108 protein-coding genes, 1 tRNA gene, 3 pseudogenes and 1 CRISPR repeat array (1 of these 113 cut by a window edge) are annotated in these 115,343 nt (G+C 36.2%); of the genes and pseudogenes, 57 read left to right on the top strand and 55 right to left on the bottom strand.

Going from position 1 to position 115,343, the window contains the following annotated elements:
* Positions 1 to 162: 162 nt before the first annotated feature.
* Positions 163 to 2,868, bottom strand: a complete 2,706-nt coding sequence (locus FACI_RS06475; RefSeq protein ID WP_009887331.1) for a DEAD/DEAH box helicase — start codon at positions 2,866 to 2,868, stop codon at positions 163 to 165.
* A gap of 105 nt (positions 2,869 to 2,973) precedes the next feature.
* On the opposite strand from FACI_RS06475, the gene FACI_RS06470 reads away from it, so the two are divergent.
* Both FACI_RS06470 and leuS read left to right on the top strand, forming a co-directional pair.
* Positions 2,974 to 3,513: a pyruvoyl-dependent arginine decarboxylase gene (locus tag FACI_RS06470; protein ID WP_009887330.1), complete on the top strand. Its 540-nt coding sequence runs from the start codon at positions 2,974 to 2,976 to the stop codon at positions 3,511 to 3,513.
* On the top strand, positions 3,514 to 6,222 hold the full coding sequence (gene leuS / locus FACI_RS06465; RefSeq protein ID WP_009887329.1) for a leucine--tRNA ligase: 2,709 nt from the start codon (positions 3,514 to 3,516) through the stop codon (positions 6,220 to 6,222).
* Here the strand turns inward: leuS and FACI_RS06460 are convergent, their stop codons facing one another.
* From FACI_RS06460 to FACI_RS06445, 4 genes are all read right to left on the bottom strand, one after another.
* Positions 6,223 to 6,624, bottom strand: coding sequence for an archease (locus FACI_RS06460; protein WP_009887328.1), 402 nt, complete (start codon positions 6,622 to 6,624; stop codon positions 6,223 to 6,225). It abuts the gene before it with no gap.
* A 162-nt stretch (positions 6,625 to 6,786) separates the two neighbouring features.
* On the bottom strand, positions 6,787 to 8,613 hold the full coding sequence (gene tes / locus FACI_RS06455; RefSeq protein WP_009887327.1) for a tetraether lipid synthase Tes: 1,827 nt from the start codon (positions 8,611 to 8,613) through the stop codon (positions 6,787 to 6,789).
* 375 nt (positions 8,614 to 8,988) lie between these two features.
* Positions 8,989 to 9,807 (bottom strand): hypothetical protein, encoded by an 819-nt coding sequence (locus FACI_RS06450; protein ID WP_009887326.1) that lies wholly within the window; start codon positions 9,805 to 9,807, stop codon positions 8,989 to 8,991.
* Positions 9,808 to 9,867: 60 nt separating this feature from the next.
* A complete protein-coding gene (locus tag FACI_RS06445) occupies positions 9,868 to 10,605 on the bottom strand; it encodes a type 2 periplasmic-binding domain-containing protein (RefSeq protein ID WP_009887325.1) in 738 nt (245 codons plus the stop codon).
* 499 nt (positions 10,606 to 11,104) lie between these two features.
* Here FACI_RS06445 and FACI_RS06440 point away from each other — a divergent pair, with 499 nt between their 5' ends.
* From FACI_RS06440 to hsp14, 7 genes are all read left to right on the top strand, one after another.
* Positions 11,105 to 11,425 (top strand): winged helix-turn-helix domain-containing protein, encoded by a 321-nt coding sequence (locus tag FACI_RS06440; RefSeq protein WP_009887324.1) that lies wholly within the window; start codon positions 11,105 to 11,107, stop codon positions 11,423 to 11,425.
* Between the two features lie 59 nt (positions 11,426 to 11,484).
* Positions 11,485 to 12,225, top strand: a complete 741-nt coding sequence (locus FACI_RS06435) for a glycerophosphodiester phosphodiesterase (RefSeq protein WP_009887323.1) — start codon at positions 11,485 to 11,487, stop codon at positions 12,223 to 12,225.
* 77 nt (positions 12,226 to 12,302) lie between these two features.
* Positions 12,303 to 14,006 carry an acyl-CoA mutase large subunit family protein gene (locus tag FACI_RS06430; RefSeq protein WP_009887322.1) on the top strand — a complete coding sequence of 568 codons (1,704 nt, stop codon included), beginning with the start codon at positions 12,303 to 12,305 and terminating at the stop codon, positions 14,004 to 14,006.
* Positions 13,942 to 14,424, top strand: a complete 483-nt coding sequence (locus tag FACI_RS10005; RefSeq protein WP_394325011.1) for a cobalamin B12-binding domain-containing protein — start codon at positions 13,942 to 13,944, stop codon at positions 14,422 to 14,424. The genes FACI_RS06430 and FACI_RS10005 overlap by 65 nt, the downstream gene beginning before the upstream one ends.
* 51 nt (positions 14,425 to 14,475) lie before the next feature.
* Positions 14,476 to 14,625 (top strand): hypothetical protein, encoded by a 150-nt coding sequence (locus FACI_RS10280; protein WP_187288943.1) that lies wholly within the window; start codon positions 14,476 to 14,478, stop codon positions 14,623 to 14,625.
* A 573-nt stretch (positions 14,626 to 15,198) separates the two neighbouring features.
* Positions 15,199 to 15,546 carry a hypothetical protein gene (locus tag FACI_RS10000; protein ID WP_084593853.1) on the top strand — a complete coding sequence of 116 codons (348 nt, stop codon included), beginning with the start codon at positions 15,199 to 15,201 and terminating at the stop codon, positions 15,544 to 15,546.
* Between the two features lie 140 nt (positions 15,547 to 15,686).
* On the top strand, positions 15,687 to 16,067 hold the full coding sequence (hsp14, locus tag FACI_RS06420) for an archaeal heat shock protein Hsp14 (protein WP_009887319.1): 381 nt from the start codon (positions 15,687 to 15,689) through the stop codon (positions 16,065 to 16,067).
* On the opposite strand, the gene FACI_RS06415 is transcribed toward hsp14, so the two are convergent.
* Positions 16,068 to 17,594, bottom strand: coding sequence for an ABC1 kinase family protein (locus tag FACI_RS06415; RefSeq protein ID WP_009887318.1), 1,527 nt, complete (start codon positions 17,592 to 17,594; stop codon positions 16,068 to 16,070).
* Positions 17,595 to 17,996: 402 nt separating this feature from the next.
* On the opposite strand from FACI_RS06415, the gene rpe reads away from it, so the two are divergent.
* Positions 17,997 to 18,638 carry a ribulose-phosphate 3-epimerase gene (rpe, locus tag FACI_RS06410; protein WP_009887317.1) on the top strand — a complete coding sequence of 214 codons (642 nt, stop codon included), beginning with the start codon at positions 17,997 to 17,999 and terminating at the stop codon, positions 18,636 to 18,638.
* Here rpe and FACI_RS06405 read toward each other — a convergent pair.
* Both FACI_RS06405 and FACI_RS06400 read right to left on the bottom strand, forming a co-directional pair.
* Positions 18,633 to 19,601 (bottom strand): alcohol dehydrogenase catalytic domain-containing protein, encoded by a 969-nt coding sequence (locus FACI_RS06405; protein ID WP_009887316.1) that lies wholly within the window; start codon positions 19,599 to 19,601, stop codon positions 18,633 to 18,635. The two genes, rpe and FACI_RS06405, sit on opposite strands and share 6 nt — an antisense overlap.
* Before the next feature lie 82 nt (positions 19,602 to 19,683).
* Positions 19,684 to 20,370 carry a tetratricopeptide repeat protein gene (locus FACI_RS06400; protein ID WP_009887315.1) on the bottom strand — a complete coding sequence of 229 codons (687 nt, stop codon included), beginning with the start codon at positions 20,368 to 20,370 and terminating at the stop codon, positions 19,684 to 19,686.
* An 89-nt stretch (positions 20,371 to 20,459) separates the two neighbouring features.
* On the opposite strand from FACI_RS06400, the gene FACI_RS06395 reads away from it, so the two are divergent.
* Entirely contained in the window at positions 20,460 to 21,518 is a 1,059-nt protein-coding gene (locus FACI_RS06395) for a polyprenyl synthetase family protein (protein WP_009887314.1), read from the top strand.
* Here the strand turns inward: FACI_RS06395 and xerA are convergent.
* Together xerA and FACI_RS06385 are read right to left on the bottom strand one after the other, a co-directional pair.
* Positions 21,515 to 22,357 carry a site-specific tyrosine recombinase/integron integrase gene (gene xerA / locus FACI_RS06390; RefSeq protein WP_009887313.1) on the bottom strand — a complete coding sequence of 281 codons (843 nt, stop codon included), beginning with the start codon at positions 22,355 to 22,357 and terminating at the stop codon, positions 21,515 to 21,517. The two genes, FACI_RS06395 and xerA, sit on opposite strands and share 4 nt — an antisense overlap.
* 51 nt (positions 22,358 to 22,408) lie before the next feature.
* On the bottom strand, positions 22,409 to 22,837 hold the full coding sequence (locus FACI_RS06385) for a hypothetical protein (RefSeq protein ID WP_009887312.1): 429 nt from the start codon (positions 22,835 to 22,837) through the stop codon (positions 22,409 to 22,411).
* A gap of 224 nt (positions 22,838 to 23,061) precedes the next feature.
* Between FACI_RS06385 and FACI_RS06380 the strand changes: the two genes are divergently transcribed.
* The 6 genes from FACI_RS06380 to FACI_RS06355 all read left to right on the top strand — a co-directional run bounded on the left by FACI_RS06380 (position 23,062) and on the right by FACI_RS06355 (position 28,139).
* Complete coding sequence (locus FACI_RS06380) at positions 23,062 to 24,114, top strand: NAD(P)-dependent glycerol-1-phosphate dehydrogenase (RefSeq protein WP_009887311.1); 1,053 nt, start codon at positions 23,062 to 23,064, stop codon at positions 24,112 to 24,114.
* A 423-nt stretch (positions 24,115 to 24,537) separates the two neighbouring features.
* Positions 24,538 to 25,401 (top strand): IS481-like element ISFac5 family transposase, encoded by an 864-nt coding sequence (locus FACI_RS06375; protein ID WP_009886695.1) that lies wholly within the window; start codon positions 24,538 to 24,540, stop codon positions 25,399 to 25,401.
* A gap of 121 nt (positions 25,402 to 25,522) precedes the next feature.
* Positions 25,523 to 25,963, top strand: coding sequence for a UPF0179 family protein (locus FACI_RS06370; RefSeq protein WP_009887310.1), 441 nt, complete (start codon positions 25,523 to 25,525; stop codon positions 25,961 to 25,963).
* Complete coding sequence (ychF, locus tag FACI_RS06365; RefSeq protein WP_009887309.1) at positions 25,963 to 27,138, top strand: YchF-related putative GTPase; 1,176 nt, start codon at positions 25,963 to 25,965, stop codon at positions 27,136 to 27,138. The genes FACI_RS06370 and ychF overlap by 1 nt, the downstream gene beginning before the upstream one ends.
* A 4-nt stretch (positions 27,139 to 27,142) precedes the next feature.
* Positions 27,143 to 27,571, top strand: a complete 429-nt coding sequence (locus FACI_RS06360; protein WP_048074061.1) for a 30S ribosomal protein S12 — start codon at positions 27,143 to 27,145, stop codon at positions 27,569 to 27,571.
* A 4-nt stretch (positions 27,572 to 27,575) separates the two neighbouring features.
* On the top strand, positions 27,576 to 28,139 hold the full coding sequence (locus FACI_RS06355) for a 30S ribosomal protein S7 (RefSeq protein ID WP_019841636.1): 564 nt from the start codon (positions 27,576 to 27,578) through the stop codon (positions 28,137 to 28,139).
* 89 nt (positions 28,140 to 28,228) lie between these two features.
* Here FACI_RS06355 and FACI_RS06350 read toward each other — a convergent pair whose 3' ends face one another.
* On the bottom strand, positions 28,229 to 28,747 hold the full coding sequence (locus FACI_RS06350) for a hypothetical protein (RefSeq protein WP_009887306.1): 519 nt from the start codon (positions 28,745 to 28,747) through the stop codon (positions 28,229 to 28,231).
* A 131-nt stretch (positions 28,748 to 28,878) separates the two neighbouring features.
* Complete coding sequence (locus FACI_RS06345; RefSeq protein ID WP_009887305.1) at positions 28,879 to 29,331, bottom strand: multiprotein bridging factor aMBF1; 453 nt, start codon at positions 29,329 to 29,331, stop codon at positions 28,879 to 28,881.
* Positions 29,332 to 29,583: 252 nt separating this feature from the next.
* Between FACI_RS06345 and FACI_RS06340 the strand changes: the two genes are divergently transcribed.
* A complete protein-coding gene (locus FACI_RS06340; protein ID WP_009887304.1) occupies positions 29,584 to 30,246 on the top strand; it encodes a fibrillarin-like rRNA/tRNA 2'-O-methyltransferase in 663 nt (220 codons plus the stop codon).
* A gap of 234 nt (positions 30,247 to 30,480) precedes the next feature.
* Positions 30,481 to 30,762 (top strand): hypothetical protein, encoded by a 282-nt coding sequence (locus tag FACI_RS06335; RefSeq protein WP_009887303.1) that lies wholly within the window; start codon positions 30,481 to 30,483, stop codon positions 30,760 to 30,762.
* Between the two features lie 367 nt (positions 30,763 to 31,129).
* Here FACI_RS06335 and aspS read toward each other — a convergent pair whose 3' ends face one another.
* Positions 31,130 to 32,413, bottom strand: coding sequence for an aspartate--tRNA(Asn) ligase (aspS, locus tag FACI_RS06330; RefSeq protein ID WP_009887302.1), 1,284 nt, complete (start codon positions 32,411 to 32,413; stop codon positions 31,130 to 31,132).
* Between the two features lie 116 nt (positions 32,414 to 32,529).
* On the opposite strand from aspS, the gene FACI_RS06325 reads away from it, so the two are divergent.
* The 7 genes from FACI_RS06325 (at position 32,530) to FACI_RS06295 (ending at position 40,518) form a co-directional block, all read left to right on the top strand.
* On the top strand, positions 32,530 to 33,675 hold the full coding sequence (locus tag FACI_RS06325) for a PLP-dependent transferase (protein WP_009887301.1): 1,146 nt from the start codon (positions 32,530 to 32,532) through the stop codon (positions 33,673 to 33,675).
* Between the two features lie 70 nt (positions 33,676 to 33,745).
* Positions 33,746 to 35,056 carry an NfeD family protein gene (locus FACI_RS06320; protein ID WP_009887300.1) on the top strand — a complete coding sequence of 437 codons (1,311 nt, stop codon included), beginning with the start codon at positions 33,746 to 33,748 and terminating at the stop codon, positions 35,054 to 35,056.
* Positions 35,057 to 35,280: 224 nt separating this feature from the next.
* Entirely contained in the window at positions 35,281 to 36,216 is a 936-nt protein-coding gene (locus tag FACI_RS06315; protein ID WP_009887299.1) for an ROK family protein, read from the top strand.
* 221 nt (positions 36,217 to 36,437) lie between these two features.
* Positions 36,438 to 37,601, top strand: a complete 1,164-nt coding sequence (locus tag FACI_RS06310; RefSeq protein WP_009887298.1) for an amidohydrolase — start codon at positions 36,438 to 36,440, stop codon at positions 37,599 to 37,601.
* On the top strand, positions 37,591 to 38,523 hold the full coding sequence (locus FACI_RS06305) for a S66 peptidase family protein (protein ID WP_009887297.1): 933 nt from the start codon (positions 37,591 to 37,593) through the stop codon (positions 38,521 to 38,523). Before FACI_RS06310 ends, FACI_RS06305 begins: the two co-directional genes overlap by 11 nt.
* Positions 38,524 to 38,606: 83 nt before the next feature.
* On the top strand, positions 38,607 to 39,488 hold the full coding sequence (locus tag FACI_RS06300) for a uroporphyrinogen decarboxylase/cobalamine-independent methonine synthase family protein (RefSeq protein ID WP_009887296.1): 882 nt from the start codon (positions 38,607 to 38,609) through the stop codon (positions 39,486 to 39,488).
* Between the two features lies 1 nt (position 39,489).
* On the top strand, positions 39,490 to 40,518 hold the full coding sequence (locus FACI_RS06295; RefSeq protein WP_019841633.1) for a methionine synthase: 1,029 nt from the start codon (positions 39,490 to 39,492) through the stop codon (positions 40,516 to 40,518).
* 4 nt (positions 40,519 to 40,522) lie between these two features.
* On the opposite strand, the gene FACI_RS09825 is transcribed toward FACI_RS06295, so the two are convergent.
* On the bottom strand, positions 40,523 to 43,831 hold the full coding sequence (locus tag FACI_RS09825; RefSeq protein WP_009887294.1) for a membrane associated serine protease: 3,309 nt from the start codon (positions 43,829 to 43,831) through the stop codon (positions 40,523 to 40,525).
* A 117-nt stretch (positions 43,832 to 43,948) separates the two neighbouring features.
* On the opposite strand from FACI_RS09825, the gene FACI_RS06285 reads away from it, so the two are divergent.
* From FACI_RS06285 to FACI_RS06270, 4 genes are read left to right on the top strand one after another with little or no spacing between them, the layout of a single operon-like run.
* Positions 43,949 to 44,497 carry a hypothetical protein gene (locus FACI_RS06285; RefSeq protein ID WP_009887293.1) on the top strand — a complete coding sequence of 183 codons (549 nt, stop codon included), beginning with the start codon at positions 43,949 to 43,951 and terminating at the stop codon, positions 44,495 to 44,497.
* 27 nt (positions 44,498 to 44,524) lie between these two features.
* Positions 44,525 to 45,079 (top strand): UbiX family flavin prenyltransferase, encoded by a 555-nt coding sequence (locus tag FACI_RS06280; protein ID WP_009887292.1) that lies wholly within the window; start codon positions 44,525 to 44,527, stop codon positions 45,077 to 45,079.
* Positions 45,072 to 45,518 (top strand): Mut7-C RNAse domain-containing protein, encoded by a 447-nt coding sequence (locus FACI_RS06275; protein WP_009887291.1) that lies wholly within the window; start codon positions 45,072 to 45,074, stop codon positions 45,516 to 45,518. The genes FACI_RS06280 and FACI_RS06275 overlap by 8 nt, the downstream gene beginning before the upstream one ends.
* Positions 45,519 to 45,549: 31 nt before the next feature.
* A complete protein-coding gene (locus FACI_RS06270) occupies positions 45,550 to 46,572 on the top strand; it encodes a pelota family protein (protein WP_009887290.1) in 1,023 nt (340 codons plus the stop codon).
* Here FACI_RS06270 and FACI_RS06265 read toward each other — a convergent pair.
* Both FACI_RS06265 and FACI_RS06260 read right to left on the bottom strand, forming a co-directional pair.
* Complete coding sequence (locus tag FACI_RS06265; RefSeq protein WP_019841630.1) at positions 46,569 to 46,931, bottom strand: Mov34/MPN/PAD-1 family protein; 363 nt, start codon at positions 46,929 to 46,931, stop codon at positions 46,569 to 46,571. The two genes, FACI_RS06270 and FACI_RS06265, sit on opposite strands and share 4 nt — an antisense overlap.
* Entirely contained in the window at positions 46,918 to 47,733 is an 816-nt protein-coding gene (locus FACI_RS06260) for an NAD(+) kinase (protein ID WP_009887288.1), read from the bottom strand. Before FACI_RS06260 ends, FACI_RS06265 begins: the two co-directional genes overlap by 14 nt.
* 352 nt (positions 47,734 to 48,085) lie before the next feature.
* Between FACI_RS06260 and FACI_RS06255 the strand changes: the two genes are divergently transcribed.
* Both FACI_RS06255 and FACI_RS06250 read left to right on the top strand, forming a co-directional pair.
* Positions 48,086 to 48,652, top strand: coding sequence for a hypothetical protein (locus FACI_RS06255; protein WP_009887286.1), 567 nt, complete (start codon positions 48,086 to 48,088; stop codon positions 48,650 to 48,652).
* Positions 48,653 to 48,756: 104 nt separating this feature from the next.
* Positions 48,757 to 49,608, top strand: coding sequence for a sulfite exporter TauE/SafE family protein (locus FACI_RS06250; RefSeq protein ID WP_009887285.1), 852 nt, complete (start codon positions 48,757 to 48,759; stop codon positions 49,606 to 49,608).
* 21 nt (positions 49,609 to 49,629) lie between these two features.
* Here the strand turns inward: FACI_RS06250 and FACI_RS06245 are convergent, their stop codons facing one another.
* From FACI_RS06245 to FACI_RS06220, 6 genes are all read right to left on the bottom strand, one after another.
* Positions 49,630 to 50,442 carry a DNA-directed RNA polymerase subunit D gene (locus FACI_RS06245; RefSeq protein ID WP_019841629.1) on the bottom strand — a complete coding sequence of 271 codons (813 nt, stop codon included), beginning with the start codon at positions 50,440 to 50,442 and terminating at the stop codon, positions 49,630 to 49,632.
* Positions 50,443 to 50,444: 2 nt separating this feature from the next.
* Entirely contained in the window at positions 50,445 to 50,828 is a 384-nt protein-coding gene (locus FACI_RS06240) for a 30S ribosomal protein S11 (protein ID WP_009887283.1), read from the bottom strand.
* Positions 50,825 to 51,412, bottom strand: coding sequence for a 30S ribosomal protein S4 (locus FACI_RS06235; RefSeq protein ID WP_009887282.1), 588 nt, complete (start codon positions 51,410 to 51,412; stop codon positions 50,825 to 50,827). Before FACI_RS06235 ends, FACI_RS06240 begins: the two co-directional genes overlap by 4 nt.
* 9 nt (positions 51,413 to 51,421) lie before the next feature.
* The gene (locus tag FACI_RS06230) at positions 51,422 to 51,901 is read right to left on the bottom strand and encodes a 30S ribosomal protein S13 (protein WP_009887281.1); all 480 of its coding nucleotides are present in this window, start codon (positions 51,899 to 51,901) and stop codon (positions 51,422 to 51,424) included.
* Between the two features lie 90 nt (positions 51,902 to 51,991).
* Positions 51,992 to 52,294, bottom strand: a complete 303-nt coding sequence (locus tag FACI_RS06225; protein ID WP_009887280.1) for a DUF424 domain-containing protein — start codon at positions 52,292 to 52,294, stop codon at positions 51,992 to 51,994.
* The gene (locus tag FACI_RS06220) at positions 52,295 to 54,388 is read right to left on the bottom strand and encodes a minichromosome maintenance protein MCM (RefSeq protein ID WP_009887279.1); all 2,094 of its coding nucleotides are present in this window, start codon (positions 54,386 to 54,388) and stop codon (positions 52,295 to 52,297) included.
* A 204-nt stretch (positions 54,389 to 54,592) separates the two neighbouring features.
* On the opposite strand from FACI_RS06220, the gene FACI_RS06215 reads away from it, so the two are divergent.
* From FACI_RS06215 to FACI_RS06205, 3 genes are all read left to right on the top strand, one after another.
* A complete protein-coding gene (locus tag FACI_RS06215) occupies positions 54,593 to 54,886 on the top strand; it encodes a 4Fe-4S dicluster domain-containing protein (protein WP_019841627.1) in 294 nt (97 codons plus the stop codon).
* A 192-nt stretch (positions 54,887 to 55,078) separates the two neighbouring features.
* Positions 55,079 to 55,152 (top strand) — tRNA-Thr (locus tag FACI_RS06210).
* A gap of 42 nt (positions 55,153 to 55,194) precedes the next feature.
* Positions 55,195 to 56,430, top strand: coding sequence for a tyrosine-type recombinase/integrase (locus FACI_RS06205; protein ID WP_009887277.1), 1,236 nt, complete (start codon positions 55,195 to 55,197; stop codon positions 56,428 to 56,430).
* A 44-nt stretch (positions 56,431 to 56,474) separates the two neighbouring features.
* Here the strand turns inward: FACI_RS06205 and FACI_RS06200 are convergent, their stop codons facing one another.
* The gene (locus FACI_RS06200) at positions 56,475 to 57,422 is read right to left on the bottom strand and encodes an MFS transporter (RefSeq protein WP_081141428.1); all 948 of its coding nucleotides are present in this window, start codon (positions 57,420 to 57,422) and stop codon (positions 56,475 to 56,477) included.
* 269 nt (positions 57,423 to 57,691) lie between these two features.
* On the opposite strand from FACI_RS06200, the pseudogene FACI_RS06195 reads away from it, so the two are divergent.
* From FACI_RS06195 to FACI_RS06185, 3 genes and pseudogenes are all read left to right on the top strand, one after another.
* Positions 57,692 to 58,441, top strand: a pseudogene (locus FACI_RS06195) (transposase); the annotation flags it as partial.
* Between the two features lie 249 nt (positions 58,442 to 58,690).
* On the top strand, positions 58,691 to 58,933 hold the full coding sequence (locus FACI_RS06190) for a hypothetical protein (protein WP_009887274.1): 243 nt from the start codon (positions 58,691 to 58,693) through the stop codon (positions 58,931 to 58,933).
* A 181-nt stretch (positions 58,934 to 59,114) separates the two neighbouring features.
* Positions 59,115 to 59,429: a hypothetical protein gene (locus FACI_RS06185; protein WP_009887273.1), complete on the top strand. Its 315-nt coding sequence runs from the start codon at positions 59,115 to 59,117 to the stop codon at positions 59,427 to 59,429.
* A 92-nt stretch (positions 59,430 to 59,521) separates the two neighbouring features.
* Here FACI_RS06185 and FACI_RS10275 read toward each other — a convergent pair whose 3' ends face one another.
* Positions 59,522 to 59,680: a hypothetical protein gene (locus FACI_RS10275; protein WP_187288942.1), complete on the bottom strand. Its 159-nt coding sequence runs from the start codon at positions 59,678 to 59,680 to the stop codon at positions 59,522 to 59,524.
* 282 nt (positions 59,681 to 59,962) lie between these two features.
* Here FACI_RS10275 and FACI_RS06180 point away from each other — a divergent pair, with 282 nt between their 5' ends.
* From FACI_RS06180 to FACI_RS06165, 5 genes are all read left to right on the top strand, one after another.
* Positions 59,963 to 61,108, top strand: a complete 1,146-nt coding sequence (locus FACI_RS06180; protein WP_148285734.1) for a hypothetical protein — start codon at positions 59,963 to 59,965, stop codon at positions 61,106 to 61,108.
* A 130-nt stretch (positions 61,109 to 61,238) separates the two neighbouring features.
* Positions 61,239 to 61,721 carry a hypothetical protein gene (locus FACI_RS06175; RefSeq protein ID WP_009887271.1) on the top strand — a complete coding sequence of 161 codons (483 nt, stop codon included), beginning with the start codon at positions 61,239 to 61,241 and terminating at the stop codon, positions 61,719 to 61,721.
* A 123-nt stretch (positions 61,722 to 61,844) separates the two neighbouring features.
* Entirely contained in the window at positions 61,845 to 61,988 is a 144-nt protein-coding gene (locus FACI_RS10270; protein WP_009887270.1) for a hypothetical protein, read from the top strand.
* A gap of 493 nt (positions 61,989 to 62,481) precedes the next feature.
* Positions 62,482 to 63,357 (top strand): cation diffusion facilitator family transporter, encoded by an 876-nt coding sequence (locus tag FACI_RS09820; protein WP_019841624.1) that lies wholly within the window; start codon positions 62,482 to 62,484, stop codon positions 63,355 to 63,357.
* A 77-nt stretch (positions 63,358 to 63,434) separates the two neighbouring features.
* Positions 63,435 to 63,854, top strand: a complete 420-nt coding sequence (locus FACI_RS06165) for a type I restriction-modification system subunit M N-terminal domain-containing protein (protein WP_009887267.1) — start codon at positions 63,435 to 63,437, stop codon at positions 63,852 to 63,854.
* 940 nt (positions 63,855 to 64,794) lie between these two features.
* On the opposite strand, the gene FACI_RS06160 is transcribed toward FACI_RS06165, so the two are convergent.
* Positions 64,795 to 65,820: a PTO1314 family radical SAM protein gene (locus tag FACI_RS06160; protein WP_019841622.1), complete on the bottom strand. Its 1,026-nt coding sequence runs from the start codon at positions 65,818 to 65,820 to the stop codon at positions 64,795 to 64,797.
* A gap of 70 nt (positions 65,821 to 65,890) precedes the next feature.
* Positions 65,891 to 66,052: a DUF2080 family transposase-associated protein gene (locus FACI_RS06155; protein WP_009886141.1), complete on the bottom strand. Its 162-nt coding sequence runs from the start codon at positions 66,050 to 66,052 to the stop codon at positions 65,891 to 65,893.
* A gap of 35 nt (positions 66,053 to 66,087) precedes the next feature.
* On the opposite strand from FACI_RS06155, the gene FACI_RS09815 reads away from it, so the two are divergent.
* The gene (locus FACI_RS09815) at positions 66,088 to 67,128 is read left to right on the top strand and encodes an ISNCY-like element ISFac3 family transposase (RefSeq protein ID WP_009886142.1); all 1,041 of its coding nucleotides are present in this window, start codon (positions 66,088 to 66,090) and stop codon (positions 67,126 to 67,128) included.
* 154 nt (positions 67,129 to 67,282) lie between these two features.
* Here FACI_RS09815 and FACI_RS06145 read toward each other — a convergent pair whose 3' ends face one another.
* The 5 genes from FACI_RS06145 to FACI_RS06125 form a co-directional block, all read right to left on the bottom strand.
* Complete coding sequence (locus FACI_RS06145) at positions 67,283 to 68,614, bottom strand: DHHA1 domain-containing protein (RefSeq protein WP_009887264.1); 1,332 nt, start codon at positions 68,612 to 68,614, stop codon at positions 67,283 to 67,285.
* A complete protein-coding gene (locus FACI_RS06140; protein ID WP_009887263.1) occupies positions 68,611 to 69,045 on the bottom strand; it encodes a 30S ribosomal protein S15 in 435 nt (144 codons plus the stop codon). Before FACI_RS06140 ends, FACI_RS06145 begins: the two co-directional genes overlap by 4 nt.
* Before the next feature lie 288 nt (positions 69,046 to 69,333).
* Positions 69,334 to 70,134 (bottom strand): aldo/keto reductase, encoded by an 801-nt coding sequence (locus FACI_RS06135; RefSeq protein WP_019841621.1) that lies wholly within the window; start codon positions 70,132 to 70,134, stop codon positions 69,334 to 69,336.
* A 143-nt stretch (positions 70,135 to 70,277) separates the two neighbouring features.
* Positions 70,278 to 70,946 carry a 16S rRNA methyltransferase gene (locus tag FACI_RS06130; protein ID WP_009887260.1) on the bottom strand — a complete coding sequence of 223 codons (669 nt, stop codon included), beginning with the start codon at positions 70,944 to 70,946 and terminating at the stop codon, positions 70,278 to 70,280.
* 17 nt (positions 70,947 to 70,963) lie between these two features.
* On the bottom strand, positions 70,964 to 71,950 hold the full coding sequence (locus FACI_RS06125) for a M48 family metallopeptidase (protein WP_009887259.1): 987 nt from the start codon (positions 71,948 to 71,950) through the stop codon (positions 70,964 to 70,966).
* A 105-nt stretch (positions 71,951 to 72,055) separates the two neighbouring features.
* Here FACI_RS06125 and FACI_RS06120 point away from each other — a divergent pair, with 105 nt between their 5' ends.
* Together FACI_RS06120 and FACI_RS10395 are read left to right on the top strand one after the other, a co-directional pair.
* Complete coding sequence (locus tag FACI_RS06120; protein WP_009887258.1) at positions 72,056 to 72,415, top strand: DUF488 domain-containing protein; 360 nt, start codon at positions 72,056 to 72,058, stop codon at positions 72,413 to 72,415.
* Between the two features lie 656 nt (positions 72,416 to 73,071).
* On the top strand, positions 73,072 to 73,377 hold the full coding sequence (locus tag FACI_RS10395; protein WP_009887256.1) for a hypothetical protein: 306 nt from the start codon (positions 73,072 to 73,074) through the stop codon (positions 73,375 to 73,377).
* 332 nt (positions 73,378 to 73,709) lie between these two features.
* Positions 73,710 to 74,208: a CRISPR direct-repeat array (repeat unit 30 nt; unit sequence ATTTCAAACCCTTATAGATAGACTAAACAC).
* 252 nt (positions 74,209 to 74,460) lie between these two features.
* On the opposite strand, the gene cas2 is transcribed toward FACI_RS10395, so the two are convergent.
* From cas2 to FACI_RS09810, 4 genes are read right to left on the bottom strand one after another with little or no spacing between them, the layout of a single operon-like run.
* Positions 74,461 to 74,724 (bottom strand): CRISPR-associated endonuclease Cas2, encoded by a 264-nt coding sequence (gene cas2 / locus FACI_RS06105; protein ID WP_019841618.1) that lies wholly within the window; start codon positions 74,722 to 74,724, stop codon positions 74,461 to 74,463.
* Between the two features lie 5 nt (positions 74,725 to 74,729).
* Positions 74,730 to 75,722: a type I-B CRISPR-associated endonuclease Cas1b gene (gene cas1b / locus FACI_RS06100; RefSeq protein ID WP_009887254.1), complete on the bottom strand. Its 993-nt coding sequence runs from the start codon at positions 75,720 to 75,722 to the stop codon at positions 74,730 to 74,732.
* Between the two features lie 5 nt (positions 75,723 to 75,727).
* The gene (locus FACI_RS10485) at positions 75,728 to 75,901 is read right to left on the bottom strand and encodes a Dna2/Cas4 domain-containing protein (RefSeq protein ID WP_187288941.1); all 174 of its coding nucleotides are present in this window, start codon (positions 75,899 to 75,901) and stop codon (positions 75,728 to 75,730) included.
* Positions 75,902 to 75,954: 53 nt separating this feature from the next.
* Positions 75,955 to 76,995 carry an ISNCY-like element ISFac3 family transposase gene (locus tag FACI_RS09810; protein WP_009886142.1) on the bottom strand — a complete coding sequence of 347 codons (1,041 nt, stop codon included), beginning with the start codon at positions 76,993 to 76,995 and terminating at the stop codon, positions 75,955 to 75,957.
* Positions 76,996 to 77,030: 35 nt separating this feature from the next.
* Between FACI_RS09810 and FACI_RS06085 the strand changes: the two genes are divergently transcribed.
* Complete coding sequence (locus FACI_RS06085; RefSeq protein ID WP_009886141.1) at positions 77,031 to 77,192, top strand: DUF2080 family transposase-associated protein; 162 nt, start codon at positions 77,031 to 77,033, stop codon at positions 77,190 to 77,192.
* A gap of 30 nt (positions 77,193 to 77,222) precedes the next feature.
* Here FACI_RS06085 and FACI_RS10480 read toward each other — a convergent pair.
* The 6 genes and pseudogenes from FACI_RS10480 to cas6 all read right to left on the bottom strand — a co-directional run.
* A pseudogene (locus tag FACI_RS10480) lies at positions 77,223 to 77,477 on the bottom strand (Dna2/Cas4 domain-containing protein); the annotation flags it as partial.
* Positions 77,478 to 77,500: 23 nt separating this feature from the next.
* Positions 77,501 to 79,912 carry a CRISPR-associated helicase/endonuclease Cas3 gene (locus FACI_RS06080; RefSeq protein ID WP_009887252.1) on the bottom strand — a complete coding sequence of 804 codons (2,412 nt, stop codon included), beginning with the start codon at positions 79,910 to 79,912 and terminating at the stop codon, positions 77,501 to 77,503.
* Positions 79,893 to 80,663 (bottom strand): CRISPR-associated protein Cas5, encoded by a 771-nt coding sequence (cas5, locus tag FACI_RS06075; protein WP_009887251.1) that lies wholly within the window; start codon positions 80,661 to 80,663, stop codon positions 79,893 to 79,895. Before cas5 ends, FACI_RS06080 begins: the two co-directional genes overlap by 20 nt.
* A 2-nt stretch (positions 80,664 to 80,665) precedes the next feature.
* On the bottom strand, positions 80,666 to 81,583 hold the full coding sequence (gene cas7b / locus FACI_RS06070) for a type I-B CRISPR-associated protein Cas7/Csh2 (protein WP_009887250.1): 918 nt from the start codon (positions 81,581 to 81,583) through the stop codon (positions 80,666 to 80,668).
* Positions 81,584 to 81,585: 2 nt separating this feature from the next.
* A complete protein-coding gene (gene cas8b, locus FACI_RS06065; protein WP_009887249.1) occupies positions 81,586 to 83,430 on the bottom strand; it encodes a type I-B CRISPR-associated protein Cas8b/Csh1 in 1,845 nt (614 codons plus the stop codon).
* The gene (cas6, locus tag FACI_RS06060; RefSeq protein ID WP_009887248.1) at positions 83,427 to 84,170 is read right to left on the bottom strand and encodes a CRISPR-associated endoribonuclease Cas6; all 744 of its coding nucleotides are present in this window, start codon (positions 84,168 to 84,170) and stop codon (positions 83,427 to 83,429) included. Before cas6 ends, cas8b begins: the two co-directional genes overlap by 4 nt.
* Before the next feature lie 249 nt (positions 84,171 to 84,419).
* Here cas6 and FACI_RS06055 point away from each other — a divergent pair, with 249 nt between their 5' ends.
* The 3 genes from FACI_RS06055 (at position 84,420) to FACI_RS06045 (ending at position 87,403) form a co-directional block, all read left to right on the top strand.
* Positions 84,420 to 84,644, top strand: a complete 225-nt coding sequence (locus FACI_RS06055) for a hypothetical protein (protein WP_009887247.1) — start codon at positions 84,420 to 84,422, stop codon at positions 84,642 to 84,644.
* A gap of 1,057 nt (positions 84,645 to 85,701) precedes the next feature.
* Positions 85,702 to 86,682, top strand: coding sequence for a ParM/StbA family protein (locus FACI_RS06050; RefSeq protein ID WP_009887246.1), 981 nt, complete (start codon positions 85,702 to 85,704; stop codon positions 86,680 to 86,682).
* 79 nt (positions 86,683 to 86,761) lie between these two features.
* Positions 86,762 to 87,403, top strand: a complete 642-nt coding sequence (locus tag FACI_RS06045; protein ID WP_009887245.1) for a hypothetical protein — start codon at positions 86,762 to 86,764, stop codon at positions 87,401 to 87,403.
* Between the two features lies 1 nt (position 87,404).
* Here the strand turns inward: FACI_RS06045 and FACI_RS06040 are convergent, their stop codons facing one another.
* The 5 genes from FACI_RS06040 to FACI_RS06020 all read right to left on the bottom strand — a co-directional run bounded on the left by FACI_RS06040 (position 87,405) and on the right by FACI_RS06020 (position 98,115).
* Complete coding sequence (locus tag FACI_RS06040; RefSeq protein WP_009887244.1) at positions 87,405 to 88,250, bottom strand: hypothetical protein; 846 nt, start codon at positions 88,248 to 88,250, stop codon at positions 87,405 to 87,407.
* Positions 88,251 to 88,256: 6 nt separating this feature from the next.
* Positions 88,257 to 94,442 carry a glycosyltransferase family 39 protein gene (locus FACI_RS06035; protein WP_009887243.1) on the bottom strand — a complete coding sequence of 2,062 codons (6,186 nt, stop codon included), beginning with the start codon at positions 94,440 to 94,442 and terminating at the stop codon, positions 88,257 to 88,259.
* A 319-nt stretch (positions 94,443 to 94,761) separates the two neighbouring features.
* On the bottom strand, positions 94,762 to 96,069 hold the full coding sequence (locus tag FACI_RS06030) for an APC family permease (RefSeq protein WP_187288940.1): 1,308 nt from the start codon (positions 96,067 to 96,069) through the stop codon (positions 94,762 to 94,764).
* A gap of 123 nt (positions 96,070 to 96,192) precedes the next feature.
* Entirely contained in the window at positions 96,193 to 97,794 is a 1,602-nt protein-coding gene (gene pheT / locus FACI_RS06025) for a phenylalanine--tRNA ligase subunit beta (protein ID WP_009887241.1), read from the bottom strand.
* 30 nt (positions 97,795 to 97,824) lie between these two features.
* Complete coding sequence (locus FACI_RS06020; protein ID WP_009887240.1) at positions 97,825 to 98,115, bottom strand: ribbon-helix-helix domain-containing protein; 291 nt, start codon at positions 98,113 to 98,115, stop codon at positions 97,825 to 97,827.
* A 369-nt stretch (positions 98,116 to 98,484) separates the two neighbouring features.
* On the opposite strand from FACI_RS06020, the gene FACI_RS09805 reads away from it, so the two are divergent.
* The 5 genes from FACI_RS09805 (at position 98,485) to FACI_RS05995 (ending at position 103,387) form a co-directional block, all read left to right on the top strand.
* Positions 98,485 to 99,237 (top strand): pseudouridine synthase family protein, encoded by a 753-nt coding sequence (locus FACI_RS09805; protein WP_009887239.1) that lies wholly within the window; start codon positions 98,485 to 98,487, stop codon positions 99,235 to 99,237.
* A gap of 63 nt (positions 99,238 to 99,300) precedes the next feature.
* The gene (locus FACI_RS06010; protein ID WP_009887238.1) at positions 99,301 to 100,014 is read left to right on the top strand and encodes an alanyl-tRNA editing protein; all 714 of its coding nucleotides are present in this window, start codon (positions 99,301 to 99,303) and stop codon (positions 100,012 to 100,014) included.
* A gap of 102 nt (positions 100,015 to 100,116) precedes the next feature.
* The gene (locus tag FACI_RS06005; protein ID WP_009887237.1) at positions 100,117 to 101,211 is read left to right on the top strand and encodes a hypothetical protein; all 1,095 of its coding nucleotides are present in this window, start codon (positions 100,117 to 100,119) and stop codon (positions 101,209 to 101,211) included.
* A gap of 86 nt (positions 101,212 to 101,297) precedes the next feature.
* Positions 101,298 to 102,716 carry an APC family permease gene (locus FACI_RS06000; RefSeq protein WP_009887236.1) on the top strand — a complete coding sequence of 473 codons (1,419 nt, stop codon included), beginning with the start codon at positions 101,298 to 101,300 and terminating at the stop codon, positions 102,714 to 102,716.
* A gap of 140 nt (positions 102,717 to 102,856) precedes the next feature.
* Positions 102,857 to 103,387 (top strand): 50S ribosomal protein L16, encoded by a 531-nt coding sequence (locus FACI_RS05995; protein ID WP_019841616.1) that lies wholly within the window; start codon positions 102,857 to 102,859, stop codon positions 103,385 to 103,387.
* Positions 103,388 to 103,389: 2 nt separating this feature from the next.
* Here the strand turns inward: FACI_RS05995 and speB are convergent, their stop codons facing one another.
* From speB to FACI_RS05950, 8 genes are all read right to left on the bottom strand, one after another.
* Positions 103,390 to 104,295, bottom strand: a complete 906-nt coding sequence (speB, locus tag FACI_RS05990) for an agmatinase (protein ID WP_009887234.1) — start codon at positions 104,293 to 104,295, stop codon at positions 103,390 to 103,392.
* Positions 104,253 to 104,642, bottom strand: coding sequence for a translation initiation factor IF-5A (locus FACI_RS05985; protein ID WP_009887233.1), 390 nt, complete (start codon positions 104,640 to 104,642; stop codon positions 104,253 to 104,255). Before FACI_RS05985 ends, speB begins: the two co-directional genes overlap by 43 nt.
* 84 nt (positions 104,643 to 104,726) lie before the next feature.
* Entirely contained in the window at positions 104,727 to 105,593 is an 867-nt protein-coding gene (locus FACI_RS05980) for a DUF6159 family protein (protein WP_009887232.1), read from the bottom strand.
* A 19-nt stretch (positions 105,594 to 105,612) separates the two neighbouring features.
* Complete coding sequence (locus FACI_RS05975; RefSeq protein WP_009887231.1) at positions 105,613 to 106,863, bottom strand: amidohydrolase family protein; 1,251 nt, start codon at positions 106,861 to 106,863, stop codon at positions 105,613 to 105,615.
* Between the two features lie 212 nt (positions 106,864 to 107,075).
* The gene (locus FACI_RS05970; protein WP_009887230.1) at positions 107,076 to 107,708 is read right to left on the bottom strand and encodes an indolepyruvate oxidoreductase subunit beta; all 633 of its coding nucleotides are present in this window, start codon (positions 107,706 to 107,708) and stop codon (positions 107,076 to 107,078) included.
* A complete protein-coding gene (iorA, locus tag FACI_RS05965) occupies positions 107,705 to 109,594 on the bottom strand; it encodes an indolepyruvate ferredoxin oxidoreductase subunit alpha (protein ID WP_009887229.1) in 1,890 nt (629 codons plus the stop codon). Before iorA ends, FACI_RS05970 begins: the two co-directional genes overlap by 4 nt.
* 1,073 nt (positions 109,595 to 110,667) lie before the next feature.
* Positions 110,668 to 111,531, bottom strand: coding sequence for a hypothetical protein (locus tag FACI_RS05955; protein ID WP_019841613.1), 864 nt, complete (start codon positions 111,529 to 111,531; stop codon positions 110,668 to 110,670).
* 4 nt (positions 111,532 to 111,535) lie between these two features.
* A complete protein-coding gene (locus tag FACI_RS05950; protein ID WP_009887227.1) occupies positions 111,536 to 113,119 on the bottom strand; it encodes a hypothetical protein in 1,584 nt (527 codons plus the stop codon).
* 612 nt (positions 113,120 to 113,731) lie between these two features.
* Here FACI_RS05950 and tnpA point away from each other — a divergent pair.
* A pseudogene (gene tnpA / locus FACI_RS10475) lies at positions 113,732 to 114,149 on the top strand (IS200/IS605 family transposase).
* Between the two features lie 54 nt (positions 114,150 to 114,203).
* Here the strand turns inward: tnpA and FACI_RS05940 are convergent.
* Positions 114,204 to 115,193: a phosphosulfolactate synthase gene (locus tag FACI_RS05940; RefSeq protein ID WP_009887225.1), complete on the bottom strand. Its 990-nt coding sequence runs from the start codon at positions 115,191 to 115,193 to the stop codon at positions 114,204 to 114,206.
* Positions 115,194 to 115,306: 113 nt separating this feature from the next.
* Between FACI_RS05940 and FACI_RS05935 the strand changes: the two genes are divergently transcribed.
* On the top strand, positions 115,307 to 115,343 hold the 5' portion of the coding sequence (locus FACI_RS05935) for a phosphoadenylyl-sulfate reductase (protein WP_009887224.1). The gene runs 701 nt beyond the window's last position; 37 of the gene's 738 nt are visible here — the first part of the coding sequence; it begins with the start codon at positions 115,307 to 115,309; its stop codon lies off the right edge, out of view.

The raw sequence follows: 115,343 nt of genomic DNA, 5'->3' as shown, positions 1-115,343 counted from the left end.
TAAACATGTTTATTTTTTGATTTGAACTGTGATGCATGATAGATAAAACATTTTATTAACACCCTATAACAAACATCACCATAGCTTAGAATTGATTGAAATGCACCTGATATGGTTGTTTTATTCTTGCTATAATAAATATATGCAGGCAACAATCATCCATTACCAGTACTGGCGATTTTTTGCAAAATCTGTTTCGGCATTGAGAAGCCGCCTTATAAGGTCATCTTCGTTAAGATATGAAACTTCAAGTATCCTGGAAGCGATCTCCGGGCCAACACCACGGGCAGCCATCACCATAACAGCAGTAATCCCGTGTTCTCTCACCAGATGGGCATTTTTTATCATCCTTTTTCTGGTTTTTTCATCTATTTTTTTTGAAATTGACTCCTCATCAAATTTTGAGATTGAAGCTACAAGTCGTGAATGGCAGACAGGACATCTTATTTCCGTAATATCTTTTATTTTCCTGGTTCTTTTATTACCGCAGGATGTGCAGTAAAGTATAACTTCCTCATTCATAAGCCGCTTGCGAATTGATTCAAGTATTGTTTTTGTAGGCTTGAGTGGCATGACCCTTTCAGAATAATGAGACAGGAATATATTTGAAGAATCTGAGATTTTGTTTTTGAGTATAAAATTTGAATCATCAAGGTTTTCAAGGTAATCATGCAGAACGTTAATATCCATGTAATCAAATATGAGCTTTCTTATGGAATCTTCGTATACAACTGTATTATAGTATGAGTCCACTATTTTTTCAAAACGGATCCTGGTTATGTCCGCTTCATTCGTTATGATGCCAAATTTTCTGGCTTCATATAAAAATACATTGTTGAAGAACCTTGATCTCCGGGCAGATGATTTGACATAGCCATCAAGGTTGTTTATATCTATATTCATAATTAAATTCTTTACATCTTCTGCTGAAATGTTCCTTGAAACCCTCATATATATGTGATATGGTGAATAATCCATTTCCACGCTTTCTCCTGTGATTGATGTTAGCAGCCCGGATAGTATCTGTGCCAGGGTAAAGTTGCCCAGGCTTCCCAGAAGGATCTGTATAATAATTTCTGAGTTATGGGCTTCTATTATGATTTTATCCAGTGTAGCCATGTCATTTTTATACCATTCTTCAAGGGCTTTCCTGCCACGATCGTTCAGGAATTCCGGAATATATTTTTCTTTCCTGTCCTGTGATACCCTGGATGCGGCTTCATAGAGAACCGGTATCTCTTCACCTGTCCAGTGTGGTGCAATGGCTGCCGTGCTGAAGGGCTCAACATATATTTTATCATCGTCAATCCTTATTGTCCTCCATGTTGAACCTTTAATGACAAAATACGAACCTGGAGAGATTTCATTCACAACATATTTTTCATCCAGGGTTCCTATAAATTTTTTATTAATTACGTCAATTACCCTGTAATTTTTTTCACCGGCTATCATGGATATATTTTCTATAAAGTATTTAAGAACTGGATACCGCTTTATAATAAAATTGCCATCTATAATTATTTTCCTTGTTCTTGAAAGAAGTCCCAGTACTGCATAGTATTCCTCAAATTTCAGTGTCTTGAATGGATATGCCCCGGTAATTATCCTGTACATGTAATTATAATCTACTTTTTTTGAGTAATTAAGCTCGAGCATTATCTGGTTTGCGACAGTTGAAAGGGAATTCTTCTTTATCATTACATTTTCCAGTTCCCCTAATTTAATATTGCCAACTATAGCCTTTGCCTCTTCAAGTTCTATAACATCATTGCATATTACGATCCCACGGGAAACTTTCTGCAAAGAATGGCCTGCCCTGCCAATCCTCTGTACCATTTTATTTATCTGCCTGGGAGAATTGAACTGGACTACCATGTCCGCTGAACCCACATCTATTCCAAGCTCCAGGGATGATGTGCAGATCAATGCCTTTACCCGGTTTTCCTTAAAATCCATCTCGGCTGTTTCCCTGGTTTCACGTGACAGTGATCCATGGTGCACTTCAATATCCGGGTCTTTTAACCATAATCTTAGCCTGAATGATATATCTTCAGCAACGTATCTTCTATTGACAAATACAATAGTGCCCTTATTTTCCTCCACTATGGAATGTATTTTCTCTATAGACCCTGCATACTGGTTATCACATGCCATAATGTTAGCGATATCATCATTACTGGGGGGAGGCAAAATAACCTTTATATCCATTTTCTTGTCTATCACAGGTTTTAATATTCTACACTGAGACGAGGGGGAAATAAAAAGTGAAAGTTCATCTTCATTCTTTGCAGTGGCAGAGAGTCCGATAACCTGAAAATTTCCAGCAAGCACCTTTAACCGCTCCATGGCTATAGCAAACTGTGATCCCCTTTCATTCTGAGCCATTTCGTGGACTTCGTCAACTATTACATACTTTATGTTTTTTATGTGTTCACGGAGCCTCTTGCCCATCATGAGCAACTGCAATGATTCCGGTGTTGTGATAAGTATCTGTGCCGGGTTTCTGGATATTTCATTTCTCTCTGCCTGGGATATATCACTATGCCTTACCTGCACCCGTATATCAAGGGTTCTGCAGTAATCAAATACCCTTGAAAGCATATCACGGTTCAATGCCCTCAGTGGAGTTATGTAAAGAAGGGCTATGGATTGTGGTTTTTCGAGATATATTTTATTTAGCAGTGGAACCAGCGCTGCCTCTGTTTTGCCGGATCCGGTAGGTGATATAAGAAGGGTATTCTCTCCTGACAATATCTCAGGAATTGCCATTTTCTGTGCTTCTGTTGGATTTAAAATACCGTTTCTTGCCAGGCTTTCCTTTAGTGCCGGATCAAGCATATCAAATACATTTTCCTGTTGCATGGACATTGTTCTTTATAAATAGCGGTATATTATATAAAATATTATAAACCTGTACCGGAGAGTTCCTGGCAATATTCAATAAATATTTTAAATAATTAATAATACACCCCTATGTTGCTTCCAAAGAAAATTTTTTTCACAAGGGGAATAGGGCGCGGAGAGACACAGCTTCAATCGTTTGAAAATGCATTGAGGGATGCGGATATTGCAGCTTACAATCTCGTAAGTGTCAGTTCCATACTTCCTCCATACGCAGAAATTGTAGATAAATCAGAGGGTATTAAGTTATTATCCTACGGGCAGATCTTATTTACAGTACTGGCAAGAAATTCGTCCAATGAACTGAACAGGATGATATCCTCTGCGATTGGCGTTGCGGTGCCGTCCGACAGGAGCAAATGGGGCTACCTGAGTGAACACCATACATTCGGGCAAACTGAAAATGATTCTGGCCATTTTGCTGAAAAACTTGCGGCAGAAATGCTGGCCAGCACAATGGGCCTGGATGACCACCTGAAGTGGGAAGACAAAAAAAATGAATATGTGCTTGATGATAAAATCCTGACTACAAAAAATATTGCAGCTACCACCGTTGTCCTCAAACCGGATGAATGGGCAACGGTCATAGCCGCAGCTGTACTAGTGGTGTAAATGGACCGTGAAATAGAAGAAAAGTGGCGTGATGAATGGGCGAAGAGCCATATATTTGAACCATCAATTGATGATACAAAACCGAAGTTTTTTGTAACTGTCCCCTGGCCCTACAGCAATGGGTCATTGCATGTTGGCCATGGAAGGACATACACACTAGGGGATATAATCGCCCGGTACAAAAGGCTTACAGGGTTTAATGTGCTTTTTCCTATGGGATTCCATGAAAGTGGAACACCCATCCTGGCTTTCTCGGAGAGGATCAGAAACGGTGACCCCGGTACCATAAAACTTTACAGAAATTACCTTATGGAATATGAAAACCCTTCCGATATTGATGGGATTATAGAATCATTCAAAAATCCCCAGAATATTGCAGATTACTTTTCAAGGGTGATAGTCAAAGATTTCATGGACCTTGGGTACTCAATTGACTGGACCAGAAAGTTTACTTCAGCAGACCCGTTTTATCAGGAAATCGTTAAATGGCAATTTATGCAGCTGGAATCAAAAGGGCTTATAAAAAAGGGCAAATACCCTATACTTTATAGCATAAATGATGAAAATGCTGTAGGGGAAGATGATATAAAGGATGGAGATACTGACAAGGTAACAATAGAAGAGTTTACAGGCGTCCTTTTTAAGGGGGATAAATATTATCTCATAGCTGCTTCCTTAAGGCCTGAAACACTATTCGGTGTGACAAATCTCTGGATAAATTCTGATGCCCAGTATGCTATGGTCCGCTACAATAACATGGATGTAGTTATGTCTGCGGATGGGTATACTAAATTTTCCCTCCAGCATGATGGAATTGAATACATTGGTTCAGTAAATCCTGAAGAAATTATAGGTGAAAAATTCAATGTTCCTTTCCAGGATACTCCTGTCGATGTGATAGGAGCTGATTTTGTTGATCCGGACAATGGTACTGGAGTTGTTTACTCTGTACCGGGCCATTCCATATTTGATTACTTATATTATGGCAGGAACAACATAAAAAATAGCATAAAGAAAGTTGTTGAAGTAAAAAGCAAAATGTCTGTTGAATCACTTGTTAAAAAATACGGGCTTGAACACAATGAAAGCAAGCTAAAGGAAGCTACACAGGAGCTCTATAAGGATGAGTTTTATAATGGAGTACTCATAAATTCTGGCCCATACAGCGGAATGAATGTTGCAGCTGGCAGGGAAGCAATTAAAAATGACCTGATATCAAAAAATATGGCTGTAATTTTTTATGAAACAACAAGGAAAGCTGTTACAAGGTCTGGCTCCAGGGTTATAGTGGCAGTATTAAAAGACCAGTGGTTCATTGATTATTCACCGGAGTGGCTCAAGAATAAAGCCCATGAAGTCATAAATTCCATGCGTTTCTATCCTGAACTTTACCGGAAATTGATGATGGATGCTATTGATTGGCTTAAAGAGCGCCCATGTGCCAGAAAGAGGGGGATAGGTACCAGGCTTCCATTTGATGAAAACTGGGTTATAGAATCACTATCAGACTCTACAATATACATGCTTGCCTATACCAATAAAAAGGAACTTAAAGATATTTATGACAGGCTCCACAGCATACCCGGCGATATACTGGATTATGTCCTGCTTGGAAAGGAGACCCGTAACAGGTATGATGATTATATAATGGAAAATGCCAGATCAGCAAAGAAAGAATTTGATTACTGGTATGGCAACGACCTTAGAATTACTGCACCGCCACACATTTCAAATCACCTGGCATTTTTTATTATGAACCATGCAGCAATATTTTCCGGCAATAAACTTCCGGGAGGCCTCATGATATCCGGTCTTGTTATATCAAATGGTGCAAAAATTTCAAAGAGTAAGGGCAATGTTATTTCCCTTCTGGAAATTATCAACAGGTATTCAGCAGATATATACAGATTATTTATGGCTGCAGGAGCAGATATTTCATCGCTCCTTGACTGGAATGAAAAAGATATATCATCTGTAATCAAACGTTATTCCTATTTTATAGGGCTTTTAGAGGGATATTCAGGTGATACGCCTGGAGAGGGCTACATATATGACTGGTTCAGGTCTTCGTTCTATAAAAACCTGAAAAATTATCTCGGGTATATGGAATCTATGAATATTCGAGATGCGTGTATTTCTATTTTCTATAATGTGATGAATGATTTAAAAAACGTGGAAAACCATGGTGGTGATATAAACAGTGCACTGAAACCTATCCTGGCTGACTGGCTCAAAGCACTTTCCCCGGTAATACCATTTTCCTGCGAGGAATACTGGCACCGCCATATAGACAATAAAACATTTGTCAGCGTACAGCCTATAGATACCAATATTGAAAGTAGAATAGACTCTGGAATTATTAAATCAGAAACTTACCTTAACAGGGTTATATCTGATATCAGGGAAATAATAAAAATTATACGCATTAAGCCGGAGAAGGCAGTTATTACCGTTTATGGAACAAAGCAGGAGGATTTTATTAAAGGTTATATGGCAGACAGCCTGGAAAGGGAGTATAAGTCAATGATACCTGATTACATGAAAAACAAAAACAGGATAGACCCTGAACCCGTGGATGAATATAGCATAATATCAAAAAACAAAGAATACATAGAATCCCTATTAAAGATAGAAATTGCAGTGGTGAAGTCCGGTGAAATACTGAAGAAAAACCCCTGGCCAGGGAGGCCTTTAATAGAAATTCAATAATCAAACATCGAGGACGAGGATAGCAAACCCTTCCTCAGGACTTATTTTAAGATTATAATATGTTACCGCCTTTATTGCATTGCTGTAACAGGGGTTATCAGGCAGTTTTGTTCCGAATAGTATTCCATTAAGCCTGTTGCCTGAAATATTTATCTCTGCCCTCTGGAACAATACATTTTCAGTTTCAAGGTAAAATATTACGTCATTTAGAAGCTGGACAAGCATATCATCAACCGATTGTTTTGTAATTTCTACTTTTCTCTTAATGGCATTCTCCATACTTTTAGAACCTGTGATTAAATCAGATATGGCAGCAACAGAGTTTTCAAAGATTGAGTTTAAAGAATTGCCGTATACTTTTATTTTAAGGTCGGCTGTATGGTCAAGAATATCATATTTCATATAATATGGTAATGTGTTTGAATATAAATATGTTGATCGAATTTTTATATTATTGTGTTTAGCGTACACATATAAAATTAACTTTAAAATCTGAACATTTAGATTGAATACAAAATGAACTTAAATTTAATTAAAAAATCTGTTATTAAAATAACAAAAAAATTATTGGTCAGGGTTTACAGATGAAATCATTGGTATTTCATCCTTGTCCAGATCAAGTCCTATTTCCTTTGAAGTGAGGTTTCTTCCAAGGCTTCTTTCATAGAAGCTTATGATCCTCTTCTTCTCTTCAACTGTGTATTTTCTGAAGTATTTGTCCTTCTTCAGGTCAAATCCAGTCTTCTGTTCATACACATTTGCAGGTATAGAGTACTTTCTCTGTGTTGAATCCCTGTACAGCTCAGGTATAACATTGAATGCACAGAAAGGTATAACTCTTCCATCAGGCATTGCATAATGGATATCACATCTTTCCACACGGTCAACATCATATGTGTATGGGTCCTGGAAGTGCATAAACCCTACGAATAGTGATTTATAATGGAAAGCTTTCAGACCATGGTAATCACCTTCTGTAAAGGCGTTATATACCATATCTTTCAGCTTGAATCCTTCCGGGGCTTTGCTGTAATCAACGAATTTCTTCAGGTGAAGCAATAATTTGGTTACAGATTCCACTTTCTTTGGTGCCTGCCATTTTGCATATTTTATGTCATCTCCTAATTCTGATAGGTATTCAAACATTCCCTTAACATCAACAAACCTTGTTACAGGTATTATCTTGTCGTTGTCAATGAACAGGTATGTTCCCATTCCACATGCAAAGTGTATGGACAGTTTGTATGTTGGATGTCCTTTCAGAGCTGCAACAAAGTTAGATACATCAGTTGTTGCCGGAACTGTGAAGAAGTCTTCCCTTCCAACTGCTCCATCAAGCTGCTGCTCGATTTTCTTTATTGCACCGGGTATTGTTATCCTCTGTCTTGCTCTGGCACGATCTGACATTCTTCCAACAAGACTTACTGGCTGGAAGTTAACTCCTCTTACAACGTCCATGTTTGACTTTGCGAACTTGATCATATCTCCAAGATACTGGTCATTTATTCCACCAATAACTGTAGGTACAAGAACTACACCCATGGGTGCCTGTTTGTAGTGTTCCAGTGCCATAGGGATTTCCCAGAAATTCTTCGGGTTTGATCTCGGGGTTGGACCGTCAAAACTTGTGTAAACAACGTTTGAACCTGCGTCCCTGGCTCTTTTAACAAAGTCTGGATCGTATGCGGCCCTGACACTGTTTGTGTTCATCTGCACATGTTCATATCCTTCTTCCCTGGCTATTCTGATTACATCTATTATATCGTCCCTTAATGTTGGCTCTCCGCCAGTTATCTGAACTGCATTTGCCCCAACAGGTTTCTCGTTTCTCATTCTTCTGAGCATTAACCTGATCTGGTCAAGTGATGGCTCGTATATTGGCTCATTTTCTTTTGCGTAGAAGAAACAGTACCAGCATGATAAATCACAGCGGTTTGTTATAACTACGTTTCCCAATCCTGTATGGGATTTATGCTTTACACAGAGTCCACAGTGTGTGGGGCATATAATTTTATCGGCATATATTGCTACGTTGGGGTTAAGTATTTTTGTTCCCTCTTTGTCCTGGTATTTCTTTGCTTCCTCATACATATCGTAGTCTTCCCAGTATTTTTCTTTTGTTATTCCGTGTTCCGCGCATTCCTTTATAAGGTCTACTTCTCCGCCTTCTTCATATACTATTGCGGGGATTCTCATCTGATCGAATTTCTCTTCATCTGCACACAGGGGGCATAAGCTTTCTGTTACTCTTAAAACAAGCATATCGTCTGTAATTAAATGGCCCATGCCTTTCAAAAACTCATCTACAGTTTTGAATGGTGCATTTCTACTTATTTCAAAGTCATTAGCCAATCTGACTTCCGACTTATTTCTTTCTTCTGTCAATACCATTTTAATTCACCTAATTAACTAATTATGTTAAGCAAATAGAATAATATATATGTTTTGTCTTTATTCATGCTAATTGCTTAAAGGACTAATTAGTCATGATAATTACAAATTATACCTTTATATATAAAGAAAAATGGTAGATGTTTGCAATTTCTTGTTAAAGGCTAATTAAACCGCAAATTTGGGGAATTATAATATGCAGATTATAATGGTTAATATTATACCATATTATTTAATCCTCCGTCCAGTAATGTCAATACTTTTAGGTATAATTCTTTAAGAAATATTTCCAATTAGAAAATGAAATTATATGTAATTTAATACATACCCAAAAAATGTAGATTAAAACATTCTAATAGACAATACATATATAAATTAATATTTTTTATTTTGAATACGGAGTTGCTTTAAAAGCTGCTCATACATATAATCTATATTTTTAGAGTTCTGTACCTTTATGCCTTTATCAGATAAGTAATTTTTAAGCTGTTCACGTGTTATAATTCCATTTTCATTGCCATTTGTTTCTGTTATAACTGCAGGTATTAATTTTAATAATTTCCCTCTTTCCTCAGATTTTTTATTGTTTTCTATCTTCCTGCGGGCTTCGTGGTTTACCTTGTCAATTTTTAATTTTAAATCGTTTTCCACGGGGAAATCAAAATTTATTCCCTTGTATAGCCAGAAAGTCCTCATATTTTCTTCCATGTCATAATTTGAGCTGTCCGGAAATTCATTGTTGAAATATTGAATCATATCCTGCACGAGTGAATCAATGGATTTCTCATTAACTTCCCTGGTAAGCGGCAGTACCTTCTTTTCTTCATTCTCTTCCAGCAGGTCGTCAATGTTGAATGTGTTAAGTTCTGAGAACCAGTCAGCTTCATCATGATATTTATAGCCAACATCGTTAAATATGTACATAATATCAATTTCAGCTATTTTGTTCCTGTATTTATTGCAATCTATGGTGGAGCAATCCATATCCTCATCCTCAAAGCGTTTAATAGAGAGCACAAGAGATTTTATCCCACTATCCTTCGCATTTTTCAGGAATTTAGATGCGCCGCCCATATGTTTGTCCCATTCAAAGCTTATAACTATATCCACATCAGTGGAGTAATATAGAGAAAAGCCATTTTTCTTAGAATAATTAACAATGCTATTCCAGAGCAATTCCATTTTGTCTTTCATATTAGACCACGATACATTAGATTAAGCCTAAACTAATATAAAAATATTTTTACTGAAAAACTATACAGGTGATTTTGCACGGTCAGCTGTGGTATAATCATATCTGGCATAATATTCATTGAAAGTCCCTGATTCTATTGTGTGAAAAACCTCTATTGCAGCGGGACTGGCATTTTCCAGGAGAAGCCATGAAAATTTTTCCTTTACAACATCCGGAAAATAATGCCGGAATTTCCAGTGGATCGCTTCACTTTTTAACATTATTCCATAGTCAACATCTCCATTTATGAGTTTTTTTGGAATCTCCCTGTTAGGAACGTCACAGATTGCTGTATTTTCCTTCAGTTCCCCATAATAACCACACTTTTCCTCATAATAATTTTTAAATGCAATTCCGGTAGAACTGGTTCTGGGATTCGGAATAGCAAATCGTAGATTTTTAAGTTCAGATATGCTCACCTGCTTCTTCTTGCCCGTATAGGCGACACAGAGGGTATCCTCAAATGCCTCCTTTCTCTCCATTGCTTTCATGTCATGTATCAGCCTGTTGCTCTGGCATATAATTTCAGGCTTATCCTCAATTATGAGATTACCTATAGATATAGGAGCACCATTAGCCCGTTTTCTTATAAATACTTCAGGCAATGTTTCAAAATAAGTTTTAACTCCCCGTGAATTAAGATATGATATAATAGCAGGAATAATGAACCACTGGCTTCCAGGAACAGTTAATTTAACCCCGCTGATAGAACCATAAAAATCTGAAACAACATCAAATCCGGGTACTGCAAATTTCATTATGAGTAATTTAATAGAATTATATAAGATGTGTTATTTAAAATTTGCAACACTTTTAATTGTTTATTTTGATTTGTTTATATCTAAAAAATATAAATATCTAAAATTTATAGTTTATTCATTTGGAAATAGAATTTTTGCCCGATGCCGGTATCCTGTAGCTATGTATGCTGTATCACAAAATATTATGTTGGCCATTTAATATCTATTATGCTTTTCTACCGTTTATTGAATTATATTGATGAATATTATTCTCAAATATCCTGAGGAAATAGGACTAAATCGAAGTGTGAATTAAAAGTTCATCTTTTATATATTTAATGTTACTTTTCGATTTAAAAATATAGATACTAATAGTTTCATGTTATAATATTGAATATAAATGTTAAAATAATGAAATCAGACAAAATATATATGTTTTCGTTTTTTTTTGATTAATTTTCACATAATAATAACGTATTTATACGTTATACGTATGATGGAAATGTAGGGTGAAAGTATGGGACAGAATCAATTAGAAACTGTGATATCAGTTGAAAATGGAAAAGAAAAGAGAGTTTTGGTCAGGACATACATGGGTCGGCCTTCAAAATTACATGAAAACCAGATGATAGCCTTGAAGAATTGTGTAGAAAATAAAAAGGTATGCACAGTCCATGAAATTCAAGAATATATAGAAGAGGAGTTTAATGTAACGTATTCATCCAAGGAAGTACGTGAAATTCTTAGAAAATTTAATCTTACTTACTATCCATTGCTCAGAAAATATACATATCCAAGTTATTATAACGAAAAAATAATTAAAAAGTTCGATTTCTAAATTTTATTTTTATAACTTTACATTGGAAATTATTTTAAGCTGGGGTTATATTACACGCCATGAATATAAGAGATTACATTAAATCAAATTTTGTGGTTGTGGGCCATAGAGGTTTGCCTTCCGAATATGTTGAGAATACCATAGAATCATTTGAAAACGCTTTCAAATATACAAATATTGTGGAACTTGACGTCCACCTTAGCAGGGACAATGAGGTATATGTTATTCATGATTTTAACCTTAACAGGCTTGCCTCAATTGATAAGGATATAGAAAACATTGAATCCGCTGAAATTGATAAAATTATGGTAAGAGGGCACAATATACCAAAACTGCGTGATCTGTTTAAATTGTTCAGGGACAAATATTTTCTCGTTGAGCTTAAAACTGTGCATGATGATGGCTACCTTGTAAAAAATGAATTAACTAAGTATACGCTGCAGGTTGTTGAATCCATGGGCATGGAAGACCATGTGTGCATTATATCATTCGATCCTTATGCCTTGAGGAGGGCAGGTGAGCTCAGCAGGACTATCATGCTGGGTTTTGATTATGATCAGCATTCTGAAAAATACATTGGAAAAATAGATTGCAAGGATTTGAGATCAATGGGCGTTTCATTATTCTTGCCGGAATATAAAAAAGAATATATGAAAAAATTTAAAGAAATACAGGAGGATGGATATTTTGTAGTTCCATGGACCGTTGACAGAGAAGAGGATAGTATGTTTATCACTGATTCGGGCTTAAATGGGTATATAACAAATATGGTAGATAAAATGTCAGAACATTTCCTGTAATTATCCAGCAAAATATTTAAAATGGCAGGGATAAATCCCATAAGAAAAATATTAATGCTTTTAGCCATTAAGCTATTATGGAAAATTTCTGGGACCTCAAAATTAAAGAAATAAAAGGATCTTTTAAGGAAGATAAAAACTATGAAGAGTGGAAAAAGACTATACTGGAACCATGGAATAAAAAAACGGGGTATAAGGATAAAAGCAGGACAAATTCATCATCAATGCCGGTAAAGGAGCTATATACACGTGGCGACCTCCCGGACAATATTGACAGTATCCTTGGAAACCCCGGCGAATATCCCTTTACAAGAGGCGTATATCCCAATATGTACCGTGGAAGGAACTGGACAATGAGAATGTTTTCAGGCTTCGGAACACCGGACGATACAAACAAACGATTGAAATACCTTATAGAAAATGGAGAAACAGGGCTCAGCATTGCCTTTGATATGCCAACGCTTTATGGATTTGATTGTGATAATAAGAGAGCTGAAGGTGAGGTGGGAAAATGCGGTGTAAATGTATCTTCACTGCATGACATGGAACGAATTTTTGACGGCATAGACCTCAGCAAGGTCAGCACATCAATGACCATCAATGCCCCTGCAGCTATACTTACTGCCATGTACTTCGTCCTTGCAGAGGAAAAAGGCATTCCGCTGGAGAAGATAGCCGGAACTGTACAGGCAGATATATTGAAGGAGTACATAGCCCAGAAAGAGTGGATGTATCCACCGGAAGCCCATTTAAGGCTCATAAGGGATATGCTTACATATTCAACAGAGCATGTACCTAAATGGAATTACATCAGTGTCTCCGGATACCATATACGGGAAGCAGGGTCCAGTGCTGTCCAGGAACTTGCGTTCACCCTAGCCGATGGATTTTATTACATAGAGATGGGAATGAATGCTGGACTGAACGTCGATGATTTTGCACCGAGAATGTCATTTTTCTTTAATTCATCGATAAATTTCTTTGAGGAAATAGCAAAATTCAGGGCAGCAAGAAGAATCTGGGCAACAGTATTGAAAGAAAAATACCATGCAAAAAATCCCAGAAGCATGGAATTGAAATTCCATACACAGACATCCGGCTATACACTTACCTGGCAACAACCGCTTAACAATATAGTGAGGACAACAATAGAGGCAATGGCTGCAGTACTTGGTGGAACACAGAGTCTGCATACAAATTCCTATGACGAGGCATGGGCTTTGCCTACAGACAATGCTGTAAAAGTTGCCCTGAGAACACAGCAAATAATTGCAGAGGAAACGGGAATAGCAGATGTAATTGACCCGCTTGGTGGTTCATATTATCTTGAAAGGCTAACCTGTGAGATGGAGATAGAAGCATACAAATATTTCTCCGAGATAGAAAAAATGGGCGGCATACTCGATGCTGTCAAATCGGGATACATACAGAAGGAAATAGCAGACACGTCATATAAAAAACAGTTGAAAATTGAAAATGAAGATGACATAATAGTTGGCGTGAACAGGTACGTTGATAAGGATGAAAAGCCAATAAACACATTAAAAATTACAGATATAGCTGAAAACGGGCAGATCAATAGCCTTAAGAATATAAAATCAAAAAGGGATGAATCAAAGGTTGCAGAATCCCTTGAAAAACTGAAAAATGCCATGGAAGATGAAAGCGTAAATCTAATGCCATATATCATGGATTGCGTACGGAACTACTGCACACTTGAAGAAATATCAAATATCGGGAGGGATATATTTGGAGAATGGAAAGAACCGAAAATATACTGAAGCGCCAATAAAGATTCTGCTGGCTAAACCTGCTATAGATGGGCATGATAGGGGTATATTTGTCCTTGCCAAAGCATTCAGGGATGCAGGGATGGATGTCATATATGCTGGATTATTGCCAACGCCGGAAGAGGTAGTTGATACCGCAATTAATGAAGATGTAGATGTAATTGCATTGAGCCTGTTAAATGGTGCCCACATGACAGCCTTCAGGAATGTTATGGAGAGCTTGAAAAAGCGTGGTGTAAATGATATAGCGGTGGTTGGGGGCGGAATAATCCCTGATGAGGACAAGCCAGCCCTTGAAAAAATGGGCATAACCGGAAATTTCGGTCCTGGGACACCACTTAGCGAGATCATCAGCCACATAAAAAAACGTGCAAGGGAAATCAGGAAATTGAGGGAAAATGAATATTGAAAGGCTAACTGATGGCATACTCCATGGAGATTACAGGATATTCCGGCTATATTGTTATCGCTGGTTCCTGCAGGATTGTTTGCAGATGATATTGTACTTATTAAATTTGCTGTTGTACTTGCAGCACTTATTGCAGTAGCAGCATATCCTGCAACCGGTATAAGCGATATGCCATCAAGTATTAATGAACATACATCCTGATCTATTTCAGTTCCCTTATTATTTGTATTTGTTGCAATATTAAAACCATTATTGTATGAAGTTTGTATATTGTTTTGAATTCCAGATGCTATATCAGATGGTGCATTTGTATTTATATCAATATATTCATCCCGCAAACCGGAATACTCTCCATTAGGAGGCATATAATAATTTCCCTCGCTTAGTGATGTAAGATTAAGATTAATCTGTAAATAAGAACCGTCACATGAATCACCGTATGATGTTATTGCCTCTATAATGCTATCATTTGATGAGCATAAATCCGATGATTTTGTATACGTATCATTTGTTCTCCCAACGATTTTCATATTATAAATTTTATAGAAACTGCCAGAGCCCGTGCTTAAATATATTGTATTATTCCCATCATAGCCTGTTACATCTAAATATTTCTTTACGTGTATAGTGGAATCGCCGAATGTTGAATATGCATTCCTGAAGAATACCATTGGCCTTAAATGTGAATGTGCAGGGTAATATTCCTCGAATTCAGAACCTGAAAGGTACTTTGCATGGAAATTTATATTTCCATAGTTTAATCCAACATTCCAGTTGTATGTATATACTCCTGTGCCCGATACATCAACAGTATGGGCATTATTTCCATTAATAACAAAATACATTATTGTAGGGCCTGCACCTGATGATTCTGAAAAGGATGTAACATCAATTTTTAATGTAACTGTACTCCCTATACTTGCTTTGGGCGGTGCACATACTTTTCCAGACAAAGACCATTTATTTACAACCTCCCCGTACAATGGCAATATATCGGGTGTGCTAATATCATTATTCTGGGAATTTTGCTGTGATGTTATTCCTGAAAATGCCATTATTATAAACATAATAACCACTATGAAAGATATGAATACTATATATTCATGTTTCATTATAAATTAAACGTATGAATATATATAAATATTTGTGTGATGCTTTATAGAACTATTCAAAAACATTATTTCTTAAAATTATATAGATAACATTAATTGAATGAATTTGGCTAACATAAACTTTTAGTACTCTTAATTTATATTTGAAATATGTACAGACCGTTAAAATATTACTCAGATGAGTTTATGAAGAATATAAACAACAGGGCCAAGGAAATAATGACATTTATGTATCCGCCAGTAACCATGTATGAAGATAACGGATATATAGGAATAGAGGCGGACCTTCCTGGTTTCGCTAGAGACGATATAAAGGTAACACTGGAAAAGAATGCTATAGTCATCAGGGCAGACAGGGAAATAAAGCCTGAAGGCACAGTATTTGAGAACCAGAGGCCGGAAAAAGTATTCAAAAGGATGTCTCTTCCAATGGAAGTAGATACTGAACAGGACTTTTCAGCAAAATACAACGATGGCGTTTTATCATTAAAAATACCTGTAAAAAATGTCAAAACCGTTAAAATAGAATAATTATTTTTTTATAATATATGCAAAAAGAATAATATCTATTATTATAACAATATATGATATTACGGGATGAATCCTTGAAAATAATACCATGGCAATAAGAATTGCAGAAAGAAATACAGTTGATGGAAGTTTTTTGTTTTCATTTGTTTCGCCATTTCTCTCCTCAAGCGCCCGTTTGAGCAGTGGCAGTACATCAAGCCCCTTTTCTATTGATATTATTGACTTCTGGGCGAATTCGTTCATTTCTTTAAGATATAATTCCTGAAGCATTCCTTCATTGTAAAGTATATCACGCAATACAAGCACAAACTTGAAATTCGGGTCAAGTGTTTTGCATATTCCCTCCAGAAGTGATGACATCCGCATATAGAGTACAAGTTCCCTTGGAAGGTGGAACGGAAATTCGAATATAACATTGTTTGCAATTTCAAGCAATTCCCTGATATCCATTTCATTAACATTTGCACCTGACAGGTTAGCTATTGAGAGTTCTATCCCTTTCCTTATTATGCCCCTGTTTGCAGCGGGAGATAGTGCGTTTAATTGCAAAAGTGAGTCCATTATGGTATCCGGATCCTTATTTATGAGGCCATCGTATAGTTTTAAAAGCTTGAACCTTGTATCATCATCCAGCTTTCCAACCATGCCGAAATCATAGAGTATTATTTTTCCCTCATCAGAAATGGCTATATTTCCTGGATGGGGGTCGGCATGGAAAATATCATTTCTCAATAACATCCGGATAAATGTGAGGTCAAGATTATGGGCCAGTTTTGGCAGGTCTATTCCCTTCTCCTTCAGTTTTTTTGTGTCAGTAACTTTGATGCCACCAATATATGTAAGTATTATAACCTGCCGGGACGCAAATAGAACTTCAGGAATTATAATATCATATTTCTTTATATTATTCCCTATACGCTTTATATTCTCTGCCTCTACAAGGTAATTTGTTTCATCGTATATTCTGGCAGAAAAATCTGAGAGCACGTTAGATATGCTTATGTAAAGGTAATTATCAATGAAACGCTTGAACATATTAAGCAGTTTCTTTATTATAATAAGATCCCTTTTTAAGACATTGTCTATATTGTGCCTGTTAACTTTTACAGCTGCATCCCTTCCCTTATATTTTGCACGGTATACCTGCCCCAGTGATGCCCCGGATATGGCATTTTCATCGAAACTTTCAAAAACAGTTTCCATTTTCCCAACATTTTCCTCTATAATCTGTTTAGCATAAACAAAATTGTCCGGAGGAACCTTATCCTGGAGGTCTGAAAATGCTTTTAAGTATTCCTTAGGCAAAAGATCCGGCCTTGCAGAGAGTACCTGCCCCAGTTTTATAAATGTAGGGCCAAGTTCTATAAATGCATTTACTGCAGCACGGCCATGGTTTTCTATTTTATAATCATATTCTTCCTGCTTTTTAGATTTCTTACGATCTGAGCTGAATCTTAAAAATACGGGAAGCAGCTTTGCAAGGTAACGCATTTCAATCCTGTTCATGCCTTTAAGCCCGGTATTCACCAGAGCCTATTTTAACCATCCTTTTAATATTTACGACATTATAACGGAAAATCTACAATTTTGAGTGATAAAATGAATGGGCGATACTATATCCGCCGGAAGAGAAGCAATAAACATGATATTAACCTATAAATCCAATACAGAATAGATTTTCCGGAACAATTAAAAAGCACTGGATCAGTAGCAGAGTTTGGAAGAATAACCAGATCCATTACATCTAAAGATACCGGACAATTTGCATGGCTTACCAGTATGACAATTGAATATAACCACTTCAAAAATTAATAAGTTCTGAACACCCTGCCCACAACACAGGTTGGTAGATTTCCTGTTTAAAAATAGTAGCAGGTGGCAGAATAAAAAAGAATAAATCATACCATATAATTCTATGTTGTGAATAACATGGAAATTTCTCCATCAATAATATCCAGTAACCTTCTGGAACTTGGAACCCAGATTAAGGAATGCCAGGATGCTGGTGCAGGGTCTTTTCATCTTGACATTATGGATGGCCATTTTGTAGATAATATAACTATGGGGCCTGACCTTGTTGCTGCAATAAGAAAGGGCACGAATCTCAGGCTTGATTGCCATCTTATGATAGAACGCCCGGACCGCTATTATAAATCGTTCATAAATGCTGGAGCGGATGTTCTTTTAATACATTATGAAACGCCTATTGAGGTCATTAATTTAATAAAAAAGTTTCAGGACGAGAATATAAGGTACGGCATTGTCATAAACCCCGACACAGATGTAAAAAAAATTTATAAGTTAATCCCGGGTAGTGAAATTGTTCTGGTAATGTCTGTGTTTCCAGGATTTTCAGGCCAGAAATTTATAGAAAAATCACTTGAGAAGGTTAAAGCACTGAGAGAGTTTATTGATGAAAATAATTACAGTACCAGAATAGAAATAGATGGTGGAATAAATAATGAAACGGGAAAACTGGCCGTAGAGGCTGGAGCAGATATACTGGTATCCGCTTCATACATATTTAAAAATGGCATTAATGAAAGTATAAAAAAGTTAAAATCTTTATAAATTAAAAACTATTCTCCCATTTACCCTATCCTTAAATGCATGCAGTGCGTCTTTTATATCCCATAAACTGTATTCCTTATATACGGGCAGGCGAAAATTGCTTTTTTCCAGTATCTGCAGAAGTTCTGTTAAATCTTTTCTTGTCCCGCCGGTTGACCCTATTATTTCCAGTTCATTGGTGTAAACGTTTGCTATGTCAAGGTCTGCGTTTCTTCCGGTTAAAACCCCGTAAGTTACTATTTTCCCTCTTCTCTTCAAATGCTTTATTGAATCTCCGAAAAGTTTTCCTCCAAGCGGGTTAACAATAATATCAGCTTTGAAGTCGTCAGGGACAGAATCCAGCACCTTAATGCCAAGGCTTTCAAGTTCCCTGTTTCTGGAGTATACATAAACATCCATACCCATCTGGCGTGCTATCTGCACAGTAAATATGCCTGTATTTCCCGCACCATATACCAGTATCTTATCGTTTATCCCTGCCCTGGCACGTTTCAGCGATCTGTAGGATGTCAATGCCCCGATGCCGATGCTGACAGCCGTGTTGTCATCAATAGACTCTGGAACCCTGAAAAGATTTTGCTCACCTATTTTTATATAATCAGCATAGCCACCGTTGGTAATAACACCCCATATCCCACCATTGTAGCATAAATGTTCATTTCCAGAGTAGCACATATCACAGCCATTGTCAAAAATCCGGTTATATACTATTACACGATCCCCTTTGCGTATACGTTTTCCATCTTCCATGGCAATTCCCATTACCTCTGAACCCGGAATATGGGGCATAGGGTTTACATTATATACAATGTTTCCAGCTATAAGATTGTAATCCAGTGGATTTAACCCTGCCTTTACTATTTTTACCTTTATGCCTTCTCCTGAGAGATCTTTATCCACGATCTTTACGTTTTCTATGCCTGGTTTTGCGAACTCATTGCCTTCATATATTAATATGGGCATCGCATTATTAAATTTATTTAATGGAAAATACCTAAAATAATTTTATATAAAATTTTTATTTTCCTTCTTCATAAAGAAATTATTACATTTTCTCAATTCTGGATTTTAATTCCTTCAAAGAAAGGTTTTCTGGAGAGTTTTTTAACGCATTGTCCACTGCCTGTAGCGCCTTTGCTTTGTCTCCCATTTTAATGTATATATTTGCCTCATCCTTGTAATATTCAGGATTCCTTGCCAGTTTAATGCAATCCTCCAGGTCCCCAAGCGCGTCTTCGTATTTCTCCATTTCCGTGTATATCTGGGACCTTTTATACAGAAACACCGGGTCTGCGCTGTTTAAATAAACAGCCTTGTTATAATCCTCAAGTGCCAGGTCTTTATCCCCCTTTCTCCAGTAAACATTGCCCCTGTTATAATAGTAATCAGGCACATCATCTTCTATTTTTATTGCAGCATCAAATTCTCCCAGTGCATCATCGAACCTGTTCATATCATCATAAATAGACCCGAGGGTGTTGTGGTAATCTCCCCTGTCAGCACTAAGTGCTATTGCACTCTTGCAATCTTTTATAGCTTCATTATACATGTGCATGGAATAGTAAGCAAGTGCCCTGTTTATATAATAATCAGGATCGGTTTTAATCAGGTTAATTGCCTTTGTAAATTCCTTAACTGCATCGGGATACTGCGTAACATTAAAGTACGATATTCCCCGCTCATTATAGTCATCAGCTTCATCATCTTTATTATATACATAATTTCCAGCCATAGTATATGGTATTTATATTTTATATATTAACATTAAGTCCAGAGAATCATGAAAAAAGTTAATAATAATTTAACCTATTACCTTCTAAAGTGAGTAATATAGAAGATAATTATAAAAAAACCCTCGATGGGCTTAAGGATAAAATCAATGCGCAGCTTGAGGCATATTTTAATTTTAAATTAAATGAGTGTGATGATACCAGAATAAAAGATATAATAATCAAATTGCGCGATTTCACATTGAATGGCGGGAAGCGTTTGAGGCCAATATTAATGATCATGGGATATAATATGTTCTCCGGGCAGGATGAAAGAATAATCAAGGCTTCAATTTCCATAGAACTGGCCCAATCCTTCCTTCTTATACATGATGACATAATGGATCAGAGCGATATGCGCAGGGGAAAGCCAAGCTTCCATAAGGCAGTAGAAGGAAGCCTGGATGGAAATGATGCTACAAGAATTGCGGAAAACCTTGCTATCAGCGCCGGCGACCTTATTGACACATTTTCCCATGAAGCACTTTTACGTTCCGGTTTCGAACTTGAAAATTTGCTGGATGCCGATTTTGAATTTTCCAGGATAATAGAGGATACTGGAAAGGGGCAGATACTGGATATATATTCTTCAATAGAGAATTTATATAGCGAGGAGAGGCTTACAAAGTTGCATTTCCTTAAAACTGCACGGTATACGGTGCAGGGGCCACTGCTAATGGGTGCTTATCTTTCAGGGAATAAAAAATATATCCAGGAAATAAAGGATTTTGGAAAATATGCGGGAATAGCCTTCCAGCTTTACGATGATATGCTGGGCATATTTGGGGTAGAAGAGAAAACAGGAAAGCCGGTTAAAGGTGATGTTAACGAAGGCAAAAAAACCCTGTTAATTATAAAAGCTTATGAGAACTCAGGGAAAGAGGACAGAGAGTTCATAGAAAGCTGCCTTAAATGCGGGGATGTAAGCGATTCTGATTTTAACAGGCTCCGGGAACTCATAAAATCAACAGGTTCATATGATTACACAAAACAGAAAATAGATGAATACAATAATATAGCAAGATCTGCACTTGAAAAAATTGATGGGGATAAGGAAGTAATAAAAATGCTTGATTTCCTTCTGGAATACCTTATAAAAAGAGAAAATTAATATTTTGGCATATGCCTGGAATACATTTCTTTTAATGTATTATCATCTATATGGGTATAAATCTGCGTGGTTGCAAGGCTTGAATGCCCCAGTATTTGCTGGATAAATCTTATATCGCCGCCATTGCGCAATATGGAAGTTGCAAATGTGTGCCTTAATACATGGGGTGTAACATTCTTTGTTATCCCTGCGTTCTTTGCCACCCTTTTCACCATTCTTTCAACTGTACTTGTATCAAATTTTGTTTTTTTATTTGATATAAACAGGTAATTGTTGCTGGATTTTATCCTGATGCGTTCTTTCATATACGATTTTATATGCTCACGGCAAATGTCCGGCATAACTACAATTCTGTCTTTATCGCCCTTTCCTGCATGAATATAAATGATATTCTCATCAAAATCTACATCGCCTATCTGCAAATTTGTTAATTCGCTTACCCTGATACCCGTATACAGGAATACTGATATTACGGCTATATCCCGGATGGATTTGGCTCCGTTTATGAGCACCCCCGCATCTTTCTGATTCAGGTAAACAGGCATTTTTTGCGATCGCCTGGGAGGGATAAGATTTGGGGGTGTATTTTTATTTTTAAATTTATAATACAATCTCAACGCTTTCATTGCTAAATACTGTGAAGCTTTTGAATATTGCTTCTCGGTTACAATAAAATTCTTGTAATTTTCTACATCGTCAAAATCAATTGAAGAAAGGTCTTTATTGCAATATGAGAGGAAACCGGATATAAGGAATTTATATTCCTTTATTGTATAGTAGCTTTTTCTTTCGGTAATCATGAACCGTTCAAATGATTTCAATTCACGGTTAATATCCATTATTGTGTATATATTATCACCTATTATTTTTATCTTTTTTTCTACTCCACCCTATGCCAGTAGATTATCACTGCCAGGTGAATCTGCAGAAATATAATATGATATAATCAAAGTGAAAAATAGGAGTATAACACCTTCAACAATCAGGTATCCCGCTTTAAGCCCATTATCCTGGCTTCCGTCCAGGGGAGATACATGAAGCACCAGGGCAAATAAAACTCCTGCAACTATGAAAATTGCCGCTGCTGTCACAAGATAATCTTTATGTTTATTGAAATTTCTGAGAGGGAATAGAAGTCCGGCAACAACAAATACATCACCGAATATTAAAAATATAGGAAATATTCTTGGTATTATGCCGTAATAGTATCCGGATTGAAAATATTTTGAAAGGCTATTGCCAGGAAGAAGGAAAATAAACAGGTATGTCAGCACCACTATAGCAAGGCCAGCAGAAAAAAATGTATTGTACCTGTTCATATTAATATTAATTGTCTGACATATTTAAACATTACGAATTGCATGATAATATATAAACATATAATAAAAATAGTTTCATACAATTTATACTTCCAAAATTTCTTATTTCCGGTATATTGAATAAAAAAATTCAATGTTTTATAAAAACCGGTGAAAGTATATTGAAAAACTTCAAAAAAGCCGGTAATACGTAAATTTATATTCTAATTGAATATCATAAGTCAATGGAATTCAATAAAACAAAGGCTATGCATTTCCCGAATGATGTTTACATAGGCCACAACGCCATAGATAGCATGCGCATAGTGGCTGAGAAAAATTTGAAATCCGGAACAATTTTGGTAATTACAGGGCAAAAAACATACAGGATAGCCGGTGAGGCTGTGGTGAATAAACTGGAAGGACTTAAGCACTATGTTTTATTTTCTGGCAACGCAACTATGGATGCAATAAAAAGTGCCAGAGAAGAAATAGCTGATATTAAAGTAGGCCTCGTTATTGGTGTTGGGGGTGGATCTAAAATAGACATGGGGAAAAAGATTGCCTTTGATTTAAATGTTCCTTTTATAAGTTTTCCTACTGCTCCGAGCCATGATGGGATCGCTTCTCCCAGGGCTTCAATATATGATGGGAAATCGTTCCTATCAATCGAAGCTGCAATGCCAACTGCAATTGTGGCAGATACAGAAATCATGGCAAAGGCACCATATCGTTTTGCTGCTGCAGGTGCTTCCGACGTAATAGCCAATATTACCGCAGTAATGGACTGGAAAATGGCCAACCGTATAAAGGGCGAAATATTCAGTACTACTGCCGCAGTTATATCTGAATATTCATCCAGAGAGCTTATAGAAAATGCAAATATGATCCAGCCAGGGCTTGAAGCCAGTATATGGATGATAACAAAACAGATACTCGCATCGGGTACAGCAATGGCAATAGCCGGTTCTTCCAGACCCGCCAGTGGCAGCGAGCATTTATTTGCACATGCACTTGAAATTCTTGGAAGCGGAAATGCGATGCATGGTGAACAGGTTGCAATGGGGTCTCTTGTGTCAATGTATCTCCACGGGGGAGACTGGAAAATGCTTTACGATACATACAAAAAAATAGGTGTATCAACAAAGGCAAAGGATTATGGGATACCGGACGAAATCGCCATTAAGGCATTATCTATTGCCCACCGGCTGAGGCCCCAGAGATATACCATACTTGGGGAAACAGACCTGAATGAGGAAGTTTCCAGAAATGCATTAAAGCTGACTGGAGTAATATAAGTTTTATATTTTAGTAGTAGCTCCACATATTTGCTGGCAACTTTGAACCAGCTATTAAATGCATATAGGGATTTCATACAAATTATAACGGTGAGATTTACTGCTGCAAAAAAACTGTTCGTTCTGTGGCATCTCTCTAAACCGGGGTTTTCTGCTATGAGACAGTAGATTTCTTATTGTTCACCGGCACTTAAACTGGCATCAAGGGAAAACGTAAAGTAATACAGCACATAACTTCAATTTCTGTATAATTATGTGCCCTATACCATTTAACATCAACAATAAGGCATAAGAAAAACCGGGAATCCCGGAAGTTGCCTGTACAGTTATTGAAGTTTATCGTTCAAACAGAAAGATATATTGTCCCGTAAATATTTCCTATATATACCCTCTAAAAATATAATAAAAGAATATAAGCCCAGAATGAAGTTAAATGAGAAAAAAATAAAATATATAATAAGGGAGAAAAATAAGAGAAGATCATCTACAGAAATAGCTAAGGAAATGAAAATAACAACAAGGTATGTAAATTACATATACAAAAAATACAGGGATAATGGAGAATATACAATAGGTAAAAGGAAACATAGGGAATTAAACAGCAAGGATATAGAAATAGTTAAAAAAATAAGATATGAATACCCTATGTCAGGACCTGAAAGAATAAGGAAATACCTTAAAAGAAAGGGGATAATAATAGCTAAAAACAATATATACAGAATACTGTTATTATTAAATATGGTTGATAACAGCAATAATAAGAAGAAACAGAGAAAATATATAAAATATGAGAGGAAACATAGCAACTCACTATGGCATATGGACTGGACTAAATACAGTGACAGTGAGAAGTTAATAATAATAGAAGATGATGCTTCAAGGTTCATAGTAGGAATGGGAATATACGGTGAGGAAACAATAGATAATACAATAGAAGCACTGGAAATAGCAATAAACACTTACGGTAAGCCTGAAGAGATATTAACAGACCATGGAACACAGTTCTTTTCAAATGGTAAGAATGGAATACCTGGAGATCACAATAAGTTCCAGGAATACTTAGATAACAGTAATATAAAACACATACTTGGAAGGGTAAAACACCCTGAAACAAATGGAAAACTGGAGAGATTAAACTATACCATAAAACGTTTAAGGCCATATTTCAGTACCTGGGAAGAGGTAGTATACCATTACAACTATGAAAGGATGCATGACTCACTGTCAGATGGTGATAATATAGTTACACCAGCAATGGCATATAAAAATAAAATGGTGGTAAAATGAAAAAATATAAATTCATACAGTATATAAAGGAAATAATAATGGGACAGTACAGTTCAAACAGAAAGATTTAAACTCCGGGTATTATATCATAACTTTAATAAACCATATAATTTTATGGAATATGATCAAATTGAATAAAATAAGTTTAATTGGTGTAAACCTGGCTAAAAAAGATTTAGTGTTCACATTCAGAGGGCCTTTAGCTGGAAAATGCGATGAGTGCAAAATTAGAAACGTTTGCTTCAACCTGGAACCTGGAAAATCTTATAGAATTAAAGAAGTAAAGGAACAGATTAATCCCTGCTTTATTTATGACACAAATAAAGTTTCCACAATTGATGTAGAGGAAGTTGAGAACACATACAATGTACAGAACGGAAAACGTCTGATGGAAGGCTCTTCAATGGAATTGCGAAGTATGAAATGTGATTATTTAACATGCCCCAATATAGAAAAATGCAACCTTCTGAACCTGAAAGGCAATAAGAAAATTGTTGTTAAAAAGATAATAGGGAAAATAAGCTGCCCGAAGGGATATGATATGCGGGAAGTTGAATCTTAATGTTAAAGATTGGATTAATCGGGAAGCCAAATGCTGGCAAATCAACTTTATTTTCGGCTATTACATCAATAGATGTAGATATAGCAAATTATCCATTCACCACCATTAAGCCTAATGTTGGTATTTCCTTTGTCAAGGACAAATGCCCTGAAAATGAGATAAATGCAAAATGCAATCCAAGAGAAGGCAAATGCCTGGATGGAATAAGATACATCCCGGTAGAAATAATAGATGTCCCGGGGCTAATAGAGGGTGCCAGTGAAGGAAAGGGCATGGGCAATGAGTTTCTTGACAATATACGTGATGCAGATTTAATAATCAATCTTTTTGATGCGTCCGGCATGACTGATATGGAGGGAAACCCTTCAGAGAGCGGCCATGACCCCCTGGATGATATCAAGTTTGTAAACAATGAGATAATAAGCTGGATGAATGGAAAAATTTCTAAGGATTGGCAAAAATTTGCAAGGAAGGAAGATAATAGCCCGGAACGCCTGGATGTCAAAATTCTCCAGAAAGCAGCAACATTCGGTTTAAGTGAAAAGGATGTTAGTTTTATAATGACTAAGGAATCGTTCCCGGACAAGCTTATACACTGGACAGATAATGACATTAACAGGTTCTCTGAGGCCATCCTTAAATATGTTAAACCCGTGTTCAGCATAGGAAATAAATTAGACCTGTTAACGGATGACTCAATAAAGGCACTTAAAGAAAGAGAAAATAAAATGTATCTGATTTCAGCAGAATACGAGCTTTTAATAGAAAAGGCATATAATAACGGCTATATAAGTTCTGATGCAATTGATTTTACCTTTACGGATAAATCTGGAGAAGCCCAGAAAACCGTTCTTAACAGGATAAAGGAAAAGTACAGGAATGGAGAGATCATGCGATTTTATGATGTTCTCACTTCAATAATAAAATCACTGGGGTATATTGTAGTATATCCAGTTCTGGATGAAACAAAATGGGAGGATAAAAATGGCAATGTGCTTCCTGATGCTTACCTGATGAAGGATGGCGATACAGCACTGGATATGGCATATAAAATACACACGGATATAGGAAAGAACTTTATAAGGGCAGTGAACGGAAGAACCAAGAGAGTAATTGGAAAAGATTATAAATTATTAAATAATGACGTTATCAAGATAATTTCAAATTCAAGGTGATATAGTGCCCAATGGTATGAATGCAGGAAAAAAATTGATGAAAGCAAGGAAACATTATGCGTGGTCGGATCGTGATTATAAGAGGAGAATGCTTGATCTTAGAAGGAAAAGCGATCCCCTTGAAGGGTCCCCACAGGCCAAGGGCATAGTTATAGAGAAGGTAGGAATAGAGGCTAAGCAGCCCAACTCCGGAATTAGAAAATGTGTCAAAATACAGTTAATAAAAAATGGAAGGCAGTTATCCGCCTTTGCCCCCGGAGATGGAGCAATTAACTATATAGATGAACATGACGAAGTTATGGTGGAAGGCATAGGCGGAAGAATGGGCAGAAGTAAAGGAGATATACCCGGAGTAAGGTTCAAAGTCATTAAAGTTAATGGCATATCACTTAACGAGCTTGTGCGTGGAAGAAAGGAGAAAACAGTAAGGTGATTTCATGGAACAATTAATAATGAATAAATATGACGTTTCGGGCATACAGATAAAGGATCAGGGGCTTGCAACGTATATAAATTTAACATCATATCTTAATTTAGATACTGGCGGAAGGTTTTCCAATTATCTGTCAGGAAAAAGAAATGTCAATACAATTGAAAGGCTGCTTAATAACCTGATGAGAACCGAGAAGTGGACAGGAAAAAAGTATTCAGCATATAAAGTAATGAGCCAGGCATTTGATATCATAGCTACAAAAACCAAGCAGAACCCAGTTCAGATACTTGTATCTGCAATAGAGAATTCCGCACCCAGGGAAGAAGTAACAAGGTTAAAGTATGGTGGAATTGCCGTACCAAAATCAGTTGATGTTTCTCCATCCAGAAGGCTTGATGAGGCTCTCAGGAATATAGCCAGGGGAGCTACGAAGGCATCATTCAAACATAAAATCCATATCCAGGATTGTCTTGCCAATGAGATTCTACTTGCTGCCAGAAATGACGCAAACTCATTTGCAATAAGCAAAAAGGAAGAAATTGAAAGAGTTGCAGCTTCTGCAAGGTAATCTTTCAAATTTTTGTTTTTTTATTTATTCAGATATAAAAAAATTTTAGACATACTGCAAAGTAGATATTTAGAAGTTAAATTGTAATATCAGTGGTAAACAGTTATAGATACCATCAATAAAACTATGATGATTAATAATACCATGGTTATCATAGAATATATATGTGTCACTTTTCTTATTTTCTTAACCTCTTCCAGTTTACCCTGCTCGTTTAACCGGACGATGAGTTTCCCGTGGTAAATATTATTTCCGTACATAATAATAACCATGGCTATTATCAATATTTCTGCAGAGAAAAGCAATTCACCGCCAGTGCTTTGAAAGTATAGAGAAGGATTTAGCACATACCGGTAGGTCATCAATAACCCTGTCAGGATAAGCAGGCCCAGGGTTAAATTAGTCCAGAATGCAAATCTGTGCCCCACAAAACCCAGAAGCCGGGTCCTCAACTTATCATCGTTCATTTTGTATGATGCAGGCCACAGTATCAACCATATAAATATGGATCCTCCTACAAATGTTATAGCTGAAAGAACGTGTATGGAGAGAAGAATCAAAAATAGTATGTTATGTTCTGACTGTGAAATAACTAAATCTAAATACATCAGAGATAATTATTTCAATGTATATTAAGGTTATAAACGTAGCACTACTGGTCCAATGCAATATAATGCGAGTTAAAATTAAATAATTGTTAAATTTCTGTCTTAACGCCGGATATTTAACCATTCACATATTATTCATTTTTTTCAAGGAGTTTAATATTGAGAACTTTCTCAAGTTTCCTTGCGGTTGCTATATCTGGTAATAATTCCCCTCTTTCTATATTGGATAATACATTCTTCCGCTCGAATATCTTCTTTGCAAGTTCATCCTGGGTCATGTTCATTTCTTCCCTTTTGGCCTTTATCAGATCAGCATAATCTTCAACAACATCCAGTTCCTCCACATTTTCCCTGTGTACCGGTTTTTTTGTTGTTACAGGCTTTTTGAATGGTTTCTTGTATGTAACCACATTTATCTTCTTTTCAGGGAATTTTATTGTAACGTTTTCACTTATTTTGTTCAATTTCTTTTCTTCAACAGGTTCTCCAAACTTCGCACATTGCGGGCATACATTCAATATGGCACCTGATATCTTTACCTTAATTAATTTATCACTGGATACCCCACACATTTCACAGTTCATAGATATATATGCCCTACTAAAATATAGTTTTTCCCATTTCAGGGATAATAACGAATAGGATCTGATACATATTAATTGTTAAAATTTCATGGGGAACAATGGAAGTTCAACCTTATCTACTTCTGTTATTATTGTTGATTTGAATAGTTTGCAGGTGGAAGGTAGATACAGTAAGAAAAATTTCAATTATTGATAGAACTTCTGCATTCAAAAATTAGGGAAATTATTTATTTTCAATAGATATAAAGACATATGAAAAAGCATGCCCAGCCATTACAGATAAATAACAGGCGAATAGTTAATGACAGAGGTAAAATATTCACTGTAAGCGGTTTTAACCAGTCAATTTATGGAGAAAAAATTAAAAAATCTGGCGGTTTTTATTTAAGGGAATGGGATCCAAGAAGGAGCAAACTAGGTGCAGCATTGCTTAAAGGGTTTAAGTCCATGCCATTAAAGGACGACTCATCCGTACTCTATCTCGGTGCGTCAACCGGTACAACCGTAAGCCATGTATCGGATATTTGTTTCAGGGGAATGGTATTTGCTGTTGAGTTTTCTTACGATTCATTTGTTAAATTATACACTCTGGCAGAAAAAAGAAACAACATATACCCTATCCTGGAAGATGCGAACCTGCCGGAAAAGTATGAATTTTTAATTGACGGGCCCGACGTTATATACCAGGATATTGCACAGAGGAACCAGATTCAAATATTCAATGAAAATTCAAAGAAATTTAAAAACGCTGAAAAAGCCATGTTAATAATAAAGGCAAGGGCTATATCCTCTAACAGGCCGGAAAAGAGCATTGTTAATTCTGCAATAAGGGAAATAAAGGATTTTAAGGTTAAAGAAATAATAGACCTTAAACCATATGATATTGGCAATTACTTTGTATATTTAGAGAGATAATGTCATGCACACACTTTCAAATAATTATAATAACTGAAGTTAAATAATTAATTTATAATCCAAATTTCATACCTGAATGAGAATTATACAGGAGAATTATTACATAAATTCGTTTTTATTTTCATTTTTGAAATAAATAATTTTTTGTGTTTACATATATATTTAATTTGACATGAAAGTATATTAGAAAAGGTTATATAGTTCTCTTTTTTATGTAATATTAAGGTAAGAGACTTGAAAATAGAAATAGGAGAAAAATGTGATTTCGAAATAGAAAGGTCTGACATAGAGAACGTAAAGGAGGGTTCGGTAATAGCTACATATTATAGCCTGGGAAACCCAATATATGTCGAGTTAATTATCAACAGAAGCCTATCAAAGGAAATCAACAAATTCTTTGCAAACACAGACAAAAAATCCGCAATAATATCAATAGAAAGAATATCAAAATCAAAATACAGGATAACTCCAACTATAGTTATATTAAACAGGCAGCGAGGTGCATTACAAAAATAGGCAATTTTTTATGGTTCTCTGGATATGATATTTTTTGTTTTTTAAATTAATTTTTATATCGGTATTAAACTGATAAAAGCACCAGAACTTATTTTTGTTTCCTGTAAAGTAAATAATATTTCATATGAAACTGTTTCATAAAATTAGTAGATAAAAGCAAAAAATGTAAAACCAGTATCCATTAGCCCGGGTAATGGTAAACTGCATATGCCGTGGTTCTATTACCAAAAATTTATATACTATTATTACAATATATTAATTGGTCTTCCTAATGTCATTATATAGAAAGAAAGGAAAGGACGAATTAGATGAAGTAGCCAGCTATGAAGATTTAGAAAAAGATATATGGAGAGAGGAAAAAAATAATTCAGGGAGAAAGGCGGGTTCTGTCCCTAGGAAATAATGTAGATTCCCTAACGTTGTTTAAATGGAGGAGATTCATCACCAGCCGTTCAAGGCCGAGTCCCCATCCGGCATGTGGTGGCATCCCAAATTTGAATGCTTTTTCGTAAAATTCGAAATCATTTTTGTTTAATCCCTTTTTCATGAAGTTATCTTCAAGCATTTTGTAATTATGGATCCTCTGGGCTCCGGACGTTACCTCTATATCATTTAACTGCAGGTCAAATGATTTTGTCAAAGCCGGATTTGTATCCGGATGTGTATAGAAAGGCCTCATATCGGAGGGCCAGCCAGTAATAAAGTAAAACCCGTTGAACTTCTCCGCAAGTATTTTATTAGCTTCGGGCGAAAAGTCATCACCGAAATTCAGTTTTAACCCGTGATCATTCAGGTATTCAATGCCATCTTCATAGCTTATCCTCGGGAAAGGCGTTTCGATTTTCTCCAGATGGTAGCCATATTCCTCAAGCTTTGTATGCATCAGGTCAATGTTTCTATTCACTGCATAGGAAATTGCATTTTCAAGGTATTCCATTGCCTTTTTGTCATCGATAAATGCGGCTTCCATATCTATTGATGTAAATTCGTTCAGATGCCTTACTGTATTTTCCTTTTCTGCCCTGAATGCAGGCCCTACTTCGAATACCTTATCAAAGCCGGAAGCTATAAGTATTTCCTTATAAAGTTGCGGGGACTGGTTAAGAAAAGCATTTTTCTCAAAGTACTCGACCCTGAAGAGGTCCGCTCCGCCTTCAGTTGCAGCTGCAACTATCTTTGGTGTATGTACCTCGATAAAATTTTCTTTATTCATAAACTCCCTTATTCCAAACAGGAGCTGGCTTTCGAACTGGAATATCAGGAGATGTTCCGGCTTTCTTAAATCAAGAAATCTATTGTTAAGGCGCGTATCAAAATCAGCGGAAACACGGTCAATAACACCAAGTGGAAGCGGTGTGTCGGCTATAGAAAGTATCTCTATTTCAATTCCCTGGATTTCCATACCTGATTTGCTGATACTTTTTTTATTCAAAGTTCCATACACAGAAATTACGGATTCTCTTGTTATGTCATAGAGCTGGTCATAATTCTTCATACTATCCTTTTTTGCTGTTACCTGAATGCTCCCGGTATTGTCCCTCATAATTATAAACATGAGGTTTTTAATTTTTCTTGTTTCCTGTACCCAGCCTTTTATCGTTACATCCGATCCATCATCAAGTGTTTTTATATCGGCTATATAAGTTCTCATCTTTATGGTATATTCATCTATTATTAAATTTTTTAACTTTTTGGAATTTTAACATGTCCTGTTATTATATTCAGGATATTACAAAGATTAATATTTAATTAATTATACGTATATTTATGAACAACAATGGCTTTAATTCTAGATGTGTCCATTCCGGAGACATGGAAATAGAAGGTGTTGGAAACGTTGTAACGCCTATTTTTGAAAATTCAACCTTCGAGTTCCCTGAGAGTGGCGTAGCCGGCAAATATATCTATTCAAGATGGGGCAACCCTACAGTTGAATCCTTTGAAAAAAAGTATGCAGACCTTGAGAAAACAGAACATGCTTTTGCCTTTTCAACGGGCATGGCAGCTATAACCTCAAGCATCATGCCATACCTGAAGAGTGGCGACTCTGTACTTGCGCTCAATGAACTCTACGGGCAAACATTTGGTTTTTTCTCAAAAGTTCTGCCACAGTATAAAATCAATGTTGATTTTACATCTGTCAATGACCTGAATAGACTGGATTTTAAAAATAAAAATTATAAACTGCTTTATCTGGAATCAATTACTAACCCACTGCTGGAAGTACCTGATATTGTAAACCTCTCCAGAATCTGTAAGGAGGAGGGAATAAAACTCATGGTGGATGCAACCTTTGCCACCCCATACAACCAGAATCCTGTTTCACTGGGGGCGGATATGGCGTTGCATAGCGGGACAAAGTACATATCAGGGCATTCGGACCTTTTGATAGGGCTTGCGGGCTTCAATGATAACTATGATAACCTTGATTTTTACAGAAAAACTTTTGGGGGAACGCCTGATGCATTTCAGGCTTTTCTTGCATACAGGGGATTGAAAACCCTGGGATTAAGGATGGAAAGGCATAATAAAAATGCAATGGAACTTGCAAAAGTATTAAACGAGTCTAGTAGAATAGAGGAGGTTTATTACCCGGGTCTCAAAAATAGTGAATATTTCGATGTTGCTGAGAAAAACCTGAAGGGTTATGGTGGAATGGTGTCATTTAAGGTAAAGGGTGGAATAGAAAATTCACATAAATTGATAAAAAATCTTAATATTCCGAAATATGCAGTAAGCCTCGGGGGCGTAGAAAGCCTGATATCCATTCCTGTTGAAGGGACACATAAAGCACTATCACCTGAAGAAAGGAAAGCATCAGGAATCACGGACAACCTTGTAAGGCTTTCAGTTGGAATAGAGGATTCAGAAGATTTATTGCAGGATTTTGAAAATGCCCTTGAAAAAATTTAAACTGCCGCTTTATTTTTATAATTATTCTATTGAAAGTAAAATATAATAGTTTAAATCTATTATACATTTAATGACAAAGCCAAAGGGGCTTATAATAGTCCTTATAATTTTTATTTTCCTTCTAATGGTAGCTTCATCGGCCGGGCATTCTACAGGGCAAACAGAAAATTCGTATAAGGCTGGCAATGGCAAAGTAGTACTTTTTATAAACCTGACGGGAACAGTGAGTGCAGGTACAACAAATATGTTCAGGTCAGAACTTTCAAATATAGATAATTCCAGTGTGAAAGCTGTAATTATAAGCGTTGATGCCGGTGGAGGAATGCTTCAGCAGGCACTGGATATTGATAAATACATAAATTCAACCGAGAATAAAGGAATTAATGTATACGCATATGTCCTGCCCGGTGGATCTGCCACATATACAGCAACCTATGTAACAATGGATGCAACCGGGCTTTACATGGCACCAGGGACTATGATCGGGCTCTCGCAGCCTGACCTTGTCGGCGGTACATCCACCCAGGAACAGAATGATATTATCCAGATGGGGCATGTTATGGAATCAATGGCACTGGCACATAATAGAAATGGGACTGCTGCCAGCAGTATGGTGTTAAATGATTCCGAGTATTCTTCTGCCCAGGCATCAAACATAAAATTATCAGATGGAAATTTTGCTTCGATGAATGCGATGCTGGCAGGGTTGAACCTGAGCGCATATGGAAAAGAATATGTTCACCAGAGTGTCTATGATAATTTTCTGGGCTTTATAGCCAATCCGCTGATCGCCGGAATCTTCATACTTATAGGAATTGTGGCAGTATTTCTTGACCTTTATCATGGAACAATAGTTCTGTCTGTAATAGGGGTGGTTATGATAGGGCTTGGCTTGCTTGGAGCGGATATAATAAATGCTTCAATATTCGGCCTGATTTTACTTCTCCTTGCAGGAATTTTAATATTTCTGGAATTTAAAACTAACCATGGAATAGCCCTTTTATCAGGATTAATTACGGGCATTGCGGGAATCTATTTTCTTGCGTCTTCATATGGAACCTCAAGCCCGGGATATTCGCCTGCACCGTTTGGAGAAAGTTTTTACATGTTCTCCATTGCAATAATTCTTATAGGAATACTTCTGATCATTTATATTAGCAAGATATTAAAATCACAGAGGAGAGAAATATACACAGGTGCCGAATCCTTAAAAGGACACAGTGCTGATGTTGTAACACCCATGAAGCGAAATGAGAAAGGATTTGTAATGATTGATGGAGTCCAATGGGAAGCCATCAATATAGGAGTTGATGTCAACAGAAGCGAAAAAGTTGTTATAATAGAAAGAAAGGGGCTTACCTTAATTGTCAAGAAAATTTGATATTCACAGTATATAATGGTGTGGGATTTAGAAATATACGTTTATAGTTTTCTTTAACCATGTTAACATCCACATTAGAGACTATTATTTCTTTGATCTTTAAACCTGATAGTATAAACCTGTAATTTCTGTTACCCTGGCAAAAACTTCAGAGGATACTTTTTTTATGATACTATAAGTGGCTTATTGATTATATTTATATGTAATCTAAAAATATACACATAATGTACATACTTGGCTACGATGTTGGTGGCACAAAAATTTCTGCTGTTATAGGTGATGGGACCGGCCGGATAATGAAAAAAATAACAAGGAGGACTATGAAAGACTACGGAAAATCGGGCATAACTGACCAGTTAATATCCATGGGCGATGAATTAATTAAAAAAGCTGGCATTGAAAAGGTATCGAAGATAGGAATTATATTTGCAGGGCCGGTTGATTCGAAAACAGGCACCATTATTTCATCACCAAATATTATTGGATTAAAAAATTATAACATAACAGACAGTATACGTAAACACTTTAATGTAGATGTATACCTTCAAAACGACGCTTCTGCATCCACCATAGCCGAAAAGTTATATGGCGCTGCAAAGAATTTCTCTAATTTTGTATATATTACATTGAGTACCGGAATCGGAGGGGGAATATTCATAGACAACAAACTCTATAAGGGAAGCCATGGAATGGCCGGTGAGCTCGGTCATATGGTTATACTTCCCAACGGGCCTATTTGCGGATGTGGCAGAAGAGGATGCCTGGAAGCTATTGCAAGCGGGAAAGGCATGGCAAGGAGAGTGATAGAGAATATAAGTGAAGTTAAAAATTCCACAATATTTTCTGATATGAATCCTGCAGATATAGATGCAAAAAAGATTTTTGCCGCCAGGAGAGCGGGTGATATGTTTGCACAGTTAATAGTCGAGGAAACTATATATTATCTCGCCGTGGGCATAGTGAATATCATAAATATCTTCGACCCGCAGGCCATTATTATAGGCGGAGGCTTATCGCTTGAGGGAGAAGACCTGTTCCACCCCCTGAGGTTAGCTGTGAGGGAAGAGATGAAATCTATGAAAAGGCCGGTCAGGATTTTAAAGGCCTTAAAAAATGGGGCTGATCTGGGAACCATAGCAATTACCCAGTATAACGAATAATATTATTCTGGTTTATCCCCGTTAATCTCAAAATCCTGCGGCAACATAGCAAAGATATTTCATTGAATAATTGCAAATACAGGAGATAACCTTTGATGGCCAATGCCTGCAGGAGCCATTAAAATTGGATAAACTTTAATTGTTTGAAGGGTTGTCCGATTTAATTCCAGCACAAATATAATGTTCAGGTAAAAATATTAACCTATTAAGGATTAGGAATTATGGATATAGATTCTATTATTATACAGCATAAAAATTCTATTCTGTCCATATCTGATATGATTTATAATTTCGCTGAACTTGGAAGCAGGGAATATAAATCGTCCACACTTATGATGGATGAATTGAAGAAGGAAGGATTTACAATTGTAAATCCCTATATGGGCATGGATACAGCTTTCAGGGCAGAATATGGGGTAGGTTCTCCGGTTGTTGGGATTCTTATGGAGTACGATGCCCTTCCAAATGGGCACTCGTGCGGGCATAATTTAATATCTGCATGGGCCTATGGTACTGCTATAGTTCTTAAAAACTTTATTTCTAGTGGAAAAATTGTTGTCTTCGGAACACCATCTGAAGAGGGCATAGGGCCCTATGCTGGAAGCAAGGCCATAATGGCAAAATCAGGAGCATTCAACAATATAGATTTCGTTATCGGCATGCATCCTGACGACAGATGGGCAGTAGGCTCAAAAGCCCTTGCAGACTCTGAAATGGAATTTATTTTCCATGGGAGGTCTGCACATATGGCTGCCTCCCCGTGTTATGGAATCAATGCCCTTGATGCACTGGTCACAACATATTCAGCCATTAACAATATGAGGGACCGGGCAAAGGGTGACAAAAATATTGTTGTTGGCATGGTAATAAGGGATGGCGGAAAAGCTTCAAACGTGGTACCGGACAGAGCAGCAATGGAGGTTGACCTGAGGTCCAGCGATTCCTCATTTCTGGTTGAATTCATAGAGAAAATTAAAAAACTAGCAAAGGGGATTTCAGATGGCTATGGCACCACACTTGAGATAAAGGATTTGATGCCAATGTACACAGAGTATAAGGCAAACCGTGTTATAGATGGTGTACTTTATGATGAACTGGAGAAAATTGGCATTGATGCATTCAATATAGATGATAGTGATGAGGCTGCTAGTGGAAGCACCGATGAAGCAAATGTCAGCCTTGCGGTTCCTACAGGGCATATTGACCTGAAAATTGGAACAGGTCTCCCCGGGCATTCAGACCAGTTCAGGGAAGCTGCCAATCCAGCCAGGGCAGGAGAAAATCTTATGATTGCAATACGTGCTGCTTCCTCCGCTATACTGAAGATCATGCAGGATAAACAGCGCTTAAACAAAATAAAGGAGGAGTTTGATAATGGAAAATAGGGTAAAGCCACCAAAATTGCAGCCTGGGGATGAAATAAGGGTTATTGCACCGGCAAGTGCACCGGATATGATAAAATTATCAAGGGGGATATCAAAACTTAAAAAGCTTGGATATAAGGTAACAGTGGGCAAAAATATAAAGAAGCTCAACCAGAGAAACGATCTTGCAGCACCTGCCAAGGACCGGGCAGAGGAATTAATGTCAGCCTTCCGTGATGACAATGTAAAAGCCATATTCTGTGCAAGGGGCGGTTACGGGAGCATACATATACTATCATTGCTGGATTATGAAGCCATAAGGGAAAACCCGAAGATATTCATGGGATACAGCGATATTACAGCACTCCATCTGGCTATAAACAGGAATTCAAATTTAATCACATTCCATGGGCCAATGGTTGCATCCGATGTTGATGATATATCAAAACCTTCATTTAAGGAATTCCTTGGAATTCTTTCAGGAAAATCCGATGAGATAAATATATACCGGGATCGCTTAATAAAATACATCATTCCTGGAAAAACAGAAGGATATTCCATGGGCACAAATATTTCACTGGTAGCATCACTGCTGGGCACCAATTATATCCCGGAAACAACAAACAGGATATTTTTCATTGAAGACACGGACGTAACTTCAGGAGATATTGACCGCTATTTCTTCAGCATGAAACTTGCACATATTATCGAACAGTTTAACGGGTTTGTATTCGGGGATTTCAAAGCCATATTTGACAAGGAAGAGCCAATGCCATCCATAGAAGATGTGGTACAGAAATTTATGAATGAGATAAATAAACCGTCCCTGTATGGTGCACCATTTGGACATGGGGAAGAACAGATGGTACTTCCACTGAATGCCAGGATAGGCATAAGCGATGAGGAGCCTTACATGGAATTAAAAGAAAATGTTGTTGATTAAAACATTATAATAACATTTAATGGTATTACTGAAAATCATATATTTGACAAAAATGTTTTATTAACATCGGACTATAAACCACCATGCAGATAGATAAATTAGTTTATGGTATTTACCCGAAAACCAATGAATTAAGATTGCACATTGGCAGATGGGAGAAAGGAAAGATTCCTGATGCTACATTAAACGAGAATATAGAATCTGAGAAAGCAATGTTTTATGATTTATTGAAGGGGGGCAGCATTGAGCATACAGATCCACTGTTCAACTGGTATGATATACTCAGGCCAGTATCGCTAATAGTTGATGGCATAGACCTCGGGCCACTTACAAGATTTAAAGAGACAAATAGCTTCTATAGAATGCCGGTAATTAATAATATATCAGGTATTTCAATAGACCCGGAAGATTTTTCTCCTTTGAATGAGAACCCGCCACTCCCATTATATGTTAACAATGGAAATGGATTTAATGCTTTTCTTCCATCGCCCCTTTCATTCTATAAAATGTCAAGGAGCAGTATACCGTATGGCATATTCCAGGAAAAAATAGAAGGCGTTTATGCTAACATACTTAAGGAATTTGGCTTAAAAGACCTTGTACTTTACGATCCACTTCCATATGAAAAATCAGATATCCTTGATCTTTCTTTACTGGGCGATTTTAAAATAAAGTTAGTGACAACCGGAAAGCTGTACAAAAACAATATAAAGGGAAACCTGTACTCTATAATTGCTGATTACAGTCCGGAGAATTTCAAAATTTCAAAGGAAAATTCAAAGGTTCCTGGTGTCAAGCTCATTGATGGCTCCAATACCAGATTGGAAAATGTTAATGAAATAAACAGAACGGTAGAGTCACTTGATGCTGACAGGATAATAGTTAGCCACAGGGAATATTTTGATTTCCTGCCAAGACTCATTGCAGATAGAAAACTTGACCTTATGTCAAAAATAGGTGAATAAAATGGGGAAATATTTAATATCTCAGGAAATAGGAAGTTTCAGGAAGCCAAAATACCTCAGTACCGTATTTCACAAAATATATGGAACTGAGGAATATTATAAATTATCAGAAAAAGCTACAGAGGAAACAATAGACCTTTTCAGGCATGCAGGGTTAGATAATATAGGCGTGGGCGGAGAGATGTTCCGCTGGGAAATGTATGAACATCAGGCAAATAGAGTTGACGGAATAAAATTCTATGGGCCTGTGAGGTCATTTGACAACAGGTATTATAAAAAAGGCAGCATAGTGGAGGATATTTCAATTAAAGAATCTTTCCACTCTGATGAACTGGAATATCTTCTCTCAAAGGGGTATGATAATATAAAAATACCTGTGACAGGGCCATATACCATGATGGACTGGTCATTTAATGAACATTACAGTGACAGATACGAAACAGCAATGGCATTTGCATCACTTCTCAACAGTGAAATGAAAAACCTGAAAAAACTCTGGGATTCAAAATATCCTGGAAGAAAGCTGGAAATACAGCTTGACGAACCTGCTACAACCACCCATCCTGATGAGATGAATATAGTGGTAGATTCGCTTAATAAATCTGTAGAAGGGATAGATAACTGTGAGTTTACCATTCATGTGTGCTATAGTACCGATTACAGGCTCCTATATGATGTTATGAATGATATAAAAATAGATGGGCTTAACCTTGAGTTCGCGAACAGGGATAAACTGGAACCGGGGACATCCGATGCTGCAAGGCCAGGCTATGAAGAATTGAAGTATTTCCAGCAGTTGAACACAAAGAAAAAATTCATAGGGCTTGGAGTAACAGATGTACATATTGACTACATAGAACCTGTCAGGCTAATTAAAGATAGAATAAATTATACTTTAAACATAATGCCTCCTGAACTGGTAAGGGTAAATCCGGATTGCGGGCTAAGAACAAGGTCTATTGAAACAGGATATGAAAAATTAAAAAATATGGATACAGCAAGAAATGAAATACTGAAAGAAATAGAATAATTTTTTAATATTGGAAGTAATCGTATTCCTCTTCATTCATCTTTTTTCTCTTTTTTCTCCGTATAAAGAATAGTATTATAAAAACGATATATGCCAGTATGCCCGCAAAGATCAACAGGGTTATCAGATATGATATGATTGTATAGTGTACTGCAACTTCATTGGATGAAACGAATGATCCACTGGGAGTATATGCATCTACAATCACATAGTATGTTTTTCCGGGCGTTAAACCTGGAATGAAACCGAAGTCAGTGCCCCTTGAGGATATTACTTCTGTGTGGGGATTTAACATTAATGAGTTGTTGGAATAGGCAACAACGTATTCTGCAAAGTTGGTGGATGGATATTTATCCCAGGATACGAAGGCATAATAAAATCCAAGTGGAAGCGAATATGTGATTTTGAAATTAATAACCAGAACAGATACACTTGCCGGGCTCATGTAAACAACAGGAGAAGAACCGGGAGATATGGATGTAGTATTATTAACATACAGATATTCATGGAATGTTGCATTTGTTGTTCCGTTTAAAAATAATACAAACTGGCCGGAACTATTTGTATACCCTATTGTCTTTCCATCTGATGTAATATTAACATTGCTGAGCCCGTATCCATATTGAACGTTCTCAACAGTGCCTTGAACTGCTTTGAAGCTTGAGTTTTTGGGGGATAAAACAAGGGAAATGTGGATATTCTGTCCGGGTGTTAAGTTCATGCTCTGGTTTTGGGATGTATATCCTGTATCTGTTGCATTAATATATGTAGTGTCCGGAGTAACGTATAGAAAATGATAGCCCCCTATGCTGTTAGTTTTAACCCCGTTCAGTGTTACAGTAGCATTCCCGTTTGAGACAAAAACGTCCACCAGTACTTTCTCTGGCTTAAGTGTTAAAAAGCCTATGGTACTGGCACTGGCATTTGCTGTGAAGTAGCCGGTAGAATTAATGGTCGCGTTATTGTTGCCGGAAAGTTCGTAAACATCTATAGTTTTTGAACTGGATGTGTATCCAAAGTAATGATCCACAAGTAGTGTATACTGTGGAGAATAATAGGATGGGCTTGAGCTTATGGTTACGCTAACAACCCTTATGGTGGGAACGTGTATTTCTCTATAAAAAGTAACGCCACTGGATTCAGTTGCTGATATATTGTAATATCCCCCTGATAGAGAAACGGGATTGAATTTGGTGCTTCCATTTACCGCATAAGTTGCAGAATTCCCATTGCTCAGGCTGAATTTTAGTGTGGAGTTTTTCCCAAAAGTTATGCTATACAGGATGTGTACAGCGCCTGCTGTTCCATATATTTGTTTATTTACTTCCTTTCCCATGTATGCGGTGAGTGATTTCGCTGAAGAGTTGTATGAAAATGTTATATTGCTATAATCAGTCCCCATATTGCTATAGCCTGATGTGTATATTCCAGTATAGTTTATCCTGCCTGTAGCATTGGTAATGTCTATGTTGCTGTATGTTGCCTTAGAAATATTCACAAAATTGATTTTTGCATTATCCTGCTGTGCACCTGCAACAGCATGGTAATCACCTGAAAACGATACTGGAACATTTAATTCTTTCACAGTTGAATTGTTAACTGTAAAGTAAATTTCTGCCCCGGAAATTTTTATTCCAATGTAGGCAGATGGAGCCCCGGGTAGGATTCCCCGGGTTTCTGTTCCATTATCATAAATACTGTACTTATAATAATAACCTGTAGAATTTGTTGAAATTCCGAATTTTATATAATTAGTTTGATTTTCGTAGAATCCAAGGTAATAATAGGTGCTTCCATTGAATTGCTCCACATTATTTCCTGGAACGTTAATACTGGCAGATATATCGGTGGCATATGAAGTGTTATTGAAAACAGCCACAGTTCCGTATCCATTCATAATTTTGCCAGTATCGTTTATAAGGTTGCTTACCTTTGGTGTTCCCAGCCCTGTGACTGGATTCCATCCCGGTCCTGCGCTGTATCCTGCATTACTTCCAGATGTTATCGGGGTAAATGCATTTTTATAATACTTTGTTTCAGAAAGCTTATAAAACAGGGGATTAACTAGCCCAAGAGATTTCCCGTAGTACTGGTCCATTATTGCAATTATCCCTGCCCACATAGGAGTAGAAATACTGGTTCCACCAAGAACGGATGTTGCGCCATCAACAACCACCAGTACACCTGTGTTTGGATTGGCATCGAGAGCAACATCAGGTACTCCTCTGTAGGACTCCGTATAATTTGGGGCTACCTGGTAATATGGAGTGGTGAAATAGGAGGAAAAACCTCCTCCACTTCCCTCTTCTTTTCCGTTAACTATGTCACCCCAGGCAGTCTGTGTATACTGACCACTTGAGATTTGATTTAACGTTGTTCCCCCTACTCCAAGGACATATGGATCCGATGCCGGGAAATTTACTGCAAGATGGGAAGTACCATCATTTGCACCTTGATCGCCTGATGCAGCCACCACAGTAATGTTATTCGCGGCTGCCTGTTCATAAATATTGTTAAGGCTCGTTAGAGTATGAGGTGAGAGATCACTTTCTGCCTCTCCCCAGCTGATAGAAATTATATTTCCTAATTTGTGGGTAACGGCATAAGCCACAGAATCAAGAAGCCTTGATCCTGAACCCGGTGATAGTACCAGGTCTATTTTGGCACCAGGTGCTATAGCATGTGCCCACTCTACATCAATAGCTGTTTCAGAAGCCCACTGGGAATTTGTAGATGTTATTGCGCCTTCAGGGGTTGTTACTGTAAGATTTATTGGAGGCAACCCGGTTTTATTGTCGAAAACACTAACATCATAGTTAAGTGTCGGGTCTCCGTAGGCGTCAACAATAACTATTGTAGTATTATTTCCATAATAACCCTCATTATGTGTATAATTTATATCATATGCATTGTAGATATTTGATGGTAAATATGGCCTGGCCTGATAGGATGGATTTTGAATATACGGAATGAAATCATTAGAATTATTGAATGTAAAATATGTTATACCTAGTGTGCGGTTAAGCTCACTGAAAACATAGGATATTGTGCCCTTCTGCGTTGAATCGTTGACATTCAGGAGATTCCCATAATAACTGTATGGAATGCCTGTTGAATTTAGCTGGTTTCCTACGTATGATTTGAGGCCAGTAGGTACGTAAGCCATTATAGTTTGAGATGTGGAATTTTTATTATCAGAATTGTTTACAGGACTAATTACAGGATTCTGGGCTGTATCCAGAATTGCAAGTGATGAAATAACGAGTATAAAAATTAATGTGACTGTAAGTAATTTCTTTATAGGATATTCCATATACTTCTTGAAATTAATCCTCGTTTAAAAACTTAATGACATTATTTTCATAAAAAATTAAAATTTAACTGCATGCTAAAGAAAAAGATTTTAAACCTAAATTAATATACAGGATAAATGAAAAAGTATCTTCCAGCTATCATAGTTATAATTTCACTTGTTATGGTTATGGCTCCATTTGCCTCCTCAGCATCCCCTGTAACATTGCCAGCTGCCCCCACATCTCTGCCGTCAATCAGTTATAATTATAATGGTACAAATGAATCTATATCAGATTCAAACTGGACGGCTTTCTTTTCATCTGTAATAGACAACACGCACTATGTGAAATACAGTTTCAATACATCAACCCAGTGTTTAATAGTTTATGATCTAAGCTATACAGGGATGAATCCCTACGGGCTTCAGTTTATAAATGCATTATCAGGCATAGGAACACCTACATTAAAAAATATGACCCTGGCTTTCAATGAAACGAAAAACATGTCTTCGCAGGTTAAGGGATATACAGACATCGAGGCATTAAATGCAGGTGCTTATCCAGGATTTTCATTCTCTAAACCAGTAGTTAAGCCCTTATCTACTCAATATCTGTATGTTGGAATATTTGTTGCAATAATTGCAGGCATGATAGCTCTGTATTATGTGTTTAACAGGAAAAAGTAATATCCAACTAAACCATATTTATAAGCTATGAAAAAGATTGTGGTGGGAATAACTGGAGCATCCGGAACTGCCCTGGGAGTAAAATTTCTTGAAAACATAAAAGATATGGAAATTCACCTGGTAATGTCAGAAAGTGCAAAGAAGGTTATGAAACTTGAATCAGACTATTCTATAGATTATATTAAAAGCCTTGCAGATTATTATTATCACGATTCAGATATAGCTGCTAGAATTAGCTCAGGGAGCTTTCTCTTTGATACATTTGTAGTGATCCCCTGTTCTTCATCTACCCTGGCTAAAATTTCAGCAGGCATATCAGATACACTTATAACGAGAGTGGCTACAGTAGCTATGAAAGAAAGACGTAGATTTATAGTGGTGCCAAGAGAAATGCCATTCAGCACGATAATGCTTGAGAACATGCTGAAACTGTCAATGAATAATGTGATAGTAGCACCGGCTGTTCCCGGATACTACAATAAGCCATCAAGCGTGGAAGACCTTTTGAATTTTGTAGTGGCAAGGGTGCTTGACCTTGCAGGGATAAAAAATGATATATCGCCACGGTGGAGAGATGAATAAATTTATGGCTGACCATATGCTTGGCAGGACATGCAAATGGATGAGGATAATGGGATATGATACAGGTTATCCGCAGTGCCATTCCGATAATGATATACTTAAAAAATGCAAGGAGGAAAACCTTATACTGCTCACAAGGGATTACGAGTTTTATAAAAGGTATAGCAATTCCATATTCCTTGACAGCCCTGATTTTAAGGAGCAATTAAAGCAGGTAGTAACTATGTTTCCACCTGATCGTGAACTGTTTTTCTCAAGATGCCCAGAATGCAATACTATACTTCAGACTGTTAAAACTGAAACAATGGGGCCCGGCTATGATCTTGTAAAATCCAGATATGACACTGTTAAATTTTGTCCTGGATGCGGAAAATATTACTGGGAAGGTTCCCATTATTCCAGAATATTGTCACAGCTCAACAGTATAATAAAAGGTTAAATTTTTTAATCAAATATGAAATTAGGTGTTATTGAAAATAATAGAAGATAACCCTAAAGAATCAAAATTGGTTCTTATGATAAATACTATAGATGATTTATGGTATTTAAAGAATATACTTGACAGGGGCGATCAGATTATTACATCGGTTTTCAGGCGCCAGGAACAGAATGCCGATTTAAATAGATCAAAAGCCACAGAAAGGAAGAAAATAAATATAAAGTTAAACGTTGAAAAAATAGATTTTCTTCCCTATACGGATAATCTCAAAATTCTCGGTGAAATACTGGAAGGTGAAAATTCCGGCAGCCATCAATCCGTAATGATAGGCGTAGATGATGAAATAACTATTATAAAGACCCTGGATTCTGGAGAAAGGGGATTCCTCAATGAAGCTGTAGAGAATTATTATAAAAACAGTATAGTGTTTGTTTCACTGGATGATGAATCATGCATCATAGCGTTGATGAAATCATATGGCATCCAGGAAATAGCAGATATATCTTCTAAAAAATCAGGTAAGGATTATGGTTCAAATGGTGAAGATCCTGGATACTATAAAGAAATAATTGCATCTATAAAAAATATAAAAAATCCTGCGTCAATAATCATACTTGGCCCGGGATTTGAACACACAAAGTTATACAAAAAAATAATGGATGACCCGTTTTTCAATGGAATAGCACTTCACGATTTTCCGGAAACGGATAATGGAAAACGTGGCATATATGAATTTATGGCTGATAAAAAATCAGGCGATATTTTAAAAGGTGCCAGGCTGGCTGCAGATGAAAAGCTTATAGAGAATTTTCTCATTAATTTAAATAAAACAGGGTTAAGCATATATGGATATGATGAACTTGTTAAGTATTCCAGAATGAATATGGTCGAGGATATTCTTATATCTGAATCAAAATTCAAAGACCCTGAAACCAGGAAACTTCTCAATGAGGCAACAGGAATCAATATACATGTTATTAGCGATTACACAGAATCCGGTGATATAATAAAACAATTTGGTGGTTATTGCGGAATATTGCGATATAAATATTAAATGATATTAAGTTTTAACGGGTCTCCATTCCTCGTATATGCTGAAAAGTTATTCATATTATATGGATAACCCACTATTATATGGACAGGGCCGGTGTTGGAGAACATATGCAGGTCAGCGTCTGATGGGTGTGTATTGCCTGATGGATGGGAATGTACAGAGCCTACATATGAAAAATCAAGTGGCATGGTATATGTTCTGAATATTACATGTACAGGGCCATTGATAGAGCCCGGAACCAGCGCTATTTCATATATTATCTGGTGTTCTGCCCTTAGAAGGGCTCCAAATTCGTTCGGAAGTGCATCCCGGGATGCTTCCATAATCATCTTCAACGTTCTTTCCCTAATTGACCACATCTTTAATCAGTTTCTCCCTTAACCTGTCATAGAATGAATTTTTTAGCTCTATAAATGTCAGTCTTTCATCTGAAACCCTGATATCTATACGATCATTCCCGTTCACAACGGCTTCCCTCTGGCCATCTATTATTACCAGAGAGCTGAACCTGCCAATAATTTTTATTGTTATCTTGCTATCATCAGGGCACACAATGGGTCTGAGCCTTGAACCAAATGGTGCAATATAAGATATAACCATAGCCTTCAATGAAGGTATCAGTATAGGGCCACCTGCACTATATGAATATGATGTTGACCCTATAGGTGTTGCCACTATAACACCATCTGCACTTGTGTTTTCCATAAAGCGGTCGTTAATATAAACGCTGAATTTCCTTATCTTTGATATTCTTGCCGTATGTATGACAACATCATTTATGCCTTTCCCGAAAAGCTGGTCGTTTACATACACATTTAATTTCATTACTTCATATGTCTTGTAATTTCCCTTAATTAAATTGTATATTGATTCTTCAATATTGCCGATTTCAACTTCAGAGAGGAATCCCAATCCTCCAACATTAATCCCAAGTATTTTTCCTCTGGAAAGTTGTGCAGTCCTGAGAATTGTTCCGTCACCCCCTACAACAATTATTATATCGGCATCAATGTCTTTGAAATTAACACCTTTCCTGTTTAAGGCTTTTGCAAGTTTATCTTCAAGCACCAATTCCCATGATTCCGGAATCAACTCTATTATGCGCCTTGCAATTTTAATGCATGAATGGCAATTGATTCTAGCTATAATTCCTATTTTCATTTACACACCGGTACTTTCATCTATTATATAGCATTTAATTAATTTTATGTTTATTATTATAAAAATAGGCTGTGTTAATAAATTTATATACCTTTTGCTTCTGCCATGCTTAACCGGAACAAAGGAACGTTCCAAAACTGTTACACAGGCTCTGCCGGATCAATAATGCATTCAGTGTGCATGCATTAATAACTGTATTTCATGTGTATATAATTTGCACATTCATTTCATGGCCAAAGCCGGTGTACTTTCTGTTATTGGATTGCAAAATGAATATATGTGAATCACATAATAGCATATATATGAATATTTTCAATGGCAATGAATTTATACATGTATATAATGAAGATTTATGGCAAAAGTATCTGATTCGGTAAAAGTGATAGTATCAAACAATCTTATCTATTCAATGGCAATTTCAAGTGGTTTATGCAATTATACCAAAATAGCTGAAAATATAAAGGATAAAGTTGAAGCTATGACGGGAAAAAATGTAAAATTCAATACTATTGTGAAGGTCCTTGCAAATATGAAAACTGAGAAGCCCGAGTATACTGATGATCTTGAAATACTTAAGAGGTCTTCTCTCACAATAGAATATGAATACAGTATACTTTATTTTGATGATATAAAAAAAATCCCGGAAAACTCTATCCTGGTGATGAAAGAGTCAAACATATACATATGCATAGCCAATACAGGGAATCAGCAGAGCAAGATTGCCCTGATCAAAATAATACTCCCAAAACAATCATCGTTTACTCCCGGGCTTACCCTTCTGATAACCGATTATCTCATGACGTATGGAATTAAATTTACGAATATATACAGGCTGGATACTGAAATATGGATAATTATAGACAATTCCAATGCTGGAAAGGCATTATATCGGCTGAGCACACTCCTTCATGAAAATTAATAATTCACAAATATGGATTTATTTTATAATTTTACACTGACATGAATAATTACGTTGAATTATGAATATATATTTATAGTAATATGTAATAATGTCCTGATATAATGATAGACGTAACATTAATCCAGTATATCCTTGCAATTATATCCGGAATCGCAGTGGGATTTAGCCTGGGACTTATAGGTGGAGGTGGGTCAATCCTTGCTGTTCCTCTTTTCATATATTTTGTAGGTATAAATCACCCGCATCTGGCAATCGGAACAACGGCACTGGCTGTAGGAATTACAGCGTACATAAATTTTGCACAGCATCTTAGAAAGAAAAACGCAAATATTAAACTGGGAGGAGTATTTGCCCTGGTTGGAATCGTAGGGGTTTTGATTGGGTCAACCATAGGCCTCATTATAAAAGGTGGGGAGCTTTTATTCTTCTTTTCAATGCTTATGATCATTATCGGCATTTATATGTACATCAGCAAATGCAGGGCTGTACCCAATGAGGACTGCAAAGAACTGGCAAAACAAACAAAGTACGGCAAAGTATCCGGATATTCGTTGATAGTCGGATTTGCATCAGGATTTTTCGGCATAGGAGGTGGATTTTTAATAGTCCCTGGGCTCCTGGCATCATCAAAAATTAAAATAAACATGGCAATAGGAACATCTCTGCTCGCAGTGGGCACATTTGGCATTGTAACGGCAATTAGATACTCCATAGTAGCCCCCGGGCTTCAGTTTATTAGCAGTGGCATGATAGGCGATGTACTTTTCCTTGTTGCAATAGTATATGTAATAGGTGGAATATTCGGCGGGTATCTTGGAACAAAATTATCTGTAAACCTTGGAGGCAGAAAAGGAACATTAAGAAAAGTGTTCTCCATAATAATTATACTTGTAGGAATATACGTGGCCTATGAATCATATCCAGCACTGGTTCATATGTTATTTATATTATAATATAATTTTTAAAAAAAAATTTTAATCTGATAAGCTTTCCATAAGGGCTGTAAATCTATTTTCAAGTCTATGCAATGCATAGCTTAAAACGTCAGAAGCTTTTAATGAGCCGTCTGTTTCAAATTTAAAAATAAATTTAGTACTGTCTTCCTCTACAACTACGCCATCCCTCTCCATTAACTGTGAAAGATAACTGCATGGTATATCATCTGTAAATAATATTGTAGTATCGTTTTCACTTAAAACAGACTTCGGGCATGTGTCCTTATAAAATTGCCAGTTATCCAGTGCAGCCTTATTGACGTGGAAATTCCTGTGATATTTGTAGGAAACACCGGATGTTGCCTGCCACTTTGCATGTTCTTTTCCTCTGCCAAGTATAGCTTCACATGTTACAAGCATGGCCTGGTTCTTTTTAAGTTCTACAATGGGTATTAATGGGTCTGTTACAGTTAGTTCCGGATTGTTGACAGGCATAATATCGGATGAGTAAACCATTCCAGGCCCCAGTTTGTTAATTGAGTATGTTACAGTGCAGAGGTCACAACCCTTGCCGCCACATGAGCACTCATCCCTGAAATTCATTGAAAGGTCGGTCTTTAATGGAATAAGGCCAATCCTCGATGCCAGTATTTCATCAAATAATGGAAGTGAGGAATCATATACGTTTCCGTCTGCGTCCCTTATCTCTCCATGATGGTAGATAACGTTTTCAATAGCTAATTTCGGGATGTCATTTATTAATGTACGGCGTATAGAATTGGCAATTGCAGGTGTAATCCCATCAATGGAAAAACGTATAAAATTATCCTTTAGTTCCAGAATTTTCATCATGCTTAAACTCTCCTTCCTCTCTTACCGCCTTTCTTCTTGGTTCCATCGTGTGGTGTGGGCGTTACTTCCTCAATTCTCAAAATCTTGAATCCTGCCCTGGAAAGTGTCCTTATAGCTGATTGTGCGCCTGGACCCGGTATTCTTGATCTGCTTCCACCAGGAGCCCTGACCCTTATAATCAAATCTGTAATTTCCTTTTCCCTGAGTTTCTCTGTAATGATATCTGATGCTTTCATTGCCGCATATGGGCTTGATTCTTCTCTATCGTTCTTTACCACCATGCCTCCGGTGGATTTTGCTATTGTTTCTGATCCGGTCTGATCCGTTATCAGTATTATAGTATTATTCTGGGATGCGTATATATGTGCAATTCCAATTTTATTCATTGAGCTTCACCTTTGCTTGCTTTTTCCGGTTCTTCCTTGTCTTCCCTTTCCTGTATTCCAGCCAGTATAAGCCTTATGGGATGCTTATCGTCTGAAAAGGGTGATTTTTCACTGTATGTAATACTGTCTTCCTGACCTTTCAAAACTGCAATGCTGGGTATTGTTACAATATGGTCTCCCACCTTAATATGCCCGTGGGTAATAAGTTGCCTGGCCTGCTTCATGGTTGTAGCCATGTTTAACTGGTATACCAGTGTTTGAAGCCTTCTATCCAGAATATTTTCTATGTTTAACGCAAGTATATCATCAAGCGTTGCGCCCTCACTTAAAAGGCTTAACTTATCCAGCTTTTTCAGTAAAAGCTGGAACTGCTTCTCAGCAATAGGATCGTTATACCTGACCTTTGCCTGAAGAGTTCTTGCCTGTGCCCTGTAGGAAGATAATATAGCTTCAGCCTTCCATAATTCTCTTTTATTTTTTAATCCATATTTTGCTACAACCTGCCTTTCACTGTCTATTCTCTCTTTTTCCCAGGGATGCCTTGGGGTTGAATATCTTTTTCTCTGAAATTTTTGATCTCCCATTATATCACCTTATTTTTTCTGTTCCTGCCTTTTTCTGATAACACCCATTGATAATCCATGCCTGCCATTCGAACGTGTCCTCTGGCCCCTTACCTTGTGCCCCTGCTCGTGCCTGAGCCCGCGATATGACCTCATTTTTTTCATCAGGTTTATATCATCATTAATCTTAAGAATAAGATCGTTGGATAAAAGGTTAAAATTCTTCCCGGTTGCTACATCTTTCCTGTGATTTAAAAGCCATACAGGCATTCCTTCATATTCCTTGCTTTCAACATATTTCCGGATTTCGAGAACCTCATCCTCAGACAGGTCTCCTATCTGCCTGTTACGATCCAGATTAAGTTTCTTAATAAGAATATTTGCAAGCCTTTCGCCTACACCGTTAATATCGGCCAGACCAAGGTCCATCCTTCTCTCTCCTCTTATATCCTTATTCGCAATTCGAACAATATACTGAAAATTTTCATTATCTTTTTTGTTATCAGCCATATTACCATCCTGTTAAGTGTAAGTTATTCCCTATTATTTAACTATATATATCCTTTACCATTATATTCAGGAGCCCTGTGCACAATAGCATTACACAATTTTTGCAAGCTGTGCATGTGGAACCCCGGCAATTTTTATTATGTTATCCTTTTCAATATAATTTGCATCAATAGCTGCATTTACCACATGTTCACCTACAAGGTTTGCTATGGTGCATATATCAAGGGAGGAAAGAAATGTCTCCTCTGATACTTTCATTTCTCCATAAAACTCCGGCTTAATTTTCAGATGAAGCTTTCCCTCCCGTAGGTCTTTATTGATAAGCTCACTATCAGCGGCGGCCAGCATGACCTCCCCGTTTATATTGAGTATTTTCATATTTATATTATTCACTCAGATCACATCTACCCTTTTATTTGAAGGCTCATAGATAAACCCATCACTTTTTAGCCTTGCCAGGTCTGTTTCGGCCCGTTCCCTGCTGATTCCTTTTTGCTTTAACATCTCTATTACTGTTTCAATTTCCGGTGCCTTTTTCTGATCCCCACTGTTTTCTTTAGCTTCCTTAATCACGGACAGAATTACTTCAAGTTCGGTCCTCTGTTTTGTACTTATTCCTGTGTTAAGTATATCAATATCCACCTGACCGTTCATAGCCGATACTTCCTTAAGGTAGTAATCAACAACTCCCTTGGCAAGCAGTGCATCTTCAACGGTGATAATAGGTGAGAGCCTTGCCTTTGCCGCTGCCTCTGCAAGCCTTATTGTTGATTCAAGCTGCCTTGCGGTGATGGGCACAGAGTCTATGCCACTTGCACGGGTTTTTACATACTCTTCCTTCAATATGCTTATGGCTTCATCACTCAACCTTGGGAACACTCTATTTTTGGCATATGACACATATTTTCTTATCAGGTCTTTGTCCAGTTCTGCTATGAAATTCTCCTCATCAGGTATATCGATCTCAAGATTGTTGTTTTCCAGACTCCTGTATATCTCTCCGAGCCGGTTAGTTTTAAGTACATGTTCTGCCAGTTTGTCATCTATTTCCCTGTTAGGCGTATCGATTAATTTAAAAATTATATCAAACCTGGAAAGCAAGGGTGGTGGGAATTCTGTCTGTTCAGCTATGGTTTTCATGGGGTCATACCTGCCGAATCTAGGATTGGCAGCCGCAAGTATAGAGCATCTTGATTTAAGGGTGGCCATTATGCCTGCCTTTGATATGGTAACAGATTGCTGCTCCATAGCTTCATGCATGGATGCGGTATCGTTTTTATCCATTTTGTCAAGTTCGTCTATTGCCGCGAAACCGTTATCTGCAAGAACAAGGGCACCTGCCTCAAGCGTCCATCTGCCCTCACCAAAATCATCCCTTACTGCAGCTGCTGTTAATCCTGCAGCACTTGAACCTTTCCCGAAAGCAAATACACTCCTCGGTGAGATGAAAGTCATATACCTTAAAAGCTGTGATTTGGCGGTACCCGGGTCTCCTATCATGAGTATATGTATATCCCCCCTTATATGAGTTCCATCTTTCATTACCTTCCTGACGCCACCAAAAAGCTGTAATACAAGTGATTTTTTAATAACGTCTAAACCGTATATTGATGGTGCTATAGATTTTGCCAGCCGGTCTATGATGTTTGGCTCCCTTGCCAGTTCCTTTATCTTTTTTTCATCCTCGTCGTTTATTTTAATTTCTTCGAAATCTCTGGTTTCCTTCTTGAAATTATTTACATTTAAATATATATTATATTCAGTCAGCATTGTATTTCCAATATGTTTTTCATCTGCCTTCAGTATTCCATATACGGTTACCCTGTCACCGGGGTATATCTTTCCAGTAATGTCATCCTCTATTATCAGTGTAATCCTCTGTGGCTGTGAAGTGCTATCTATTGTATCCGGATTTTCCTGTATCTCAAGTTTCTGTGTATCAACAAATTCTGATTCCTCAGGGATTAGTTTTAGCTTTCCCTTGTTCCATCCGCATGCCTGGCACGCTGTAGGCTCAAAAAGTTTCTGTATGTCTTCCGGGACTATGGTAAGTTCGCCACATGCGGGGCATTTGAATGCTGCATTCTGGAGCCTTGGCAATACCTCTGTATTTTTCCTTATTATTCCGTTGATTGAGATATATGAATTTACATTGCTGCTCCTTACATTGCGTATATCATATTTTATACCAATAATTTCAGGGACATTTACCAATCTGATATTTATCCTCCTGACCTTATTGTATGTAATTCCCAATGTTTCCTTTATATAAAATTCCCCAATTGTAAGATAATAATATGGGTCCTTCATCAGCCCTTCAATAAAATCGGTGCTATAGCCTGATAAATCGTTATATGAAATGTATAGTGATTTTATATCCGGATAGTCGCTTCTGAGTTTGTTAATCTGATCATTATAGTCATAACGGTCGAAGAAATCTATCCATTGGCGTTTAATATTGTCTGCTTCTATGTCCTGGCTAATCATGTATAATTATTATTGATAATAAGTATTTAACACTTTATTAAGCCTGCTGGGGGTAACAAAATGTGTTATCCATATACTTTTTTGCGAATTGTAAATGGCCTGGCATTTAGTGTGGCATATCATTCTGGGCGATATGTAATCATAACAGGCAAAAAGAAATATATATTTACGCAGGTAGCATAGATATGGAAAAGGATGCTGCAAATGGCAAACAACATTAATGAAAACTGCAAAACAACCGGATTGGTGATACCGTCAATAAACAGAAACAGTTGCGAAGCAAAGGGCGAATGTGTTTCTATTTGCCCATACAATGTTTTTGAATTAATACCTCTGAAGGATGAAGACAAAAAGAATATGTCACTGGTTGGAAAATTGAAAGCCAGGGCACATGGTGGCAAACAGGCGTATGTTATTGACCCGGCACTATGCCATTCCTGCGGAGATTGTGTTAAAGCATGTCCTGAAAAAGCTATTACGCTCATATCGATAAAATAATGCACTTTATTTTCTAGCTTCTATTGCAGATTGATTAGCAATTAAAATTATTTATGGATAGCTTTCAACACAGTTTATTAATGGAATTGCATCTACGGCATGTTTGAGACCGGTGAAAACAATAAGATGGTACTAATACTTATCCGGTGAAATTCAAAAATAATTTATACATACTAAACATTAACCTTTAATGCCGTCGTAGCTCAGCCTGGTAGAGCGCGTGCTTGGTAAGCACGAGGTCGCGGGACCGAATCCCGTCGGCGGCTTACTGCTAAAAGGTTAAATCCCTCTGTATCAATAGCAAAGTAATGGCAATATATGGGGTAGAAAGGGATATAAAATCAGAGCATACAAGATTAGGGAAGATAAACGCAGAAGCCAGGAATGCAATATTAGATTTTGTTGATGAAGTCAAGATAACAGGCATAACAGGTTTCAGGGAATTATTCTATTTGACAAAGCTAAGGATTATTTACAACAATCTTCAGGATAAGTTCCTTAACCCGGACAAGAGGGCAATTATAACAATGCTCCTGGACTTCAAGAAAAAATACACGGACCAGACTTTAATTGATTATGAAAACGTGATGAAACGGTTCTACAGATGGAAATTTGGCACACTACCCGATTATATGGCAAATCTTAAAGTTAGCCGGAAGCCAAGCCATGACAAGAAGATGGATCTTATTACCAGGGCAGATATAGATGAAATGATTAACAACTGCAACAATGCCAGGGATAAGGCAATTATCTCCATTCCATACGATTCAGGGTGCAGGATAGGGGAAATACTGGACCTGAGGATAAAAGATGTTGTTTATGATGAATACGGTGCATTATTGCATGTGCATGGAAAGACGGGAAACCGCAGTGTAAGGATAATAGGAGATTCAATCGCTTACCTGAGGGATTACTTAAAAACCAAGGATGGCAGGGATGAATACCTTTTTACCGGCCTGCAGGGTACTACCATGCATAAGCAGCTGCAATATACTGCTATCAGAAGATTATTTATTAATGTGAGAAGGCGTGCAGGAATAGAGAAAAGGATATATCCGCATCTGTTCAGGCATACCAGGGCCTCAATGCTGGCTTCTAAAGTTCCGGAAGCACCACGTGAGAATCAAATGGGATGGGTGCATGGTAGCCAGATGACTGCAATATATGTGCATTTGTCTGGAAGGGGCCAGGATAATGCGATCCTAAAAGCCTATGGAATACATGTAGATGAGGATCGGATAATAGAGGAAAAGCCTAAGAAATGCCCGAGATGCGACCATTTAAACGCTTCAACTGCATTATACTGCACAAATTGCTTTATGCCATTCAATGAGAAGCTGGCCCTGGAATACAAGGATAAGGAAAACAATATTGTGTCCACACTGAAAAGCTCCTCTGTTATACCTGGAATGACCAAGAGCATCCTGGAAAAAGCCCCGGAAGGATTCAAAAATAAAATGATTGAGGAAATCCTGGAAGAAATTTTAAAGGATCCGGAGCTGCTGAAGAGATTCAAAGAAGAATCCAGGAATGGTGAGAAATAAAAATCAATAATATTTATATAATAAAAATCTAATATAAAACGATATTAATCTATAATTATTTTCATTCTATGCCTATATAGAAATATTATAATTACTAATGAAATAATTATTAAACTGGAACCATAATATAAAATCCCATTGAATAATCCTAACATATTATCTATAAGTCCTAGAATAATATCAGAAAATCCCATACAGAAATAAAGTATCATATAATAATTTGATAAAACATTACCCATTCTTAATGGAGGTGCAATTGTCCTGATTCCCCTGGTAGCTCCTGTAAAGGCAAATCCGCCCCCTATTCCAATCGTGATTGTTGCTGCACTAAAAATTAATATAGATTTAAACGGCAATGATACAATAATGAGGATAATGCCAATAATAATAGAAATTATCCCAATAGTTAAAGAATTAAATATATTAATTTTCATTGATAAAATCTGCATTATTGAAGATATTACTAACATCAAAAATACTAATAAACCTGTTATTGCTATATTTGAAATGTTCAATAACTCTATAATATAAAACGGTGACAAAGACAAATAAAATACGGTAATAGACCAGGCAATAGATGCTGTGGCTGCACTTAATATAAATAAATTCTTTGCTTCCATATCCAGTTTTGGAAAATGGAATTTAAAAACATTATGATTGTTATCTATTCTGAATCTATTTATTACAGGAATAATAAAAATAAAAGGAATTATAGTAATTATTAATGAGATAATATATACCAGTTTTAAAGGGAAAGGTAAATATTCAGCCATAAAACCGCCAAGTAATGGCCCCACCGCGATTCCTGATGATGTTGAAAAAGATGTTAGGATTGCACCTGTTTTTCCACGATAATGAAATAATAATGCACCTGCTGGACCAGATATTGCACCACTTGCTAAACCCTGCATAGCCCTTGCTAGAAATAGTTCTGGTGCATTACCTGCCAATAAAAAAGCTATGATACCAATAATCTCAAAAACAATTCCAATAATAACATACCAGTTTCCAGTATTTAACCATTATGTATGACCGTATCATATTTATTCTATGATTTAATTTAGGTTCTTCCCACTTTCATGTGGGTCCCCATCAATGGGATAACAAGGAAAGCCGGTTTTTTAAGGTCAGTGGGAGTTAGCGGATGCCCAGCGAGACCAGTCTTTTATGATGAGCGATAAAACCCAATAAATGAAGCCTCTCTGCGGTCTATCATTTTTATTTACCCATACGAAAGTGCGAAGAGCCTTAATTTATAATCATGTTCAAGCATGTCAATAAAATTCTTAAAAAACACTGCAATAAAATATCAAGGGAATCAAAGGTTGAAGGAATAGGCATAGACAGCTATTCTAAGAAGTTTAACCTGTCAGCACATCTATCCATATTAGCAAAAGGGATAATTAAAAAGAATGACCTTACAGATATAGCATATAACAATGGAATAAGCAAATCACAGCTGTCAAAGCTCAACAATAAAAGGCCATACACTATATCTGAGAAGGTATTCTACAGCCTTTTAAACACATTCATAAAGGCACACAGGTATGATATATACCATGATTATCTTGACAAACTATACAGTATTCTGGCAATAGATTCTACATTTATAGAAACAATGGTTAATGGTTCCGGCATATACCAGAGGGAGAAAAGGAGAAATGGGATAAAGATCCATATTGCAGCTAAAACAAATCACTATGCATTGCCATTGAAGGCAATAATAACACCTGCAAATGTAAATGATTCCAAAGTATTTGATGATCTGTTATGGCATATAAACGAATACATGTCTGGCAATACTGTTTTAACATTTGATTTAGGGTACTATAGCTATGACAGGCTTAAGGAATTAAAGGAGAATAATATTAACTTTGTTTCAAGGCTCAGGAAGAATGCCGATTATACTGTAATAAAAGAGGAAACGTTCAACTCTAAGATTGTAGGGTTCAGGAATGGATTGGAATTGAGGCTTGTATCACCGGATATTGATAATAAAAGGAGGGAGTATGATCTATTCCACTTAATTTAGGACGGTTATAATTGAGAATATATAAAAATATTATAATATCCCAAAAGTGTGCTATATTCGCGATTATTGGCAGATATACGAAGATAGGGATTAACCATTCCCAGAACATAATTTACCTAGTAACCCAGTAAAAATCACACGGATATACTGTAAAAATATGATGATAAGGTTCGCCTATGGAGATACAGCAAAATAAATGATTTTATTAATCTAACCATATCATCATAAGTGTCCAAATTTAGAGGGGACACACCAATAGAGAATAAGGATTATGTAAAGGCAGTATTTGGAAACAACAATATTGCTTCAGTACTGGCAAAGCACATTATGCCATACGGGAATAATGGAATGACACATAAAAAGATTATACAGCTTGTTGAAAAGGGCACTGATATGATAATAAACAGCAGAATAAAAGACAATCCATATACAGATAAACTGTTTCAATCAATAAAATCTGTTAAAACATAGAATTCTGACATGTTAATTACTGGTATAAATACTATATACAGCACAGACAGTCAATGTCCGGCATAGCATTTTAGCTATGGCAATTATATTCCGTTAGATGAATAGCAATGTTTTGTATCATTTCTTGCGTAAAATACGGCGTACCGAAACATTTATATTGTGGGATGTAATTACAGTCCACATGACAGTGAGACCTAAAAAAGTAACAAGAAAGGATGGAAATACCTATTACAGCCTTGTTGACGAAAAGCGTGTGAAAGGAAAGGTTGTGCAGAAGTATGTTGGATACCTTGGAAAGGACCTGCATTCGAAGAATGAGATCAAACTGGAGGACATACTGCCCTATATCAAAAGGCTCCTGGACAAGAAGATAAGCCAGGAGGATATAGATTCGATCCTGAAGAAGATCGGGATCGAGTATGATTCATGGCCAATAACAAAGATCATGATAGAGAACGATCTCAAGCTGAAGAAGACCTTCCTGAGGCTGAAATGATCTCGGAGATCATATTCCGGACGGATCGCACTGTCTGCCCTCAGTGCCATTCCCGTCTTGTGGAATACAAGACGGAGAGGAGGACGATCAGATCATGGGAGATGGGCGAGTTCACCGCAGTCCATAAAATCATGGGATGCAGAAGACATGGAACAATGTTCAGATCCGAAAGGCTGAAGTCCATCGTTAATCCACACTGCATATACGCCAATGACATCATGATTGAGGCCTCCATGGGCAGGTTCATCCATGGACTTAGCTGCTCGGAAATATCCGAACAGGGCGGGATGAGGGGAATAAGCGGGAGCCATGCAAGGAATGTGACGAACATGGCACTCCGCATATTATCCAGGATTCATGAGGAAAGCTGGAAAAAGCTGAAGGGTGCCATGCATAATTATGTGTTGCAGATAGACGGAACGACGGATTCGAAGTTTGACATGATCGTCGTTGTAAGGGATTCGATATCTAATTTCACTCTCCATGCGGAGAAATACGCCTCGGAATCATATGAGAACATCAAGGACATCCTGATGAAGGTGAAGGAAAGATTCGGATCGCCATCAGGATCCATATCCGATATGAGATCGGGCATACTCACCGCCCTTGCAGAGGTCTTCCATGGAATGCCCATAAGGATCTGCTTGATGCACTTTCTCAGAGACCTTGGAAAGGGTCTGATGGTGGACATGCATAACAATCTCGGTCTCAAGATAAACAGGAAGGGGATAAAATCGGCATTGAAATCCATTCTGAGATCAATGCCTGATTACGATCAGAATACACTGGAAGAGATAGAAAACGGGTTCTGTTCCGACCGGGGAAAGATGGAGATCATGGCCATAAGGAGAATAATTGAACCGGTTCTTTCGGTTAACGGTAGTTCAGGCTATGGATTCCCGTTCTCCCTGAACCACCTGAACTTCTTCACTTCACTGAAAGAAGCGGGAAAGCTCTTATCTGAGCTTTCAGAAAAGGCAGCAGGCGAAGAATCCATGGAACTGATCAGCAGTGCAAGGAAATACATAGGCCGCATAGTAACCGATCAGAGCATAGTGGAAACTGCAAAGAAACTCTCCGAGGTGAACATGCTCTTCCAGAAGCTTCGATTTGCCTTCCGGATCCCGGAAAAGGGCAATCTGTCGGATGACATTCCGGATGATGCATCCATTCACGATCAGTGCAACACGGTCATAGGGGAGATGGAAGTATACCTTCATGAGAACATAGCTCCTCACATAATCAGGGCTGCGAAACACATCATTGAAAGGTACCATGAGCGTGAAATCATGCTGTTTGCAAACAACGCAGATGGAACCATGCCAAGGACGAACAACGGCATGGAGAGGTTCTTCAGGAAGATCAGGAGGAATGTGAGGAAACGAAATGGCAATACAGCAACAGGGCATGTTCTGGCACAGAGCGGTGTCCAGCTTGCCCTGTTCCAGAACCTGGACAACCCGATCTACGTGAAAACTGTCTTTGGTTCGGATGGGATCTCCGCTGTATTTGCAAAGCGGAGAGAACATTTCAGGAAACCTGGTATGACAGTGAGCACTGTTAATAAACTCGTAGCTGATGGAACAAGAATGATACTTGAGGACAATCTGAGCGATACTCCATACAACGATCAGATGATGAATGCGGCTCAGGCGTCAAGAAATATTCAGGCCGCTTAGAGGAAATTATGAACTTTGAGGCAATGATCCAGAGAGGCATACAATTATTCACCTAACGGAATGTAATTGCCATAGCATTTTAGGAAAGCTTTAATAGTTCTCTCGGATATTGGAATATACAGGTAAAATCATGACGTCTAGAGGACACGTGTTTCAATTCAATGGGCAGGGCACTCACTTCTTGTCCATAGCCATAGTGGCTGAATTATCTCTTCTTGCAGTGCAGTTCATAATCGGAATGTGGATGAATCTCTTTGCAGTCTATCCTTCATATAACAATGCCTTTCCGATGTATGGAATGATGGATATTATGTTTTCAATTCCTGAACTTATGGTTCATATGATGATTGGCGTTCTTATTGGACTGTTGTCATTAATGATATTTATGATGACCCTGATGCTGGGGGACTATAAATCGATGGTCGTAAGTGCAATAGCATCAATCTCGATTTTACTTGCTGGATTAAGCGGTCTCGAATTCATATTTTCTAACTTCCAGAATAATACTTTCTCTTTCACTATGTCCATTGGGTTTATCATCGCAGTCATTTCGTTCGTTTTTCTGCTTTATTCAATTTCGATAGAATCCAAGGCTGCGCATTTGCATTCATGACAAGTCATATGTATTAAGCGGAATTAACTTTTGGCAGCGTCCCGATTTACATTTATTAAGATACCTCCTCGTTATTGCCTCTCATGGGCAAGCCATGTGAAGTCTAGTCTGTAACCTGCCTGAATGTGCGTTGCAGATACTACAATAAGGATAGGGGAAAAGATATCATCAAATGATGCAGCAACTCAGCCGGTCACCAACTGTACAGGTGTATGCCCTGCAAACACATGTCCGGCAAAGAGTTCTTTTTCGGACAACAAAAAATAGATCAGGGGGTATATAAATAACTCCTTAATTTTAATGTGTAGTGGTGCATACCCTTTATTATTTGGACAGTTACCAAGTGGAATATGAGGAAGTGATATAATGGAGAAATTTACATCAGATGAAAAGGTAGAATAGTAATAGAATCATTTACAACTAATAGTATAGCAGAGCTATGCAGGAGGCATGGGAGTATTAGGAGCCAACTTCTATAAATGGAGGGATAAATTTATAGAATCTGGGAAAACGGGATTCTATGGAGCCGGCAGATCTGGAGATAATGAATACCAGAAAGAATGAAAAATTGAAAAGGCTGGTAGGTGACCAAGCACTGGTTATCGATGAGTAAAAAAAATTATAGAGGAAAGAGATAATGGGAACAGTAAACAGCCTTAGAAATAAACGGAATTCAGGAACAGGTTTATGGATGGGATAAAGAAAAAAGAGGAAAGGAGATTGAGAAACAGGAAAATTAATATGAAGAGGATGAATAGAAGTGTCTCAACATTACACTAAAAAACTGTCCAAAATTAAGTGGAGCAGGTCGGAGAACAATGTTATCACTGCTTTATTATATTGGATTATTCTCGGTTTGTTCCTCTATTCTTACCTGGAGTCCGATAATCCACTATCCCTTTCCGTGGTATCCGACCGTCTGGTAGACGCCTTGTCGATATCAATGATTTTCCTGGTTAACCGAATTTCGAATAAACCTACGGATGAATTTCACTCATACGGTTTCCATAGAGTCGAGGCACTGCTGAATATCACGATTATCACACTGTTCATTGCAATCTCAGCATATTCTGCAATACTCACAACGGAATTGCTGATACACGGCATTCCAATCTCAAGTGGCAGCACCGCCTTATCGGCTATAATAGCCATTCCGTTGCTGATAGTGGCAGGAGTTACTATTGAACATGACGAAAAGTCCAACTTCAGGATTATGTTCATTCATACACTGCAGGACCTTGCAATAATGATTATAGTACTGGCATTCTCGCTACTGCCGTTCTACTTCTTCAGCCAGTATCTTGACTACCTGGGGAGCTACATTGTTCTCTTCATAATACTATACGGAAACCGCAATATGTTCAGGAGAAACGTTAACATACTGCTCGAAGGCTCTTCCGTCAGTGTCAAAGAGGTTGAAGAGATGATTAGGAAGGAGTTTCCAAGTGTACATCATCTGCACATCTGGGACATATGCCAGCACCAGAGAGTGGCCACCCTGCATATGAGTATACCTTCTCAGATGCAGATAGGTGAACTTGATTCCGTGAGGAAAGACATCGAAAGAATACTGTCAAAATACGGTGTCAATCATGTTACAGTACAATTTGAGTCCAACAATGGAGACAATATCTAAATCATATAAATTCTTAATGACACATACCACGTATAGTATACTCCAAATATAAGAGTGCACTGATACTTTAGAGTTCTATGGCAGTTGACTGTTTTCGCAAAATTACAAAAAATGATCTGGTTAAATTGATGGATAATGCTGCAGATCTAGTACGGACATCTGTGGATTACAAATATATTCTGATTCTCTTATTTATTAAAAGACTGAGTGACGGGTGGAAAGAGGAAGTTGAGGATGCCATGTCAAAAATCATGGAGGAAGCAGGCATTGACGAATCAGAGGCAGGCAAACGTGCAGTCAGCAATGAATTCCATAACTTTATGGTTCCTGAGAATGCTCTCTGTAACAATATAAGGAAAGATAGGGAAAAGCTCAAAGAAAACATGTCAAGGGGTATAAATGAAATAGCAAAGGAAAACAAAGAGCTTGATGAAATAGTAAATAGAATAGATTTCATAGATTTGAGATTACAGAGTATATTTTATTATATGATTTGATAGCATGATTTACCTTATACATTCAATCCCATTCTTAAGCTCAGGTAGGTCAATTTTAGTTCTCCCTGCTAAATTTTTTTGGATAATCTAACATAGAAAATGATAATCCCAACCAAGGTTGCTTTATTTTGAAAACCATGACTATAAGTTTAACTGAATATTTTATAGAAAGGTAGATAGAAAAATACCTCATACCTTAAATAACTGTATATAACCAAAATATTGTGGAGGGTTGGAATTATCTCCATGTCAATTATATACCATTGGGTGAAATCCAGGTTTATGCCGGTTTCTGTATGTATTTCTTAAGGGGAAGTTAATCTCTTTTATTTTCGCATTTTTTTGCATTTACGAAATTTTAAACATAATAATTTCAATGGATTTTGCTTATTTTTTGCATTTTCGCATTTGCTTGACGCAAGAGAGAGGGATATAGGGGATTGCTATATGGAGATTTTTTTCTCTGGATCCTTTATGAAATATCTAACATGGCGGCGGCTGCTTTCCTATTATTATATAATTGTGAATCAAGAGGTAAAGGTTAAGATTTCTGCATGAGTTGTTTTATGTATGTTAAAATTGGCAGATAACCTGGAAAAAAATAACAGGTTTCCTTTATGATTTTGGAGCATGACTTACTTTTAGGGTGTAGTTATACCAGTAAATGACTTTGCCTTGTAAAATTGCCTTGTAAAATGGCATTATAGGGTATGAAAATTAAGGCAAGATTAAAAGTTGCAATTATGGCCATATTTTTTATAACTCAAGGGTTAAATTTTAACCTGGCTTAAAACTATAAAATAATCATGCGATTATATAATTGTATTTTTATATTACAAAAACCGGATCGTGAGTATATAAAGAAAAAAAATAATTTAGGTATTTTTAGCTTATAGCTTTAACCTTTTAATGTTAATCCCGTCGGCGGCTTATAAATAGTTTAAAAATTTCTCTTTGACGCACTGAATTTTATGTAATCTATAGTGGCATCTATTATTCTGCTTTTTACCATTGCCGGCCTTGTCCATTTAAACAGGGAAGGTTCAAGGTAACATGATAATGCACATTTATTGCAGGTTCTGTAGGGTTCCCAGTCAAATGTGTTCCACATCTTTTTAATGTCTATGTTCCATACATAATCAGATCCTGAATATTCGTTGATGATATAGCATGGGGTCACAACCCTGCCCTCCGGGTCAATGTTTATGGTAAGCCATGGCCTGCATTCCCATTTATATCCGTAAAACCAGGAATCCCTTATTGCCTCAAAATACTGTACAGTATTCATTATAGGGCCATCGGCTTTCTTCCTATCAATAAGCATATTCAGAGCGCCAAGGAGTTTTTCCTTTTCGGGTGATATTTTCTCTGCTGTTGAATAGTCATATTCTATCTGAAAATTTATCGGGACTTCTAACTTATCACCTAGATCAAGTATATCTCCTATGCTATCTATGTTTTCTCTTGTAATTGTTGAACTCATGGCAACTGGTACCATATGTTTTGATGCATTGATTCCCCTTACTGCATGCTCAAATGAACCCTGCATTCCCCTCATGGTATCGTGCACCTCTTTGCTTCCATCAATAGAGACAAAAAGGAAATCTAAAGAAGTGTGTATTTCATTTATTTTCTTCTCAAGGCGCCATCCATTTGTTACCATGGATGTATGAAATCTCTTGTGGCTTTCTTTCAATATTTCCGGGGTATCATTTCTAAGAAGGGGCTCACCGCCCTCAAATCCAAGGTATGACACTCCACCCTCTTTCAGTTTTTCCATCATTGCTATTTCCTGTTCCATAGACAGAAGTTTGCTATCTGGCCTCCTCCAGAACGGACACATTTTGCATCTTAAGTTGCATTCATACAATAGCTTATGGCCTGCTATTGTAGGTAACTTTTTATTCTTAACTCTCGACATGTTTCTTTTTATTGATCTTAAAACAACTGCATTATAAACCGACATAAAACTACCCAACTAATAATAACCTATCAGCCTATATAAGCTTTTAGAATAATAGGGGTGTGGGACACTATTATTCGTCCCTGGTTATTACAATGTAAACCCTTTTGCCGAGAAATTCCTTAGGGCAATCCACCTTTGCACCCGATCCGAACTTTGTTACTTTCCTCTCTATGAATCCATATATTCCTTTTATAGAGACCTCTGTTGTCTCATGTATTTCCACTTTTCCCATAGTAATGTATATATACATTGTATATATATCTATCTATGGGTCTTGTCAGGAGTGAGGACATACAGTATAAACTTGAGGAGATAAACAATATACTGGGGAAGAAGTATGTACAGGAACATCCGGAAAAGGGGAGAAACTGGAGAACATACGAATCCGAGTTTTCACGGAGAATTAAAACTGCAATGAAGGAACTTGATCCCCTTATTGAAAAAGCCGTATCCATTATGCATATTGCTAAAAGGCCAGGGCATCCACATTCATTATTACTTGCCCAGAGGGTGAAATTAATACTTATAAAACAGCTTGTTGGCGAATCAAACAGGATGTTTGTTAATATGCTCGATATATTTTCTATGCTTTCAGGCATAGATGTATCATATAAAACAATAGAAAGGCTATATTCAGACAATGAAGTTGTAATGGCCATATTCAATCTCCATGTATTGTTACTGAAGAATAAGAATATTGCAAATTCAGATGCAACAGGCGATGGCACGGGCTATTCATTAACAGTAAAGAAGAACTACGAATCCTATGCACAGAGGTTGAAAGACCTTGCAAAGGAGAATAAAGAAATTGGAAAGGAAGAACATAAGGATAAAAAATCAAAAGGGCATAGAAAAAGATTGTTTGCATATTCCTTTTCCATTATGGATTTAAGGACAAGGATGTATATAGCCTCCGGAACAAGCATGAAATCTGAAAGAAATGCATATGACAATGCAATGAGGATTGTCAACAAAATAGGTATTAATATAGATTCTATAAGGCTTGACAGGTATTATTCATCACCTTCATATGTAGATAAATTAGGGGATACAAAGGTATACATTATACCTAAGAAGAATTCTACATTGCACGGTTCACATAAATGGAAATCTATAATAAGGGAATTTCTCAATGACACTATGAATTACCTTGAAAAGTACCATAAAAGAAGCAATTCAGAATCAGGATTTGCAGCAGACAAGAAGATGCTGGGATGGAATATGGCACAGAGAAGGGATGACAGGATAGGCAATGCACTGTTATGCACCAATGTCTGGCACAATTTATTCAATATGGGGAGGTATTAGAATAGTGTCCCACACCCGAATAATAGATAGAATTGCCCGGATAATTATTAAAAAGTGGATTAATTGATGATATATGTGATAATTCCGGAAAAATATTCATCAAGTAAAATTGTACTGAAACATAAGTTAAATATGGAAACAACGCAATTAAAGCTTAAAATATCTTAATCTGTGATTTTATCATTTCATTGGCAGCGTCCAGAAATTGTTTCTCCCTGCCCTTTGGAATTACTCCACCTGCTGCAATGTCATGCCCGCCACCGGAGCCTCCGGCAGCAGCGCATGCGGTTTTCATTACTTCAGAAAGGTTTAATCCCCTGCTGACTGAGTATCGTGATCCCCTGGATGATATTTTGACGTCGTCTGTGCCGCTGTTAAATCCAATTACAGGCTTATCTGGCTTTACTGTGTAGAGAGCTATTGCCCCGGCTATAGGACCGGCCATTTCAGATTCCGGTGCATAAAAATAGCGGAGGTATTTTTCCTCCTTCAAATCTGATTTTGCCCTGTATATGTAATCGATCAACTTTGTCTTGAATATTTTTACATTGGCCACCATATCATTTCCTGCGCTGTTATCTCCCAGAAAATACTGAACCGGCAGGGATTGCAAACCTATTCTTGCATTGCCATCTATAATTGAATTCAATTCTTTGGATGAGAATCCTAAATTGTCAAAATAAAGAACATCCCCCTCAAGATATTTTATTGCATCAGAACCAACGTTGTTTTCAAGTATTTTCAATGCAAGCCTGTTTCCAAGTGCTTTATTCTCATCTGTTGTCAGATCAATAATATTTTTATCCGGATCTATTCCATTGCTTTCAAGAAATTTTTTAACTTCATCTGGATGTCCGGTAAGGCCATCAAAGAAAGGGTCTATTGAATATGTAATTGCATCGGAAATTGTGCCCTCAAGATTGAGTGTGTGATGGGTTTTATATGAATTATATTCACTGTAAAGATCTTTATTCAGGCCAGAAAGCCCGCCTATATCCTGTTTGTCTGCCATTACGCCGGACATAAAAAATGGGAATAAGTCCCGGTTGTTTTCATCAAGTGCAAGTGCAAATATGTATGCCATTGTAGCCCCACAGGCATCCCTTGTGCCATTGATGCCAAAATCCCGGGCATTTATATTTATGCAGGATGTTTCCGTTTTATTGTAAAAATGGTGGTCCAGAATTATAAAATTTGAATGGTCTGCTATAGCTGGAATCTGGGAGGAACCGGCATCAACAATGATATTTAACGAGTCTGCTTCTTCCTCATACAGTGACCTAAAACCTTCATTGTCAAGGTTTTTTATATATGATAAATGGTACTTTATATCCAGGCGCTCCAGCGCTTTAAGAAGTATTATTGATGAACTGACACCATCACCGTCATAATGTGCGAGTACACGGACATACTTTTCTTCCTTAAGTTTTTCACCTGCCTGGTGTAAAATATTAAAGAGAGAGTCCCCTAAAATGTCATAAATCATAGGGCTCTTTTCAGGGACCAGTCTGCGGGCAATCTGCCTGTACGCTTGTAATATCTCATAAGGCGTAAAATTTTGGACATTATAAGCTGGCTTCCCCTTTTATTGCTTATATCTTTCTTATTCAGAGCCAGATGCTGTGAAACATTCTTGTATCTTTTCAGAAGAAAAGCCAGATCTTCAGGTATCTCATCCTTAATGCCGTTTTCTTCAAGTATTTTTCCCATTTTCTGATGAAGAACAGGCCTGACACCCGGTACAGCATACTGATCCCTGAGTTTAATGCCTATCATAGAATTTGATAAGCCATCCTTTCTGAATTTTAATATTTCTTCCTTTATTTCATCATCATTCTGCATCCATGAGGGCTTCTCAGCCAGTACGAGTCTCGTGGATCTTGATTTTCCTCTCTTTCTTGTGTGCATTCGTGCCATTGAAATCCATATGGTATTATTACTATAAATTTATTCTTTTTGTTTTTTCTATCTTTATATATTTTATTTTTTATCTTCTGTACCATTCCTTGATAATACCCTGCGTTTATATTTTTGTAAGGTGTATACAGGAAATGCTATGGCAGGAAGTTTATGCAGTAGATAAAATAAATACTGAACTGATCCAGATATTTCTCATTATACTATTACGGGTTTTAAATCAAAATAAAAATATGACAAATGTGGTTACATTTAAATAAAATCCAGAAAATTCTTGAATGAACTAAATTATCTTCTTACAGCTTCCTTAATTCTGTTATATTCATTTTCATCCAGATCAATATTCATGCATTCTACCAGTTCATTAATATGTGAAATACTGGATGCTTTAGGTATAGGTATAGATTTTTTCTTCAGGTATCCGAGGGTACACTGTATACTGGACATGCCAAGTGATTTTGCAACATGGTTTATTTTACTGCTTATGCGGCCCTGGTTCAGTGGGGAATAGCCTATTATTTTAATGTTATTTTTCTCGCAGAACGGGATTAAATCATCTTCTATATAATAATTCTCCAGATTATATTCTACCTCGTTTGCAATTATTTTTCCATGTTTGAGCTGGTCTATTGCTTCTGTTAGGTTGGCTATATCAAAATTGCTAACTCCAATATTTCTTATTAAATGACTGTCCAGCAATTCGCCCATAGCACCCAGTGTTTCCTTAACAGGAATCTTTGGGTTTGGCCAGTGTATAAGATAAAGATCAATATAATCTGTATCCAATCTTTTTAATGACTCTTTTGCAGAATTGATAACGTCCTTATAATGCAGATTAACAGGCCACACCTTTGATATTATAAATAAATCTTCCCTTTCAAAATCCTTTATTGCTTTTCCTACCAGTTCCTCAGAATGCCCATGTCCGTAATACTCTGCAGTGTCAATAAGATTCATCCCATTTGTTATTGCGTATTTTATAGCCTCTACTTCTTTAGCGTCATTTTTATAATCCGGTGAATTCTTGCCTCCCATCCCATATGTTCCCAGACCAATGCTAGAAACCTCCTTGTTTCCAAGTTTAACCATATTTATCCCCATTTAATTAATTCTATTACAGTAATAAGGGTTTTTAAGTAGACGTATTGTCAAACCAGGAATAACATTTCCTATGCCTGAACTCGAAGCGTGCAATATTCCATCTTAATAGAATAACATGAAATACTCCGGAATTATCCGAGCAACGAAGTAAACCGTTCATACTGGGATATTATTTCCATGCCAACAGACCATATGGTAAGTTCTTCACGGAATATTTTATATGAGGGGAAATTTCCATAGAGGTCTGATATGAAATCACCCTGGGAGAATCCACCTATTACAACATTTAAATCATTATCGTTGATTATTCCTGATAATGAAGATTCTTTGCCATCAGGTGAAAGTACGACTGTTTTGCCATCGAGGTTTTTTAGAAATGGTATGATCTTCCCCTCTTCCATAGAAAGCAATTCATTGCCATTATACTCGATAGAGCGTTTTTTGAAAAGGTCCTCCATCAAGCCCTGAAATCTATTGTATGATCGCGGCAATTTTGTTTGATTATTGATATGTATTATGAAATTATCCCTTGTATGGACGTAAACATCCAGCATATTATTTTTATTTAATATGGATTCCATAGCCATTTCCAGAAATATGTATATTATATCGGGCCTGCCTCTCCTGTTGGATTCGCCTGGATAAAATTTTTCTATTGTGGTATGCATATAATTTGAATCTAGAAGCATTTCAGCTGGGTTCTTATGGTTTTTTTCTGCAATGTTCCTTATTGATCTGTCCTTTGCCATTTTTTCCGGAACTGTCTGGAGTTCCGCATCCGCTATGATTAACCTGAGCATATATAATAAATGCTAATTCAGGATTTACTATTTTCTATGAGTTTGATTCTTTTTTCGGTGGAAGGGTGGTCCAGGCTCAAAGATCTCATTACATTTTCCGGGATTTTGTCTGTTTCTGCTATTCTTCTTAAGCCGTTAATGAGGTAATCCTTATTCACATATTTTACGGCGTTAAGGTCTGCTTCAGTTTCATTGTGCCGTTTTATGGCAGGAGAAACAAGAAAGATAAATAAAAATAATATAATGATAAATACAGGAGTTAAATAAAATAACAGTGCATTTGTGGAGGTAATTGCCAGTGAAATCAGGTTCAGCATTATGATGAATACAACAAAATTAACCATTGTTGTTTTACGGTTATGCCCCAGTTTTATGTGCGAAAGTTCATGGGCCAGGACCCCAACAATCTCGTCATGGTTTAGTATAGACATCAAATAACTGGTTATAAAAACATAGGATTCCCTTTTATTTATCTCAAAGGCATTGGCTATTCTCCCATTTGTATTGATTACGTAAATTTCCGGCTCTTTTATACCCATCTGGGTTGATAGATCCGCTGCTTCATTGTTTAAATAAATGTCCTGGAGTTTTTCTGATTTCCTGACAAGAATGTTTACCATAGGATTATTGGCAGAGATAGACCATATGAATATTATAAATGCATTCAATATAACGAGATATGAATAGGTATCTACGATTTTTATATATCCCTGTGCAATCAACATTGCAAGGAAAAATATGGAAAGATATGTTACATATCTCCAGCTCAGGTCATCTGTAATATACTGAAATATGTTTTCATCAGATTCCTGGTCGCGCATTGCATCCTTGAAATGCATGAATAGAAGGCTGTTTATGATAATTATGCTAACCATGACAAGTATGGTATATACTGTGAATGGAATTTCAGAGAGAATTATGTAAACAAAGAATATAATAATTAAGGATAAATTGGATAATATTGCTGATTTCTGGAGAATTTGCTTTTTATCCGCTGGCGTCATATCTATAATAATTCAAATCCTTTATTTAACATATTGTTAATTATTTCCAGATTCAATTGAAGCTGGATACCATAAACTTATTAATGCACTCGGGATTTTTAATAAATGATATACATAAAGAGGATTTATGATAAATACACTCCAGAGGAGGGTTTCAGGGTTCTGGTTGAAAGATTATGGCCCAGGGGAATTTCAAAGGAGAAAGCACATATAGATTTGTGGATGAAAGACATAGCCCCATCAACAGAACTGCGGAAATGGTTTAACCATGAGGATGAAAAATGGGAAGAATTTGTTAAGCGGTATACCATAGAACTGTCAGGCAATGAGGAAATTGGAAAACTAAAAGAGCTTGTTAAAGAACATACTAAGGTTACATTTGTATATTCTGCCAGGAATGTTGAACACAACAGCGCCGTTGCACTTAAAAATATAGTGGAATCAATAGATAGCCATATTTCATAAAAAATTAGTTTTTTGATATTGCTATTGCCTTTTTATTTCTAATTGATCCATTATCCTTTACATTAAATAATATTGATGTTAATAACAACATAATCATTGGAACGGTTGTGTATGTAATTATGTGTAAATATAAACTCTCCGGTTAATAATGAATTTAATTAATGTGCCTCATATTTCATAAGACATCGGACAAATGTCGAACATTATTAACAAAAAACAATAATGGGATATGCCCTCACAGCAAATCTCATTGATTATGGAAATCACAGATAATATTGTTTCGCCTGATGATAGGAAAAGAAAGTACACAGATAGATAGTTAAGGTTGTGATAGTTTTGGAGATTTTCAATATACCTTACAGATCAGCCAGAATATTCCTCACAATCATAAATAATATATCGTAATGTCTGGACTGAAAGAAGTGCCTAGTTTTAAAACTCTTTCAAGGAGAGTCGGGATAATTGATCTACATCCAATAAATAAAGAAATTACTTCTTTCTATTTAATTGAATCAATTGCTACAATAGGTTACTTTATGATCCGTATATGGAAGCACTCAACTGCTATGAGGAGAGAAGCATGAAATAACTATAAAGACCATGTGTCGGGTTGGTCAAAGACCACAAAGGGATGGTCCTATGACCGTAAGTGCCACATGGCAATTGATGTTGATTCTCTCCTTATAATGGAATGGCTTTTTACAAAGGGAAATATGCATGATCCCCATGTATCACGTGATATGGTTGATTCAGTTAAAGATTTCTCATATACTCTAGCATATTCCGCTTATGAGACATTGGATATTTATGACTATGTGTTTAAAAATACGCATGAAATTCCAGTAATTGATACAAATATAAGGAGGTGTATTATTCATGAGAAGTTACCGGCAAACAGAAAGATAGGCATTGATTTGAGAAAGGAATATGTTTCAAATGTACCAATTAAGATGGGGAAATAAAGTGTACCTTCAGCATACTTGAAGAGATACTGAAGTGTGAAAATATCTGATACAAAAGCAATAGAGATTATGATGCTGCAATTGGATTAAAGGTCATTGCATACAATTTAATGATAATATCAAACAGGGAACTGGGAGAAAAACCAAGGGAGGTAATGAAAATAGTCAATTCTTAAAATGTGAGACATCTTATAATAATAAATATTATTGCTCTTAATAGAGTATAGGGTAGGTTGGTACCTATACTTTATTGGGTTTAAGAATGTCAGGGTTATCTGTGATAGCAACCTACATTGCATAGTAGTAGACTTAAAATCAGCACTCGGCATAAAATTTCAAACCCTTATAGATAGACTAAACACCGGCAGCTCGGATTGTGTTTACAGTCCAGGATTTTATATTTCAAACCCTTATAGATAGACTAAACACCAAGGTCAAGAATCCTCAGGTAATCAGGCCTCAGAATTTCAAACCCTTATAGATAGACTAAACACTTAGAGGCATGGAATAATTTATTAGGACTTGGTGTTAATTTCAAACCCTTATAGATAGACTAAACACTAAAATGGAAACAAAGGAATTGATAGGATTTAGGACAAATTTCAAACCCTTATAGATAGACTAAACACTATATTCTACACGGTATTAATTACCCCCCCGTTTACGATTTCAAACCCTTATAGATAGACTAAACACATTTATCAAATTCGGAGGTGGCAAAAGATATGAAAAATTTCAAACCCTTATAGATAGACTAAACACATTTCCACAGCAACCCTCATTACCGTAAAAACCTATTTTATTTCAAACCCTTATAGATAGACTAAACACCCATCAATTATATTACCATTATATATTTATATTTTTATTCTATAAATTCGTGTTTTGAAGCTTCTATAAATTATACAGGTACGAAATATAATATTATAAATAATTTTACTAAATGCATTTTAATATTATTTAATAGTATACATTATAATTAAATTATATTAATTTTAAAGCCTTTATTTTACAATATTAATGATTAAAAAATACGAAATCGTCGACCTCCAGTATTTTTTGCATTATTGTTGGTCGACGAAATTAAAAGAACTTTTCATCTGTGTTTTTTATAATTCCTATATTCTCTTTGGATGTATATTTTAAATCCCTAATTATATAGAATAATATTGAATCTTCTTCCGGTTTAATGGTCTTTCTTATTTCAACTTTAAATTTTTCATAATTACCTTTCGATATTTCACCTTCTAAAACGGAATTTTGTATCCAGGTTATATATTTTCTCGCTATTTTTAAAACCTTAAAGACACGTTTCTCAGAAACATCATATACCAATATTATATACATTTTAATCACCAATTAGACTTATATGGCTTATAAGCCATATCTCCAAGTATGTGTTTTTCTAATTTATATATTTCAAGCCTTATTAATCTTTTATATGAAATTTTATGCATAATTCCCGGATAGGATATGGTTGTTGACAATTTATTGTCTAATTCTTGTATAATTTTTTTCTTTCCTGATTCGTTTATATTTACAATATTGCCAATATTTTTGAAATTACTGGCATCAATAATTTTTTCATTCAAGAGTTTGAATATAATTCTATCGCCTATAATAGGTTTAAATATTTCAGAAACATCTAAGTTTAAAGTAAATCTTCTAAAATTTGTTTCATGCAAATAGCCTATTCTAGGGTCCATATGCGTTTTATATATTTCTGATAAAACTGTAGTATATAACATTGAATTGATAAAACTTATTAATGAATTTACGTTATTTTGTGGTGGACGTTTCGTTCTATGTTCGAATCTAAAATTTTTATCTGCTATAATTTTATCAAAAGTAGAATAATAAATTTCTCTTATATTCGCCTCAATAAGCATCAATGAATTTATTGTTGTCTGTTCATCAAAGGTATCATTTAATCGGCTTATTTTCTCTATTTCTTCAGCGAGAGAACGCCCACGATTATAATAATATTTTAAATTAGCAATAATATTAATAGCAGAGCCGTGTTCTATTAATTTCGCTATTTGTAATCTTTTCTCCATATCAAGATAGTAACTAACTTGATTAAGTATAACAGCTCCAGAAGAAAGGTGTTGTCGAGGGAATATTGTACCAGAATAATAGCCATAATAGTTAAAATAATGAATAATAATACCTTTTTCACTTAAATAGGTCAATAATTTTGTGTTGAAAGTAACTTCTCCAAACATGTATATTTCAGATGTGTTTTCGATCGGTATAAATTTTTTATCATTATCATTAACTATAGATATTGTATTTTCATCCCTCCGTATAGTTCCATTTGAAAATATATAAATTGATTTTTTCATTTTAATCACGCCCAGCAAAATTCAGAATATGCACAATTTCTACAATGTGAGTTTTTTACCAGTTTAGGTATACTGCCATTTACTATATTTTTAATTCCTTCGATTGCATTTTCAAGTTCTTTAGTATTATCTTCATTAAGTTCAATTTTTATGATTTTCTTTTCTTTTGGGATCCTCAATTCACCGGTGATATTAACACCTTCTTGTTTAGCTTCGGGTGTGGGACACTATTCTAATACCTCCCCATATTGAATAAATTGTGCCAGACATTGGTGCATAACAGTGCATTGCCTATCCTGTCATCCCTTCTCTGTGCCATATTCCATCCCAGCATCTTCTTGTCTGCTGCAAATCCTGATTCTGAATTGCTTCTTTTATGGTACTTTTCAAGGTAATTCATAGTGTCATTGAGAAATTCCCTTATTATAGATTTCCATTTATGTGAACCGTGCAATGTAGAATTCTTCTTAGGTATAATGTATACCTTTGTATCCCCTAATTTATCTACATATGAAGGTGATGAATAATACCTGTCAAGCCTTATAGAATCTATATTAATACCTATTTTGTTGACAATCCTCATTGCATTGTCATATGCATTTCTTTCAGATTTCATGCTTGTTCCGGAGGCTATATACATCCTTGTCCTTAAATCCATAATGGAAAAGGAATATGCAAACAATCTTTTTCTATGCCCTTTTGATTTTTTATCCTTATGTTCTTCCTTTCCAATTTCTTTATTCTCCTTTGCAAGGTCTTTCAACCTCTGTGCATAGGATTCGTAGTTCTTCTTTACTGTTAATGAATAGCCCGTGCCATCGCCTGTTGCATCTGAATTTGCAATATTCTTATTCTTCAGTAACAATACATGGAGATTGAATATGGCCATTACAACTTCATTGTCTGAATATAGCCTTTCTATTGTTTTATATGATACATCTATGCCTGAAAGCATAGAAAATATATCGAGCATATTAACAAACATCCTGTTTGATTCGCCAACAAGCTGTTTTATAAGTATTAATTTCACCCTCTGGGCAAGTAATAATGAATGTGGATGCCCTGGCCTTTTAGCAATATGCATAATGGATACGGCTTTTTCAATAAGGGGATCAAGTTCCTTCATTGCAGTTTTAATTCTCCGTGAAAACTCGGATTCGTATGTTCTCCAGTTTCTCCCCTTTTCCGGATGTTCCTGTACATACTTCTTCCCCAGTATATTGTTTATCTCCTCAAGTTTATACTGTATGTCCTCACTCCTGACAAGACCCATAGATAGATATATATACAATGTATATATACATTACTATGGGAAAAGTGGAAATACATGAGACAACAGAGGTCTCTATAAAAGGAATATATGGATTCATAGAGAGGAAAGTAACAAAGTTCGGATCGGGTGCAAAGGTGGATTGCCCTAAGGAATTTCTCGGCAAAAGGGTTTACATTGTAATAACCAGGGACGAATAATAGTGTCCCACACCCTTTAGCTTCGTAAATATAATATAATAATTGCATTTTCGCAGCTTCTGCGGTTTTACTTGATTTTTTAATTTCAACTATTATTAAATTATCCCCCTTGTCCTTAACCATGTCTATTCTGGAACTATTGATAGCAATTTCTTTATCGTTCCTTTTATATGCCTCTTCATGCAATATTTTGCCAAGGAGTATATTGTCATCCTCCTGATCCGATTCTATTCCATGAGATATTAGCCATACTTCACGTTTGCATATGAAATAGTACCATATCATAGTTCCATTTATATTATTCATATTTATATCACAATACTCCCATCACTTGCTTTTTTCAATCCAGTATCATTACTGTATGAATTTTCTAAATAATTATTACGTATTATATAGAAATCACTATACAGTTTTTCACAGGTAATATTTTTTATATCTTCTATTCTTGCAGATATAATATAATTATACATCTCTCTTTTCAGCTGAATAATGTCAGCTCTCTCATAGGATTTTCTATTAATATACGTGTCAATAATCCTCATTGCATTGGAATCTAATTCAACGAAAATACTAATATATTTGTCCATATCATCTATCATGCTAAAATTAGAAACATAATAATGCTCATCACGGTTTTTACTATTAAAATCTAACTTGTTTAATGCATTTTGTAAATTTTCTGAACTTCCTATTAAATTCTGATTTATTTCATTGTAATAATGTTTTATCAATTTAAGATAATCTTTTTCTTCTACAATTTTGCGATCACTTAAAATTTTTATCGTAGTATCTGTATGTATTTTCCCATAAACTTGTCTACAATAATAGCCATCATAGCCATTTTTTTCAGGTACACAATTAACTATATACATGTTACCCCTAGTATTGAACGAATTCCTGTTAACCCTGCCTGATGATTGAATCAATGAGTCAATTGGTGCAATATCACGTATTACCATATCAAAACTTATATCAACACCAGCCTCAAAAATTTGTGTAGCCACAACTATAATTTTTTTATTGTTTTTTATATCTTTGTTAATATTATCTATAACATCCTTCTTTTTGATAGGTACTATATTTGAAGACAAATAATAAGTATTAACATCATTGCTTACATTTTCCTTAAGATAATTAAAGGCTTCAATAGATGTATTTATAGTATTAAAAACAAATAGTTTGGCAGTTTCAGAATGGTACATATATTTTTTTACGATTTCTTTTGGAGTTAATCTTTCAAGAATATTTATATGCATATTGACTCTATTCAATTCCTCAAATCTTTTTTGATAATCTCCACCCAATTCTATTGAATTATTTACCAACTCTGGTAAAGTTGCACTCATCAAAATAAAATATATATTAAATTTTTTTGCATAATAATTCATTAAATATCTTATTTGTGGCCATTTTGCTATATCAATGGCTTGTATCTCATCTAGTATGACTATGGAGTTTATTATTCTATAATATTTCTTCAAGTTTTTATTCTTATATCCAGCTAAAGCGGAAAATAACTGTACAAACGTTGTAAAAATTATTTCACTATCCCAATCTTCCGTTAGCATTAAAACTTCATCAGCTGATAATTCTTCATCGTCTATTTTACCGGATAATATGCTTAAATGATGATGTTTTATAATATATCTTTCATCATTATTTTTAAAACCGCTACAAGTTTCTAATATATTTCTTCCAGTATCATAATTTTGGTCTACAATTGTAGTAAATGGTAAGGTATAAATTATTCTGAAAATATTTCCTGTATTCTTAAATAGTTTATTCCTTATACTAAAAGCCGTATATAACCCAGATATAGTTTTACCCGTGCCTGTTGGTGATGTAATTGTAAAAAAATGATCATTTAAATCGATATTCTGAACATTTTTTTTCACAGATTCATAAAAATTATTTCGTATTTTATTTATTTCAGTTTTTCCACTTAAATTCTGATTTTTATATTTATCAATAATGTCGGGAGAAATATCTTTTCTATCATAATTCTTAATAGATGCTGCATTACGCTTGTCATTATCTATTAATAAAGAATATAGCAATAAAAATTCTGAAAAATCTATATTCATATTTGTATTGTTTAAACAGCGATTTTTATTTATTTTAACAAGCATATTAAATATATTGGTTAAATCTTCTTTAAAAAAATCATCAATAAAATTTAATAAAACTCCGTGGTTGCTTCCAAAGGTAAAAATATCTTCCATGTCTTTTTTAATCGGTTCATGTTTTAAGTCTTCCAGTTGCTTTTTTGCTATTTTTATATCTTCACTTATCTTTGGCCTCAGAAAGTCTTGCGTGCTTGTCCCTATATCTGAATCCAGATTGCACAAGTTCCCATGGTGGTGTTTTATAGACAGGTATACATAAAAAATGTATTCATTGGGCAGATTATTCTTTGATGCACAATATGCTGCGTATAATGCGGATATAAAAGCATGGGATTTATATTTACTATATCCATCAGATTTACTTTTACTATCTTTATCAGACATGAGATAATTTTGAAAGAATGAAGTATATTTACCAAAATCATGTAAACATGAGATTATAATAGATGACTTTAACAAAAGTTCAACATTGCCATTAAATTTTAATTCGTTCAATGAGTTATAAACGTTTTCTCCAACTTCGATTAAATGTGTTTTCAATAGTCTGCATTTGACATTCCCATTTTCATACCATTTATGGGAATAAAAATTCATTCGACGCAACCTCTGGAAATAGTATATTTTCTTCTATACCATCATATTCAACTTTGATTACCTGATTATCAGTCAATACATTAATTTTTTCACCCTTGCTATTAAATACATAAGTCATTGTTATAGGATACCTATTTAAATCAAAGGATACAGGAAACACATCTTTTTGTAAATATATATCATTATTTGCTGGTATTCCTTTTATATATTTCATCGGTGCTGGAGAATTTATTTTTATCGGATCGCCAGTTTTAATTTTAGATATTTTTCCCTTTGCGATGTAATTTATTGATGCTAGCATATTAGCATTTCCAAGACTTACTGGATATACCGGGTTATTTTTTATTATTTTTTCCTCTAACTTCGCCATCAAATCGTCATCTTTAGAAAAAAAATATATTCTATATATTATGTTTTTGGAGAAGTTTTCAGGCAATAGGAATTCAAATGGAATTTGTGTGTAATTATATCCATTATTATTAATAATATTTTTAATAAAATAATTATTGTCTACTATTTTAATGTAATTTAAATTAGTCATATAAGTCCTTATTATCGATTTTAGTGATGTTGCAATTAATGTATATTTAAAATTGAATTTCTCATAATAAGAATCAAAATCATAACCCATAATAGCGCCTATGATGCCTTCTAAGGTTGTTCTCGGTGGGAACATATACGTCATTGATGACGAATTAGTGTAAAGTTTCTTGAAGCTTGCAAATTTAGCCTTTATATCAAATATCAGCATATTTAATCATCATTTGATATATTTTTGATTCCATCCTTATTTTCACAATCTAGCTTTTCATGCACAAATGACTTTGCTATTTTTATATCTCTACTTTTTAATGTGCTTATTAAATCATTTATGTCCAATTTATAATCATTTATATTACGTATAGGATCGCTTTTAATACTAATTTTTACATAATCTCTCAAATCACCAATAAAACCATTTTCAGATTCCGTTCTCATATATAATAGTGGCATTTGATTTATTTTGCTTCTTGTTGCCTGGGACGGTATAGCTTTTATCATTGCATCGTCTAATTTCCTCATATCTTCCGAGGTAAGATTTGCTTTTTTGGCTCTACTGGAACTTATAACACCATAAAATCCTATAAGAGAATAATACACTCTATAATCTTTCCCTATTGAATTCATTTTGTTGCCTTCAGAGCTTGAAAAACCACTTGTTATTGAATATGAGTTTAATAATTGAACCTTATTTAGAGAATATCCCCATGAAAACTGTACCGGGCCAATTATTTTTATTGAATCTCCACTACCTGATTCGCCCGAGTTATTGCCTTTTTTAGGTATTGGAACCATAGCACCAAACATTCTTATATCAATAAATTTTTGTGTTATAGCATCACGAGCTTTTTTAATATCCTTGAATATATCATCGCTAACAATCTCCCTTAATCTGTCTTTTGCAGTTTGTACATCACCGTGATTTATAAATATATTATATTTATCTTCAGATAAATCATCCTGCAAATAATCTCTTATATATCTTTTAAGTCTGACGTCGGAAACAAGATTTGTAAATGTATCATAATCCATTCTAGGCCTGTTTTCATCATCAATATCTCCATTAGGGTTTGTCAGTTTAGCTTCATACAAAAATAAGATCTCTCCGTCCTTTACATTATTGTTTTCCATATTTATTCATCACCGTTATCTGTTTTTTTATTTTTCCCAAATATAAATTGGTTTTCTATACTATAGCCTGTCATAATAAGAAATACGTTTTCTGCATCGTTGATAGGCCATTTAGATGAGACCAGCGTATATTTAGATAAAACAAAGTGCGCCTTATATAAAACGTATGCTATCTCTTCGCCATATATATCATATTGTTTAACCTTTTCGTCAATCTGGTTCATTAATTTCTCTACTGCCCTAAAGTTCATGCCCTGATAATTGATTTTTTCCAGCAATGGATTATTATTTATTTTCTTTTTGAATAATATCATACCTATATATCTTATTGCATAGCCGATACAGAATAAACCTTCACTTTCCTCGGGCAAGTTCATATTTTTTATAAAATTTAAACCTGAATCAAGGGTTTTATTTCCTATTTCACTGTCCATATCATTATCACCTGTTATTTTTTTATTTTCTTTCGTTAAATCTATTTTTTCAAGAAATTCAATATATGCATATTTTTGTAATATATACATCGTTATATTATTAATGTTATTATTATAATAATCGGTTCTTATTCTATCTAAATATATTCTTATCAAGTAATTTCGGTCAATAGGTTTAGAGTTAAAAAGACTTGATAACATTCTTAACGACTCGTTAAAGTTACTGTTTCTAGTGTTTTTGATAGATAAATAGAACCCATTTATAGTTAAATAGTTGAAGTTATCAAATACGTTTTTGAATTTTAAAGATGTTTTGTACATATATTTACTTATTTTTATCATCCTGCTTTCTGGTATTTCTGGAATAAATTCTAAGATCTTAAAAGAATTATTATGTTTCCGGTAAAACATCAAATCTATTGTGTAAAACCCATCTAAGTTATCCTCAATATGTGCTATTTCATTGTTTTTTAATATTATATCCCGATTTACATTAAATATGTTCTCTATATACAGATCATCTCCATCCTTGAAAGGTAAAGATTCCGGTATCATCAATAAATTCATACCTGCAAACGATGCGCTTCTCTTAAATATATAATCTTCTCCACTAATTATATTATTATAACAATTGGAACACAATGAAAGATTTTTCTTAAAATAACTGCCATTCATATTAGATGCAAAAGAAGATTTGTCAGTGTTATAATATTTAAATTTCAATTCTTTTGTATTAGCAGTAACTTTTCCAATACTGCCACAAAGAGAGCATATTCCATCATAGTATTCATCTTCTTTTATTTCTCTGCTATCCAACATTTTTATATAATCCTTGTCCTCTGCAATACATTCGCCATCAACAAAAATGGTATACAGTACTGCTCTAGTAATATACTCATTATCTTTAGTATCCTCTAAAAATTTATTAATATAATTTTTATTAAACTCTTTGCTTTTAACATGGGCTTCATTATTGTTAGGAAGAAAGAAATAAACCTTACCCGAAGGTTGATCGATTATTTTGCTCTTTTTAATGTGTATTACTGGATTATCATCGTAATATAATTTAACTATATTATAAATTTTATCTTTCAATGTTTTAATCTCAGTTTTTTTATATAGGAAATATAAAGAATTTAGAGCATATAATAAATTATCACTGGTAACATGCCATTGTGGTATATTGCCTGTTAAATTTCCTACCCAGTGATATTTTTCTGCAATATTTTTATCATTCTCATTCTTTACTACTTTAATAGGTGAAATTGTTATGCAGCTTTCTTTAGAACTGAAATCCAATATACATAGGTAAAAATCTTTATTTTTAGTGTTTTTAAATTTTATATTATTAATTTTATTAGAAAGTGAATCCTCAGTTAAATTGGAGCCTAAACTACTAATTGCTGGCATCATATTTTATCACCTAATATATTAAAACACCCAAATCCTTCCGAGTTTTTAGATCCTATCCCGGTATAATATAACATCTTCATTACTTCTGAGTCTGTTTTTAATGTGAAGATACCATTATATCCCTTGATTAGTGTATCCTTAAAGTATATTACTTTTTCATCTTTATTGTTTTTTATATTGTTGGGCCTAATATTAAACAAAAAATTTCTATTATTGCTTATTGCACTGAATTTTGTACTTATATTATTGCTTATTGCATTTTCGAATTCTGGACTCCATGGAGAGAAGAAAGTCTTTCTATGATTATTTTGCGTGATATACACGGTAAGAGGTGAAATCATTTCAATCATGTAATATTTAATGTTTTTATATTTTTCATCGTCAAAAGAATGAGATTTTATATCAATAACATTAATCTTTGTACTGTTTAGAAAAATATTTTCATCTGCTAACAGATTATATGCTATTTCAGATGATATTTCATCATAATAAGATGCAAATATTAATTCTACTGGAGGTTTAAAAATTATATAATTTTTATCTATGTTATATAAGCCAAATATCTTAGAAAAAGTCATCAACTTAATTTTCTTTGCGCCTACCATGAAACCATAATCATGAATTCTATTTCTTTCATCTACATTTGAAATATGAGAATAAATTAGGCCTTGAATTAAATGATTATAATGTATAGGCAATTTCAATTCATCTTTAAAAGTGAATTTTATTTTATATCTCATCAACGGATTATAATGTGTATACTTATAAATTTTACGGAAAACTTCAATTGTTTGACTTCTCCTTATTTAATATATCTATGGTGTTTTACATTTTATGAGATATCAGGTAGTTGTCGAACATTATTAACAAAATAGTTTCACCTGATGATCGAAAAAGAAAAAATACTATACAGATAGACAGATATTGAAGATCCAGTGAAGATCCTTGTTGTACTGCAGATATTCAATATATCTTACAGATAGGCAAGAATGTTCCTTACAAATCATAAACAATATATCAGGATAGCTGGCCTCAGAGAAATGCCAAGCTTCCAGGCTATTTCAAGGAGGGTGAGGATAATTGATCTACATTCAAGTAACAAGGATTATTATACTGCAATTGGATTAAAGGCTATTACATACAATCTCACGGTGATACCAAACAGCGAACTTGGAGAAAAACTAATGGAGATAATGAAAATCGTAATTTGCTAAAATATGAGATACCTTATTCTACTTATCAAATTCCACTCTAATATTTCGCCTTTCTCCCGCGTGCATTATATCCGTATATTCCACGATGTGTATAGACATCCTGGGACTTACGTCTATATAGACCTTTTAAGATATAACGTCCATAAAGGTTAATGAAATTACAAAATAATATTTTCAGGTATGATATTATATTGCCTCGCGCGTTAAATCATATATTGCATATATACGTAAATAGGGTCTTAACTCACGGCAACCGACTTAATGTATTAAGGTATTAAATATAACTTAATATGAGTATGTAAATTAAAACACAATCTTATTTTCTTTAACAATCTACTATTATTATTTATTTCATGGACGTAATATTATATGTGCTATAATTGGTATAGTCCTCCCGCAAACTAATGACTATATAGTCCTTATATGATAAAAGGAGTGAAGATGCTCAATTAAATTACATAATTATTTTTATTTTAATTCTGGATAACTTATATTGCAGTTTTGTAATTGCCTTTTGTATAAAAACCATGAGGTGCTTTCGCATTAAATTTAAGCCGTTGTCGTGCATTATGTTCTAAGAATTTTGATATAAAGGTCAAAGGGCTCAAATGAATTATAATAATTACTTCGTTTCTTTATATAATAAATCTTTTAGCACTCAATAGAGTATAGGATAGGTTGGGATTTGGACCCAAGTAGATGAGATCTGCAGTCTCACGCATAGCTTCTCTGCCACCTATCCGTTAATGTGTATTGCAAATCCATATTTATTTTTTTACCGGAATTGCTTTAATATAGGATCTAGTTAAATTATAAAATAACATCTATCAAATAAAGTAATATACAATATTTCTGTTGGTATAATTTTATATTTCATATTTCTGGCAAAATATGGCTATAAAATCTATATATCATCATTTATTTGAATATATTCTACAAAATAAGACATTGTACGACATATATATTTAGTTATTATCAAAAAATTATCATATTTAGACAAATATTTAAATATATAATATATATCATATTCTATGAATTTTTTCAGAGGTGATAGAAATTGGTAATACTGGGAGTTGACTTAGGATATGGAGATACCAAATTAGTAACGGAGGGAAATAAAAAGGCTAAATTTCCATCCAGATGGACACCCGCTGAATCACGTAACTGGGGAATAGGAGGTAATATACCTGTAATATCCGTTAATGACGGTGAGTCATTTATCTTCGGCGAGGATGCTACGGGAACTAATTTAAGAGAGCCACAGGGAGACGGAAGGCTTACTGATCCGAATGCTATTCAGCTTTTAGCCGGAGCATTATGGACAAGTGGAATTGGGCATGAAGGAGAAAAAACGGATGTTACACTCTCCAGTGGGGTGCAGCTTGGTAGTTTCGATAGGGAAGTAGTGGAAGCTGCAAAACTCCTTGAGGGAAAAACTTTAAAGATAAAGTCTGCACAGGGAACTGAACAGGATTTTAAAATATCTAAACTGGTTATGCGTCCCCAGGGGGTAGGTGCGGCCATTTATGCGTTGAATCATGGAATATTAAAGACGCAATATGGAAATGGCGTAATTATAGACATAGGATTCAAAACAACCGATGTCCTGACAATTAATTTGAAAAATATGGAGCCGATCATAGAGGACTCTTTCAGTATACAGGCGGGAATTGGTGATGTTGTTTCAGGCATGAGCAAAGTTATAGGTAAGCAAACAGGTTTTGTGGTTCCCCCAGATGTAGCCAGGGATGCCATAGGGGAGAAAATAGTTTTTAAGCAAAATGAAATAGGCGGGCCAGATGTTTCAGGACCACTTCTGGATCAATTAGCCCTTAGAATCGTTAACGAGGTAGAGGAAACCTTGAGGGAAGACATGAACAGGATTACAGCACTGCTTCCAGTCGGAGGAGGATCGATACTTATCGGAAACAAATTAGACACTATAGCACCTGGACATATGATAAAAGTTCCACCGGAAGATATGCAATTTGCGAATGTACTGGGTTATAAAATAGCAGCATCTGAACAACCAAAATAAATACAATTTATTTTTTGTAAACAGATCTGAAAAATTTAAATAATAATATTTATTAGCAATGAAATACTTAATATTATAAATGACACGTGTAGGAATATATACTCACGATTTCAAGTTTTACCATGATATTATAAAAGAATTGAAGAGATGGAATCTGCCATTTTTTAGCATACCTGACCTTTATTCTATACCTGGCGACATAAATGTTATACTTAGTTCAGAACAGGATCCGTTTACATTGCCCGGCCAGATAAAAGCTGTCACAGCTACAGAAGGCATAAGGCGGAGTTTGCCCGTACTCCTTAATAAAAGCCAGTTTACCAGAGTTATAATTGGAATAGACCCGGGGCCAAGGCCAGGAATAGCCGTAATGTCAGATAATGTACTGATGGAAGCCTGGGAATGCCCCACTATATGCGGTGTAAAGGATGATGTTCTAGATGTGGTGAAAAACTATAGTTACAGGTACATTATGATAAAGATAGGGAACGGTGATCGCCCTAACAGAGATATAATAATAAAACAGTTAAAAAACATAGCACCCATGGTCATAGTAAATGAGGAAAACACAAGCACGCCTCATAAAATACATGACAATGCCCTTTCAGCGGCCAGGATATCATTGATAGATGATAGATATGATACATCGAGGACGCCGGTAAAATTTAGCAGAAAAAACATATATGATAAAGAGTTTATTACCCTTCACTCACTTATTTAAATTATTTGGCTTTTTCCAGTTTTTTTGATTTTCTGGACGATTTAGACCTTTTCCATTTCGGTACCTTCACGGTATTTCTTCTTCCACTGGCAACAATCAAAAACACAGAAAACGCAACAGCTACAGCAGCGATATAATACACCCAGTCGTAATTAGGTGACTGGCCGTAATAGAATGTTGTGGTACTTTTCCCTGCTATGGTGATAACAGGATTATTTGTAGTAACTGTAAGTGTGTCTTTTCCCTTATATACCAGAGATGCCGGAACTGTTATATTGTCCTTATATGTTGAATTGCTTTTTATTTCATTTATATGGCTTATCCCGGCAACCACAGAAGATGTGCCATGGGATATGGTATATGTAACAGTTATGTTTGTGATCGGAACCGGGTCTGTATTCTTGATGGTTGAATTGAATATTACAGGAGCACTTACATTTATAAGTGATATGCTAGAAACGCTGCTAACAGTGCTTCCTGTAGAATTAACTGCAGTAGCATTTATAAATCCGTGTATATTTTCTATTTCTGAGGGAGCAGTGACCGGTATGGAGAAATTTCCAGTTTTAGAGTGCCCATAATAGAAAAGGGGTGATAAACCTGTATCGTTTTCCGCGCCAAGATATGCTGATAGTGAGTAATTATGGTATCCTGAAGTGAATTCCGTTACATTCAGGTAGAAAGTTTCGTTCTCATATACATAGGTTGGAACGGAAATACCCGGAGAGAACGAACTGGATGATGTCTCAGGTGAGTTGCCATGGGTATTGCTGCCCGAGGCTGCAGTGCCTGATAAGGCTATTAAAGCGAATACAGCTAAAAATAGTATTAATAGTTTATATCTCATTGATTTTTACCTCTTTTTCCTGGATCTTATTGATGAACCGATGACGCCGGCAAGGAGTGCAGCCACTATGATTCCAATTCCAATATATATGGTAATTGCTGGATTCTTATTATAATTACTTATTATATGGTCGCCGGATGAGCCTGTTCCAACAGTAGCTGATGGGAGCACAGGTGTAATAGTTTCATTCTGGTATGTTAATTTACCGTTTATTGTGGCATTTGTTTCAAATTCTATAGGTACTGAATGCAGTGTTCTTCCATTTATGCCATATGCAAGTATGTAAATGGTTACTGATTGCCCGGTTGATAGGGTTACGTTTGTAACATTTTTTCCATTCTCGGTTGCATATGCCACAATATCGTAATCTGATAAGAGTTTCGATGAATTGATAACGCCTAGATTTATTGTTAAAGCTGTGTTATTTGTATTCTTTATTGTAACAGGTATCATATTTAATGTTCCATTGACTTCAGCATATTTAGAATATGAAACATTATAGCTCGAACCTTTTTCAACATCAACAGTTATATTACCTATATAGTGTGATGTGCCGTTTATTAATGCCATAACATCTACTGTGTTGTTGCCTGCCTTAGCTATAGGGATAGTAATATTAACTACCACAGTTTTGTTTGCACCCATAGGTACAGTAAGATTATACGGGCTGAAAGATAATGCCCATGTTGAATTGCCTGAATAAAGATGCAGTGTGTCATTTGTAGTTCCCTTATTGTATACCTTTACTGTTGTTGTAACGTTCTCGCCTATATATCCTGTAACTGAAGGGTCCATAAGTATATATCTTGAAACATAGTCTTTATGCAGCGTTAATTGTTTATTGTCTGTATTATTAAGGAATATTGTCTGCGAAGCCGAGTAATTAACAGTAATGCCACTCTGAACTGTTGTGTTTGTAATTGTGAAGTTATAGGTCTCATTTCCCGGCAATATGATCGAGTTTGATTCACCTGTGGATGTTATATACATAGATGGGGATATTGGAGATCCGCCGGTAACTGTGAGCTGCGTTGGAACACTGGAATTAGTATTATTTAAACCTCCCAGAGTTACTTTATATGCAGGCATCAGAGATATATTATAGGTAAGATTTTTGAATGGCTGCAGTGTAACATTCTGGAAATAGGCATATTCATTTCCTCCAGCAGTAGTGTAGTTAGCGTATAGTCCGTAGGTACCGGGAACCAACTTTGTTAAATTGAATCCAGTAGAAGATGATGTAGTGTTATCAATCTGCTTACCGTTTTTCGTCAGTATTACGTTAACACCCGATACATTAGTTCCTTTTAAATAGACATTACCTGATATTTTGTCGTATACCTCTTTAGGAGTTAGATTGACTTTGAAGTTATGGACTGCTGCTCCAGGTGTAACGTTATTTGCAGGTGTACTGGTATTAACATATGTATATGCGCCGGTAGAGTTAGTGAAGTTCCCGCTTGAAGTTATAGTGAAATTAATATCTGGAAGCATAATTGTCAGGTTTTTGCTTGAACTGGTTGTAATTTCCATTGAGCCATTTTTGATATGATATGCGGCCGATATACTCAGGTTGTTTGTTATGCTCAGATTATACCCTGTATGGTATACCGGTGATAGACTCGTGTTCTTGTCAAGGGTAATTGTAGTCATATTCACAAGGGTTGCGTTTACGGAATACAGTGTGTATGTCCCTGCAGGCAGATGGTTAAGGCCTACATTAACACCCGTTGAATTGAACAGTGTCGTTCCGGAGCCTGTTATTGTTGTATTTGAATTCTTAAATGTGAAATACAGGTTCGAATTCTTCACAAAGGACTGGGAAGCTGAACTATTAACAACTGTTCCTGTGAGATCCGGAACTATGTATGCGCTGTTATTTGATACCTGTGTGTAGTACACACCCATAGCAATTTCCTTGCTGGCAACACCCTTAGTCATATTCAAAGTGTATGTGTTATAAAGACCAGTTAGTGTAATAGTGCCGGTATAGTTTGTGAGTTTTGAATCATTATACACTGACATTGATACAGAAACCATATTCTGCTTCGCATAATATATGGAGCTATTTATCGGAATAGTACTGTTATAGTAGTAAGGTGATTGTATCCCAACCGTGCTGGTATTATATCCATATACTTTTCCAGTTCCACCCGAGATTTCTGTATAGTAGTACGGTGTTGAATTATTGTAAACCAGCATGATCCCCTGGCTTACATATCCTATAGTATTGTTAGTTGAAGTCAATATTGAATGGCTGTCTGAATCTGTTAGGTTGATGTTTACACTAGTTGCCGTCGTGGATATATTGAAACCGGCCATTGTTTTGCCATTGTATGTACCTGTTCCGGCAAATGAATATTTAGCGCTTGGCAGGTATATTGTATATGGTATACTCGAATTTGCATAGTTGTAATCCAGCAATGTATAGTGCTGGCCTGTAGAATTTGCCGCTAATATTTCATATGTACCGCTGTAGTACTTTGTCGTATTCATAGTCGAACTAATTTTATATTTTACTGCTGGAGAATATGAAATATTCTGGACAGCATTTCCTGTTACATTTATGGTTTTAGCAAATACGCCGCCTGATGTATTGGTGGAATATATAGTATAAATGCCATAGGGCATCGATATATTATAGGCACCGCTAGCATTTGCAGTTACATTCTTGTAATCTGATATCTGACCATCAAAGTAGAAGGATATCTTAGCATACGGTGTAGCATTACCTGAAACCTTTGCGGTTAACTCAGGTGTGAGCGATACAGACTTCGATTTGCCCCATCCAGAAACTGTTGCAACTGATTTGTCCTCTGTTCCGTTTGCTTTGATGGTAATATTATAAGTCCCGGGATACACCCCAAATGTGTATGTTCCGGAGGATGAAGTGACCCCGGTGAGCTGATAGTTACCCGAAGTACTGTTTAAGTACGCGGTATACCCGGAGAGACCTGAACCGCTAACAGATGCGGTTACCTTAATGCTATCCATTTTAACTGTAAGATTGCTTAATTGCTGTGATTTGCCTGTGACCTGTAAAGTTGTAAAGTTTGTGTATGTTTTTCCATTAGAGGTTATTGTTGCATTGTATCCATATGGTATAACATTGCTCAAGGAGTACATGCCATTTGTTATAGGCGCTGTTACATTTATTCCATATGTAGAATTCGTTAATGTTATGGTTCCGGAATTTATTGAAGCGTGCGACGTCCCATTATCAACTGTTACATAGCCATATACTGAGTTCCTTGCCATATGCATATTCTGTGTAATATTGTAATTTCCTATTCTGTTTCCCTGATTCTGTGAAACTGCAACAGATTGTGTGCCTATTACGTTTGTACCGTTAAGAGTATCTGAATTCACTGAACCAGTGGAATATACAAGTGTATCATTTCCAGGCAATCCTGTTATCGAGTAATATCCTGTGCTGTTTGTGGTAACAACTTCATGTGGAATTCCATACTGGTCTTCTATTGTAACATGAACTCCGGCTATTCCGATACCGTTCGCATTCGTTATCTGCCCGTGTATTACTGCACCGGGATAGTAATTTATAATAGGATCTTCATTTCCTATCAAACTGGCTGGAAGAAGTACCTCTGTCCCCTTTCCCTCCTGCTGGTATTTATACGCAGTCTGAAGTGGTATCAGGGTCCAGCCAGGAGTTGAATTATTTGCATCCTTAGCTGGATTATATTCTGATGCATAGTATACCAGTTCAAAATTGCTCATATTGAATGCAGGGTATACATGTGTTACATTGTTTATGTTGGATTCCGGGAATCCGTATATTGTTTTGTATATGGTGGTATTGTAAAATGCGGATGTGTAGTTAAGAAGATAATTACTTACGGTGACACCGGTAGGCAGATTATTTAATGTATACTGAGCTCCTGTGTTTGTAACAGCTACTACATTATAGTAATTTGTAGGAACAACTTCACCATCAGCGGTATAAGACGGTGTGTCGGTAAGATATGCAGGTGCATAGAATATTCCAGGGTTGGAACCTGAAAATGGATACAGTGAATGGTCTACCTGTATATACGATATTGAAGATCCTGTGACTTTCTCCAATGCGCTATAGGCATTTACCAGTGTTGATAAATTGTATTTGGTTGAAAGTTGGCCCATTATAAGTGCATGTCTGGCATTATATGATGATGTAACATTTATCTGGTGGCCTCCGTATGCTGTCTCTGATAGAAGCGGTGTGTAAGAAGAATTCAATGGATTGCCGTACATATTTGCTATGGTATTTGTCTCATTGACGCCAAAATATTTATGCATTGTAGCAGTTATGCTTGCATTGAAATGCCCGTTGGAATACCCGCCGGGAGTCTGCAATACCCTTGAAATGAACAGAGAGATTTCCTGTGTTTGATTCTGTGCCAGTAGCATTTGCCCAGCACTTGCTATACCCTGCTGGAAATCATCAGCAACTGTGGGGTGTTGCCCTTGCTGTAACTCCTGGAACCCATAATCCCACCATGAAACATATGCAGGGCGATTTTCTATTGATTGATTTGTATTCTGCGTTGCAAGCCAGTTAAAAGAAGCTGCTATAGGCTGTGTTTTATTGTCTATTGCCAGTCCATAGTTTCCGAATGGATTGTTCGGCCTTATGCCCTTTGGAACTGTTGAATTTAGTATATGATTGTATGATGCAGCGTTGTTTTCAGGTACTGCTGCAGAAAATGCACCCATGCCTGAAGGAATAATCAATATTAAAACCACTATAACAGCAAATCCAATTGTCACTCCGCTTATATTCTTGCGCAGGGATTTTCTTCCTGAAACATGCCTGGACTTTTTTGTTGATTCGTTATGCCTTATTTTGTCAACAAAGTACATTATAAGGCCTCCGCCAAGTATTGCATATGCTGGAGCTGCAGTTATATTGAATCTTGCGGCCTCAAAGCTCATGAATATTGAGAATATAGCAAATATTATAACCAGTAAGGTAGCTTCTTTCTTTTCTTTCAGGAAGCGATAAATTATGAATGGCACACCTGCTATTCCCAGAAGGAAAAGTCCAGGGCCAAAATCTGATATATACTGGCCAAGTGCAGGGGCTGCTGCTTCAGCTATGGTTGAATATACCCTCGATTTTACGAAGTACCCATCACCCGTTATCAGTTCCTTGAGTATTGCTGGATTGGTTTTGCTTATAACGAATAATCCCGCTATAGTAACAAGAACAAGTGCTGGTATGGTTATGATCCATGGACGCCTTGCCACTATATTAATTAATATGCCAAATCCAATAATCATCAACCCCATTGCAAGGGGAGGCAAAAACCATGCATGGATCATGAAAGTCACGTCGTAATAGTAAAAGCCTATTGGAAAAGATGCAGCCACATATATTGTAGATATATATGTGAGGTAGCCTGTTGGCTTCTTTGTGAATAGATTATAAAGAAGCTGGACAGCAACGTATATGAGCAGTATAACTTCTATATACGGGAATCCCTGCCAGAATACTATAAGCCCCCCAAGGGAAACTGCAGACATAAGTGCATATATTGTTGCTATCTTGTTCTCTTCATAGTAGTTCTTAATTGAACTGAAATATGACCTTGTGTCTGTAAGTTTATTTATTATTACCCTCTTCTTTGCAGTAATAACCGCCATTTCAAAGAAGTATATGGATAAAAATGCGAATATAAGCTCAGGTGTATGTGCCCTCCCATCTGTAAGTATTCCGGATGTAAGGTTTCCTGGCATTATGGTAAACAGTACAGCAGCGAATAAACCTGCTTTCTTGCCGAATATCTGTTTTGTGATAAGATATACAGGTATGATTAAAAGCGCTCCGTAAAACGCATCAGATTCCATAAAAGCGTAATAAGCGCCCATTTTGACCCCAACAAATGGAGATAGAATATATCCTGCAAACACAATGCTCCACTGATAGAAAGGCGGCCTTGCATTAAATGTGCCAACAGGGTAATTTAGTAAAATGGTGTGTGTTAATTGCGTATGGGTACTCAGTATATACTGAACAATATAATAATTGAAGTAGGGATCACTTCCCCCCGATACATTCAGGTAATTGTCCTGAAATGCCAGTGACCATACAAAAAAATTGGACAGGAACATGTAAAGGGCAAGCAGGGCAATCAGGACTGGTACCTCTGGATGCCTGGCTATATTTTGTTTAAATCGATCTGTAATTTCCATAGATTAATTTCGATAATGAAATCTTAATATAAAAATTTACCTTATTTATTTAAGAATTCAGTATTTTTAATATGCCAGAATTTAGTATAGATTCAATAGCATAGCTTTAATTTTCCCTTTATATATGAATCAGGTACACCGCAGAACACTGTAAAATATTTTGCATCTTTCTGTGATCATAAGTCCTCTTATACTTTCCTGTATGTCGCTATTGGCCTGCCTGCATTACTGTTTGTATTTATTTGGTAACTATTCATTGACAAACTTATACATTTCATCGATTTTACGCCTTAGCCTTTTGTTTATAATACTGCAACATTTATTTATCATGTTCTGGAAGTTCGTTAATCCTGGCGTAATATTCAAACCTGATAGCCATATAAAACCGTGGTATAATTTTTCTTACCAGTATTACGATAAATGCAGAAATCATTATGAATCCTATTAAAAAGTAATTAATCACAGCATAATAACCGGTATTTCCTGAAAATGAAAGGATAAAAGCTATGGTAAGAATTATAGATGACAGGACAGGCATAAAAAATTTTTTTCTCCTGAATATTTTTATCAATGATATGTTGGAAATTATATGTATTATAATATAAACGAAACTGATTATTCCGGCTATGATGACAAAGGAATTGAAAAATCCCCCATAATATCCACTGAATATAGCAATGCCAGCAGAAGTCACAGATAAAATTGCTATCAACTTATTCCGGTTAAATTCACCTTTCAAATTAAAATCATGATAAAACTTTGGCACCATGTGGACAAATGCATTAAGGTATGACACACTTAAATTGAATGCACTCATGATGCCAAAAAATGAGAATAATATCAGGAATGGCGTTCCAAGCCTTGCCTGTACCAGCTCGGTGATATAAAATGAGTTGCTTTCATATGCACGGAGGCCTGCAAATCCAGCGAACATTAGCAATGCAAATGCCGAAACTGCCATTATTATCCCGGATATTGTAAAGGATAGAAATAAAGACTTTGGAGTGTTTATATGTGAACTCGCAGTCTGTTCTGAAATAAATATACTCGATCCACCGCCTGAGAATGCCAGTATGCCAAATATGACGCCGAAGAAGAATGGATTAAAGGAAAAATTTATCCCGGAAAATGAAAAACCTGGAGAGCGGTAGATTATGAATATTATACTCATTAAAATAATAAAGGCAATTTCAAGAAAACCGGCAATTAGAGTATAGGTTATCGATACTTTTAACCCCCTTGATACAACATAGTAAACCGTCCCTATAAATATAAGAAGGAGCACATACTTTAAAACCGGAGCAGTGAAGCCAGCCAGCTCCAGAATTGAATATGAAAATCCTGAAATGAACAGTGATATATTGGGAACGGTGAGTACAGAATATATAATATATAGCAGGAGAACAAAAAACCCTGCCCCCCTGCCAAGTGCATTGCCCACATATGAATAGTAACCGCCATTTGTAACATATATCCTGGAAAGGGAATATATTGTATATAATGTGAAATAGGAAAGCAGAAATGAAAAAATAACGACGAATGGAAGCATTGAACCAGAATATGCAGAGATAATTGAAAACAACGCGATGAAATCCAGCATAGGTCCGATGGATGTAAATGATTGCATCACTGCACCGCGGAGATTAACTGATTTCATGGTACGGAATTGCAATATGGTTAAAATTCTTATTTATTCATCTTAATTTATACTGTATAATAAGTATGTGGATTTTGCCTTAACCCACGAAAGTTATTTTTCTATAATGTTTCTTAGTTTGTCAAGATTTATTTCCATAAAGGCTACCGGATTTTGAATCCCGAAATCAACCAGAATTGAGGGGTCCATTTCTCCTATTATTCCCAGTGTTGTGTTTTCATAAACAATATCTCCTCCTCTACCTGATATAATTTCATTATAATTGCCCTGCAACACCTTTGCACCGGCATTTATTGTTCTTGCCAGCAAATATTCAAGCACAGCATAAATGTCTGAATAAGCTGCCTTCGAATTGTTGTACAATACACAGAGATGGCTTTCCTGATTTCCGGAAACAACAACCTGCCCTATTTCAAAAATTTTTAAAGGCAGTTTTCTCCGCTTATTAATTGCAAGAAGGCTTATTATGCCTGGATATAATTTATCTCTAATTACTGAGTATTCTAAACTTTTAGGGTTGGTGATTATTACATCTCCTGAATATCCTGTTTTCCTGTAAAAATCTTCTGAATTCAGGATAAAGCTTCTGACTTCCTGGTAATTTATAGATGTTAATATTCCTTTAATTATATTCTCATCTTCGTTCGGCGTATATGGAACACCTGTACCGGAAGTTTTCAGCGGCTTGGCTGGAATGCGCCAGTAGCCGTATGCCTTTGCTATATCCTCTATAATGTCTACAGGCCCCATAACATCTATGCGGTTTCCGGGAACGTTTACCCTGTAACCACCCGATGTTACTTCACATCTGTATCCCATCTTCCTCAACAAAATTACAGTATTTTCAGGTTCCAATCCCATAAGTTTTGTAACTTCTTTATGTGTAATCTCTATCTTTCTCCAGTCATAGTTGATGGTATTCCTATCTGCATCAGGTATCAGTACTTCATAGCCAATATACGCCATTTCATAGGCAAAGAGGTAAAACGCAGAAAGCACTGCATTATAGTCTGTTCCGGTTATATCAAAGAAAAGCTTTGATGTATTATTTCCAATTTTAGATTTCAGCCCGTTTATTATGGGTGGCATTGACATTACATCTTCCTTGCTGTCCAGTATTACAGGCACCATTTCGTCAGACGAGATTAGTTGATGGTATTGTTTTCCCTTATCATGCTTCTCCAGTATTTCCCCGGCTGTTCCATGGAAATTGTCGTATGTTGTGAATTCTAAAGTTTTTTTATCCCGCATGGTAAACAGGAATGGAGGTGAGATATTATCCAGGTCGTGTATGCCTATAGCCATCTTTTTTCTTGATTTTCCAATAGTTTCGTGTAGTTTTTCCTGATAATCTATTATATGGCTATAATAATTTCCAAGTGGCTTTCCACGGGCGACAAAGGACATCACATAAGGCCTTTCGGATTCTACAATATTATCTACACGGATTAGTTTATCTGATTTTTCGAAGAGCGGCTTTATTCTATAATTGCCGTCATAAAATATTTTCATATTGGATTTTAATGCATAAAATGAGAAAAGATCTGGCCTGTCAGGATTAAATTCCAGCTTTACTTCATTATTTTCTTCTTCTATGGAATATCCTATAATCCCCGCAAAATCACTTAATTTTGAGTAATAATTTATACCGATTTCATGGATAAGGTCATCCTTGTTTTCCTTTATTACAACCATTGTAAACTGATACTAACAATTTATATAAATTTAGTTTTTTGTTTTTCCCTTTGCATATTCCCTCAATATGAATCGTATAAGGTCGTTCACAGATATGGCATTTCCATTGTTTACTTCCTCTTCAAGTTCTGTGTATATATTTCTTGGAAGTTTCAGGTCTACCTTGCTGGTAGCATTTTCCCTGTTTTTTGTTATAAATTCACTGATGGCTAAACGTATTGCCTCTGAAATACTGCTATATTGATTTTTTTCCACTATTTCCTGAAGTTGATTAATTAAATCTTCAGAAACTCTGATGGTAATTCTGTAAGGGACCGACATTTTAATGGATTAAATTAAAACCCGATATAAAGTTTTGCCATACTACTTTTAGAAACACCATAATGTACATTTTCCTATGTAACCGGTATTAATAAAAAGTATATGGTTCAGTAGGACAATAAAACATTAAAATTATACAACTCAACACACAAAGATTTATTAATATGCATTATATTCAAATTGTGGGCTTTGTGGCGTAGCCGCAAGAACAATTAACATGATAAAACCTTATTTGCATGTAAGGGTAAAGTGTAGAAAGCTGGAGACCTTCAGGGAACAGGCACAAAAATAATATAACTCCCAGAGAGGGTAATGTGCATGGGAAGCATTGCCTGATAGCAAAGCCTTATCAAAAATTAGAGATAAACAATGTATTATCTTATAAAATATGGATATGATGGAACATCATTTACGGGTTTTCAAAGGGGGAATGGTGAAAACAGTGTTGAGGATTCAATTATAAAAATACTGAAAAAATACGGTATTGGAAATAACATTGAAAGTGCAGCAAGAACTGATAGGTATGTATCGGCAAGGGGAAATGTTATGCTGGTTGACACAGATACAAATATAGGAAATGTCATGGGAATCCTGAACGCCAGAATTCCAGGAATGTTCTTTTATTCCTATTCGGCACTTGATAGATATTTAAACCCCAGGCACAACTCCATGAAGCAATATTCATATATTATAACTGAGAATATTGATATATCCAGGGTAATGGAAACGCTTGGAGAATTTGTGGGGCAGCATGATTTTGTAAATTTTTGTAAACTGGACAGTAGGAATACTGTAAGAACTATAAAATCAATAAATTATTCAACCCGCAATGGATTTTACATAATTAATATCCAGGGGCGTAGTTTTGTATGGCATCAGATACGGAGCATGATGGCTTTTGCACTTATGGGGAAAAAACACCCTTTCTCACTGGAAAACAAATTTACGTATCTGGCAAGCCCGGAGCCCCTGGTATTAATGGATATATCATATGATAATGTAACTTTCAAAAACTTCGATTTTAAACGCCATAATCATTATTTCATGGAAAAAGAAAAAATTACCAGGACGGGGTATATGCTTTATGATATTTTTGGGAATAATCGGGACAAACAGGAATAATATGCATATTATTCATGAAAAAATAAAAATAAAATTATATAGAAATAAGTTCTTATGTGCTTAATGATAACAGAACAGATATTCTTAAAGGACTCATACTTAAAGGAATGCGAGGGGAAAGTCCTTATGTGTGAATTTACAGATTTGACTGTGGACAAAACTATTTTTTTCCCTACTATGGATGGGCAGCAGAATGATAAGGGTGAAATAGTTATTGACGGAAAAACTTATGGAATAGTGGACGTGTGGACAGACGGGGACTATATTCACCTTATTTCTCTGGATACATATCCGGAGAATGTGGTTGGAAAAACAATTCAGCAGAAACTGGACTGGGATGTCAGGAGTATCCATATGAGATTCAGGACGGCCATGTTTATAATATCTGGATTGGCTTATAAGTTTTACAACGCCAAATCAAGAATAAGCCAGACATATGATGACAAAGCATGGGTTGATCTTTATATAGACAACATTACAGAAGACATAGTAAAAAATATCACTGAGGAAGCAAACAAAATAGTGAAGCAGAACATTCCCATAAAGATAGAATACATGAACAATAATGATTTTCCACGGGAAAAACAGAGAATGAGCTATTCCACGGGGACATTGCCAGATGATGAAGAACTGAGGGTCATAAACATTGCGGGGCTTCCATTGCAGTCTGATTATGGCCTCTATACGGCAACTACATCCGAAGTAGGCGAAATAGAAGTGGCCAGTTCAACCGTTAAAGGGAAAATAGATAAACGGCTTACAATAACTTTGAAATAAATTTATGCCTGCATAATTTATTTTTATAAATTCCCGGCGAGAATTTTTAATTAAGTCTGTAAAACCGATAGGTTGAATTATGATTATTTTATATGATTTTAAATGGATGAACTGAATTTAATAAATAGACTGAACAGGGGCATTTCGTATATTGGAATTGCTATAGCTGTTCTTGGATTCTTTTTTACAATCCCTTTTCTTATCAAAGACATAAACTCAATAATAGGTGTTTCAGGTTCCTATTTTTACCTTCATATTACCGTTACCAGCAATCTGGCATATATATTTCTAATATCAGGCATTATTATAGTTCTGGCATCTTTCACACCATTCATTTATAACAGCACTAAATTTGCAAGTTTTGATATAAAAAATAATGAGTATTATTTCTCTGCACTTGCTGTTTACATGGCTTTGCTCGTATTTTCCTCTGTAATTATAGAAGTTTTTGATCCGTCAATAGCAGTTAGCCCGGTATCAAAAATGCCATTAGGGGAACAGAATTTTATCTATCTCATGAGTTCTGTTTTTCAGGTTCTCATATTTGAGTTTATACCTATTACAATATTAATTGCCATAATTCTGCTGGCTACAAAAAAGTTCAAATTTTCTTCGTTCCTGAATCCCTACGGTCATGTTAAAGAGTATCTGATAGTTTTTATGATATTGCCCGCAGCAGTAGCTGTCCTAATTACAAATTATAATATTTATGATTCCATTCTAATTTACCTTTCAACACTGGCACTCAGCTTTATTTATATAAGATATGGATTATTAAGATCAGTCTTTGCCAGTTTCGTTTCCTCGTTCATTGAATTTGCACTTACTGCCTTTGCCGGCAATGTTATAGTATCATCGATCACTTCAGTTTTCATATTTATATGGGCATTTCTCGGGCTTTACACTGTGACTTTTTATATTGTAGATAGAAATAGAAAAGCCTCCCGGGAAAGAGGCACGGATGAACCGGCACAATCTGGAGAACCCAATACGGCAGCGAAAATTCAGCCAAGGATCAAAACACCACCTGATGAGCTCTGGATAAGAAGTGCATGCCCCAATTGTGGAAACGTGGAATACAGGATAGGGCCAGATATGTCCCTTGAATGCACAAAATGTGGCCAGAAACTGGATAAAGATTACACAGGGCCATATAATATAATTATTAACAATATTATAGGAAGGAGGCAACCATAAATAGGAAACAGGTATTATTTTATATCACAATATTGTTATATTTCTGTGCTACAATATATTTATAGATAACATTTTTATCGTTTTCCGTGGCAGATAATTTAAAAAGAAATATTCTTGGAACAAACAGGCTTGTATGGCAGGGCTGGGGAATGACTGCTCCCGCCGCTGATATAGCGTATCTCCTTGGAGGTATAGCACTGGTAGCTCTGGGCGCAACTCCACTATCAATACTGGTGGGTTTTCTTATATATTTAACTATATTGAATACTTCCTACAGGTTTTCCAGCAAGTATGTTTCCGCAGGGAGTGATTTTACCTATGTGGGAAAGAGTATAGGGGGATTCATGGCAACATTCGAAGGGTGGAATTTGCTTTTCGGAACAATATTTGCTTATGCGGGGTTTGGCATGCTTGGACTTGCTGGATTTTTTGGCATATTTGATAGTAAAATCTTGACCGGCGGATTATGGATTCCCATAGTACTTGCATTGAATGTTATAACCTTTATAATACTCTATAAGGGAATCCGGTTTTCCACAAATTACCAGATAATAACCGGGATCGCAGAATTCATCATTCTTATAGCCGGGGGAATAGGCCTTGTTATACTTGCAGGGAAGAATAATACGCTTGCGGTTTTTTCGCCGTTTATTGCCAGTGGCGGGATCATAGGATTCGCACATTCCCTTACCCTGTCCGTGGTAACATTTATAGGGTTATCTATAGCATTAACTGCAATTTCTGAAGAAGCACATATACCCAAAAAAACGGTTCCAAAATCATTATTAATTTCCTCAATTATAATAGGCGTTACTATAGTATTCCTATCATATGCTATGACAGTTGCATGGGGGCCATCGAGAATGCTATCCTTTGGAAATTCTGTGGATAATGGGTTAGTTCTTTTCAGAGAAGTGAGCCCAATAATGTTCGGGCTTCTCTTCATATTTACTGTCAATAGTTTCATGGGAAACAATATATCTATGGGAACTTCCATGACACGGATATTTTACGCATTTTCCAGGGATAATATAATTTTCCCCGGAATATTTTCCCGCACTGACAAAAATGGAACTCCTGTTTATACAACAATTTTCATTCTGGCTATATCCGTATTCCTGTGCATGGTATTCGGGATATATTTTGGCCCCATAGATGGAGGCTACGTGCTTTTGTTTGCCGATGCATTTTTCTCATTCCTGATCAGATCCATATCTTCTTCAAGTCTTATAATTTCAACATTTAAGGCAGGGAAAATTAACAAAAAAACCCTCACCGGATATTTGATTGCACCTGTAATTTCAATAGTTGCCCTTATAGCTGTACTGGCATCAAATTTCTTCCCCCTTCCTGCATATCCATATAACTTTGCATCAGTGCTGGGAATCGTAATAATAGTAGTTGTACTTGCAATTACATTAATTACATGGATAAAGAGACCTGACACTGTCAAAAATGCAGGTTCCACAACAGTAGAAGAAACGCCCGCAGATGCAGTGGATTAATAACTGCCACTGGATAAATTACTTTAGTTTAATAATCAAATAGCAATATTTTTTTGAATTCCTGGATGGAGCTATAAAATTTTTTACCGGATATTTTCGTAAATGTTTTTATACGCGCATGAATTCATGAATAGATTATTATGGTAACTAAACCAGCAAGAATGTATTCAAAGATTTCAGGCCCAGCATATACGAGAAAGGAGTTTATGGGCGGGGTTCCTTACCCCAAGATTACCACATTCGTACAGGGTAACCAGAAAAGGGAATTTGAAATTGAAATGCAATTAGTAGCAGAAGAAGCGTGCCAGATAAGGCATACAGCCCTGGAAGCTGCAAGAATTTCTATTAACAGGAAATTACTTGAAAACGTGGGAGCTGGAAATTATTTCCTTCATATACGCGTGTACCCGCACCAGGTAATCCGTGAACATAAAATGGCTACCGGAGCAGGTGCTGATAGGATATCCAGTGGTATGAGAATGGCTTTTGGAAAACCGGTAGGAACAGCCGCAAGAGTCCATATTGGAGAAATTATTATGGTTGGGAAGGTAGACAGAGCCAGCGCTAAAACCATGAAAGATGCTTTAAAGAAAGCTTCCATAAAATTGCCTACACCATGCAAGGTAATAATAACAAAGGGAAAAGAAATAACTTCAAAAATGGGATTATAAATTTATTTTTTTAGGGCCTTTTCACGGCTCGCTATAAAATCCTGAATTAATTTTGCAGCAAGCATTGATGTATTGCCATTATCGTATAGTGGCGTCATTTCATTTATATCAAAACCAATTATTCTATCTGATATTGATGTTAATATGCTGCGAACATCATATGATGTAAGCCCGTATGGCTCTGGAGTTCCAACGCCAGGTGCATATGCCGGGTCGAAACCATCCATATCAATGGAGAAATAAACCCTATCCGATGTTTTTTCCATAACTTCGCTTATAACTTCATCTATGCCTGATGCACGGACCTCATTTGCTGAGATGAATCTAACATTTTCATATTCTCCTGAAGCTATTTCCTCGTATGATGTTGACCTTGTCCCTATTGAGATTATTTTGTTTTTACCCAGGAGTTCAAGAGCCCTTCTTGTAACACATGCATGGTTATTCTTATTGCCCATATATGAATCCCTGAAATCAGAATGGGCGTCAATAATTACCATTGTAATATCTTTAAGGTTGCGCAGTGCACCTACTGTAAGGGAGTGCTCACCACCAAGCATTACCGGTATTTTCTTGTCGTGGAATATTGTAGCAGTGGCCGTTTCAATCTCACTGAGTATATAATCAACATCCTCATAAACCGGGAGGTCCCCAAGGTCACATATTTTTGCATCGAGAAGGTTTATACCATAATTTACCTCATATGATTCAAGATTATCATAGGCAGCCCGTATGGAATTGGGTGCCAGCCTGGAACCTCTCCTGTAACTGGACGTATTATCGAATGGGGCCCCGAATATCACATAATCTGCATCTTCATAGCTGGCCAGCGCGTCAGCAATTTTTAGATTGGAAAACTGCGACATTAATTCTGCAGCATTATTTTCCTTTTTCCCATAGCTTCCCAATATGGCACCTCCATTCCCGGTTTTAATTTATCCTGATCTTCTGGCTCTATTGGCAAAATAAATGTTTCAAAACTTTCAGAATCCATCATCTGTGCTTCATTATTTGCAATAGAAAGTATCTGTGCATTCTTTTTAACGATTATAGGAACCTTGATTTTATGTTTCACTGGGTAAACAACACTGTGCTTCTGCCCATCAAATACTCCTATGGCGACAATTCGCCCTTTTGCTTCACCGTGTTTACCTGGTTTTGACATTGTAATATCAACTATTTTACAGGGTGAATCATCTATTAACATGTATCTTCCTACTTTTAATTCCCTAACTTCAGCTTCTGTCCAGCTCATATCTTATCCTTTGGTTAATATTTTAAGCCTTTATATATTTTTATATCTATATGGCTATTTAGTACTTTTTATTGAATGCGTAATTCAAAATGGCATATTCCCAAAACCACCAGTTCCACCCTTACGCCTGATTGATGAATTTATCAGGTTTTCATCCAGTCCATCCGGCAGTCCTTTGCCGTTGATATAATCAAACAGAATTAATTTGAAAATATTAGTATATGTAAAGTTGAGTATCAATCCAAGAATTATCAAAAGCACGGCAATTATTATAATGGGAAGGATGACAGCAAAGGATATTCCTGCCCCTGCAAGAACTACTGAGAGTAACAGTAATATGAAACCGGAACCTGTGAAAATAAGTGTATAAATATCTATGTATATGACACCGCCGAATGTGTTTCCAAAATGGGATTTTATTGTTTCCACACTTTTCTCTATTGCTCTTATGGGCCCAAGTTTATAATCAAGTATAGATGGAACTACAAAAAAAGTAGCCACAGTTATTGCAAATGATCCCATTGAAGCAATAATTATGCCGCCTATTCCCCTGACCCGTGATTCTATTGCTCTCAGTATCATCAAAAGCACGCTATAGAGTATTGCCCATTCAAATGCCTTGCCTGAGTACTGCCTTGAAATGGATAGGGCTTGTCCCATGGAAACCGGATTTCCAGACCTGTAACCACGGTAAGATATCATCATGGCTATTATCAGCAAGGTTGCAACGAAGTACGTGAATACATATGCCAGAAAAATACCCAGAATATAATAATAATCAGAATAGGGTGTAACAGGTACCTCAAGAATGAGCAGAACAAAGGTGGCAATGAATATGATACCGCTGATCAGGCCAGTTATTACGGGATATAAATATAATTTTTTATTGCCTGAAATACTCTTTCTAACCTGTTTCGCGAGTTTCCAGCCGCTTTTTAGGCTTTCAAACATAGAAGTGTATTATTATGGGTTATAAATAATTTACTTCCGCAAATTTTGACTCTTCCGTGGTGTTAAAATTCTTTGAGCGGATAATTTTTCCATTTACCATAACCGATTCTACATTCTCAGGGTTGGCTGAAAACACTATATTATTGACTATATTAGAATCATTATATGGCATTGTATTGTATTTGTTCATGTCAAGTATAACCAGATCGGCAAGGTATCCCTCACGAATTATTCCTATGGGGGATTTTAATGCAATTCCCGCATTTCTGGTGGCCATATCCATGATCTGCTGTGATTTTACAGTGTCGGCTGACCAGCGGTCGTTGTTTATTGATATTGCGGAATATTTCATCTCCTCAAACATGTTCAGAGAGTTGTTGCTTCCTGAGCTGTCGGTTCCTAGAGAGACGTTCACATTATTGGATAACAGTTCTGGTACAGGTGCTATGCCACCGGATGAAAGCTTGGCATTGCTTATTGCATTCCATGAAACTGAAGTCTTATATTTTGAAAGAATCTTGATTTCATTCAACGTAATCCAGACGCAGTGGGCAGCAATAATTCTATCTGACAGGAAACCTATTGCGCCAAGATGTTCCACAGGCCGTTCGTTATGTGTTTTTACAAAATCATATACCTCTTTTCTGGTCTCAGAAAGATGTGTGTGCACCATAACGTTGTATTTTTCAGCCAGTTCTTTTACGCGGTAATAGTTCTCATCAGATGATACGTATATGCCCTGAATGCCGGCCATAGGAATTACAGTGCCCGGGTGTTCCTTTCTGATAAAGGCCTCTGCATTTTTTACAGGGTCGCCTCTCTGTGTAGTAAATTCCTGATCAAGGGTGGCCCATGCAAGGAAGCCTCTCATGCCGATTTTCTCCACAGCTTTCTCTACAATATCTTCTGAATAATAAAGGTCAACAAAGGATGTGGTTCCTGAGTTTATCATCTCGTTCATGCCAAGAAGGCTGGAATTATAAATGCCTTCATCTGTCCGCTGTGAATCAAGTTTTGACGTTTTGTCCAGAAATTCTGAAAGTACAATGTCATCGAGTAACCCCTTGAATCCACTCATGCCAACATGTGTATGTGTATTAATGAATCCTGGAATGATAACCCTGTTTTTAGCATTTATTTCCTCATCATGGTCTGGTTTCTCTTTTCCCACATATGCTATTTTATTTCCCTCTACCAGAATGTTGCCATGTATTATATCCCTGGTATCATTTTCTGTGATTACTGTTCCATCCTTGATCAGAATACTCATGGGAGGTAATCCCAATATTATTAATAATTCTTTATGGGATTCTGACTGTTAATGGACAATACTACATATTCTGATATTATGTTTTTATAGGATTTATGGAGAAGTTTCACACCTTAAGAGATGCCTGTGAGTTAAGGACACCTTTTAGGCATCTCAGTACTCTGCTGGGATTTGAAACGTGCACATTTGAAACGGCATTCTGCTTCCTGTAGTTAAGAACTTCTGTTCTGTATTGTTGAATTTTCCCGAATATTGGTTTTCATACGCCCAGACAGTGCAATTCCAAGTTCAAGTGCTTTCATGTTAATGCCGAGTTTTTTCTCGGGAAATGTGTCTTTTAAAACATAAACAACTTCATCGGCAGTCATGGGAAATAGATTTAAACCAAGTGCTACACCGATCATTACTATGTTAACCGCTTTTGATGATCCTGCTTCCATTGCTATCTCTCCTGCCTCAACAGGGTATATCCTTGTTCCCATGCCGTATTTTTCCATCAGGTCCTCCAAGCATGGATATTCCTTCTTATGCATGCTCAGGGATATTGGATTGATTTTCTCTGTGCTCATAAGTGCTGTTCCAACGTTTTCAAAGGATTCGATCGCACGAAATGTTTCTATTAATTCAAGCCCAATGACAAGATCGCAGGAACTCTGTGAAATAATGGGCCCATAACAGTCTCCAATCCTCACGTCGACTGTGACAGAACCGCCTCTTTGCGAGAGCCCATGAATCTCTGACATGATAACTTTTTGCCCTGACCTCATTGCAGCTTCTGAGATTATATTTCCTGCGGTTATTATCCCCTGCCCACCAACCCCAGCAAGTCTAATATTATAAGTCATTTCTTCACCTCTATTGCATTGAATGGGCAGACAAGTGGTTCAGCACATACCCCACAACCATCGCAAATCGAGGGGTTAATCTGTATCTCACCCTTTTCTATAAACAGTGCTGGACACGAGAAATTCTCCACGCAATTCATACATTTGCCGCACTTATCCTGGTTTACCGTATAAATCTCAATTTCACCATTCTTACGGAGTTTTCTATCACGAATTATGGCACATTCCCTTCTTGAGATGATAACTGAAACTCCGGTCTGGTGCAACGACCTGTTTATAGTTGCAAAAGACTCCTTGAGATTATAGGGATCCAGCAAAGATACATTACTTACACCAATTCCCCTCACAACATCCTCTATTGGAATTCCAGTAACGGGCTTTCCATTATAATCCAATTCATTCCCTGGATTTGGTTGCTGACCTGTCATTGCTGTTGTGCCATTATCCATTATAATAACAAGCATGTTCAGGTTGTTGTGCACGGCGTTTATTAATGGCGGAATGCCAGAATGGTAAAAGGTTGAATCTCCTATGAATGCTATGACCTTCTGATCGGTAACCATGGAAAAACCATTTGCTACACCAATAGACGACCCCATGGATATTAAGGTGTCTGCCTCATCAAATGGGTCATAAGTACCAAGTGAATAACAACCTATATCTGATGCATATATTGGATTTTTGATGTTTGACATTCTGACTGATCTTTTAACCACGTAATAAGTACCCCTGTGGGGACATCCTGGGCATAGAACAGGTGGCCTGGGTGGGAGATCCACTCCTGTTTTTGGTGATTTGCCCTGAATATATCCTGGCATATTTAAAATTCTGGCCAGGGATTGAAGCACAGCATCCGGATTCAGTTCATAAACTAGGGGAAAATAACCATCAAGTTTTCCATAGATCCTGGTTCTGATTCCATTTATCTGCGCAATTGCCCTGATCTTTTCTTCCATGTAGGGGTCCAGTTCTTCAACTATCACCACTTTATCATGTTTTCTCAGAAATTCGGCAATCATTCCTCGGGGTAAAGGGTTGGTGAAGCCGATCTTCAGGACGTCTATTTCAATAGAATGAGAAGCTACTGCATCCATAAGGGAATTGTATCCTGAACCTGATGTTATTGCACCAATTTCACTGACCATGTTAGATTGCGCCTTATTCATGAATGACATGTCAGATTCCACTGCAATTTCACCAAGTTTTTCCATGAGCATTTTTTTCAATCCAATTGCGTTGACTGGCAGGCTTACAAATCTTTCTGGATCTCTTTCAAAAACTCTTCTGGTTCCCTTTATTTTGGGTATTTCTCCAACATTGACCGGACCTCTCATATGGCTAACTCTTGTTGTTGTCCTGAACAGGACTGGAATATGGTACTTTTCGGAAAGTTCAAAGGCTGCTTTCACGAAGTCTTTGGCCTCCTGGGGATTTGAAGGTTCAATCATTGGAATGTGTGCAAGATCAGCGTAATGCCTGTTATCCTGTTCATTCTGTGAAGAGAACATTGAAGGATCATCGGCTGTCATGATTACCAGCCCACCCCTTGTCCCTGTATAGACAATACTGACGAAGGGATCGGACGCAACATTCAAACCCACATGCTTCATGAAAACCAGTGATCTCATTCCTGAAATGGAGGCGGCAAAGGCACTTTCAAGTGCCACTTTTTCGTTTACTGAATAGAGAAATTTGATCCCCAGTTTGTCTGCAACATGAGAAAGCGTCTCTCCTACTTCACTTGAAGGGGTACCCGGATAACTGGATGCAAATTCGATTCCAGCCTCGACTGCTCCACGTGCAATCGCTTCGTTGCCGAGAAGAAAAACTGGGTTCTTTTCAATTTTACTATCAATGAACTGGACAAGGTCTGCCATATATATCATATAATTATAATCAATCTCTAAATTAACAGATACCCTTATATGTAAAGTTAGACAATATTTGCCACGGTGAGCTGTCTCATGCTAAAGCAGTGAGTAATCCTGTTTCACCGATAGAACTTAAACTTACATAATGGTGTTGTGATTAAAATTATTATACGAGATGATGTATAAGCGAGCCTCAGATATCCAGCTTGAATACAAGAAGGACTTACCAGGTCTTTATTGAGCTATTTTATGAATTCGTGCATTCATACCTGATGACGCATAATCTGCCCGAACTGAAAAATCCTGTTAATCTAGATGTAAATTTATATGTCAAAATTAAGTATTGTAACCACAATTGTATATGGTTAAAACCATTATACCCGAGTATGCCCGAAATAGTTACAGGGGCATGCATACTATTAATCCACAGAAAACATTTTAACGGTATAATTCACTATTGCCTAGGGAATAGGAGCTTGCAGAATAATTAGAGTTGAACATGCAGGCATATATTGAATATGGATCTAATCAACCCTTAATGGGTATATAAATGGGTGATTCATACTTATTATGCTAGGCAGTGAATTATTGCCTAAAACACCGTCTCGTGAGAAATATTGTATGTACTAGAGGTGAAAGTTGATCTATACGTGAAAGAGTTGGTATATATATAGAAAAGATCTTGGAATGAAGAGACATTTCATCGATTTAATCAACACAACAATAGTTCCTGATCTGAACAAGGCACTTGCAGAATGGGCAAATAACCGGCCCAAGGCGGTGTTCTGGTAATCCCAGGATTTCAAGAATCCAGAATAATTAAGAGACAATGAAATTCTCTCTTGCCTGGGAATTCACCATACCAACATTTCTATGGGAGTGAAGAAATTGGATTGCTTATATACCCATCCAATGTTTAAGAGAGACTTGAATATTCATTATGGAAATATTTTACATTAATACTTTCACCATTGTTGTTGTATTCTGTATTATTATATGGGTAATAGTAGATGATCAGTGGCAGGAATAGTATTATCACAATTATAATCGAAATTATTATTTTATAATGGGATTTTAGGGTCATGGTATCACTCATAAATATAATATTCCTCAGAAATCATTCTTGATGGCATTTTTATTATAGTAATATTATTAGCACTATTGTCCTTGAACATACTCAGATTTTCGCCGTTTAAATAATATATCTTATACCAATCCCCTGGATTTGTAAAGAAATAAAATTGACCGTTTTGTATATTTACAATTTTGAATGAACTTGTGTTAATATTGTAAACAAACATTGTTGAATTGTATGAAACATTATAATTATGATTTCCATCTGAACATCCCGGTTTTAATCCCACTGTGCCGTATATTGCACTCTCCTTCTCAGTGTGGATATTGAATGTGTTATGCAGTTTGCCAGCTGATACAGTAAGGGTAAAATTATAATTACCATTATGCAGGTAGAAATTAGGGATAACAAAGTTTATACCCATGCTGTGGAGATTATCAAATGAACTATATTTGTTAATCCATTTATTCCCTTCTTGTTTACAGTTAATTGGGAGATGTGTGCCTGTTATCTGAACATATTGATTATTATTGTCGCCTGTAGTTGCTATATAGACATACCTTGCATCGATGTTTTTCATGCTTATATTTATATGGGATATTAAACATCCTTCAAGTTGATAGTATGCCGGGTTTGTTAATGTTGTATTCAGGTATGATTCACTATTGCCCAGGGAATAGGAGCTTGCAGAATAATTAGAGTTAAACATGCAGGCATATATTGAATATTCATTATGGAAATATTTTACATTGATACTTTCACCATTGTTGTTGTATTCTGTATTATTATATGGGTAATAGTAGATAATCAGTGGCAGGAATAGTATTATCACAATTATAATCGAAATTATTATTTTATAATGGGATTTTAGGTTCATGGTATCACTCATATAAATTTATTGAAGTGGATTGTCCAGGATTTTTAGAGTCTATATATGAAATAATTGAATTCGAATTATCTTTAAATTTTTCAAAATTAGATCCGCTCCTGTAAAATAATTCATATTTAGTATTGGGTTTAGCGAAGAATAAATAATTTCCATTTTTTATAGGAACTTTGTAAAAATTACCACTATTTACGCTTTTTATATAAACATTAGAGTTAAGTGATGTGTCATAATTATGATTTCCATCTGAACATCCCGGTTTTAATCCCACTGTGCCGTATATTGCCGAGGAAGTAACTGCATTTATGGTTTCTGACGCATTTGCGCTCTTGATTATCCCTGTAGGACCAACGCACTCATAATAATTTGTAGAAAACATATTTATTCTGAATGAATGTTTTAATTCGTTAAGTGGAATATCTATTTTTACAAGCTCTATGCCTCCAAATACATTTTTTCCATGGCCATCAGTACATGGATTGCCACCATTAATGGTATATGCCTCAAATACTGATCCGCTGCCAATTGCGTCAGGGATATGTTCCCCAATCCCGGACAGTGCATAGAGATCTTTGTATATGGAATACTGGCCAGTAACATATCCAGCCCATGGCAGCTGGGAAATTAGTTGAATGCCTATGTTTCTGTAGGCCTGTTTTGGAGTTATTCCCTTACAGCTTGGACCAGTTACGTTTAATCCTTGATTGTAAGATTTTTGTATATTAGTATTTGCACCTGGCGGAGCATTTATCATTGTCAACCCTATTCTCTGGTAGAACGCAGTATAAAATGTATCGGGATTATTAGGATTTGATGTTGGAAAAATAATATCATTCGATATTCCGCTTGATATTAACGGTATTGTTATGGAAAGATTTCCACTATTGTTAGTAATATCATAAATGGATTTTAGGATAACGCTATCATTCTGGTAATTTGAAGTGCTGCCACAATCATTTATGCTGTTTTTTGCAATTCCTAAATTTGTATATCCGTATACTGAATAGCTTCCTGAGTCTGGAGACGACAGGTATATGGTATTATTCCCGTCATAGCCCATCTCATTCATGTACTTCTCAACATGTATGTTTGAATTGCCGAATGTGGAATATGAATTGTGGAAGAATACTGATGGTTCTGGTGCCATAGAATGCATCGAATAGAATTCTGATCCTGAAAGGTATTCTGCATGGAAATTAATATTGCCAGGCATAGAGTTTACATCCCATGTATATGTATATACACCGGTACCGCCAATATAGACTGTATGTACATTTACTCCTGATACAATAAAGTACAGTGCTGTATCACCTGCACCACTTGATTCTGAGAATGATGTTACATCTATCTTAAGTGTAATTGCACTCTCTATGCTTGCTGATGATGGTGCACATGTTTTGCCTGATACATGCCATGAATTTACAACTTCACCTAAGAGCCCATTTGATAGAGATGGATTTATTTTATTTGGAGAATTTGAATCAATTGCAATAGAGGGAGAAGATAGTTGTGATAAGGGCATTATTGAGAACATTGCTACAACCAGCAGGGATATAAATGTAATATATCTACGGTGCATAATAATGTAAACGTCTGACTATATATAAATGTTTGTCTTACCATTTCACCTTTATCCGGTAATGTAATTGATAATGTATGAAAAACAGGAAAAGATTCGTGTGAAAAATATTTTAGGAAAATAGATTTGGTGTAGCATACACACATGCTGGCACAGTCATCCATATACCATGATAATATGACGGATCTGACGAAGGATAACAATGTGATGTGTCTCTTCCTAAAGCACAGAGGTTTCCTGTTTAACTGACAGAACTTGTTTAAACATAGACTTATATTATCCCCATGAGGCTTGAATTCTCTGTACTCCACTGGTACTTTTCTATAGGAGTTGAAGCCTTATTCAGGTACTTCTGTTATTCCTCTTATTCATTACATAAGAATAGTGTTTAAATGTTCTTTCCAGAAATTCATCTACATAATAAACTCAGAGGGTTTCATTCTAATGGATTTTTGTGTAAATTACAATAAAGAAAATTTCGGTATTCTTATTCTGGCTGACTGTTAATCCCATAATTTTGCATTAAGTCATTAAACGAACACCACATTTAACACAGTGAGCGAGAAGTCTTCCCACCAGTGATATGATAAAAGCGACAGAAAAAAGTTATCTATGGCATATTACCTGGATAAAGGTTCGCGCTCCGTTATTCGTTGTAATATCACTTTATCTAGCCGGTGAAATACCGGAAGAAAGTATTTACAAATGATGCCGTTGTGGATTTCCTTAAGATTAAAACCAGAGAGATTTCTGAAACCTTTGATGTGTATATACTGTATGTAGAATGAGGTAAGGATCACTTTCACATGCCTTTCAAGGTTACACTCCTCCTTAACATACCACAATTCATCAATGCGGTCAAACAATAACATCAAGGGAGATACAGCGCAAATTCCATGAAATAAAGAAAAAACTGTCAAAGGGAAAGTTCTGGTCTCCTTACTACTTTCTTGTAACATCCGATCAGGTCACATTAGATATCCTGAAATGGTATGTGGATTCACAGGAGGTTAATCAGGAGAATCTATAGATTCAGGCTCATGGAAATCAGAGTTCCTCCAGATAGGGGTGAACGTGGAATCTGTCACCGGAGATTGGATGAAGCACTGTAAATACGTTTTCTCAAGTCATTTCTGTAGAATGATTCCCTCACAATGCCACTTGAGACAAGTTCCTTCAAAGCGTTCTGAACGGTTTTTCTGTTCAAGCCTGTAAGATCCATTATTCCCGCCTGATCCAGTGGGCCATGGTCCGAAATAACATAATATATAAATTTATTTGATGGCGGGCCCTCAACAGAAGTGGAGGAAGAGGGAATCCCGAAGGTGTCCCCCCTTAGCCCGAGTCTCTGGGTCTCAAGCGCTGCGAGACTTGCAGGAGCGATGTTTCCAAGATTCACCGTGTTACCCATCCTGATCACAAGCTCTACCTGCTGTCTTTCTACAGGCGCTTCAAACATGAGTTTCTCAATCGGGAAGTTCTCAGCAAGCCGGGTTACCCAGTCCCATTTTATTAATCCTTCAATGTCGAATACTCCCACACCTTTTCCAGTTTCCCTTCCCTCTACTATGACAACATCAGGTTCGTATTCCAGATCGCGATTTACCCCTTCAATGGTTTCATCCAGGCTGAGCTGGTTTTTTTCACTCTTTTTTCCAACTTCCATGGTGAAAGGGATGTTATTTGATTTTGCAAAATCAACAATTTTTTTCTTTTGGGAGTCTGGGAGGTCTATAACTCCTTCACTGATTTCCAGGTGAGAAAATCCATATTGGAGAAGACTTGAAAGAGTTCGTTCCAGATGGCCTTTCGCATAGGCTATCTCAAGTGTTGTACCTCCTGGGCTTACATCAATTCCTAGATCTCTGTATCTTTTTATCCTGTTGATCAGTGTTTTTTCATCCAGTAACATTGAAGTCGTCCAACCTATCTTCATAACATAAATTCTTTCCCTAAGGCTGGAAATAACATCCATATCCACTGAAGAAAGTTTGTCCAGAAGCATATTTTTCCCCATTGAACTGTTCCAGGTTTTGTCATTGATAATATTTTCAGAAAGTCTGTTAATATTCACAGTACATAAAGGAGATGTTTGGTATATGGTTTTCGCATTGTCCCTATATTGCCCATAACGGTTCAAAACTTCCCATTCTGATAATTATTTCAATAAATTGAAAATTATAGAAGATGGAAGAATATTTGGATTTACAGGATCTGAATCCGG

This window comes from Ferroplasma acidarmanus Fer1, from assembly GCF_000152265.2.
In the GTDB taxonomy this organism is placed as follows: Archaea; Thermoplasmatota; Thermoplasmata; order Thermoplasmatales; family Thermoplasmataceae; genus Ferroplasma; species Ferroplasma acidiphilum.
This window is presented reverse-complemented; position numbering and strand designations above follow the sequence as displayed.

Coding starts and splice junctions, on each gene's coding strand:
- FACI_RS06475 (WP_009887331.1), bottom strand. CDS start 2,868: ATGTCCATGCAACAGGAAAATGTATTTGATATGCTTGATCCGGCACTA.
- FACI_RS06470 (WP_009887330.1), top strand. CDS start 2,974: ATGTTGCTTCCAAAGAAAATTTTTTTCACAAGGGGAATAGGGCGCGGA.
- leuS (WP_009887329.1), top strand. CDS start 3,514: ATGGACCGTGAAATAGAAGAAAAGTGGCGTGATGAATGGGCGAAGAGC.
- FACI_RS06460 (WP_009887328.1), bottom strand. CDS start 6,624: ATGAAATATGATATTCTTGACCATACAGCCGACCTTAAAATAAAAGTA.
- tes (WP_009887327.1), bottom strand. CDS start 8,613: ATGGTATTGACAGAAGAAAGAAATAAGTCGGAAGTCAGATTGGCTAAT.
- FACI_RS06450 (WP_009887326.1), bottom strand. CDS start 9,807: ATGAAAGACAAAATGGAATTGCTCTGGAATAGCATTGTTAATTATTCT.
- FACI_RS06445 (WP_009887325.1), bottom strand. CDS start 10,605: ATGAAATTTGCAGTACCCGGATTTGATGTTGTTTCAGATTTTTATGGT.
- FACI_RS06440 (WP_009887324.1), top strand. CDS start 11,105: ATGGGACAGAATCAATTAGAAACTGTGATATCAGTTGAAAATGGAAAA.
- FACI_RS06435 (WP_009887323.1), top strand. CDS start 11,485: ATGAATATAAGAGATTACATTAAATCAAATTTTGTGGTTGTGGGCCAT.
- FACI_RS06430 (WP_009887322.1), top strand. CDS start 12,303: ATGGAAAATTTCTGGGACCTCAAAATTAAAGAAATAAAAGGATCTTTT.
- hsp14 (WP_009887319.1), top strand. CDS start 15,687: ATGTACAGACCGTTAAAATATTACTCAGATGAGTTTATGAAGAATATA.
- rpe (WP_009887317.1), top strand. CDS start 17,997: ATGGAAATTTCTCCATCAATAATATCCAGTAACCTTCTGGAACTTGGA.
- FACI_RS06405 (WP_009887316.1), bottom strand. CDS start 19,601: ATGCCCATATTAATATATGAAGGCAATGAGTTCGCAAAACCAGGCATA.
- FACI_RS06400 (WP_009887315.1), bottom strand. CDS start 20,370: ATGGCTGGAAATTATGTATATAATAAAGATGATGAAGCTGATGACTAT.
- xerA (WP_009887313.1), bottom strand. CDS start 22,357: ATGGATATTAACCGTGAATTGAAATCATTTGAACGGTTCATGATTACC.
- FACI_RS06385 (WP_009887312.1), bottom strand. CDS start 22,837: ATGAACAGGTACAATACATTTTTTTCTGCTGGCCTTGCTATAGTGGTG.
- FACI_RS06380 (WP_009887311.1), top strand. CDS start 23,062: ATGGAATTCAATAAAACAAAGGCTATGCATTTCCCGAATGATGTTTAC.
- FACI_RS06375 (WP_009886695.1), top strand. CDS start 24,538: ATGAAGTTAAATGAGAAAAAAATAAAATATATAATAAGGGAGAAAAAT.
- FACI_RS06370 (WP_009887310.1), top strand. CDS start 25,523: ATGATCAAATTGAATAAAATAAGTTTAATTGGTGTAAACCTGGCTAAA.
- ychF (WP_009887309.1), top strand. CDS start 25,963: ATGTTAAAGATTGGATTAATCGGGAAGCCAAATGCTGGCAAATCAACT.
- FACI_RS06355 (WP_019841636.1), top strand. CDS start 27,576: ATGGAACAATTAATAATGAATAAATATGACGTTTCGGGCATACAGATA.
- FACI_RS06350 (WP_009887306.1), bottom strand. CDS start 28,747: ATGTATTTAGATTTAGTTATTTCACAGTCAGAACATAACATACTATTT.
- FACI_RS06345 (WP_009887305.1), bottom strand. CDS start 29,331: ATGAACTGTGAAATGTGTGGGGTATCCAGTGATAAATTAATTAAGGTA.
- FACI_RS06340 (WP_009887304.1), top strand. CDS start 29,584: ATGAAAAAGCATGCCCAGCCATTACAGATAAATAACAGGCGAATAGTT.
- aspS (WP_009887302.1), bottom strand. CDS start 32,413: ATGAGAACTTATATAGCCGATATAAAAACACTTGATGATGGATCGGAT.
- FACI_RS06325 (WP_009887301.1), top strand. CDS start 32,530: ATGAACAACAATGGCTTTAATTCTAGATGTGTCCATTCCGGAGACATG.
- FACI_RS06320 (WP_009887300.1), top strand. CDS start 33,746: ATGACAAAGCCAAAGGGGCTTATAATAGTCCTTATAATTTTTATTTTC.
- FACI_RS06315 (WP_009887299.1), top strand. CDS start 35,281: ATGTACATACTTGGCTACGATGTTGGTGGCACAAAAATTTCTGCTGTT.
- FACI_RS06310 (WP_009887298.1), top strand. CDS start 36,438: ATGGATATAGATTCTATTATTATACAGCATAAAAATTCTATTCTGTCC.
- FACI_RS06305 (WP_009887297.1), top strand. CDS start 37,591: ATGGAAAATAGGGTAAAGCCACCAAAATTGCAGCCTGGGGATGAAATA.
- FACI_RS06300 (WP_009887296.1), top strand. CDS start 38,607: ATGCAGATAGATAAATTAGTTTATGGTATTTACCCGAAAACCAATGAA.
- FACI_RS06295 (WP_019841633.1), top strand. CDS start 39,490: ATGGGGAAATATTTAATATCTCAGGAAATAGGAAGTTTCAGGAAGCCA.
- FACI_RS09825 (WP_009887294.1), bottom strand. CDS start 43,831: ATGGAATATCCTATAAAGAAATTACTTACAGTCACATTAATTTTTATA.
- FACI_RS06285 (WP_009887293.1), top strand. CDS start 43,949: ATGAAAAAGTATCTTCCAGCTATCATAGTTATAATTTCACTTGTTATG.
- FACI_RS06280 (WP_009887292.1), top strand. CDS start 44,525: ATGAAAAAGATTGTGGTGGGAATAACTGGAGCATCCGGAACTGCCCTG.
- FACI_RS06275 (WP_009887291.1), top strand. CDS start 45,072: ATGAATAAATTTATGGCTGACCATATGCTTGGCAGGACATGCAAATGG.
- FACI_RS06265 (WP_019841630.1), bottom strand. CDS start 46,931: ATGTGGTCAATTAGGGAAAGAACGTTGAAGATGATTATGGAAGCATCC.
- FACI_RS06260 (WP_009887288.1), bottom strand. CDS start 47,733: ATGAAAATAGGAATTATAGCTAGAATCAATTGCCATTCATGCATTAAA.
- FACI_RS06255 (WP_009887286.1), top strand. CDS start 48,086: ATGGCAAAAGTATCTGATTCGGTAAAAGTGATAGTATCAAACAATCTT.
- FACI_RS06250 (WP_009887285.1), top strand. CDS start 48,757: ATGATAGACGTAACATTAATCCAGTATATCCTTGCAATTATATCCGGA.
- FACI_RS06245 (WP_019841629.1), bottom strand. CDS start 50,442: ATGATGAAAATTCTGGAACTAAAGGATAATTTTATACGTTTTTCCATT.
- FACI_RS06240 (WP_009887283.1), bottom strand. CDS start 50,828: ATGAATAAAATTGGAATTGCACATATATACGCATCCCAGAATAATACT.
- FACI_RS06235 (WP_009887282.1), bottom strand. CDS start 51,412: ATGGGAGATCAAAAATTTCAGAGAAAAAGATATTCAACCCCAAGGCAT.
- FACI_RS06230 (WP_009887281.1), bottom strand. CDS start 51,901: ATGGCTGATAACAAAAAAGATAATGAAAATTTTCAGTATATTGTTCGA.
- FACI_RS06220 (WP_009887279.1), bottom strand. CDS start 54,388: ATGATTAGCCAGGACATAGAAGCAGACAATATTAAACGCCAATGGATA.
- FACI_RS06215 (WP_019841627.1), top strand. CDS start 54,593: ATGGCAAACAACATTAATGAAAACTGCAAAACAACCGGATTGGTGATA.
- FACI_RS06205 (WP_009887277.1), top strand. CDS start 55,195: ATGGCAATATATGGGGTAGAAAGGGATATAAAATCAGAGCATACAAGA.
- FACI_RS06185 (WP_009887273.1), top strand. CDS start 59,115: ATGACAGTGAGACCTAAAAAAGTAACAAGAAAGGATGGAAATACCTAT.
- FACI_RS10275 (WP_187288942.1), bottom strand. CDS start 59,680: ATGGATGAACCTGCCCATGGAGGCCTCAATCATGATGTCATTGGCGTA.
- FACI_RS06180 (WP_148285734.1), top strand. CDS start 59,963: ATGAAGGTGAAGGAAAGATTCGGATCGCCATCAGGATCCATATCCGAT.
- FACI_RS06175 (WP_009887271.1), top strand. CDS start 61,239: ATGACGTCTAGAGGACACGTGTTTCAATTCAATGGGCAGGGCACTCAC.
- FACI_RS10270 (WP_009887270.1), top strand. CDS start 61,845: ATGTGCGTTGCAGATACTACAATAAGGATAGGGGAAAAGATATCATCA.
- FACI_RS06165 (WP_009887267.1), top strand. CDS start 63,435: ATGGCAGTTGACTGTTTTCGCAAAATTACAAAAAATGATCTGGTTAAA.
- FACI_RS06160 (WP_019841622.1), bottom strand. CDS start 65,820: ATGTCGGTTTATAATGCAGTTGTTTTAAGATCAATAAAAAGAAACATG.
- FACI_RS06155 (WP_009886141.1), bottom strand. CDS start 66,052: ATGGGAAAAGTGGAAATACATGAGACAACAGAGGTCTCTATAAAAGGA.
- FACI_RS09815 (WP_009886142.1), top strand. CDS start 66,088: ATGGGTCTTGTCAGGAGTGAGGACATACAGTATAAACTTGAGGAGATA.
- FACI_RS06145 (WP_009887264.1), bottom strand. CDS start 68,614: ATGATTTATGACATTTTAGGGGACTCTCTCTTTAATATTTTACACCAG.
- FACI_RS06140 (WP_009887263.1), bottom strand. CDS start 69,045: ATGGCACGAATGCACACAAGAAAGAGAGGAAAATCAAGATCCACGAGA.
- FACI_RS06135 (WP_019841621.1), bottom strand. CDS start 70,134: ATGGTTAAACTTGGAAACAAGGAGGTTTCTAGCATTGGTCTGGGAACA.
- FACI_RS06130 (WP_009887260.1), bottom strand. CDS start 70,946: ATGCTCAGGTTAATCATAGCGGATGCGGAACTCCAGACAGTTCCGGAA.
- FACI_RS06125 (WP_009887259.1), bottom strand. CDS start 71,950: ATGACGCCAGCGGATAAAAAGCAAATTCTCCAGAAATCAGCAATATTA.
- FACI_RS06120 (WP_009887258.1), top strand. CDS start 72,056: ATGATATACATAAAGAGGATTTATGATAAATACACTCCAGAGGAGGGT.
- FACI_RS10395 (WP_009887256.1), top strand. CDS start 73,072: ATGGCAATTGATGTTGATTCTCTCCTTATAATGGAATGGCTTTTTACA.
- cas2 (WP_019841618.1), bottom strand. CDS start 74,724: ATGTATATAATATTGGTATATGATGTTTCTGAGAAACGTGTCTTTAAG.
- cas1b (WP_009887254.1), bottom strand. CDS start 75,722: ATGAAAAAATCAATTTATATATTTTCAAATGGAACTATACGGAGGGAT.
- FACI_RS09810 (WP_009886142.1), bottom strand. CDS start 76,995: ATGGGTCTTGTCAGGAGTGAGGACATACAGTATAAACTTGAGGAGATA.
- FACI_RS06085 (WP_009886141.1), top strand. CDS start 77,031: ATGGGAAAAGTGGAAATACATGAGACAACAGAGGTCTCTATAAAAGGA.
- FACI_RS06080 (WP_009887252.1), bottom strand. CDS start 79,912: ATGAATTTTTATTCCCATAAATGGTATGAAAATGGGAATGTCAAATGC.
- cas5 (WP_009887251.1), bottom strand. CDS start 80,663: ATGCTGATATTTGATATAAAGGCTAAATTTGCAAGCTTCAAGAAACTT.
- cas7b (WP_009887250.1), bottom strand. CDS start 81,583: ATGGAAAACAATAATGTAAAGGACGGAGAGATCTTATTTTTGTATGAA.
- cas8b (WP_009887249.1), bottom strand. CDS start 83,430: ATGATGCCAGCAATTAGTAGTTTAGGCTCCAATTTAACTGAGGATTCA.
- cas6 (WP_009887248.1), bottom strand. CDS start 84,170: ATGAGATATAAAATAAAATTCACTTTTAAAGATGAATTGAAATTGCCT.
- FACI_RS06055 (WP_009887247.1), top strand. CDS start 84,420: ATGTTCCTTACAAATCATAAACAATATATCAGGATAGCTGGCCTCAGA.
- FACI_RS06045 (WP_009887245.1), top strand. CDS start 86,762: ATGACACGTGTAGGAATATATACTCACGATTTCAAGTTTTACCATGAT.
- FACI_RS06040 (WP_009887244.1), bottom strand. CDS start 88,250: ATGAGATATAAACTATTAATACTATTTTTAGCTGTATTCGCTTTAATA.
- FACI_RS06035 (WP_009887243.1), bottom strand. CDS start 94,442: ATGGAAATTACAGATCGATTTAAACAAAATATAGCCAGGCATCCAGAG.
- FACI_RS06030 (WP_187288940.1), bottom strand. CDS start 96,069: ATGCAATCATTTACATCCATCGGACCTATGCTGGATTTCATCGCGTTG.
- pheT (WP_009887241.1), bottom strand. CDS start 97,794: ATGGTTGTAATAAAGGAAAACAAGGATGACCTTATCCATGAAATCGGT.
- FACI_RS06020 (WP_009887240.1), bottom strand. CDS start 98,115: ATGTCGGTCCCTTACAGAATTACCATCAGAGTTTCTGAAGATTTAATT.
- FACI_RS09805 (WP_009887239.1), top strand. CDS start 98,485: ATGTATTATCTTATAAAATATGGATATGATGGAACATCATTTACGGGT.
- FACI_RS06010 (WP_009887238.1), top strand. CDS start 99,301: ATGATAACAGAACAGATATTCTTAAAGGACTCATACTTAAAGGAATGC.
- FACI_RS06005 (WP_009887237.1), top strand. CDS start 100,117: ATGGATGAACTGAATTTAATAAATAGACTGAACAGGGGCATTTCGTAT.
- FACI_RS05995 (WP_019841616.1), top strand. CDS start 102,857: ATGGTAACTAAACCAGCAAGAATGTATTCAAAGATTTCAGGCCCAGCA.
- FACI_RS05985 (WP_009887233.1), bottom strand. CDS start 104,642: ATGAGCTGGACAGAAGCTGAAGTTAGGGAATTAAAAGTAGGAAGATAC.
- FACI_RS05980 (WP_009887232.1), bottom strand. CDS start 105,593: ATGTTTGAAAGCCTAAAAAGCGGCTGGAAACTCGCGAAACAGGTTAGA.
- FACI_RS05975 (WP_009887231.1), bottom strand. CDS start 106,863: ATGAGTATTCTGATCAAGGATGGAACAGTAATCACAGAAAATGATACC.
- FACI_RS05970 (WP_009887230.1), bottom strand. CDS start 107,708: ATGACTTATAATATTAGACTTGCTGGGGTTGGTGGGCAGGGGATAATA.
- iorA (WP_009887229.1), bottom strand. CDS start 109,594: ATGATATATATGGCAGACCTTGTCCAGTTCATTGATAGTAAAATTGAA.
- FACI_RS05955 (WP_019841613.1), bottom strand. CDS start 111,531: ATGAACCTAAAATCCCATTATAAAATAATAATTTCGATTATAATTGTG.
- FACI_RS05950 (WP_009887227.1), bottom strand. CDS start 113,119: ATGCACCGTAGATATATTACATTTATATCCCTGCTGGTTGTAGCAATG.